Origin of the sequence: Shewanella marisflavi (assembly GCF_023283925.1) — a bacterium.
In the GTDB taxonomy this organism is placed as follows: domain Bacteria; phylum Pseudomonadota; class Gammaproteobacteria; order Enterobacterales; family Shewanellaceae; genus Shewanella; species Shewanella marisflavi.
The window spans coordinates 1-115,343 of record NZ_JAKIKX010000005.1 but is presented as its reverse complement, the minus strand read 5'-3'; the positions used below and the strand labels follow the sequence as shown (position 1 = coordinate 115,343).

Annotated in this window: 102 protein-coding genes and 4 tRNA genes (1 of these 106 running past the window's edge); 44 read left to right on the top strand and 62 right to left on the bottom strand. The window is 49.0% G+C overall.

Features of this window, described 5'->3' with window-relative positions:
* A protein-coding gene (gene msbA / locus L2712_RS11925; RefSeq protein ID WP_088904837.1) for a lipid A export permease/ATP-binding protein MsbA crosses the window boundary here: on the bottom strand, positions 1-1,625 show its 5' portion. Its footprint begins 190 nt before the window's first position; only the first 1,625 of its 1,815 coding nucleotides appear in the window; the start codon lies at positions 1,623-1,625; its stop codon lies off the left edge, out of view.
* Positions 1,626-1,658: 33 nt separating this feature from the next.
* Positions 1,659-3,932 (bottom strand): DNA internalization-related competence protein ComEC/Rec2, encoded by a 2,274-nt coding sequence (locus L2712_RS11920; protein ID WP_248977995.1) that lies wholly within the window; start codon positions 3,930-3,932, stop codon positions 1,659-1,661.
* 43 nt (positions 3,933-3,975) lie between these two features.
* Here L2712_RS11920 and L2712_RS11915 point away from each other — a divergent pair, with 43 nt between their 5' ends.
* Positions 3,976-4,482: a DUF2062 domain-containing protein gene (locus L2712_RS11915; protein ID WP_033539598.1), complete on the top strand. Its 507-nt coding sequence runs from the start codon at positions 3,976-3,978 to the stop codon at positions 4,480-4,482.
* A 309-nt stretch (positions 4,483-4,791) separates the two neighbouring features.
* Positions 4,792-6,153 (top strand): diguanylate cyclase domain-containing protein, encoded by a 1,362-nt coding sequence (locus tag L2712_RS11910; RefSeq protein ID WP_248977900.1) that lies wholly within the window; start codon positions 4,792-4,794, stop codon positions 6,151-6,153.
* Here L2712_RS11910 and lolE read toward each other — a convergent pair.
* Genes lolE through L2712_RS11895 form a run of 3 tightly spaced genes read right to left on the bottom strand, consistent with a single transcriptional unit; the run spans position 6,150 to position 9,340 of the window.
* The gene (gene lolE / locus L2712_RS11905) at positions 6,150-7,406 is read right to left on the bottom strand and encodes a lipoprotein-releasing ABC transporter permease subunit LolE (RefSeq protein WP_248977899.1); all 1,257 of its coding nucleotides are present in this window, start codon (positions 7,404-7,406) and stop codon (positions 6,150-6,152) included. The genes L2712_RS11910 and lolE overlap by 4 nt on opposite strands.
* Positions 7,403-8,104, bottom strand: coding sequence for a lipoprotein-releasing ABC transporter ATP-binding protein LolD (gene lolD / locus L2712_RS11900; protein WP_248977898.1), 702 nt, complete (start codon positions 8,102-8,104; stop codon positions 7,403-7,405). The genes lolE and lolD overlap by 4 nt, the downstream gene beginning before the upstream one ends.
* A 3-nt stretch (positions 8,105-8,107) precedes the next feature.
* A complete protein-coding gene (locus tag L2712_RS11895; RefSeq protein ID WP_248977897.1) occupies positions 8,108-9,340 on the bottom strand; it encodes a lipoprotein-releasing ABC transporter permease subunit in 1,233 nt (410 codons plus the stop codon).
* Between the two features lie 95 nt (positions 9,341-9,435).
* On the opposite strand from L2712_RS11895, the gene L2712_RS11890 reads away from it, so the two are divergent.
* The 3 genes from L2712_RS11890 (at position 9,436) to L2712_RS11880 (ending at position 14,477) form a co-directional block, all read left to right on the top strand.
* On the top strand, positions 9,436-10,017 hold the full coding sequence (locus L2712_RS11890) for a hypothetical protein (protein ID WP_248977896.1): 582 nt from the start codon (positions 9,436-9,438) through the stop codon (positions 10,015-10,017).
* A gap of 76 nt (positions 10,018-10,093) precedes the next feature.
* Positions 10,094-13,576, top strand: coding sequence for a transcription-repair coupling factor (gene mfd / locus L2712_RS11885; protein ID WP_248977895.1), 3,483 nt, complete (start codon positions 10,094-10,096; stop codon positions 13,574-13,576).
* A 13-nt stretch (positions 13,577-13,589) separates the two neighbouring features.
* Complete coding sequence (locus L2712_RS11880; protein ID WP_248977894.1) at positions 13,590-14,477, top strand: peptidoglycan binding protein CsiV; 888 nt, start codon at positions 13,590-13,592, stop codon at positions 14,475-14,477.
* Positions 14,478-14,713: 236 nt separating this feature from the next.
* On the opposite strand, the gene L2712_RS11875 is transcribed toward L2712_RS11880, so the two are convergent.
* The 3 genes from L2712_RS11875 to nagZ form a co-directional block, all read right to left on the bottom strand.
* On the bottom strand, positions 14,714-14,983 hold the full coding sequence (locus L2712_RS11875) for an acylphosphatase (RefSeq protein WP_033539639.1): 270 nt from the start codon (positions 14,981-14,983) through the stop codon (positions 14,714-14,716).
* Between the two features lie 393 nt (positions 14,984-15,376).
* Positions 15,377-15,919, bottom strand: a complete 543-nt coding sequence (gene ycfP / locus L2712_RS11870; RefSeq protein ID WP_033539591.1) for an alpha/beta hydrolase YcfP — start codon at positions 15,917-15,919, stop codon at positions 15,377-15,379.
* A gap of 75 nt (positions 15,920-15,994) precedes the next feature.
* Positions 15,995-17,008, bottom strand: coding sequence for a beta-N-acetylhexosaminidase (gene nagZ, locus L2712_RS11865; RefSeq protein ID WP_248977893.1), 1,014 nt, complete (start codon positions 17,006-17,008; stop codon positions 15,995-15,997).
* A gap of 357 nt (positions 17,009-17,365) precedes the next feature.
* On the opposite strand from nagZ, the gene L2712_RS11860 reads away from it, so the two are divergent.
* Positions 17,366-18,742, top strand: a complete 1,377-nt coding sequence (locus L2712_RS11860; protein ID WP_248977892.1) for an L-serine ammonia-lyase — start codon at positions 17,366-17,368, stop codon at positions 18,740-18,742.
* Positions 18,743-18,803: 61 nt separating this feature from the next.
* Here the strand turns inward: L2712_RS11860 and cysB are convergent, their stop codons facing one another.
* Positions 18,804-19,778 carry an HTH-type transcriptional regulator CysB gene (cysB, locus tag L2712_RS11855; protein ID WP_033539588.1) on the bottom strand — a complete coding sequence of 325 codons (975 nt, stop codon included), beginning with the start codon at positions 19,776-19,778 and terminating at the stop codon, positions 18,804-18,806.
* Between the two features lie 239 nt (positions 19,779-20,017).
* Here cysB and L2712_RS11850 point away from each other — a divergent pair, with 239 nt between their 5' ends.
* The gene (locus tag L2712_RS11850; RefSeq protein ID WP_088904849.1) at positions 20,018-20,794 is read left to right on the top strand and encodes a hypothetical protein; all 777 of its coding nucleotides are present in this window, start codon (positions 20,018-20,020) and stop codon (positions 20,792-20,794) included.
* 78 nt (positions 20,795-20,872) lie between these two features.
* On the opposite strand, the gene pdxH is transcribed toward L2712_RS11850, so the two are convergent.
* The 4 genes from pdxH to speA all read right to left on the bottom strand — a co-directional run bounded on the left by pdxH (position 20,873) and on the right by speA (position 25,420).
* Complete coding sequence (gene pdxH, locus L2712_RS11845) at positions 20,873-21,529, bottom strand: pyridoxamine 5'-phosphate oxidase (protein WP_248977891.1); 657 nt, start codon at positions 21,527-21,529, stop codon at positions 20,873-20,875.
* A gap of 27 nt (positions 21,530-21,556) precedes the next feature.
* Positions 21,557-22,480, bottom strand: a complete 924-nt coding sequence (gene speB, locus L2712_RS11840) for an agmatinase (protein WP_248977890.1) — start codon at positions 22,478-22,480, stop codon at positions 21,557-21,559.
* A gap of 27 nt (positions 22,481-22,507) precedes the next feature.
* Entirely contained in the window at positions 22,508-23,428 is a 921-nt protein-coding gene (locus tag L2712_RS11835) for an S-adenosylmethionine decarboxylase proenzyme (RefSeq protein ID WP_248977889.1), read from the bottom strand.
* A 78-nt stretch (positions 23,429-23,506) separates the two neighbouring features.
* Positions 23,507-25,420: a biosynthetic arginine decarboxylase gene (gene speA / locus L2712_RS11830; protein ID WP_033539583.1), complete on the bottom strand. Its 1,914-nt coding sequence runs from the start codon at positions 25,418-25,420 to the stop codon at positions 23,507-23,509.
* 562 nt (positions 25,421-25,982) lie between these two features.
* Here speA and L2712_RS11825 point away from each other — a divergent pair.
* The 4 genes from L2712_RS11825 to L2712_RS11810 all read left to right on the top strand — a co-directional run bounded on the left by L2712_RS11825 (position 25,983) and on the right by L2712_RS11810 (position 29,381).
* Positions 25,983-26,816 (top strand): CvfB family protein, encoded by an 834-nt coding sequence (locus L2712_RS11825; RefSeq protein ID WP_248977888.1) that lies wholly within the window; start codon positions 25,983-25,985, stop codon positions 26,814-26,816.
* Positions 26,817-26,915: 99 nt separating this feature from the next.
* A complete protein-coding gene (locus L2712_RS11820; RefSeq protein WP_248977887.1) occupies positions 26,916-27,569 on the top strand; it encodes a YceH family protein in 654 nt (217 codons plus the stop codon).
* Positions 27,570-27,624: 55 nt separating this feature from the next.
* Entirely contained in the window at positions 27,625-28,479 is an 855-nt protein-coding gene (locus L2712_RS11815; protein WP_248977886.1) for an ABC transporter permease subunit, read from the top strand.
* Positions 28,476-29,381, top strand: coding sequence for an ABC transporter ATP-binding protein (locus L2712_RS11810; protein ID WP_248977885.1), 906 nt, complete (start codon positions 28,476-28,478; stop codon positions 29,379-29,381). Before L2712_RS11815 ends, L2712_RS11810 begins: the two co-directional genes overlap by 4 nt.
* A gap of 231 nt (positions 29,382-29,612) precedes the next feature.
* Here L2712_RS11810 and L2712_RS11805 read toward each other — a convergent pair whose 3' ends face one another.
* The 3 genes from L2712_RS11805 to L2712_RS11795 all read right to left on the bottom strand — a co-directional run bounded on the left by L2712_RS11805 (position 29,613) and on the right by L2712_RS11795 (position 31,792).
* Positions 29,613-29,819, bottom strand: coding sequence for a cold-shock protein (locus L2712_RS11805; protein ID WP_011865413.1), 207 nt, complete (start codon positions 29,817-29,819; stop codon positions 29,613-29,615).
* A 303-nt stretch (positions 29,820-30,122) separates the two neighbouring features.
* Entirely contained in the window at positions 30,123-30,935 is an 813-nt protein-coding gene (gene rlmA, locus L2712_RS11800; RefSeq protein ID WP_248977884.1) for a 23S rRNA (guanine(745)-N(1))-methyltransferase, read from the bottom strand.
* A gap of 38 nt (positions 30,936-30,973) precedes the next feature.
* Positions 30,974-31,792 (bottom strand): hypothetical protein, encoded by an 819-nt coding sequence (locus L2712_RS11795; RefSeq protein ID WP_248977883.1) that lies wholly within the window; start codon positions 31,790-31,792, stop codon positions 30,974-30,976.
* A gap of 164 nt (positions 31,793-31,956) precedes the next feature.
* Here L2712_RS11795 and sbcB point away from each other — a divergent pair, with 164 nt between their 5' ends.
* Together sbcB and cdd are read left to right on the top strand one after the other, a co-directional pair.
* On the top strand, positions 31,957-33,369 hold the full coding sequence (gene sbcB / locus L2712_RS11790) for an exodeoxyribonuclease I (RefSeq protein WP_248977882.1): 1,413 nt from the start codon (positions 31,957-31,959) through the stop codon (positions 33,367-33,369).
* A 98-nt stretch (positions 33,370-33,467) separates the two neighbouring features.
* Entirely contained in the window at positions 33,468-34,358 is an 891-nt protein-coding gene (cdd, locus tag L2712_RS11785; RefSeq protein WP_033539576.1) for a cytidine deaminase, read from the top strand.
* An 80-nt stretch (positions 34,359-34,438) separates the two neighbouring features.
* Here the strand turns inward: cdd and L2712_RS11780 are convergent, their stop codons facing one another.
* The 11 genes from L2712_RS11780 to yceD form a co-directional block, all read right to left on the bottom strand.
* Positions 34,439-35,314 (bottom strand): NAD(P)-dependent oxidoreductase, encoded by an 876-nt coding sequence (locus tag L2712_RS11780; RefSeq protein ID WP_248977881.1) that lies wholly within the window; start codon positions 35,312-35,314, stop codon positions 34,439-34,441.
* 397 nt (positions 35,315-35,711) lie between these two features.
* A complete protein-coding gene (locus L2712_RS11775) occupies positions 35,712-36,191 on the bottom strand; it encodes an acyl-CoA thioesterase (RefSeq protein ID WP_248977880.1) in 480 nt (159 codons plus the stop codon).
* An 86-nt stretch (positions 36,192-36,277) separates the two neighbouring features.
* Positions 36,278-36,751 (bottom strand): hypothetical protein, encoded by a 474-nt coding sequence (locus L2712_RS11770; protein ID WP_248977879.1) that lies wholly within the window; start codon positions 36,749-36,751, stop codon positions 36,278-36,280.
* Between the two features lie 44 nt (positions 36,752-36,795).
* Positions 36,796-38,037 carry a beta-ketoacyl-ACP synthase II gene (gene fabF, locus L2712_RS11765; RefSeq protein WP_088904859.1) on the bottom strand — a complete coding sequence of 414 codons (1,242 nt, stop codon included), beginning with the start codon at positions 38,035-38,037 and terminating at the stop codon, positions 36,796-36,798.
* A 167-nt stretch (positions 38,038-38,204) separates the two neighbouring features.
* Positions 38,205-38,438 carry an acyl carrier protein gene (acpP, locus tag L2712_RS11760; RefSeq protein ID WP_011865403.1) on the bottom strand — a complete coding sequence of 78 codons (234 nt, stop codon included), beginning with the start codon at positions 38,436-38,438 and terminating at the stop codon, positions 38,205-38,207.
* A gap of 160 nt (positions 38,439-38,598) precedes the next feature.
* Positions 38,599-39,345: a 3-oxoacyl-ACP reductase FabG gene (fabG, locus tag L2712_RS11755; protein ID WP_033539572.1), complete on the bottom strand. Its 747-nt coding sequence runs from the start codon at positions 39,343-39,345 to the stop codon at positions 38,599-38,601.
* Positions 39,346-39,355: 10 nt separating this feature from the next.
* Positions 39,356-40,282 carry an ACP S-malonyltransferase gene (gene fabD, locus L2712_RS11750; RefSeq protein ID WP_033539571.1) on the bottom strand — a complete coding sequence of 309 codons (927 nt, stop codon included), beginning with the start codon at positions 40,280-40,282 and terminating at the stop codon, positions 39,356-39,358.
* 46 nt (positions 40,283-40,328) lie between these two features.
* Positions 40,329-41,288: a beta-ketoacyl-ACP synthase III gene (locus L2712_RS11745; protein ID WP_088904860.1), complete on the bottom strand. Its 960-nt coding sequence runs from the start codon at positions 41,286-41,288 to the stop codon at positions 40,329-40,331.
* A 9-nt stretch (positions 41,289-41,297) separates the two neighbouring features.
* Entirely contained in the window at positions 41,298-42,326 is a 1,029-nt protein-coding gene (gene plsX / locus L2712_RS11740; protein ID WP_248977878.1) for a phosphate acyltransferase PlsX, read from the bottom strand.
* A gap of 14 nt (positions 42,327-42,340) precedes the next feature.
* Positions 42,341-42,511 (bottom strand): 50S ribosomal protein L32, encoded by a 171-nt coding sequence (gene rpmF, locus L2712_RS11735; RefSeq protein ID WP_033539568.1) that lies wholly within the window; start codon positions 42,509-42,511, stop codon positions 42,341-42,343.
* 17 nt (positions 42,512-42,528) lie between these two features.
* The gene (gene yceD, locus L2712_RS11730) at positions 42,529-43,053 is read right to left on the bottom strand and encodes a 23S rRNA accumulation protein YceD (protein ID WP_033539567.1); all 525 of its coding nucleotides are present in this window, start codon (positions 43,051-43,053) and stop codon (positions 42,529-42,531) included.
* A gap of 417 nt (positions 43,054-43,470) precedes the next feature.
* Between yceD and L2712_RS11725 the strand changes: the two genes are divergently transcribed.
* Both L2712_RS11725 and L2712_RS11720 read left to right on the top strand, forming a co-directional pair.
* On the top strand, positions 43,471-44,073 hold the full coding sequence (locus tag L2712_RS11725; protein WP_248977877.1) for a Maf family protein: 603 nt from the start codon (positions 43,471-43,473) through the stop codon (positions 44,071-44,073).
* Between the two features lie 156 nt (positions 44,074-44,229).
* Positions 44,230-45,591, top strand: coding sequence for a sensor domain-containing diguanylate cyclase (locus tag L2712_RS11720; RefSeq protein ID WP_248977876.1), 1,362 nt, complete (start codon positions 44,230-44,232; stop codon positions 45,589-45,591).
* Here L2712_RS11720 and L2712_RS11715 read toward each other — a convergent pair.
* Entirely contained in the window at positions 45,588-46,244 is a 657-nt protein-coding gene (locus L2712_RS11715; protein WP_033539563.1) for an HAD family hydrolase, read from the bottom strand. The two genes, L2712_RS11720 and L2712_RS11715, sit on opposite strands and share 4 nt — an antisense overlap.
* Complete coding sequence (gene rluC, locus L2712_RS11710; protein WP_248977875.1) at positions 46,241-47,200, bottom strand: 23S rRNA pseudouridine(955/2504/2580) synthase RluC; 960 nt, start codon at positions 47,198-47,200, stop codon at positions 46,241-46,243. Before rluC ends, L2712_RS11715 begins: the two co-directional genes overlap by 4 nt.
* A 597-nt stretch (positions 47,201-47,797) precedes the next feature.
* On the opposite strand from rluC, the gene rne reads away from it, so the two are divergent.
* Together rne and L2712_RS11700 are read left to right on the top strand one after the other, a co-directional pair.
* On the top strand, positions 47,798-51,256 hold the full coding sequence (gene rne / locus L2712_RS11705; RefSeq protein ID WP_248977874.1) for a ribonuclease E: 3,459 nt from the start codon (positions 47,798-47,800) through the stop codon (positions 51,254-51,256).
* Between the two features lie 126 nt (positions 51,257-51,382).
* The gene (locus tag L2712_RS11700) at positions 51,383-52,942 is read left to right on the top strand and encodes a SulP family inorganic anion transporter (protein ID WP_033539560.1); all 1,560 of its coding nucleotides are present in this window, start codon (positions 51,383-51,385) and stop codon (positions 52,940-52,942) included.
* A 47-nt stretch (positions 52,943-52,989) separates the two neighbouring features.
* Here the strand turns inward: L2712_RS11700 and L2712_RS11695 are convergent, their stop codons facing one another.
* Positions 52,990-53,907 (bottom strand): bifunctional methionine sulfoxide reductase B/A protein, encoded by a 918-nt coding sequence (locus L2712_RS11695; protein WP_248977873.1) that lies wholly within the window; start codon positions 53,905-53,907, stop codon positions 52,990-52,992.
* A gap of 306 nt (positions 53,908-54,213) precedes the next feature.
* Between L2712_RS11695 and L2712_RS11690 the strand changes: the two genes are divergently transcribed.
* Entirely contained in the window at positions 54,214-55,053 is an 840-nt protein-coding gene (locus L2712_RS11690; RefSeq protein ID WP_033539558.1) for an isopenicillin N synthase family dioxygenase, read from the top strand.
* Positions 55,054-55,160: 107 nt separating this feature from the next.
* Positions 55,161-56,102: a ribosome biogenesis GTPase YlqF gene (gene ylqF, locus L2712_RS11685; RefSeq protein WP_033539557.1), complete on the top strand. Its 942-nt coding sequence runs from the start codon at positions 55,161-55,163 to the stop codon at positions 56,100-56,102.
* 90 nt (positions 56,103-56,192) lie between these two features.
* On the opposite strand, the gene L2712_RS11680 is transcribed toward ylqF, so the two are convergent.
* Positions 56,193-56,657, bottom strand: a complete 465-nt coding sequence (locus L2712_RS11680) for a low molecular weight protein-tyrosine-phosphatase (RefSeq protein ID WP_248977872.1) — start codon at positions 56,655-56,657, stop codon at positions 56,193-56,195.
* A gap of 15 nt (positions 56,658-56,672) precedes the next feature.
* The gene (locus L2712_RS11675; protein WP_248977871.1) at positions 56,673-57,578 is read right to left on the bottom strand and encodes a DNA ligase; all 906 of its coding nucleotides are present in this window, start codon (positions 57,576-57,578) and stop codon (positions 56,673-56,675) included.
* A gap of 183 nt (positions 57,579-57,761) precedes the next feature.
* Between L2712_RS11675 and L2712_RS11670 the strand changes: the two genes are divergently transcribed.
* Both L2712_RS11670 and L2712_RS11665 read left to right on the top strand, forming a co-directional pair.
* Positions 57,762-58,133 carry a diacylglycerol kinase gene (locus L2712_RS11670; protein WP_088904870.1) on the top strand — a complete coding sequence of 124 codons (372 nt, stop codon included), beginning with the start codon at positions 57,762-57,764 and terminating at the stop codon, positions 58,131-58,133.
* 219 nt (positions 58,134-58,352) lie between these two features.
* Positions 58,353-59,252, top strand: coding sequence for a hypothetical protein (locus L2712_RS11665; RefSeq protein WP_248977870.1), 900 nt, complete (start codon positions 58,353-58,355; stop codon positions 59,250-59,252).
* A 15-nt stretch (positions 59,253-59,267) separates the two neighbouring features.
* Here the strand turns inward: L2712_RS11665 and L2712_RS11660 are convergent, their stop codons facing one another.
* Complete coding sequence (locus L2712_RS11660) at positions 59,268-60,494, bottom strand: nucleoside recognition domain-containing protein (RefSeq protein WP_248977869.1); 1,227 nt, start codon at positions 60,492-60,494, stop codon at positions 59,268-59,270.
* Between the two features lie 88 nt (positions 60,495-60,582).
* Here L2712_RS11660 and rsmF point away from each other — a divergent pair, with 88 nt between their 5' ends.
* Entirely contained in the window at positions 60,583-62,034 is a 1,452-nt protein-coding gene (gene rsmF, locus L2712_RS11655) for a 16S rRNA (cytosine(1407)-C(5))-methyltransferase RsmF (RefSeq protein ID WP_248977868.1), read from the top strand.
* Positions 62,035-62,332: 298 nt separating this feature from the next.
* Here rsmF and L2712_RS11650 read toward each other — a convergent pair whose 3' ends face one another.
* The 8 genes from L2712_RS11650 to apbC all read right to left on the bottom strand — a co-directional run bounded on the left by L2712_RS11650 (position 62,333) and on the right by apbC (position 68,902).
* Entirely contained in the window at positions 62,333-63,115 is a 783-nt protein-coding gene (locus L2712_RS11650; protein ID WP_248977867.1) for a TatD family hydrolase, read from the bottom strand.
* 45 nt (positions 63,116-63,160) lie between these two features.
* Complete coding sequence (locus L2712_RS11645) at positions 63,161-63,487, bottom strand: PilZ domain-containing protein (protein WP_033539550.1); 327 nt, start codon at positions 63,485-63,487, stop codon at positions 63,161-63,163.
* Between the two features lie 6 nt (positions 63,488-63,493).
* Entirely contained in the window at positions 63,494-64,429 is a 936-nt protein-coding gene (holB, locus tag L2712_RS11640; RefSeq protein WP_283104826.1) for a DNA polymerase III subunit delta', read from the bottom strand.
* The gene (tmk, locus tag L2712_RS11635) at positions 64,429-65,058 is read right to left on the bottom strand and encodes a dTMP kinase (RefSeq protein ID WP_248977866.1); all 630 of its coding nucleotides are present in this window, start codon (positions 65,056-65,058) and stop codon (positions 64,429-64,431) included. Before tmk ends, holB begins: the two co-directional genes overlap by 1 nt.
* A complete protein-coding gene (gene mltG, locus L2712_RS11630) occupies positions 65,055-66,062 on the bottom strand; it encodes an endolytic transglycosylase MltG (RefSeq protein ID WP_248977865.1) in 1,008 nt (335 codons plus the stop codon). The genes tmk and mltG overlap by 4 nt, the downstream gene beginning before the upstream one ends.
* A complete protein-coding gene (gene pabC / locus L2712_RS11625) occupies positions 66,059-66,892 on the bottom strand; it encodes an aminodeoxychorismate lyase (RefSeq protein WP_033539546.1) in 834 nt (277 codons plus the stop codon). The genes mltG and pabC overlap by 4 nt, the downstream gene beginning before the upstream one ends.
* A 250-nt stretch (positions 66,893-67,142) precedes the next feature.
* Positions 67,143-67,778 carry a uridine kinase gene (gene udk / locus L2712_RS11615; protein WP_033539545.1) on the bottom strand — a complete coding sequence of 212 codons (636 nt, stop codon included), beginning with the start codon at positions 67,776-67,778 and terminating at the stop codon, positions 67,143-67,145.
* An 11-nt stretch (positions 67,779-67,789) separates the two neighbouring features.
* The gene (apbC, locus tag L2712_RS11610; RefSeq protein WP_033539544.1) at positions 67,790-68,902 is read right to left on the bottom strand and encodes an iron-sulfur cluster carrier protein ApbC; all 1,113 of its coding nucleotides are present in this window, start codon (positions 68,900-68,902) and stop codon (positions 67,790-67,792) included.
* Between the two features lie 159 nt (positions 68,903-69,061).
* Here apbC and metG point away from each other — a divergent pair, with 159 nt between their 5' ends.
* The gene (gene metG, locus L2712_RS11605; protein WP_248977864.1) at positions 69,062-71,083 is read left to right on the top strand and encodes a methionine--tRNA ligase; all 2,022 of its coding nucleotides are present in this window, start codon (positions 69,062-69,064) and stop codon (positions 71,081-71,083) included.
* A 94-nt stretch (positions 71,084-71,177) separates the two neighbouring features.
* Here metG and L2712_RS11600 read toward each other — a convergent pair whose 3' ends face one another.
* Positions 71,178-71,930 carry a Nif3-like dinuclear metal center hexameric protein gene (locus L2712_RS11600; protein WP_033539542.1) on the bottom strand — a complete coding sequence of 251 codons (753 nt, stop codon included), beginning with the start codon at positions 71,928-71,930 and terminating at the stop codon, positions 71,178-71,180.
* Positions 71,931-72,140: 210 nt separating this feature from the next.
* Here L2712_RS11600 and L2712_RS11595 point away from each other — a divergent pair, with 210 nt between their 5' ends.
* Positions 72,141-72,485, top strand: coding sequence for a hypothetical protein (locus L2712_RS11595; protein WP_248977863.1), 345 nt, complete (start codon positions 72,141-72,143; stop codon positions 72,483-72,485).
* A gap of 92 nt (positions 72,486-72,577) precedes the next feature.
* Here the strand turns inward: L2712_RS11595 and L2712_RS11590 are convergent, their stop codons facing one another.
* Positions 72,578-73,069: an outer membrane lipoprotein gene (locus tag L2712_RS11590; protein WP_248977862.1), complete on the bottom strand. Its 492-nt coding sequence runs from the start codon at positions 73,067-73,069 to the stop codon at positions 72,578-72,580.
* Positions 73,070-73,121: 52 nt separating this feature from the next.
* On the opposite strand from L2712_RS11590, the gene aat reads away from it, so the two are divergent.
* From aat to infA, 3 genes are all read left to right on the top strand, one after another.
* A complete protein-coding gene (gene aat / locus L2712_RS11585; protein ID WP_248977861.1) occupies positions 73,122-73,832 on the top strand; it encodes a leucyl/phenylalanyl-tRNA--protein transferase in 711 nt (236 codons plus the stop codon).
* Entirely contained in the window at positions 73,822-74,526 is a 705-nt protein-coding gene (locus L2712_RS11580) for an arginyltransferase (protein WP_033539538.1), read from the top strand. Before aat ends, L2712_RS11580 begins: the two co-directional genes overlap by 11 nt.
* A 130-nt stretch (positions 74,527-74,656) precedes the next feature.
* Positions 74,657-74,875 carry a translation initiation factor IF-1 gene (infA, locus tag L2712_RS11575; RefSeq protein WP_011865366.1) on the top strand — a complete coding sequence of 73 codons (219 nt, stop codon included), beginning with the start codon at positions 74,657-74,659 and terminating at the stop codon, positions 74,873-74,875.
* A gap of 144 nt (positions 74,876-75,019) precedes the next feature.
* On the opposite strand, the gene clpA is transcribed toward infA, so the two are convergent.
* Positions 75,020-77,278, bottom strand: coding sequence for an ATP-dependent Clp protease ATP-binding subunit ClpA (clpA, locus tag L2712_RS11570; protein ID WP_088904882.1), 2,259 nt, complete (start codon positions 77,276-77,278; stop codon positions 75,020-75,022).
* 35 nt (positions 77,279-77,313) lie between these two features.
* On the bottom strand, positions 77,314-77,622 hold the full coding sequence (gene clpS, locus L2712_RS11565; RefSeq protein ID WP_011865364.1) for an ATP-dependent Clp protease adapter ClpS: 309 nt from the start codon (positions 77,620-77,622) through the stop codon (positions 77,314-77,316).
* Positions 77,623-77,867: 245 nt separating this feature from the next.
* On the opposite strand from clpS, the gene cspD reads away from it, so the two are divergent.
* Complete coding sequence (gene cspD, locus L2712_RS11560; protein WP_011865363.1) at positions 77,868-78,074, top strand: cold shock domain-containing protein CspD; 207 nt, start codon at positions 77,868-77,870, stop codon at positions 78,072-78,074.
* 90 nt (positions 78,075-78,164) lie between these two features.
* On the opposite strand, the gene L2712_RS11555 is transcribed toward cspD, so the two are convergent.
* Positions 78,165-80,384, bottom strand: coding sequence for an NADP-dependent isocitrate dehydrogenase (locus tag L2712_RS11555; RefSeq protein ID WP_248977860.1), 2,220 nt, complete (start codon positions 80,382-80,384; stop codon positions 78,165-78,167).
* Positions 80,385-80,667: 283 nt separating this feature from the next.
* On the opposite strand from L2712_RS11555, the gene rluE reads away from it, so the two are divergent.
* The 6 genes from rluE to L2712_RS11525 all read left to right on the top strand — a co-directional run bounded on the left by rluE (position 80,668) and on the right by L2712_RS11525 (position 86,415).
* Positions 80,668-81,393: a 23S rRNA pseudouridine(2457) synthase RluE gene (gene rluE / locus L2712_RS11550; protein WP_235363920.1), complete on the top strand. Its 726-nt coding sequence runs from the start codon at positions 80,668-80,670 to the stop codon at positions 81,391-81,393.
* Positions 81,394-81,404: 11 nt separating this feature from the next.
* Positions 81,405-81,878, top strand: a complete 474-nt coding sequence (locus L2712_RS11545; RefSeq protein ID WP_248977859.1) for an NUDIX hydrolase — start codon at positions 81,405-81,407, stop codon at positions 81,876-81,878.
* 141 nt (positions 81,879-82,019) lie between these two features.
* On the top strand, positions 82,020-83,135 hold the full coding sequence (mnmA, locus tag L2712_RS11540) for a tRNA 2-thiouridine(34) synthase MnmA (RefSeq protein WP_248977858.1): 1,116 nt from the start codon (positions 82,020-82,022) through the stop codon (positions 83,133-83,135).
* Between the two features lie 3 nt (positions 83,136-83,138).
* On the top strand, positions 83,139-83,756 hold the full coding sequence (gene hflD / locus L2712_RS11535) for a high frequency lysogenization protein HflD (protein WP_248977857.1): 618 nt from the start codon (positions 83,139-83,141) through the stop codon (positions 83,754-83,756).
* A 32-nt stretch (positions 83,757-83,788) separates the two neighbouring features.
* The gene (gene purB, locus L2712_RS11530) at positions 83,789-85,159 is read left to right on the top strand and encodes an adenylosuccinate lyase (protein WP_033539532.1); all 1,371 of its coding nucleotides are present in this window, start codon (positions 83,789-83,791) and stop codon (positions 85,157-85,159) included.
* A gap of 122 nt (positions 85,160-85,281) precedes the next feature.
* Positions 85,282-86,415 (top strand): cupin domain-containing protein, encoded by a 1,134-nt coding sequence (locus L2712_RS11525; RefSeq protein WP_248977856.1) that lies wholly within the window; start codon positions 85,282-85,284, stop codon positions 86,413-86,415.
* A gap of 117 nt (positions 86,416-86,532) precedes the next feature.
* Here the strand turns inward: L2712_RS11525 and L2712_RS11520 are convergent, their stop codons facing one another.
* Complete coding sequence (locus tag L2712_RS11520; RefSeq protein WP_088904890.1) at positions 86,533-86,982, bottom strand: DUF4826 family protein; 450 nt, start codon at positions 86,980-86,982, stop codon at positions 86,533-86,535.
* 256 nt (positions 86,983-87,238) lie between these two features.
* Here L2712_RS11520 and L2712_RS11515 point away from each other — a divergent pair, with 256 nt between their 5' ends.
* Both L2712_RS11515 and L2712_RS11510 read left to right on the top strand, forming a co-directional pair.
* Positions 87,239-88,270 (top strand): Glu/Leu/Phe/Val dehydrogenase dimerization domain-containing protein, encoded by a 1,032-nt coding sequence (locus L2712_RS11515; protein ID WP_088904891.1) that lies wholly within the window; start codon positions 87,239-87,241, stop codon positions 88,268-88,270.
* A 259-nt stretch (positions 88,271-88,529) separates the two neighbouring features.
* Positions 88,530-88,874 carry a hypothetical protein gene (locus tag L2712_RS11510; protein WP_088904892.1) on the top strand — a complete coding sequence of 115 codons (345 nt, stop codon included), beginning with the start codon at positions 88,530-88,532 and terminating at the stop codon, positions 88,872-88,874.
* A gap of 328 nt (positions 88,875-89,202) precedes the next feature.
* Here the strand turns inward: L2712_RS11510 and L2712_RS11505 are convergent, their stop codons facing one another.
* The 4 genes from L2712_RS11505 to ppsA form a co-directional block, all read right to left on the bottom strand.
* On the bottom strand, positions 89,203-89,619 hold the full coding sequence (locus tag L2712_RS11505) for a MarR family winged helix-turn-helix transcriptional regulator (RefSeq protein ID WP_033540720.1): 417 nt from the start codon (positions 89,617-89,619) through the stop codon (positions 89,203-89,205).
* A gap of 123 nt (positions 89,620-89,742) precedes the next feature.
* Positions 89,743-90,192: a DUF1285 domain-containing protein gene (locus tag L2712_RS11500; RefSeq protein ID WP_248977855.1), complete on the bottom strand. Its 450-nt coding sequence runs from the start codon at positions 90,190-90,192 to the stop codon at positions 89,743-89,745.
* A gap of 10 nt (positions 90,193-90,202) precedes the next feature.
* Positions 90,203-93,247 carry a D-2-hydroxyglutarate dehydrogenase YdiJ gene (ydiJ, locus tag L2712_RS11495; RefSeq protein ID WP_248977854.1) on the bottom strand — a complete coding sequence of 1,015 codons (3,045 nt, stop codon included), beginning with the start codon at positions 93,245-93,247 and terminating at the stop codon, positions 90,203-90,205.
* 108 nt (positions 93,248-93,355) lie between these two features.
* Positions 93,356-95,725, bottom strand: a complete 2,370-nt coding sequence (gene ppsA, locus L2712_RS11490; RefSeq protein WP_033540717.1) for a phosphoenolpyruvate synthase — start codon at positions 95,723-95,725, stop codon at positions 93,356-93,358.
* A 126-nt stretch (positions 95,726-95,851) separates the two neighbouring features.
* On the opposite strand from ppsA, the gene ppsR reads away from it, so the two are divergent.
* The 4 genes from ppsR to L2712_RS11470 all read left to right on the top strand — a co-directional run bounded on the left by ppsR (position 95,852) and on the right by L2712_RS11470 (position 99,352).
* A complete protein-coding gene (ppsR, locus tag L2712_RS11485) occupies positions 95,852-96,664 on the top strand; it encodes a posphoenolpyruvate synthetase regulatory kinase/phosphorylase PpsR (protein ID WP_033540716.1) in 813 nt (270 codons plus the stop codon).
* Between the two features lie 165 nt (positions 96,665-96,829).
* A complete protein-coding gene (locus tag L2712_RS11480) occupies positions 96,830-97,891 on the top strand; it encodes a 3-deoxy-7-phosphoheptulonate synthase (protein WP_248977853.1) in 1,062 nt (353 codons plus the stop codon).
* A gap of 149 nt (positions 97,892-98,040) precedes the next feature.
* Positions 98,041-98,466: an acyl-CoA thioesterase gene (locus tag L2712_RS11475; protein WP_088904896.1), complete on the top strand. Its 426-nt coding sequence runs from the start codon at positions 98,041-98,043 to the stop codon at positions 98,464-98,466.
* 226 nt (positions 98,467-98,692) lie between these two features.
* Positions 98,693-99,352: a response regulator transcription factor gene (locus tag L2712_RS11470; protein ID WP_033540713.1), complete on the top strand. Its 660-nt coding sequence runs from the start codon at positions 98,693-98,695 to the stop codon at positions 99,350-99,352.
* Positions 99,353-99,431: 79 nt separating this feature from the next.
* Here the strand turns inward: L2712_RS11470 and fghA are convergent, their stop codons facing one another.
* Together fghA and L2712_RS11460 are read right to left on the bottom strand one after the other, a co-directional pair.
* Positions 99,432-100,265 (bottom strand): S-formylglutathione hydrolase, encoded by an 834-nt coding sequence (gene fghA, locus L2712_RS11465; RefSeq protein ID WP_088904897.1) that lies wholly within the window; start codon positions 100,263-100,265, stop codon positions 99,432-99,434.
* Positions 100,266-100,312: 47 nt separating this feature from the next.
* Positions 100,313-101,443 (bottom strand): S-(hydroxymethyl)glutathione dehydrogenase/class III alcohol dehydrogenase, encoded by a 1,131-nt coding sequence (locus L2712_RS11460; RefSeq protein ID WP_033540711.1) that lies wholly within the window; start codon positions 101,441-101,443, stop codon positions 100,313-100,315.
* Positions 101,444-101,631: 188 nt separating this feature from the next.
* Between L2712_RS11460 and L2712_RS11455 the strand changes: the two genes are divergently transcribed.
* Positions 101,632-102,501: a LysR substrate-binding domain-containing protein gene (locus tag L2712_RS11455; RefSeq protein WP_088904898.1), complete on the top strand. Its 870-nt coding sequence runs from the start codon at positions 101,632-101,634 to the stop codon at positions 102,499-102,501.
* Positions 102,502-102,633: 132 nt separating this feature from the next.
* Here the strand turns inward: L2712_RS11455 and L2712_RS11450 are convergent, their stop codons facing one another.
* From L2712_RS11450 to L2712_RS11435, 4 genes are all read right to left on the bottom strand, one after another.
* Positions 102,634-102,879, bottom strand: a complete 246-nt coding sequence (locus L2712_RS11450; RefSeq protein WP_033540709.1) for an HP1242/YdcH family protein — start codon at positions 102,877-102,879, stop codon at positions 102,634-102,636.
* Between the two features lie 176 nt (positions 102,880-103,055).
* The gene (locus L2712_RS11445; RefSeq protein ID WP_248977852.1) at positions 103,056-104,345 is read right to left on the bottom strand and encodes an NAD(P)/FAD-dependent oxidoreductase; all 1,290 of its coding nucleotides are present in this window, start codon (positions 104,343-104,345) and stop codon (positions 103,056-103,058) included.
* Between the two features lie 319 nt (positions 104,346-104,664).
* Entirely contained in the window at positions 104,665-105,276 is a 612-nt protein-coding gene (locus L2712_RS11440; RefSeq protein ID WP_033540707.1) for a fumarylacetoacetate hydrolase family protein, read from the bottom strand.
* Positions 105,277-105,309: 33 nt separating this feature from the next.
* Complete coding sequence (locus L2712_RS11435) at positions 105,310-108,732, bottom strand: hybrid sensor histidine kinase/response regulator (protein ID WP_088904902.1); 3,423 nt, start codon at positions 108,730-108,732, stop codon at positions 105,310-105,312.
* A gap of 178 nt (positions 108,733-108,910) precedes the next feature.
* On the opposite strand from L2712_RS11435, the gene acs reads away from it, so the two are divergent.
* From acs to L2712_RS11420, 3 genes are all read left to right on the top strand, one after another.
* Positions 108,911-110,863, top strand: coding sequence for an acetate--CoA ligase (acs, locus tag L2712_RS11430; protein WP_033540705.1), 1,953 nt, complete (start codon positions 108,911-108,913; stop codon positions 110,861-110,863).
* Positions 110,864-110,988: 125 nt separating this feature from the next.
* A complete protein-coding gene (gene radD / locus L2712_RS11425) occupies positions 110,989-112,728 on the top strand; it encodes a DNA repair helicase RadD (RefSeq protein ID WP_248977851.1) in 1,740 nt (579 codons plus the stop codon).
* Positions 112,729-112,793: 65 nt separating this feature from the next.
* Positions 112,794-113,051, top strand: coding sequence for a GrxA family glutaredoxin (locus L2712_RS11420; protein ID WP_011865330.1), 258 nt, complete (start codon positions 112,794-112,796; stop codon positions 113,049-113,051).
* Positions 113,052-113,100: 49 nt separating this feature from the next.
* On the opposite strand, the gene L2712_RS11415 is transcribed toward L2712_RS11420, so the two are convergent.
* The 5 genes from L2712_RS11415 to L2712_RS11395 form a co-directional block, all read right to left on the bottom strand.
* Entirely contained in the window at positions 113,101-114,243 is a 1,143-nt protein-coding gene (locus L2712_RS11415) for a DcaP family trimeric outer membrane transporter (protein ID WP_088904905.1), read from the bottom strand.
* Between the two features lie 677 nt (positions 114,244-114,920).
* A tRNA-Lys gene (locus L2712_RS11410) sits at positions 114,921-114,996 on the bottom strand.
* Between the two features lie 38 nt (positions 114,997-115,034).
* A tRNA-Lys gene (locus L2712_RS11405) sits at positions 115,035-115,110 on the bottom strand.
* Between the two features lie 38 nt (positions 115,111-115,148).
* A tRNA-Lys gene (locus L2712_RS11400) sits at positions 115,149-115,224 on the bottom strand.
* Positions 115,225-115,262: 38 nt separating this feature from the next.
* Positions 115,263-115,338 (bottom strand) — tRNA-Lys (locus L2712_RS11395).
* Positions 115,339-115,343 lie beyond the last annotated feature (5 nt).

The window sequence follows — 115,343 nt, the reverse complement described above, 5'->3', positions numbered from 1 at the left end:
TGAATAGCCTTTTCCGATTCGGTATCCAGCGCCGATGTTGCCTCGTCGAGGATTAATAGCGGCGCGTCGCGCAGTATCGCTCTTGCAATGGCGATACGTTGTCGCTGTCCACCCGATAACATGACGCCGTTTTCACCCACCTGAGTATGAATCCCCTCAGGCATATTACTGATAAACTCCCAAGCATTGGCAAGCTTAGCAGCATCAATGATCTGCTTCTCGGTCACCTCTCCGGGATACGCGTAGGCAATGTTGGCGGCTATCGTGTCATTGATCAGGGTGACCTGCTGGGAAACCATGGCCACTTGCTGACGCAAAGAGGCCAGCTTGTAATCTCTCAGGCTGACATCATCGAGGCGAATATCACCACTTTCAAGGTCAGAATAGAAGCGGGTGATCAGGCTGGCGATGGTCGATTTCCCCGAACCGCTGCGACCAACCAGTGCCAGGGTTTCCCCAGGGTTCACGCAAAAATCCACCTCTTTAAGTGCCAAGCCTTCTTGATTGTCATAGCGGAAGTTAACCTTATCAAAGCAAAGGCGCCCCTCAACTCGCTTAGTTTCAAAGGTACCCTTGTCTACCTCTGTCGGCGTATCCAGAATGGCGAAGATAGTGCTACACGCAGCGATACCTCGCTGAAATTCGGCGTTAACCCGCGTAAGGCTCTTGATTGGCTGCAACATGGCGAGCATAGCCGCTAGGATAGTAGCGAAAGTACCCGCAGTGAGATCGACGCGCATGCTCTCAAGACTTGAGGCATATAGCACGAAAGCCAACGCAAAAGAGCCTATCACCATCACCAGTGGCTGACTGATCGCCTGAGCCAGTGCTAGCTTCATGGTGCGTGAACGGTTTTCGTCATTGACCTTGGCAAAGCGTTCAGATTCGGTTTTCTGTCCACCAAATACCAACACATTCTTGTGCCCTTTGATCATCTGCTCTGTAACTGAAGTCACGCCACCCATGGCGGTCTGGATCTGCTTTGACACCTTGCGAAACTTCCGACTGACCACAGCAATCACCAGACCAATAAGCGGCCCGACAATCAGGATGCACAAAGAAAGCTTCCAAGAGTTGTAGAACATCACACCTAACATACCGATAACGGTAATACCGTCTCGTACTATGGTGATCAAGGCGCTACCCGATGCCCTGGCAATCTGCTCAGTATCGAAGGTTACTCTGGAGATCAAATTACCACTGCTCTCTGCATCGATATAGCTAACAGGCAGTTTAAGGTAATGTTCAAACACCTGCTGACGCATATCCATGATCATTCGTGCACTGATATAGGAGATACCATAGGTAGATAAAAAGTTCGCTAAGCCACGTAAAGTGAACAAGCCTATCACCACAAATGGTGCGGTTTTTAACACGTCACTGTCTGAGTTAAAGCCACCGCCCATGCCCAGATCGACCCCTTCAACCAATCCAGGGGTTGCTGGCACATTACTAGCAAACCCTTGATCAATAAAAGGTTTGATTGAATAAATAAACGTTGCGTCCACCAAGCCATATAACACTAGGCCGAACACAGACAGAAATAACACCCCTTTAAGCGGGACAAAATAAGTAAGCAGTCTCAGGAATACGCTGCGCACTTCACTTTTCGAAGAATTTGTCATTCAGGATCTATCGTCGGTGCAAAAAAGCGTATTCTACTCTGGATTAGCAAACTCACCAAATTCAAAGCGTTGATTGTACCAAAAAGGCGCCAGATCCCGCCGATAGCCCCTGACTCGAATACCACTCTCATCTAGGCTAATCGTCAGTTGACCATTGTCTGAGACGCTATATTGCTTAGCCTGTGCTCCGGCGTAGCGGCTCACCACATGCGGCTTTGGAAAGCCATACCGATTGTTGAATCCCGCCGCATAGAGGACGACTTTTGGTTGCACAGCGCTAATAAAGGCCTGACTGGATGAGGTGTTACTACCATGATGCGGCGCAATCAAGATATCGCTATCTAGCAAACTTATTCCAAGTAAGGCTTGCTCCCCCTCTAGCTCTATGTCACCCGGGAGCAAGACATGGTGGGTACCGTCGCCTATTCGCATCACACAGGAGCCGTTGTTACCCGCCACCGGCTGAGCCGGCCCAAGTATCTGCACATTCAATCCTTGCCAAGCTATCTGTTTAGGGCGACAGTCGATAGCACCACTATAAGGTAGATCGGTTATCAAGCTCAGCTTGGGAAACTGAGTCTGCAAAAATTGCGCGCCACCAGCATGATCGTTGTCGCCATGGCTTAATACCAAATAATCGACATCACTAATGCCTTTATACTGTAAAAATGGCACTATCACCCGCTCAGCGTAACTAAAGTGGTCACCAAAGGCCGCCCCGGTATCATAGATAAACGCCCTATTTTGTTTCTCGATCACCAGACTTAACCCCTGACCTACATCCAAAAGGTGCAGCTGCCAATGCTTGTTCTCAATCAGCCTTGGTGGAACAAGCCAATAAAGACATAAAGGCAAAATTAGCGGCAGGGACAACCAACGCCAGCGATTGGATCCATAGCGCCAAACCGCAAATGCCGCCAATAAAAACAGCATGCCTGCTAGTAAGGCAGAGGCGGCCGGCAGCCAGTGCAGTGGTAGAGATGGCAGCAGATTAAAACTGCTCGTCAGGGGCGCAATGGCCCAATCGAGTAAGCTAAGCGGCAACGACAGGCTAAGACCTAAGCGCTCACCTAAGGCCCAACACATCATAGAAACAAAAGTCAGTGGGATCACTACAAGGCTAAACCAAGGTACAAACACTAAATTGTAAAGCACACCATAAGGCGCAAAGCCGCCAAATAACAGCGCCTGTAACAGGCCAAGCATAATGCTTAACCGCCACTGAATTTGCCACAGTGCGCTGATGCGCTGCCTGATATGCCCGCTAAGCGACCTGTTTTTGGGCACCGATGGCATCCGCTGGGTCATATAAAGGATCAACGTCAGCGCGCCGAACGAGAGCCACAAACCGGCGCTAAGAATACTGACGGGATCCAGTAACAACACCACAAAAAGCGCCCACAACAAACGTTCAAACGCCGAGGCGTAACGTTTTAATAAGCCCAGAACAATCACCATGAACAACATGATCAGTGCCCGCTGGGTTGGCAGTCCCAGCCCCGCAAGATAAGCAAAAAGCATACAGCAGCAAAGCGCCAGCAAGGCACTGAATTGGCGGTTAGACAGGCCGATACTGGGACGTTGACGCGCCAACAGGTAGCCGCTCAATCCCATCACCCACAGCGCCAATACCGACAGGTGCAAACCAGAGATAGTCACCAAATGACCAGTACCCGTTTGCCTCAATCCCTGCCAGTGCTCCTTAGTGATCCCTTGCTTATCGCCTAACATCAAGGCTCGGATGAGATCGCCATTATCCTTGCCAGTCACCGCCTGTTGAAGCTGGGTGATCAAATGAGCCCTGACTCCCTTGGACTCAGATAAACGCTTGGCTGACTGTACATTGCCCTTGCCAATAATATGCTTTGACAACAGAAACGCTTGTTGATTAAAGCCTCCCTGATTAAGCACACTGGTAATCGATTTAGGCGCCAGCGTGAACTGCCACACCTCACCAATGGCGACTTTTTGTTCGGTTTGCCAACGCAATCGTAAATATTTACTCGGGAAATTAATGGGATAGTCAGATAAGAGGCGAATATCCAGATTAATCCAGTCGCCGTTTCGATAAACTAGTGATATGATTTCGCCCCTTACTGATGGCCGTTTGCTTGTGTTATCAGGCGTTAATAGCAAAAGTTGGTGACAAAATAGGCTCATCCAAGCCAAGGCCAACAGGCTTCCGGCCAGTAGCTTAGACCATTTAAGCATGATGAAAGCGAGTAAGAGTGCTATACATGCCAAGGAATAGGTTAACAGAGATGGCCAGAGCAGCGCTGAAATGAGCGTGGCGCAATAGCCAAACATAAATCGATTCATAATGAATAATTTAAGACTGCAATACTAAGCTATGCCAAAAAAATTCATTCAGCGTTATATGCCCAAGCCTGAAACGCTGCAAAACCATAAGCATTTACAGATGTTTGGTAAGCTGCTTCATAAACCCAATCTTTGGGCACTGAATCGACGCTCCGCGCCGCTAGCCTTTGCGGTAGGACTGTTTGTAGCCTGGATCCCCATGCCATTTCAGATGGTGTTAGCCGCCGCTCTTGCTATTTTGTTTAACTGTAATTTACCTCTAGCTGTCGTGCTGGTTTGGATAACTAATCCTATAACCATGCCGTTTATGTTTTACGCCGCTTACCTCCTTGGCGCAAAGCTCCTGCATCATCCCCCCCAAGAATTCGTGTTTGAAGCCAGCTGGCAGTGGATAGAATCTTCACTCTTTACCATAGGCCCCCCCTTCCTGCTTGGCTGCATAGTACTAGGACTTATCTTTGCTGCCTTGGGCTACTTTATCGTCCACAACCTGTGGAAATACTCCATTCTGTTTAAATGGAAAAATCGTCCTAAATAATCCCTGCTGACATCGGCAACTTTTGCGCTGCCACTGCGACCAAGCAATGTATTGATTCACCGCCAACGAAATTGAGACACATCAAGGATGAAGCAAGCAGGAGATGACACTAAGGTCTGCTTTGGCATTTGTAGCAGATAAAACAAAACACGCTGTAACTTCCTGCTTTGACATTCAAACTTAGCTTCTGGCGTAAACTTAAGTTAGAATAAACAAGTCATTTACATAAATAATACATCTCTTCTGCTCGACGACATGCCTTGAATGACATTACTTGTTAAAGATAATCAAAAAAAATGCAGTTAGGCCATGTACTTAGGTTCAAATAGAAAACATATTGCGATCTTTTCTCTATTCTCCTTTCTCTTCCTGATCGCCACCATATTGACCATCACTGCGCTGGCAAAATATTTTGTGGATAATGAGATTCAACAAGCAGAAGAGAATTTACGTAAAAATCTGGCTCTAATCCGCTTTAATTTTGAAGCGACCATCTATAAAGATACCTATCTGGCAGACAGTCTCGCCACCGTCGTCACCATAGATCCTGAGTTTGCAATGAAAAACTGGGATGTCATCGCAGGTAAATTGCTAGGTAAGGCCCAGTACGTGAGAAGCGTAGCCATTGCCCCCAATAACGTCATCTCCTTAGTGTATCCGCTTGAAGGCAACGAGGCCGCTTTGGGTTTCGATTTCAGAACCCAACCGGCACAACTAAAAACCGTGCTACTCGCTAAAGCACAACAGTCTGTGTTTATCGCAGGGCCGGTGAATTTGGTTCAGGGAGGATTAGGCCTAATAGCCCGTTACCCTATTTTTGCTGATTACCCCATAAATAACCAATACTGGGGCGGCGTGAGCGTCGTCATGAATTACAACCAGCTACTTCATGACACTGGCATCACTCAATTTCAGGGTGGCGATATTGCCATCAAAAAACAGATCACGGCAAATGAAGCCGAAGAGGTCTTCTATGGCGACCCAAGCATCTTTGACAAACCTGATGTGGTCTACCCGGTGAAGCTTCCTAGTGGCACCTGGAATATGGCGGCAAAATTCCACATCGAAAATATGGCGGAAATCACCAAACTGAGAATGAGTGTCATCAGTGTCGGGGCTGTTGCTGCCTTTATTCTGTACCTCGTGAGCATATTTCTATTTCGCACTTATCAAAGTACCCATAAAGCGGCGTTACATGACGAGCTGACCCACCTCCCCAACCGCCGTTTCATTATCACTGAACTTGACCAGCTGATTAACAAGCAGAATCAGCCCCAATTTACGCTGCTTAATATCGATCTTAATGACTTCAAAAGGGTTAATGACGACTTAGGCCACGAAGCGGGTGATGAACTACTGAAATATATCGCCAGTCGTCTCGTGGCAGAGGTAGGGATAAAAGGGACCGTCGCCAGATTTGGCGGCGATGAGTTTTTAGTCTTACTCTATGATCTTAATGATGAGCAGGCGATCGAATCGATAATGAACCAGATCACTGCTTCAATTGAGTCACAGCCTTTTAGCTGGCAATCTCATCATCTCACGCCATCGCTCAGCATAGGCTATGCCATCTACAAGGGCCAAAATGCCGATATCAAAGAGTTACTCTCCGATGCTGACAGGCGCATGTATCAGCAGAAACGCGCCTACCGAGAAAATCGATTGGCTTAACGTCCGGCCAGAGCCTGCGCCGGATGAATACGGCTTGCCTTCCAGGCGGGATAAAGAGTCGCCAACAGGCTCATCAACAGCGCTAAACCGATCACCAGTAACACGTCCTGCAACAACAGTTGTGAGGGAAGAAAATCGATAAAATAGACATCTGCCGACAATAACTGCACGCCCAATACCTGCTCTATCGCGCTGGCTATGGTACTCAAATTCAGCGCCAGGGTGATGCCTAAGCTTGCCCCAATAAGACAACCTAAGATGCCGTTGAGCGCCCCTTGCACCACGAAGATCCCCATGATGGTCGCTTTTGCCATGCCCATAGTGAGCAAGATAGCGATTTCAGACTGTTTGTCACGTACCGCCATCACTAAGGTCGACACGATATTAAAACAAGCCACGGCGATCACTAACGCCAAAACTAAATACATCACGGCTCGAACCAATTGAATGTCTTGATAGAGATGTCCCTGGGTTCGGGTCCAGTCAGACAGGTACATATATTGCTGTTGGCTATAACCTAATGAGCGGATCAATCTTGGCGCCGCAAACACATCATCGACCTTAATACGTACGCCACTCACTCCCTCATCAATCCCAAGGAGCTCTGCCCCGTAGGCCATAGGAATGTAGGCCGTGGTGAGATCTAACTCTCCCCCCAGCTCAAAGATCCCCACCACCTTAAATTGATGACTCTTGGCCGAACCGATTCGAGAACCGCCCTCTTTTTTCGTCGCAAAATTGGGCGTGTAGAGGCTCAAGGTGCTACCAAGAGAAAGATCTAACGCCTTGGCAAGCCCTTTACCTAACACGATATTATTGGTGGATTCGCCTAGGGCCTGCCAGGCATCGCTTGGCATAAAATCGGCGATAGTGGAGACCTTAGCCTCCAACTCCGGCGAAATCCCAATGACAGTCAACCCTTGAAAGCCACCAGGCTTTTGAATTAACCCCTGCAGGCGCACAAATGGCGCCGTTGCGACGATTCCCGGGATCTTTTGTGCATCCTTGGCGATTTGTGGCCAATCATGTAGCGGCTCATTCACCCCAATTAACTCACCATGGGGCACCACGCCCAGTAAACGCTGCTCAAGTTCCTGCTCAAAGCCATTCATGGCCGATAGCACTGTGATCAATACAGCAACGCCTAGGGCAATCCCCGCCGTCGAAGCAAAGGAGATAAAGCTGATAAATCGATTCGACTGACGCGCCATATAGAAGCGCCAGCCTACCCTGAAGGCAAGATGCTGTCTCATGCCATCTCCCAGGCGGCAAGCTCACCATCTTGCATCTTAAGCTGTCTATCCATGCGCGCGGCAAGTTTTGGGTCATGGGTTACCACCACAAATGCCGTACCCAACTGACTGCCTAATTCTCGAATCAGCTCATAAACGGTATCACCACTGGCAGCGTCAAGGTTACCTGTAGGTTCATCGGCCAGCACAAGTTTAGGGCGATTGATCAAGGCGCGGGCAATGGCAGTACGTTGTCGCTCACCGCCTGACATCTCTGCCGGCGTATGATTGAGCCTGTGAGCCAATCCCACACGGGTTAGCAGTTCGGTCGCCTGTTGCTCCACTTCTTGACGTGGTCGCTGCTGAATGAGTCCTGGCATGGCCACATTCTCAAGAGCGGTAAATTCAGGTAACAGATGATGAAACTGGTAGATAAATCCCAGTTCCTGATTACGTATGGCGGCCTGACGTGAAGGCGTTAGCTGATATAGATCTTCACCATCGAATAGCACCTGACCGCTACTGGGTTTGTCCAGTGTGCCCATAATATGCAGCAAGGTACTCTTGCCCGAACCCGAACTCCCCACTATGGCTATCTGCTCGCCCCGATAGATGCTTAGGTTCACTCCGTTTAGCACTTGAGTATCTATGCTGCCCTCGTGATAGCGCTTGCTGACGTTACTGACTTGAAGTAACAAAGATTTTTCTGGTTGCGTCATAGATCACTCATACCTTAAAGCTGTGGCCGGTTGCACACTTGCCGCCCGCAGCGCGGGATAAACGGTTGCCAAAAAAGTGATAGCTAAGGTGCCGACAACGATAAAAGAGAGCTGACCTAACTCCAACTGCACCGGCAGGCGTTGCCCTGCCCCTAAAATAGCTATCCCAAACATAGAAAAAAGCGTGTTGATATTCACGGTGGCCAGCACACCTATCACTAAGCCACCGAGTAACCCCAACACGGCATTGAGTGACCCCTGGATCATGAAGATCCCCATAATACTGGAGGTTGTCAGCCCTTGGGTTTTTAGCACGGCGACATCTGTGGTTTTGTCCACCACCATCATCACCAGCGCCGACACGATATTAAAAGCGGCCACGGCAATGATTAGACTCAACATGAGCGACATCATGTTCTTCTCCATCTTCACGGCAGAAAACAGATGACCATAATTATCGCGCCAGTCACTGGTAGTAACAGGCTCACCAGCCGCCTCGAAGGCCGCCTTCACATGAGGAGCCAGCTTGCTGGCCATAAAGGGATCGTTTAAGTAAAGACGTAATGACTTAATCGCCTTAGGGGGTTGGCGCATTAATCGCAGTGCATCGTCATGATGCACATAAGCCAAGCTAGCATCGACCTGTGAGCCCATCTCGAATATGCCCGATACCAAAAAATTACGCTGACTGGGCACAGGTCCAAGTGGCGAGTAGACAACGCCATCACCGCTCAACACCCGCAGCTTATCGCCGATGGCGACATCTAGGCGGCGTGCCAACTCCGCGCCGATAACGATGCGATATTTGCCAGATTCTAAGCTAGTGAGCGAACCATTAAAGTGACTATTTAACCGCGCTAGATTTTCTTTTTCCAGCTCTGGATAGATACCATAAATTTGCACCGCACTGATATTGGTCGGCGCCTGTAACATGGCCTGAGTCGCTACGCTCGGGCTAATGGCCAATATCTGCTTACCATCCACCAGCCTATTGGCAACTTCCTGCCAATTCTCTAATGCCTGTTCGCTGTGCACCGTCAGTTGTGGCACAGCACCGAGAATACGCTGCTTAAGCTGCCCTTCCAGTCCATTCATCACTGAGCTGACAATGATCAAGGCAGCAACACCGAGCAAGATCCCCGACACCGCAAACACTGTGATGAAAGAGGCAAAGGGGTTAGCCTTACGTGCTCGCCAATATCGGTAACCTATGGTCCAAGATAACGCTAAATTCATGTTTGGCAGGGTCTCTTCACGCCGGAGCCTTGATAAATCATTAAGATGCGCACGATAATAGGGGTAATGGCACCCTAAAAACAAGAGGCAATCCGTTGAACAGCCAATCAAACTCCTATTTTAGCGTCGCGCATAGGTTCGCCGCTTACCTATCGCCCTGGCCGGAGGAGCAACCGCTGCCAAACGAAGCCCAGCTAAAAGCCATGCTGCCACTAGGGATGCAGTTGATTAGCGAAGTGAAGGCCATGGAATCCGATTGCCTGCTACAACTGAGAAATCTGGATGATGACGCCCGTATTGTGGTCGATTATCTTAAGCTGCAATCGCGTAAAATCGACTTGGTATTACAACATATACTGGAACAGCAACCCCATGAGGGCGAGCGCTGTACGGGTTTACATTTTGGTGGCAGCGGCGTACATCTGAAAAGTCCATCTCAGCTTGAGCCTGGGCGGGCCTATCGCGTCACCCTCCACATCAAAGAAGCCTTAATATCCATGCTTTGCATCGCCCAGTGCACACGCTGCGAGAGCGATGATACACAAAGTGGTTTTGACTGTGAGTTAACCTTTATTGAAATTCTCGATGAAGACGTTGAACAACTGGTCAAGGCCAGTCTGAATATTCAACAAAAACAACTACAACAACGTAAAAAGCAACAACAGAACCCGAGTTAGTTTTCACTGGCACTGGCGGGGCTAAGTCTCTACAATGACGGGCATCATTGTCGATTTTTGGCCTTAGTCTGTTTTCATGAATGCTTTTTCCGTTCTCACCCCACCGAAAGTCAAAGGGGTTAAGTCACCCCAAACCCTGAGCCAACTGACAGGTGCCGCCCAGGCCATTAGTCTGGCGAAGCTATGCGCGCAACATGACGGTCTCACCTTAGTCGTGACGCCAGACACGCCTAGCGCCCTGAGACTCGAGGCGGAGCTAAGCTACCTGCTGTCGCCAAGTTCGATACCTGTGTTGCTCTTTCCCGATCGAGAAACCCTGCCCTATGACAGCTTTTCACCCCATCAGGATCTGGTATCTCAGCGCTTAGAGACTCTGTCGCGTATTCCCAGTGCAACTCAAAGCCTAGTCATAGTGCCGATGAGCACCCTGATGGTGAAATTGCCGCCGCAGTCGTTTTTAACCGGCAATGTTCTGCTGCTTAGCAAGGGGGATAACTATCCCTTAGAAGCCGTTCGTAGCAAACTGATAAACACAGGCTACCATCATGTCGAACAGGTCTATGAACATGGTGAGTTCGCCGTTCGCGGCTCAATTATCGACCTCTTTCCCATGGGATCCCAGACCCCTTATCGTATCGAGCTGTTTGACGATGAAGTGGAGTCGATCCGCCAGTTCGATCCGGAAACCCAACGCTCCAGCGGTGAAATCGATGCTATCCGTCTACTGCCGGCCAAGGAGTTTCCCACCCATGACGAGGCTATAGAGGGATTCCGTCAGCGCTATCGCCGCCAGTTCGAGGTGGTCGTCAAGGAACCCGAGTCCATCTATCAGATGGTCAGTCGTAAGGTGATGCCGGCGGGCATTGAGAGTTATCTGCCGCTATTTTTTGATGAAACCGCCAGCCTTTTTGATTACCTCCCCTCAGGTTGTCAGTTGGTGGAGATAGGCGAATTAGAGGGCGCCGCCAAGAGCCACCTGCAAGAAGTGCATCAGCGCTATGAAAATCGCCGAGTCGATCCCTTAAGGCCACTGCTGCCCCCTAAAGATCTCTATCTGCTCACCGAGCAAGTCTTCGAGGCCTTTAAGCAACTGCCGCGTTTTCTGATTAAAGGCAATGATTATGCGGGCACCAGCGTACCAGCCAAGCTCGATGCCCTGCCTGACGTGGCCGCCAATCATAAATTAAAGCAGCCGCTGCTCGCCCTGAAAGCATTTGCCGACAGCGGCACGCCGATACTGTTTTGCGTGGAATCTGAAGGTCGACGCGAAGCGCTACTAGATCTACTGGCCAAGATTGAAATTAAACCAGTCCTTTTGGATCACATAGATACCTTTGCCCAGCAGCCACAGCCATTTGGTTTGATTGTCGCGCCGCTGGCGCAGGGCGCCATCTATCACCCCAAGAAAGGCCCTCACTGGGCGCTGATTTGTGAGACTGAGCTGTTTGGTCAGCGCATCGCCCAGCAGCGACGTCGCGATAAACAACGTCAAGTTAGCCAAGATGCGCTCATTAAGGATCTGGCCGAGCTAAAGGTGGGTCAGCCTATCGTCCATCTGGATCACGGCGTCGCGCTCTATCAGGGCCTGGAAACCTTGGACACAGGCGGCTTGGTCGCCGAATACCTTAAATTAGAATATGCCGGTGGTGACAAGCTCTATGTACCTGTCGCCTCGCTCAACCTGATCAGCCAATACAGTATAGGCGCAGATGATGCGCCCCAGCTCAATAAACTAGGCAATGAAAGCTGGACTAAGGCCAAGCGTAAGGCAATAGAGAAGATCCGCGACGTTGCGGCTGAACTGCTGGATGTCTACGCCAGACGTCAGGCTCGCCCAGGTGAAGCCTGCCGACTGGATCGCGAAGAGTACGCTCAATTTGCCGGCAGCTTCCCATTTGAAGAAACCGTGGATCAGGAAACCGCCATAGACGCCGTCCTCACCGACATGTGCAACCCCATCTCGATGGACAGACTTGTGTGTGGCGATGTGGGATTTGGTAAGACAGAGGTCGCCATGCGCGCCGCCTTTGTGGCGGTCAATGACGGTAAACAGGTAGCGATACTCGTCCCCACTACCTTGCTCGCGCAACAGCACTATGAAAACTTCAAAGACAGGTTTGCTGACTGGCCAATTAAAATTGAGGTGATGTCTCGCTTTAAGACCGCTAAAGAGCAGCAAACCGTTCTCAAGCAATTAGAAATTGGTCAAGTCGATATTGTGATCGGCACCCATAAGTTGCTGCAGTCTGAGGCTAAATTTGAAAATCTCGGCCTATTGATCATCGATGAAGAACACAGATTCGGTGTGCGCCAGAAAGAGAAGATCAAGGCGCTGCGCGCCAATATCGACATTCTCACCCTGACCGCCACGCCTATCCCGAGAACCCTCAACATGGCGATGTCTGGGATGCGAGATCTCTCCATAATCGCCACGCCACCAGCCAAACGCCTGGCGGTCAAAACCTTTGTGCGCGAATATGACGATGCCACGGTGCGCGAAGCTTTATTGCGTGAAATCTTAAGGGGCGGCCAGGTTTACTTTTTGCACAACAGCGTCGAGACCATAGAGAAACGCGCCCGTGAAATAGAGGCTTTGCTACCCGAGGCGCGAGTGATCACCGCCCATGGTCAGATGCGCGAACGCGATCTGGAAAAGGTGATGTCAGACTTCTATCACCAGAAATACAATGTGTTGGTCTGCACCACCATCATAGAAACCGGTATCGATGTGCCAACGGCCAACACTATTGTTATCGAGCGGGCCGACAACTTCGGCCTGGCTCAGCTGCATCAGCTTAGGGGCCGCGTAGGTCGCTCGCACCATCAGGCCTACGCCTATCTGATGACGCCTCATCCTAAGCGGATGACCAAGGATGCCATTAAGCGACTTGAGGCCATTGGTGCCCTTGAAGATCTCGGCGCGGGCTTTATGCTGGCCACCCAAGATCTTGAGATACGCGGCGCCGGTGAACTTCTTGGCGACGAGCAGAGCGGCCACATCTCTAAGATCGGCTTTACGCTCTATATGGAGATGCTCGAAGATGCGGTGAAGTCCCTTAAAGAAGGCAAAGAGCCCTCGCTGGATCAAATGTTAAGGGGCCAGTGTGAAATCGACCTGCGCATCCCCGCCTTGCTGCCGGAAGATTATGTGGGCGATGTGAATATACGCTTATCTCTCTATAAACGTATCGCCAATTGCAGTAGCTCTCAGGCGCTGGACGAACTCAAAGTGGAGTTAATTGACCGTTTCGGCCTACTGCCGCAAGCCACCAAGAACTTGCTCGAGATCTCCCTGTTTAAACATCAGGCCACGGCTCTTGGCATTGCCAAGATAGAGATGCACGCCAAAGGCGGTAGCTTGGAGTTTAATGATGATCACTGCGTCGATCCTGGCTTTATTATCGGCTTATTACAGAGCCAGCCACAAAATTATCGTATGGACGGCCCAAGTAAGTTAAAATTCCTGATGCCGACAGAGACAGACAAGGATAGGCTAGACCTCTTGTCGCTGATCATCTCTCAACTAATGCAACATCGCCTTGGAGAACCGCGTGCTTAAAAAGAGTCTTTTATTGGTAACCACCCTCACCTCACTGTCTTTTCCAACTTGGGCAGACGCAGAGCGTTGGTTTGAAGTGGAAGTCTACCTGTTTGAGCGTCAGGGAAGCCAGCTGGAAGAAACCTTGTCAGCACCGACGAGCCGCCATACTCGTCAACCCATCGACATGATCTCCCCCCTGTTTGCTACCAATATCACAGGGGCAAGTTTGGGATTGGAAGGTTGTAGTGCCCAGCAATGGTTAGAAACACCTGATGCGTGCGACAAACAGTTGCAACAGGCACAGGTCACCCATCCAAGCAGTATTCCCGTTACCATAGGCGCAGCGACGCCACAATATGCGACACCAGGTGCTGGCACAGTATTACTGGCCGATTCTCAGTCACAGTTTGGCGACATGATAGCCACCCTAAAACGAGAAGCGGGCCACAAGGGGCTGCTACATATGACTTGGCAACAATCTATGTTGCCGCGCCATCAAGCCAAACCTGTGCGCCTCTTTGCCGGAGAAGATTACTCAGATCGCTTTAATGAAAGCGGCTTTGCCACCAATGGGACTCAAGCGTCACAAAATGAAGCGATTCCACAGTTTAACTTCGATCTAAATTTCGACGACAAACAAGCAGAGCCTATCTGGGCACTCGATGGCACGCTCAATATCTATCTGAATCACTATCTTTATGTGGAAACTGGTTTAACACTCCATAGAGAAGGGAGCAAACGTCAGCCACAATTAGCTGATGAAACAGCAATGCTCCAGGTCCCCTATTTGCACAGTATCTATATGACGCAAAACAAGCGGGTGAAGAGTGATGAAATACACTACTTTGATCATCCCAACATGGGAATGATTTTACAGATCAGAAAGATGGAGCAGCCCAGCGAATCTGGCTCGCTTTAGTACAAAGCTAGGCTGATATTCACAAAGCAAACTCATAGAGAGAAAAATCGAGGTCGTTCTCATCTTCCTCGATTTCTTCGACCAACACCGTTAACCGGCACAGTTACAGATAGTAGCCATTCTGCTCACGTCATAATAGCAATGGTGTTAAGCATCAATTCGAGCATCGCTTAGTGCTTTGGTGTAAACCCTGAAGAAATACCAGTAAGTGGAAACACCTTAGCGGCGAGCTTGCGTCAATAGACAGAAAAATCGAGGTAGATCTCGTCAGCCTCATCTTCTTCGACTAACACATTGTCTACTACCGACTGAGGCGAGCCCTGCTCACTCCAGGCAATAAAACGATCTACCGCCGAGCCACCACCTTGCAATAAAATCATCACACGGCCATCTTCAAGATTTTTCGCATAACCTGTCAGCCCCAGCTCATTTGCCTTAAGCTGACTGTAGCGCCTAAAACACACGCCCTGAACCTTTCCCGATATTGTCAATAATACCCGCTTCATCTGCGCCTCATTCTTCTTATCATCTAACCCTTTGAAGATAACCCAATCTGGTGGGATGGGCAAAAAATAGACAAAAAAAACAGCTAACTAATAAAGTGGTTAGCTGCATCGGGCGACATACGCAAACTGGGAAAAGGTCTTTAAGACCATCATGTAACAATATGTATCATGTTGTATCATAAAATGGATAAGTGATGCTAGATTTGAATGGCAAGAAATGACTATTACATACGATTGCGCAGTCATCTGAACACAGAATAATCAACTAAACCTTACTCAAGCTTCCTCATAAGTCGCTAGCAATCTGTCATTGGCAGCAGAAGTCCCCGTTAGAAGGTCTAAATGACGCCCATAAAAAAGGAGCCCTCAGGCTCCCATTTCAAGAGGTTTAGTTTACTGCTGCTCTTTAAAAGCTTTAATCTCAGTCAGGTGCGCAGACAAGGAAGGAAACTTATGTAACTGCTCTTCATCCCATACTATGGGATAAAACGGGGTTAACGCATCGGCAACCGCCTCGTTGTCATGCACCTCATCCTGACGGGATAAGATACACATGCCGCGTCCCTTGTGCTTCTCTCTGAACTGGCTGACACACTTGCTGGCGATATCCGCATATTCCTCAGGCCTGTCAATTTTGCCCACCATGTTGTCTTCCGGATGTAGATTAGGATTTATCATCACTGTCTTAAGACCATTCAAAAATCCTATACGCTCTGCCCAGTAGCCTCCAAGGCCGACGCCAATTGCCAGTGGCGCGGGGTCATCACTCTGTTTCAATTGACGACTCACCTCATTAAGCAGATATTGCATATCATGCTTGGGATGAAGCGTGCTGTAACTGACCAGACGCACATCGGGATCGACAAACTGCAACTGGCGCATTTTTTCATGATTACCTGGACTGGTGGCATCAAAACCATGGAAATAGAGGATCATTCTGTTACCTGCTGATAAAGAGTGAATATTAACTTTAGCTAACTCATCACAAGCTGTTGTTGCGCTACATCAAATTTAGCCCATACAAATCTGCTCTGCTATCCTTCTTGCCTCAAGATAGCGAGATTCATCCTCAAGCGCCTTGGCCACCTGAGTGCTATTAGCCAAGAGTTTACGCGCCGGTACTTGCGGGCCCTGCTCCGGCCAGGTAAAAGAGGTAAGCAGCTGATTGATGCCTTCACTATCGTTACAGAGCAAAATCATGTCACATCCCGCCTCAATGGCCGCCTTTGCGCGCTCGGGATAGCCGCCAACAACACCTGCGCCTTTCATACCCAGATCATCAGAGAAGATCACGCCATCAAACTTGAGCTCTTCCCTTAACACCTGCTTTAGCCAATAGGCAGAGAAACCTGCCGGATTGTTATCCACCTTAGGATAGATAACATGAGCCGGCATAACCCCTTGCAGGCGCTGCTTAGCCATCAATTGTTTAAATGGCTTCATGTCCAAGGCGCGGATCTCATCTTCACTACGCTCATCAACTGGCTTGGCGATATGTGAATCGGCCGCCACACTACCGTGGCCGGGGAAATGTTTCCCAACTGCAGCCATTCCAGCATCGGCCATTCCCTGAATAAAAGCATCGGCCAGCACAATAACCTCGTCGGGCCTATCGCTAAAGGCGCGCTTACCGATCACCTGGCTGATACCGTTCAGATCCAGCACAGGGGCAAAACTCAAATCGATATCACAGCTCAATAACTCCACAGCCATCAGAAAACCCAGCTCGGTAGCCCACGCCTTCGCCAAGGTCATATCCTGCTTTGCCGCCGGTAAGATATCCCCCATCGCTGGGATCTTGCTAAAACCATCAATAAAGCGCTGAACCCGGCCCCCTTCGTGATCCACGGCAATAAGGAGTTCAGGGCGCACGGCACGCATTGAAGCCACCAGCTCACAAAGCTGCTGGCGATCCTGATAATTGCGGGAAAACAAGATGACGCCCCCCACCATAGGGTGCATAAGTTGGCGGCTCTCCAGCTCATTCATTTGAGTGGATAACAAATCCATCATTAAATAACTCAAAACTCCCCCTAAAAAAACTGTTAAACAAGCTTAATAATCAAACTTTAGTAAAAAACAAGTTGAATAACTAGATGGCATAAGTCTTTGTATAAATTTGATAAAGCAGCCTTTATCTCACTTATAAATCAAGAGGCAAACTCATTAGCAATAGTATGCCTAATGCGAAAGTAATTCCTAAAAAAAACTAATGCGAAAGCTGCGACTAAAGTATGGGATACTTAATAATTGATAATCTTAATGTGCTCGCAAGATTAGCACAACAGGGCAATATTGACGCCCTTTGGGCATGAATAATTTATTTAGCCTAAAATCACTGAGACTGAATAACGAAAATAATGAATACGACAGGGTTTTATAATGATTAGCGTTTTTGACATGTTTAAAATTGGTATCGGTCCCTCAAGCTCCCATACCGTTGGCCCCATGAAAGCGGGGAATATCTTTATTCGAGATTTAGAGAAACATGGTCACCTTGCAGAAACAGATGAGCTGAGATCTGAGCTGTTTGGCTCCCTAGGGCAAACAGGTAAAGGCCACGGCACAGGTAAAGCCGTGATCCTCGGCCTCATGGGCGAAGCCCCCGAAACCGTCGATACAGACAAAATCGATGCCACCCTGGCACAGGTACACGACAGCCAAACCTTAACCATGCCCAATAACAAGGTGGTACGCTTTAGTCGTGAAGATGGTATTACCTATCACAGACGCAAGAGTCTACCGGCCCATGCCAACGCCATGACCCTATACGCCTATGCAAAAGGCAACTGCATCTATCAGCGCACCTACTACTCGGTAGGCGGCGGCTTCATCTTAGATGAAGATGAGATTCTCGCTCAAGACGCCTCCCCCGCCTCGCCCATCGAAGCAGCGCCCTATGACTTTAACAGTGCCGCCGAACTGCTCGACATGTGTGTCGAAAACGGCCTGAGCATCTCTGCGCTGATGATGGAAAACGAACTGTCCATCGCCAGCGAAAAAGAGGTGAAAGAGCGCCTGTGGACCATATGGCAAACCATGAAGAGCTGTGTCGAACGTGGCTACCAAAAAGAGGGCATACTCCCAGGTGGTCTTAAACTCAGACGCAGAGCGCCAGCGCTTTATCGTCGCCTCAAGGCTGAGAGCAAGACTGTCGTCGATCCTCTTACTGCCATGGACTGGGTCGATCTGTTTGCGCTAGCGGTAAACGAGCAAAATGCCGCAGGCGATCGCGTAGTAACCGCGCCAACCAATGGTGCTGCGGGCATCATCCCTGCCGTACTTTGTTACTATGACACCTTTGTTCAAGAGGTGGATGTGGATATCTGCTGTCAGTACCTGCTTACCGCTGCTGCCATCGGTATTCTTTATAAGAAGAATGCATCCATTTCAGGCGCCGAGGTAGGCTGCCAGGGTGAAGTCGGTGTAGCTTGCTCTATGGCCGCTGCAGCGCTTACAGAGATCATGGGCGGCACGGTAGAACATGTGGAAAACGCTGCCGAGATCGGTATGGAGCACAACCTGGGTCTGACCTGTGATCCTGTCGGTGGCTTAGTGCAGGTACCTTGTATCGAACGCAACGCCATGGGCGCGGTCAAGGCCATTAACGCCTCACGCCTGGCGATGCGCGGCGACGGTAACCACAAGGTCTCACTCGATAAGGTGATTAAGACCATGATGGATACGGGTAAAGATATGCGCAGTAAATACAAGGAAACCGCCAAAGGCGGACTCGCGGTAAATATCGTAGAGTGTTAATCCACTGCTTAAAGAAAAACTCGCCTTAAGGCGAGTTTTTTTATGGGACCAGTACAGCTTGTTAGCGTATGGGCAGTTCCACATCCGCAAAAAGATTCTCAATCAGTTGTGGATCTCTAAGCGCCACCGCTTTTTCTACAACCTCTTTGGTCAGATGCGGCGCAAAGTGCTCGATAAACTCATACATATAGTTACGTAAGAAATTGCCCTTCCTAAAGCCTATCTTGGTCGTGCTATGGGCAAACAGATGGCTGGCATCTATGGCCACCAAATCTTTATCAATCACAGGGTCGACCGCCATCGAGGCGATAACCCCCACACCTAATCCTAATCTGACATAGGTTTTTAACACATCGGCACTGGTGGCGGTAAATACCACGCGAGGATCAATACCAGCGCGGTTAAAGGCCTTTTCAATTTCAGACTCTCTGTCGAAACCAAAGACATAGGTCACCAAGGGGAAACGCCCGAGGTCTTCAATGCTTATCTGAGTACGTGACGCCAGCGGGTGATCTTTGGTCACCACAATTGAGCGGTTCCAGTGATAACAAGGCAGCATGATCAGATCGGAATAGAGGTGCATCCCCTCAGTGGCAATGGCAAAGTCCGCGTCACCACGTGCCGCTAACTCGCTAATCTGAGAGGGTGTGCCCTGGTGCATATGCAGATTAACCTTAGGATAACGGTCAATAAAGGCACGGATAATACTGGGCAGCGCATAACGGGCCTGGGTATCTGTGGTGGCAATATTCAACTCCCCCTGATCCGGCTTGGTATACTCTTCCGCGACTTTTTTAATACTTTCTACCTTACCCAGAATATCATTGGCGATGTTGATCACCTGCTGACCGGCAGGAGTCACATGGGTAAGATGCTTACCACTGCGACCAAAGATCTGAATTCCCAACTCATCTTCTAACATCCGCACCTGTTTACTAATCCCAGGCTGAGAGGTGTAAAGGTTCTCTGCTGTCGCCGATACATTAAGGTTGTGGTTAACCACTTCGGCAATATATCTGAGTTGTTGCAGCTTCATCGTCTATCCTTTGCAAAAGCCGGCTTCTCCAGGGGAGTCACAGCCAGAATTCAGTACGCTAACATAATAGTTATGTATAAGAATTAGTTATAGTACAGGCATAAAATTAAATCAAAGGGGAATATAGCATAGAGGTGAGATGAATCACACGACATTAAGATAAAGCTAGTCTAAGATAACTATGCTAGCGTATTGATTTATAGTAGCATTAATGGAATTACAAAAAGAATGGTAGCTCTATGATATTTACTTTGGTTCTGATCCTCATTGGTGCGTTGCTGCTACTGGTTATTGGCATCAATGTGATCCAACAACAAAAAGAACGCGCCGAAGCCGAACGCAGAACTGAATTAGCCAGACAGAGAGCCATTATCGACGAAACCGAGAACGTGCTTTCATGCACAGGCATGTTCCCCTGCTCTACCAATCTGGTTCTGATCCTCTATAAGCGTGTACAAGAAGCGTTGACCTTGTCAGTCTCTCTCGGTGGCCCTCAAGCTAACGATTACAAACGTCGACTCACAGATCTCAGTGGTCAGATTGAAAACTTACAAAACGCTCAAAAACAGACACCCGCCATCGAAGGTTTTCGCCTGCCGGATACCGATAAGCAGATCTTAGATTTAGTCAAAGTACTTAAGAAGCTCAAGGCGATATTGCGCGCCGAGCACAATAAGGGCAAAGTTGACCCGAACATTTTTGCTCAAGAAGAAGCTCGCGTCGATAACCTGCAGCTGAGAATTAATGTCGATTCCATGCTTTCCCGCGCCCGCAGCGCCTGTTTTATGAAACAATATGGTTCCTCTAAACAGATGGTCACTAAGGCGTTAGCCACTCTGCATACGATTAAGGCGCTGACGCCAAACGATCCTTTTATTACCAATAAAGTGGACGAAGCCAAATTACTGCTCGATGAGATCATGGGCGCCCAGAAGATGGCGCAGCCTAACGCGCCGCAGCAGAAGAGTGACGAGGATGATATCGACGTGCTGTTCCAGCCGAAAAAGAAATGGTAACAGCCGTCGCTACGACACAAAAAAACCACCGCATTGCGGTGGTTTTTTTATAGCTCAAACACTTTGATATCGGAACGCTTAGGGCGCCAGCCGGTCGATATCCCAGCCGTTTTCTATACCGCTTGAGTCTTTACGGGTATAGAGGAAACGATCATGCAGACGATATTCGCCGCCTTGCCAAAACTCTATGCTACTAGGACGCACCCGATAGCCACCCCAGAATTTAGGTAGTGGCACTTCGCCCTGGCTAAATTTAGCCTTCATCTCGGCAAACTTGCTCTCCAATGCCTGACGGGCCGATATTTTGCTGGACTGTTTAGATACCCAGGCGGCAATCTGACTCTCTTTAGGACGCGTCACGAAGTACTTGAGCACCTCTGCAGTCGAGAGCTGCTCGGCAACCCCTGTCACCGCAACCTGACGCTCCAGAGCATGCCAGGGAAACAGCAAGCTCACCTTGTTATTCTGCGCAATCTGCTCCGACTTACGACTAGCAAGGTTGGTAAAAAACACAAACCCCTCGTCATCGAAGCGTTTTAACAACACGATGCGCTGAAACGGCTGACCATCGGCGTCGACAGTCGCTACCGACATGGCGGTAGGATCCGGCAAGATCTCAGAATCCCTAATCTGCTCTATCCACTTCTCGAACAAGACCATAGGGTTATCCGGCAGTTCTTCTCGATGCAGCCCACCCAAGGTGTACTCGCGTCTAATATCACTTAAGTTCGACATCTGCTTCCTTACCCGTCCTGATTTAGCTTACTTCTTATGTGCGCAGGCCCAAACGTGCAGCATCTCTAGCCCTAAGGTTGCACCCGCAAGGGCCGTAATTTCGGCGCTGTCATAGGCGGGGGCCACTTCGACGACGTCCATGCCCACTACATTCATGCCCCGCAGACCACGGATGATCTTCATCGCCTTGTCGCTGGTGAGGCCACCACAAACTGGTGTGCCCGTGCCAGGGGCAAAAGCAGGATCCAAACAGTCGATATCGAAGGTGATATACAATGGCATATCGCCGACACGGTCTTTAATCTGGGCAACAATCTCATCGGCGCTTAGCTCATTGGCAGCGGCCGCATCGATAACCTTGAACAGATGGCTTGGCTTGTCATATTCGGTACGAATCCCCACCTGCACTGAGTGGGAGGCATCGATGATCCCTTCATTAGGCGCGTGGAAGAACATGGTGCCATGGTCGTACTTGCTGCCTTGGCTATAGGTATCTGTGTGCGCATCGAAATGCAGCAGCGCCATCTTGCCATGTTTCTTATAGTGAGCACGCAGCAGCGGCAGGGTCACAAAATGATCACCACCAAAACTGATCAGCGCCTTGCCAGAATCGAGGATCGCCGTGGCAAAGTCTTCGACACGCTGGGTGAAATCGGCTGCATCGCCACAGTCGTATACGAGATCGCCCGCATCGACCATTTTAAGGTGATCGGACAACTTAAAATCCCATGGCCAGCGGCACTCTTCCCAGGCCAGATTCACCGACGCCTGACGAATAGCGCCAGGGCCCATACGACCACCCGAGCGACCAGTAGTGGCCATATCAAACGGCAAGCCCAAAACCACCACATCAGCATCGCTTTCAAGCGGTTTAAAATCCAGTGGTTGTCTTAAATAACCAAATGCATTTGAGTAAAGCGAGTAATCAGGCTTATCTGCAATAGTGGTCATATTTGCTCCAAATAATAGAAGTAAAGATCACAGCGTAACGGGCAATAACTGCTCACAATCGCGCTGCTTATAGTGTTTTATATAAAGGCCTAGGCCATCTGCCAAAGTTAATTCACCGCTGGCCTGCAGGCTATACTGCTCGGAGCAGTATCCTGGCTCCTGGGCCTCAAATCCTGAAACATCCCAACTTACCGGATTTAAGCGGTTTAGCAACTCATTTACTATACCGCCAAGATCTTCGCCGAGCGACAAATTCGTTTCCAGGCTCACATAGGAGCTCGCCTCTTGCGGGGTGATGTGCACCGTGAAATAGTCACCCCCCCTAAGGGCATTGAGTGAATAGCCCAATGGCGAGAACAGGTACGCATCAAAATAAAAACCCGGTAACAGCTGAGATAAATTGAGCCTGGTGGCTATCCCCTCGGCCGATTGCCTGTCGCTAAGCAGATAGTCGGCCAACTCACCACGAATATGATACATCTGCACCGTTTGAACCGGCTTAAGTTGCACCATCTCTCCAGATAAAAAAAGCTGGTGATGATGACCATCCAAATGGCCAATGCGATAGGCATCGCCACTTAGCATCCCCCTAAGCCGGGCAATATCGTCTTCAAAGCGGCTGCTTTGCAAGGCGGGTAAAATCTCGCTCTTACGCTGGTAACTCAAGCTGGCAATCTGAACATTACCGAGTGATTCAACCAGACTCAGTACCGTCTCGATAAGCCGAGTATTACCACAGGTGATGAGCACCAGATTATCGTGCCAGACAAACAAACTGGATTCGCTGAGCAGGTACGCATCGCACTGCTCACAGCTCAGCTTGGAGAGGATCTCTGTATCACTCTTTAAAAGAGCGCGGCGCCAAAAGTCATCGCCCAAAGATCTTAGCGACGGACTAGCTGCCACTAAGGTTAGCGATAAGCGTTTCTCCGCCCCTTCAAAGTACATCGACTCGCTCCTTATCGTCTTAAAGGATCTCGGCTGGCGTTAGCCGAGATCCCTAGGCGAAACAGGCTAGCTTGCCAATCAGGAGAAATCTTCCAGATAGGTGTAGCCTTTCAGTCCAATCTGCAGCTCTTCAAGAATATTGGCGCGCTCATCTTCTTGAATATGCAGGTTTACCAGCTCTTCATAGGTACGCATGAAAGAGACAGCGTCTAGGTTCACATAACGCAGTACATCGGCCACGGTATCGCCAGCCAGAACTGACTCAATATTCACCAGACCATCATCGTCCAGTCGCACTACGGCAGAGTTGGTATCACCAAACAGGTTGTGCATATCCCCAAGGATCTCCTGATAGGCACCCACCAGGAAGAAACCGATAAGATAAGGACTCTCTGCACTCCAAGCCGGGACTGGCAGGGTAGTTTCAATACCTTGACCATCCACGTACTGATCCACTGTACCGTCTGAATCACAAGTAATATCCAGCATCACGGCGCGGCGCTCAGGCGCCTTATCCAGGCCACTCAGCGGCATTATTGGGAACACCTGATCGATACCCCAGGCATCTGGCAGTGACTGGAACAGTGAGAAGTTCACGAAGAACTTATCTGCCAGTTTCTCATTGAGTTCGTCGATCACAGGGCGGTGGAAACGGTATTTACCACTCATCACCCCCTTTAATTCGTAACAGACGCGCAGATTCATCTGCTCCGCCCAAGCTCTGTCGGCCAGACCCATCTGCCCCAAAGCAAATAGCGAATGTACCTCAGCCAGATCGCTTTGCACATCATGGTAAATCTCAATCAGGGCACGTTGATCGGCGCGGCCACTCACTTCTCCCCAAGAGTCCCACATATTTTTCAGCTGCTGCGGCGCGTCATCATCCGGAGCTTGTAACTGCTCAGGCTGATAGGCTTCGGTGCCAATCACGTCGGTGATCAACACAGCGTGATGAGCCGTCAGGTAACGACCAGACTCAGAGATGAGGCGTGGCATAGGCTGATCGTGCTCACGGCACATGTCATTGAGCACACTGACGATATTATTGGCATATTCGGTCAGGCCATAGTTCATCGAGTTACTGCTCTGGCTACGGGTACCGTCATAGTCAACGGCCAAGCCGCCACCCACGTCGAAGCACTTCACATTGGCGCCCATCTTCTGCAGTTCACAGTAGAAACGCCCCGCCTCGCTCACACCGCTGCGGATGTCGCGAATATTGGCAATCTGCGAGCCCAGGTGGAAGTGCAGCAATTGCAGGCTATCCAGCATGTCGTGGTCTTTAAGCGAGTTGATCACGTTCAACACCTGAGCCGCTGACAAACCAAATTTTGATTTTTCACCGCCGCTGGCCTGCCATTTACCCTTGCCTTGGAAAGCCAGACGCACACGCAGACCCAAACGAGGAGTCACACCCAGCTTCTTAGCTTCGTCGAGAACAACCTTAAGCTCAGATAGCTTCTCAAGTACGATATAAACTTGATGGCCCAGCTTTTCACCAATCAGCGCCAAACGGATATATTCGACATCTTTGTAACCATTACAGATGATCACCGAGCTGGCCTTCTGCGCCATCGCAAGCACAGCCATCAACTCAGGCTTACTGCCGGCTTCCAGACCCAGCTGTGGCACCTCTTTAGACACTTGGCTGGCTAAGATCTCTTCTACAACCGTTTGCTGCTGGTTAACCTTAATGGGATAGACAAGCAGATAGTCGGATTGGTAATCGTAACGAGTGATCGCCTGATTGAAGGCATTACACAGGCTATTGACCCTGTGATGTAAAATTTGTGGGAAACGCACTAAGACGGGCAATGCTACGCCGGATTTAACCATATCCTTGGCGAGTTCATTTAAACCAATAGTGTGCTCAGGATGATTTGGATCGGGCGATACCGTCACCTCACCGGCCTCGCTTATGCCGTAGAGCCCAGAGCTCCAGTAATTTACGTTATAACCAACATAAGCATCTTTAATAGACCAATTACTCATATTTTCTCAACCTGTCTATTTACATTTATATTCGGCAGATACTTTGTCTGCCAACACATTAATGTTACTTACTATCGCACCTATCAGGTAAATAAGCCGCAACATCAACACCGTTTCTTGGGTGTCAGATATCGAAGTTATCCTTCGAGTCCCCGCCATATTAGTTAACTCAATTTATACTTGTCTAAAGTAAAAAAAGGCGCGCAATTAAACCCCTGAATTTAACTAAATGCAAGTATCATTATCACATTAATTTATTACAAGGTTTTTTGCACCCAAACAGGCGACAATACTGACTTTTATCCCTGACAGGTGTTCAAGCTTTTTTACAGTAAATTCAGCTTGCTGCCACTTAGCAACATGCAGATTAATGCCCCCTTTATCGGCGCCTTTCTGCCCACTCGGCTCACTGACCTTTAGCTCAAACCCCTATGTCGCCAAAACGCATCTGCACCCAGGGCGTTAAATTAATGAGATTAACCCCCTTAGGCTAAAGCATCTTGCTGAGAATTCCACTATAATCGCCACACTTAAACTTGTTAGTAATGTCATAGAGAACCCCATGATAGAGATAGGAAAGAGTTGTACCCTGGAGATCGCCAAACGTGTCGACTTCGGTGTGTACTTAAATGCCCACGAATTTGGCCAAGTCTTGCTGCCTAACAAAGTCGCACCTAAAGAGTGCGAGGTCGGCGACAAAGTCGAGGTGTTTCTCTATCTGGACTCCGAAGATATGGTGATCGCCACCACTAAACGTCCTAAAGCTCAGGTGGGGCAATTTGCCTATCTAAAGGCCATCGCAACCGGCCCTTACGGCGCTTTTCTCGACTGGGGACTGGATAAAGACTTGTTTCTTCCCTTCGGCGAACAGCACAGAGAGATAGAAGTCGGTCGCTCTTATCTGGTCTATGTCTATGTCAATAGTGCCGATGAGCGCATCGTCGCCTCATCGAAAATCGATAAGTTTCTTGATAAGACACCGCCCCCGTATCGTAACGGTCAAGAGGTGAATCTCATCATCGCGGGCACCACAGATTTGGGCTTTAAGGCGATTGTCGATAATGCCCATTGGGGCGTGCTGTATAAAAATGAAGTTTATCAGCCGCTCAAATTTGGTCAGCGAGTCAAAGGCTTTATTAAGCGCGTGCGCAGTGATGACAAGATAGACTTAATCCTGCAACGCGGTGCAAAAGACGAGCTTGATAAGCACGCCACTGCCATCTTGATGAAGCTCAATCAAGCCGGTGGCTTCCTGCCACTTACCGATAAGACGGATGCTGACGTCATCTATGCCCAACTTGCCATGAGCAAAAAAGCCTTTAAGAAGAGTATCGGCGGCTTGTACAAAAGTGAGAAGATCACCATCGAAAACGACGGCATACGTTTGACCGAATAGAAGTTGAGCATTGGAGGCGCCAAGCCCCTGATTGTCTTTGCATAAAAGCATAGCTCTGATATAACAGGGCTATGCTTTTCTTATATGGATATCTTAACCATGAAACTCACCTCCCATGAAGCACGTGTCATCGGCTGCCTGTTGGAAAAAGAGAAAACCACCCCAGAGCAATATCCACTCTCTCTCAACGGTCTGACCTTAGCCTGTAATCAAAAATCTAGCCGCGATCCTGTGATGAACCTATCGGAAGCGGACACTCAGGCAGCTATCGATTCTTTAGCCAAGAAACGCCTGATTGCTGAGCAAAGCGGCTTTGGTTCCCGAGTGGTGAAATATAAGCATAGATTCTGCAACACCGAATTTAGCGATCTCCAACTCAGCGATGACAAGGTCGCCATCATCTGCCTACTGCTATTAAGAGGCCCACAAACGGCGGGCGAGCTCAGAACCCGAAGCAACCGCCTATATGGATTTACCGATGTCGGCCAGGTAGAGCAGGCATTGGAGGCGCTATCGCAAATGGAGCCCCCCTTGGTACGTCAACTGCCTAGAGAGCCGGGCAAGCGGGAATCTCGCTTTGTCGAGCTATTTAGCGACACCGCCGAGCAACTCCCCACACAAGCCTATACCCAGCCACAAAATGAGCCACCAGGTGATGCACTAAGCCATGCACTAAACGAAAGAGTCACCCAGCTTGAACAGGAAGTCGCCGAGTTAAAACAGCAACTTGCCGAGCTAGCTGGTAAAATTTAACGACAATCTGACACACTTAGACAAACCTAGAGATGTTAGGCTGGGTGCAAATTTAGTGATAAAGGAATCATATTTGGAAAACCTAACCCCCCGGAGCTCATGGAGTGCGGCCTTGGAACTGGCCAAATTCGAGCTTAAAAAAATCCTCTTTAGCACTCGCGGTATGATAGGTTTGGCAACGTTCGCGCTGGTCTGGTGCCTTATTCTCTGGTATCCGGTAAAACAAGCTTCTATCTATCTGTTCTCACCAGATTTTAAACAATTACTCGAAGGCGTATTTGGCGCGGCCAATGTAGGCGAACTGCTGTCATGGAACGTGGCGGAAATGGCCATTGTCTGGGTTGCGGCTCTCTATCTGTTCCCTATCTTTAGCCTGTTCGTGGGCGCCGATCAGTTTGCCTCCGACAGGGCCAGGGGAAGCTTTCGTTTTCTCACCTTGAGAGTCAGCCGAGATACACTGTTTTTCGGACGTGTCACAGGGTACCTGCTAATCCAGGGAATTTTGCTCCTATTGACTCTGGTAGCCACCCTGCTGCTGGTCGCCTATCGTGATCCATCCCTTGTCTGGCTGGCCATGGGCTCCGGGCTCTTGGTGTTTACCAATATCATGATAGTCTTGCTCCCCTTTACGGCGCTGATGGCCCTGTTGTCATTGCACGCCAACTCGGCGAGGCAGGCCAGTATCTATGCAGTTTTGATCCTTGCGGGTGGCACTATCATCAATGGGATAATCTCCCATTACCTACCGGATCTCAGCGCCGCTCTGCAATGGTTGATACCTGGCGCGCAGCTCTCAATGATGATCAATACCAAAGGACTCAGCAGTCTCGCTGTGGCGGCCATTCCTTTGCTTCAAGCCTGTGTACTCCTGCTATTAGGAAGAAGTTATATGGCGAGGATCGCACTATGAATCTGATCACCTGCACACACCTTGGTAAACAATACGGCAGCAAACGAGCACTTAATGATGTCAATCTTGAGCTAACCTCGGGTCAGCCCATTGCGCTGGTTGGCCCTAATGGCGCCGGTAAAACCACACTGTTTTCGCTGCTATGCGGCTATATTCGCCCAAGCGAGGGCAAAGTCACCATTTTAGGCCATGCACCGGGTAGTAATGCACTACTTGGTAAGGTAGCCGCCCTCCCCCAAGACGCAAGACTCGATCCTAACCTCACCGTTGAGGCACAACTGGGTCTGTTTGCCCGCCTTCAAGGCTTTAGCGGCACAGACGCGCAGCAAGAGGTCAAGCGTGTATTAGCTCTGGTGGATTTGGCTGATATCGCCCCACAAAAGCCCTTATCTCTCAGTCATGGCATGAGCAAACGCGTATCGATCGCCCAAGCGTTAATTGGCTCTCCCGAGTTAGTCTTGCTTGATGAGCCCACGGCGGGGCTCGACCCGGCGAATGCCAAGGCCATTCGCGACCTGGTGCGCTCACAAATCGGCAAGACGACCTTTATGATCAGCTCTCACAACCTGGCAGAACTGGAAAAACTGTGTGATAAGGTGCTCTATCTAGAGAAAGGTGTTCTGAACCAATCTATCTCAATACAAGATGATCAGGCCGACGAATATCTAACTCTGACCATGCACAGTTGTGATGATGAGGCATTGCTAGCAGCTCTGCGTGAGCTTCCTCAGGTACATTCGGTAAAATCTAGCCAGGCTCAGGAGTTTGTCCTCCACTACCAGTTGGGCGCCGATTTTGCCCTAGAGACCCAGCTGTTTACCCTGTTTAAACAGCACAATTGGCGTTATCGCGCCATCCAGCGTGGCAGAACCTTAGAAGATAAGCTGTTCTCTCAAGCCTAAGCTCCTGCTCCATCAAAACAGAAAGCCAGCATTATGCTGGCTTTTTTATCTCTACTGTAAGGGCTCTGCTATCTCTGCCGCCTTAGTTGCGTATCTTTGTCTAAAGCGGTTAAAGCTTTATAGCTAGATGCTAGACCTTTAGGTCAATTGCAGACAAAAAAAGAGCTGTGATAAAAATCACAGCTCTTGGAATTCTGTTGTTAAGTAGCGCTTGGCTACTTAAAGGTCAGCTTAGATAACAGTTACGTTCTCAGCTTGTGGACCTTTTTGACCTTGAGTCACAGTGAACTGCACTTTCTGACCTTCGTCTAGAGTTTTGAAACCGTCAGAGTTGATCGCACGGAAGTGTACGAAAACGTCTGGGCCAGACTCTTGCTCGATAAAACCAAAACCTTTGTCAGAGTTGAACCACTTAACAACGCCAGTAACTTGAGACATGATATAAATCCTGTAACTAAATAAAATAAAGCCTTAAACGGCAGTAGAGCTGGAAAATGCCGGTATTACTTATGTTAACAGGACGAACTGGTCGTATTGAACACATAAAGTTAAGCCCAACCTTCAAGCTGAGTTCACTATAAATCATTCTGACCGTATGTCAACAAACATTCAAAGGGCTAAATCCTATTTTTTACTTACATATCTGTCAGTTGTTAGAAAAAATTCATCTTAAAAGTCGTATAAAAACACTAATTTTTTTTAAGCGGATAAAAATAGACAAATGAAACAATGATTAACCAGCTAGCAGGCACGAAAGACCTCAAGCTTAAAGTCGAGCTCACAGGTTAAAGGCGCGGCGATTAATGCCTGCTTTTGAGCCGCAGTAAATTTCCAGTGATATGGGGTCATCGCTAAAAAATGGCCAATATCCTCCCCTTGGGAAATGGTCATTTCCTGGGTCAGCCGCTCGCTGTGAAGTCGCTCAAATCCCTCAATCTGGCTATCCACCTCGGGATTTTCCCTTGGTGTATCATAAATCACCCGCTTCAAAGCAAAATGATGCTGCGGTCCTGCGGCCACCGTAATTAATATGGCGCCCGGTTTGGCCACGCGCCTTAGTTCCTGATCTTGCGATGGCGCATAGATACGCAGCATAAAATCGAAACTCTGATCGGCAAAGGGCATTTCATAACTACTGGCAACACAAAAACCTATCTGAGGATAGCGCTTGGCAGCATATTTTAGCGCCGACTTGGAAATATCCAATCCCTGCAAATCAAACTCATGCTCAGCCGTCATCACCTGGTGCAGGCGGTGAGAGTAATAGCCTTCACCACAGCCGATATCCAACCCATGCCGCGTATCGTCGGCATATTCAAGAGCCAGAGCATTCACCCTATCACTCATGGCCTGATAATACCCCTTATTCAAAAATTCGCGTCGGGCGAACATCATCTCTTTGTTGTCACCAGGATCTTTTGAACGCTTTTTTTGCACCGGCAAGAGATTAACATAGCCCTCTTTAGCGCAATCAAACCTGTGGTTTGCCTCACAGCACCAGGTGCGCTCCATAAGCGAAAGCGGGCACCGACATATAGGACAAAGGTAATTCATTCACTCTTCCAAAGCTTGTTTGACCCTAAAGCCCCAAGCTAGTCTTCTAAAAACATCTGCTCAACCATCAGGTTTAGCTCGGGCGGGGCGAGAAGTTGGTATGACTCAAGCTTACGCTTTAGAGTATCCAGGTCCTCTTGCTGATTAGCGGCATCTTGCCAATTAGGTCGTTGCACGCTTTGATAGTAACGATGGGACAAGAGTTGCTTCTTACGCAGCAACTGTCCATCCACGTTGGTCACTTCGCTCAACATTACGCCGTGTTGCTTAACACTGTTATGATTAGCATAGTGCGCCAGCTCCTGTCTGACCTGTTCAATCTCACCGATTTCCAACAGCAGGCCCTCGGCCGACAGGGTATGGTCCTGGCATCTAGCCAACACAGCATTAGCGCGGCGTAACTCTCTTGGGCCCCCAAATAAACGTAGATCACGCTCTAATGGAACCAAGAGCCATTTATGATCAAATTGAGGGTGAAAGATGACTTCCTGATTGATCTGCTCTACGCCAATAGTTAGCCCCGCGCGCAACATCTCTGCACACATGACAGGCGACATACCGATGGCGCTAAACAAACGCCAGCCTTGACCATGTGCACGAGGCAGGGGTTCTGACACAACACCAGCATCGAAGGTGGGAGCCTTATCTGATATCGAGTCGCAAGTTAAATAGGGATGCGCCCTGACAATCAATGCACTTGCCCCTTGCGAGGTTTGGCTAATCACGCACTCGAGTAAGTGCCCTCCCATCGTCTGCTGCAAGCTGAAATCGCTCACTGGCTCACGTAAACGGAGATGTAACTGGCTCGTCTGCGTCAGTTCGATAAATTGCGGCTGCGTGAGTAGTGGTTCAAACATGGGTTATTCCTCATTAGCCGACCATTGTAACTGGCTAGCCAAGTGACTGCCAACTTCAAAGTGACGTTATTTCAATCAAATAGGGCAAATAACCCGTTAAACTAGTGCAGGCATAAATCAGGGTGCTATGATAAGTGCCACTAATCACACTCTAGCCTTACTCTATGCCAGCGAATCAATCACCCAGCATCTTTTGGCACGATTATGAAACTTTCGGTGCCAACCCGGCCAAGGACAGACCCTCGCAGTTTGCCGGTATCCGCACTGACATGGATCTCAACATCATCTCAGAACCTGAAACCTTTTATTGCAAATTGGCCAGCGACTATCTGCCCTCCCCTGAAGCTATCTTAATCACAGGGATCACTCCACAGCTGGCAAACCTGAAAGGCATGCCAGAAGCTGAGTTTATGGCAAAGATCCACGCCCTCTTTACTGAGCCCAACACCTGTGTAGCAGGTTACAACTCGTTAAGATTTGACGATGAGGTGACCCGCTATGGCTTCTATCGAAATTTTTATGATCCCTATGCGCGCGAATGGCAAAACGGCAACAGCCGGTGGGATATCATAGATTTAGTACGCGCCTGTTACGCCTTAAGACCACAAGGTATTGTCTGGCCCGAAAAAGAGGATGGCAGCCCAAGTTTTAAACTAGAGCTGCTGACAAAGGCCAATAACCTCAGCCATGAAAAAGCCCATGACGCCATGTCGGATGTCTACGCCACCATTGCCATGGCGAAACTGGTTAAGCAGCAGCAACCTAAGCTATTCGACTATTACTTTAATCTGCGTAAGAAGAACGAAGTCAGCAAGCATATTGACGTACTCAATATGCAACCCTTAGTGCATGTGAGCTCAAAGATAAGCGCCCTTAACGGTTGCACCACACTTATTGCTCCTGTTGCACACCATAGCACCAATAAAAATGCCATCATCTGTGTCAACCTTGCTATGGACATCACGCCGCTGCTTGAACTCAGCGCCGCTGAAATTCGTGAGCGCATGTACACGCCAAGGGCCGACTTGGCCACCGACGAGTTGCCCGTAGGCTTAAAGCAATTGCATATCAATAAATGTCCGTTCATAGCATCCGCCAAGACGCTAACAGATGAAAACGCAGAGCGTTTAGCGATAGATAAAGATTTCGCTCGCGAGCAATACAAGCGCCTGCGTCAACATCCCGAGATCCGAGAGAAACTGGTCGCCGTCTTTGACATCGAACATGAAAATGCAAGCAGCGATCCCGACTTGCAGCTCTATAGCGGCGGCTTCTTCAGCCATGCAGATAAGAGCAAGATGGAGATCATACGCCATACAGCCCCCCAACACCTGGCGGCACTGGAACTGCAATTTGACGATCCCAGATTACCTGAAATGCTGTTTCGTTATCGGGCACGCAACTACCCTGAAACCCTGGATGATACCGAGCAGAGACGCTGGCGAACATTCTGTCAGGCGCGCTTAAATGATCCAGACTATATGATAAAGCTGGAGACCTTAGTCAATGACACTGAGTCAGATGAAGAAAAGCAAAAATTATTGACGGCGTTATGTCATTATCTTAGCAATCTTTAAGGGAAACAGCGGTCGAAATGGGAGTAAGATCCCGTTATCATGGTAACTTAGTTACTAAAATGATTTTCCAATAGCTTAACAATTTAAGGATCAAGCTCATGCAAGATAGATTTGTTCACTGCATAGCTCAACTGCCACAACCTTTGGCAGATCATTTAGTCCCTTTATTGAATCAGGACTTTGTCGGCCACATGGATGCCCAGCAAGTCGACGACTTAGCCAAAGCCGCCAATATGTCGCACGATGAGTTACTGCTTGCCATCTTGCCCGTAGCCGCAGCATTGGCAAGACCTCCCATCAGTGAGTTTTATGTGGGCGCCATCGCCAAGGGAGCTAGCGGTGATATCTATATGGGTGCTAACCTGGAGTTGGATGGTGAGGCACTCTTTCATAGCGTACACGCCGAGCAAAGCGCTATCAGTCACGCCTGGCTAAGCGGTGAAACGGGTATTAAAGATATCATAGTCAACGCCTCGCCTTGCGGACACTGCCGCCAATTTATGAACGAGTTGGTTCAAGGTCAAGCCATTAAGATCCACCTGCCAGAGCAAGCAACTCAACCTTTATCTCACTATCTACCCTATGCTTTTGGGCCAAGCGATCTGAATATTAAGACTCCCTTACTGTCAAAACAGCAGCATGAGTTTGCCCTGGAAAGTTCAGATCCTATGATCATCGAGGCGCTGGACCACTTGAGTCTCAGCTACGCCCCATACAGCCAAAGCTATGCCGCCGTAGTGTTAGAAACCCGAGACGGAGCCACCTTCTGCGGCCGGTATGCGGAAAATGCAGCGTTTAACCCTTCCATGCTCCCCATGCAGATGGCGTTATCAGCCATGGCCAGACATAACCGTGATTTCAGCGAGATCAATCGCGCCGTACTGATCGAGTCCAGCCAAGGTAAGATCTCCCTAGTGGGTGCAACCATGGATGCCTTGCACGCGGTCGCGGCGGTTGAGCTTGAACATATCATGGTCGATCCGGTTTAATCGACAAGTGCCTACCCGCTTACCGAGGCTCAGATTAAACTCACAAAAAAAGGACTGCCTAGCAGTCCTTTTTTTGTGTCTTAGCCTCGGCTCTTTTCTAAACGCGCCAGGAGACTCGAAGTATCCCAGCGCTGACCACCTTGAGCCTGCACTTCGCTATAGAATTGATCCACTAAGGCGGTCAATGGCAGATGTGAACCATTGCGGCGCGCTTCATCCAGAGCGATGCCCAAATCTTTACGCATCCAGTCCACTGCAAAGCCAAAATCATATTGTCCCTGCCACATGGTTTGATAGCGATTCTCCATCTGCCAGGATTGAGCGGCCCCTTTGCTGATCACTTCGACCACTTTTTCACCGTCAAGACCGGCACTACGAGCAAAATGTAAACCTTCTGCCAACCCCTGCACCACACCGGCAATACAGATCTGATTTACCATCTTGGTGAGCTGACCACTGCCCACCTCGCCCAGCAACTCGGCGCAACGAGCATAGGCTTGCATTACCGGCTTGGCAGCCTCAAAGGTTTGAACCTCACCGCCCACCATCACGGTTAACACACCATTTTCAGCTCCAGCCTGACCACCGGATACTGGCGCATCGATGAAACCAACGCCTTGAGCCTTCGCTGCGGCGCCTAACTCCCGGGCGACATCGGCAGAAGCCGTTGTATGATCAACTAAGATACTGCCCTGTGCCATGGCGGCTAAAGCGCCGGTATCACCCAAGACGACGGAGCGTAGATCGTCATCGTTACCGACACAGACAAACACAAAGTCTTGCCCCTTGGCGGCTTCAAAGGGGGTTGCGCACCAGTTACCACCATAAGTATCACACCAAGCTTGTGCCTTGGTCTGGGTGCGATTATAGACAGTAACCTCATGACCGTGCTTCACCAGATGACCCGCCATAGGGTATCCCATCACGCCTAATCCTAAAAATGCTACCTTTGCCATCTTCTGTCCTATCTCTTTATTAATTAATACTGTTTATTCACCTTCTTGAAGAAAGGTTTTATTTGGGGGTACAAGGCCTTGTGGGCTGTAAACACGGGGCATATTGTGCCACATGCTAAACGATAGATTCGAATTTTTCACTAGGGCGCCGCATCTGTACTCTTAAGCAATCAACAATCGGATAAAGCTTTCTTCTGTTAAAGCTTTTAAACAAAACGCCGCTGCATCAACACACTGACACAAATTGCAGATGTCGATTCCTTAGTACAATATTCAAGCATGTACAAACGCTAAGCTTCATCGTCCAAAGCGAAAAAATAGGAGGAATCACTATGGCTGAGGACGCTAGCAGCGTCTATCGAAAGACTGCCCTAAGTGATAGACGCGACCAGACAGATTAAGGCTTGAGATGAGCTTCCATCTCAGTGCCAATCCTCTTACGCATATCCATCAGACGGATGGCCGAATCTCGCATCAACTTATCCTCCTCTGTGACAGGCACCCATTCTGGCACTGGCGTAGGGTGACCCTCATCATCTACCGCCACCATGATCACTATGCAGTGCGTGGTGAGGTGACGATCAGCGTGTTTAGGATCGCCAGCCTTTACATCTATTCCCAGATGCATAGAGGTGCGACCGGTATAGACAACCTTAGCGCTCACCTCTACGATATTGCCGACATGAATAGGCTTTATGAAGCGTATGCCGCCGGCATAGGCGGTAATACAATACTTGCCACTCCATCCAGCGGCGCAGGCATAAGCCGCCAAGTCGATCCATTTCATCACAGCGCCACCATGGACCTTGCCACCAAAATTGACATCGGCTGGTTCGGCCAGAAATCGTAAAGTGATCTCTCTATCTTGTCCTGCCATTGCTTGTCGCCTCATTCTAAATAGTGAATCTAAAGTGTACTGCAAAGCAGGCTGAGATAGTAACGAAGAATCACGCTACTCACTGATTAGCCCCAGTTAATCACGCCAAGACATGCCATCACAATCAAAGGCAAGCTCAACCGATACAGCCAAACCTGCGCACTTGCGCCTAGTAAACGAGACAGATCGACAAACCGATAAAGCAAGAAACCCAGTGCGAAAAACATTAGCACCTCGATCCCGGCAAATGAGTCGCTCTCTCCCCCGCCATAAATGGCAGTGATCAGCAGCGCAAACCAAACACAGGCAAAGGCGCAAGCCGCGGCGACTAACGTCTTTAAACCAATAAGGATACTTAACTTCTGCTCACCACGGATCAAGGCATTCAAATTAGCGGTTAACAAACCAACAATAGGCAGTAAGGGAACAACGACGGGATTTAACACATTAGCACCAACAAAGTGAAGTGAATAGAGCCGGATTATCTGCCCAGTTTTAAGTGCTGCCAAGAGAGATGAATAAAGCTTCATCGACGCGTAATTTGGGCTTAATTCAAACATAAAAAAAGCACCATTAAGGTGCTTTTTCTAATTACTGCTAGCTTTTACTCACCGCGTTTAAACAGGAGTGAGCCATTTGTACCGCCAAAACCAAATGAGTTGCACAGTGCGTAATCAAACTGATGAGCTCGAGCCGTGTGAGGTACAAAATCAAGATCACAGCCTTCATCTGGATTATCCAGGTTAATTGTTGGCGGAATAATCTGATCGCGCAGCGCAAGCAAGGTGATAATCGCTTCGACTGAGCCTGCTGCCCCTAACAGGTGTCCTGTCATCGACTTGGTAGAGCTCACCAACAAGTTGTAGGCATGATCGCCAAATACACTCTTCACCGCTGAGGCTTCAGCCTTATCGCCGGCGGGTGTCGATGTGCCATGAGCATTGATATAACCTACACGTTGCTTTTCGATGCCCGCATCTTTAATGGCATTTTCCATCGCAGCGGCGGCACCTGCACCATCTGCCGGTGGAGACGTCATGTGGAACGCATCACCACTCATACCAAAACCTACGAGCTCGCCATAGATAGTCGCGCCGCGCGCCTTAGCGTGCTCGTACTCTTCCATCACCATGATGCCCGCACCGTCGCCGATGACGAAACCATCTCTGTCTTTATCCCAGGGACGACTCGCCGCAAGCGGATCATCATTACGGGTAGACAGCGCCTTGGCAGAACCAAAGCCACCCACCGCTAGCGGACAAGTCACATCTTCGGCGCCACCAGCAATCATCACGTCCGCATCACCATAGGCGATGGTACGTGCTGCAAATCCTATGTTGTGCACACCTGTAGTACAGGCTGTGGTCACCGCAAAATTAGGGCCAGTCATACCATATTTGATCGAAAGATGACCCGCGATCATATTGATGATGGTACTAGGGACGAAAAAGGGAGAGATTTTGCGTGGACCGCCTTTTAACAAGGCAGAATGAGCCGCCTCGATGAGCGGCATGCCACCCATACCCGCGCCGATAGCGGTACCGACCCGAGCAGGGTCTTCTACTTCCATATTCAGTCCGGCATCTTCAATGGCTTGAATACCAGCCGCCATACCGTATTGAATAAAGAGATCCATCTTACGGGCCTCTTTCTTAGGTAGGTACTGCTCAACATCAAAATCTTTGACTGAACCGCTAAAACGAGTTGAAAACTCGCTGGCATCAAATTTGGTTATTGGTGCGATACCGCTTTGTCCTGCAAGCAGTGCTTTCCAGGACGCCTCTACGGTATTGCCCACAGGCGTGACCAGACCAATACCTGTAACGACTACACGACGTTTAGACACGTTTTCACCTTTGACTAAAATGAGATGAAGGTCTCCTTTGAGACCGAAATAAAAAGGCCTACTAGGTTATAGCACAAGAAAACTGGATAGGCGTTCGCCCCCTAATGCTCCTAGTTCGCAAACAAAAACAGGCGGCATAATTGCCGCCTGTTTTAGAGAATTCAGTATTACTGATTCTTAGAAACGTAATCGATCGCTGCTTGAACAGTAGTGATCTTTTCAGCTTCTTCATCAGGGATCTCAGTGTCAAACTCTTCTTCTAGAGCCATTACCAACTCAACGGTGTCCAGAGAATCTGCACCTAGGTCGTCAACGAAAGATGCTGCTGGTTTTACGTCTTCTTCTTTAACGCCCAGTTGCTCGATAATGATTTTCTTTACACGTTCTTCGATGTTGCTCATTAGTTTTCTTTCCTATTCAAATTACGCACTTGCGTAAGATTGCGAGTAGTTTATTCAATTTGGCACACAATGCAAGCTTAACTTTTGTGGTCTAACCACAAAACCTACGTAAGTCTACGCCAAAAATCAATCAAAATCAGTCGGTTGTTATAACCAACGTTTAAACCATGTACATGCCGCCGTTTACATGCAGAGTTTCCCCTGTAATGTAAGCCGCTGAATCCGATGCCAAAAACAGTACAGCATTTGCAATCTCTTGCGGCTGTCCCAGTCTTTCCATTGGAACTTGTGACATAATACCTTTTTGCTGCTCTTCCGTCAGCTCATCCGTCATATCTGTCTGGATAAACCCAGGAGCAATAGCATTCACTGTTATTTGACGAGATGCAACCTCTCTTGCAAGAGATTTTGTAAATCCAATCAAACCAGCTTTTGCTGCGCAATAGTTCGTTTGGCCTGCATTGCCCATTGTACCTACAACAGAGCCAATGTTAATAATACGGCCACTACGCTTCTTCATCATTGAACGCATCACCTGTTTAGAGGTGCGATAGAGAGATGTCAGGTTGGTATCTATGATATCTAACCACTCATCTTCCTTCATTCGCATCAAAAGATTGTCGCGTGTGATACCCGCATTGTTGACTAGAATATCAACTTCACCGACTTTTTCTTTGATCGAGGCAAATAATTGGTCAATTGAATCGCTATCAGTCACATTTAAGACCAATCCATGGCCTTTATCGCCCAAATATTCCTGAATCGCAGCTGCGCCGCGTTCACTGGTAGCCGTGCCAATAACCACAGCACCTGCTTCCACTAAGGTTTCGGCAACTGCACGGCCAATACCACGGCTTGCACCTGTTACCAAGGCAACCTTGCCAGTTAAATCTAGATTGAAACTCATCTATTACTCCTTATTCGCTCAGTGCAGCAACTGAGGCTGGGTCATTAGCCACTTTTGCACTCAGCGATCGATTAATTCTTTTCGCCAGACCTGTTAATACCTTACCCGGACCGACTTCAACCAACTGGCTGACGCCATCTGCGGCCATCATTTCGACCGTTTCAGACCAGCGAACCGGACAGTAAAGCTGACGTACCAAGGCATCTTTGATCGCTTCAACATCACTTGGCTGAGCCACATCAACGTTATTGATCACTGGAATGCTCGGCGCTGTAAAGCTGATAGCACTTAGTGCCTCAGACAATTTCTCTGCGGCAGGTTTCATTAATTCACAATGAGATGGCACGCTCACCGGCAAGGCAACAGCCATCTTGGCACCGGCTGCCTTACAAGCATCGGCAGCACGCTCAACCGCAGCCTTCTCACCAGCAATAACGACCTGACCAGGACTATTAAAGTTAACCGGTGCAACCACTCCGCCCTGCGCTGCGTCTTCACACGCCTTAGCAATAGCCTCGTTATCTAAGCCGATAATAGCAAACATGGCACCAGTACCAGCGGGCACAGCCTGTTGCATCAGTTGTCCACGCAGCTCAACCAGTTTAACGGCATCTTTGAAATCGATAACACCGGCGCAAACCAATGCCGAGTATTCACCTAAGCTATGGCCGGCAAGCATTGCAGGCTGAGGCGCCGAGGTAGCTTGAATCGCGCGCCAAATTGCTACGCTGGCAGTTAACAATGCAGGCTGCGTCTTATCAGTTTGATTCAGAGTTTCAGCTGGGCCTTCTTGTACCAGTTGCCATAGGTCATAACCCAATGCTTCGCTGGCTTGGGCAAACGTTTGACCAATAATTTCATTCTCTGCAGCCAATTCGGCAAGCATGCCTACGGCCTGAGATCCCTGCCCAGGGAAAACATAAGCAATCTTTTCCATTTTTATATACCTTTGCTAAATCAATGTATTCTAGTACTAAAATCGACTAAAAACGAACAAGCGCACTGCCCCAGGCAAAACCAGCCCCAAAGGCTTCGAGCAGCAGGAGTTGACCACGTTGGATACGACCATCACGCACGGCTTCATCCAGCGCGATAGGTACTGAGGCGGCAGAGGTATTACCATGCTTAGCTAGGGTCAATACCACCTTGTCCAGACTCATATCTAACTTCTTGGCCGTCGCCTTAATGATACGGAAGTTAGCCTGGTGGGGAACCAACCAGTCAATTTCAGATTTTTCCACATTATTGATACGTAACGTTTCGGTGACCACATGAGACAGTTGAGTCACGGCAACCTTGAAGACATCGTTGCCTTTCATGGTCATGTACCCTACGGCCTCAGAGGACTCACCAGCACGTGGCGGGAAGGAACACTTAAGCAGATCACCTTGACGGCCATCGGCATAAATATGGGTAGAGATGATACCGGGCTCTTCAGAAGCACCAACCACAGCGGCGCCGGCACCATCACCAAAGAGGATGATGGTGGAGCGGTCGTCAGGCTCGCACAAACGTGACAGCACATCGGCGCCGATAACCAGCACCTTCTTAGCGGCGCCAGTTTTTACAAACTGATCCGCAACAGATAACGCATAGACAAAGCCTGAACAGGCCGCAGCCACATCGAACGCCGGGATCGTATGCACACCTAACATGGCCTGAATTTCACAGGCGGCGGCAGGAAACGCATTGCTGGCACTCGTGGTACCGCAAACAATCATATCCAGCTCTTTCGGGTCAATGCCCGCCATTTCCAGGGCCTTGACGGCAGCGGCATAACCCATGGTTGATACAGATTCGTCTTTGGCGGCTATTCTGCGCTCTGAAATACCGGTACGTTCAACAATCCACTGGTCATTGGTATCCACCATCTTTTCCAGATCTTGATTGCTACGGACTTGCGCTGGCAAATAACTACCAGTTCCGAGAATTTTTGTATACATAAGGAGATATCAGTTATTTATGTCTAAAAGGATCGACTCAAGACGTTCTTCAATCATCTTAGGGAGTCGACGTTGTGCTTCGGTCACTGCCAAACTAATTGCTTGTAAATAGGCAGGTTCATCCGCACTTCCATGACTTTTTACTACAATGCCGCGCAATCCTATCAGACTTGCTCCGTTATAGTGGTCGGGGTTCATCTGATTTAAAACACTATTAATGCGCGGCGCGATTAACTTGGCCATTAATCGTACAAAAAAGCCTTGAGTTAAGCCTTTCTTCAACTGATGTACGAGGAGTCTTGCGATCCCCTCTGAGGTTTTCAGGGTAATGTTGCCGACAAAACCGTCACATACGATCACATCGACATTTCCCGAATAGATATCATCGCCTTCAATAAAACCGGCGTAATTGAGCTGTGGGCTTTGTTGTAACAGCTGCCCCGCTTGCTGTACCTGATCGTTACCTTTGATCTCTTCAATCCCCACATTAAGCAGGGCCACCTTAGGCTCAGGATTTTTATCCACCGCCTCACACAGCACAGACCCCATTACAGCAAACTGAAACAGAGTTTCTGAGCAACAGGAAACATTGGCACCAAGATCGAGCAAATATACAGGCTTGTGGTTGACCGCAGGCAAACAGCTCACCAGCGCCGGACGATCGATCCCCGGCAGGGTTTTAAGCAGCACCTTAGAGATGGCCATCAAAGCGCCCGTATTGCCGGCACTTAGACACGCTTGGGCTTTCTCATCTCTAACCAATTCGATAGCCAGACGCATTGAGCTTTGCTTACAGTTACGCAGCGCATGCACGGGTCTATCGCTCATCTTAACCACTTCAGTGGTATGCAGGAGTTCGATACGAGAGAGCAGGTCAGATTCAAGGTGGCTCAGTAAAGGTTCGATTTGCGACCTGTCACCCACCATGATGACGTGTAAGAAGGGGTATAAGCGAAGTGCCTGCAAGGTTGCAGGCACTGTGATGCGGGGGCCAAAATCGCCCCCCATCGCATCTAACGCAAGCGTCAGATTAGTCATTAGCTATCAACAGATTACTTGTTGATAACCTTTTGACCGCGGTAGAAACCGTCTGCAGTCACGTTGTGACGACGATGGATTTCACCACTCGTTGCATCCACAGACAGTTGAGCAGTGCTCAATGCATCGTGTGAACGGCGCATACCGCGCTTTGAACGAGATTTTTTATTCTGTTGTACAGCCATTTGACCTGTCTCCTAGATTACTTGCTCTTCAGTTTTTCTAACACTGCAAACGGATTTGGACGCTCCTCTTGAGCGGGTTCAATCTCGCCTACCACTATATCTTGATCGCCTTTGCTGCAACTGTCGTCAACATGCATAGGAATCAAAGGCATAGCTACTATCAATTCATCTTCAATCAATTGATGCAGACGAATTTCACCTATCTCATTGCACTCAATAGGGTCATACGCATCCGGGAGCTCATCGATTTCTGCCTCAGACCCGCAAGGGCTAAAACAAAAGTCGACCGTAACCTCAGTGGTAAATAGCGTCATGCAACGTTGACAATTCAGAGTGAGCTCCGTCACAGCCTTCCCTTTCAGGTAGACTATCCCCTGTATATCCACACCACATTCAAGCGACACTGCCACATCGGAACAGTCGCCGGCACATAACTCATTTAATCGCTTTAATTGCACACCGGGAACAACGCCTTCATAAGAAAGCTTGCTGGCCGCTGCGCGTATAGGATCAATTGAAACCGGTATCTTTACTGTTTGCATAAGGCGCGCATATTATAGTTTGAATTACGCTGAGTCAAAGGAAAATTTATCTCCTTTACCGATCCCGATAACGAAAGCGATAAAACCCATCATTAATTCAAAAATTATTGGAACGAAAATTTTACCCAAGGGCCGATGGATACTCAAGCCCCACACGCTTAAAATAGAAGCATTCGCGCAGCCTTAGCACCCGCTTTTTATCACCCTTGCTTAAATATAGCCCGTCTGCAGCCAAGCGGGTTAAACACCTGACTCCCGTGATATTCAAACCCGCCGATATAATAAGGTCACTCGCCTTAGCTAACACCTCCCTTTTTGGATAAAATCGCTTATCATGGCCACCAGAAACTTTCTGCCAACGACGTTTATCCTGTGACATTCAATCTGGGCATAACAGAAGAAATTTAGGGCCAATCGATGAGACCAGCAATCATACTCGCCTCCACCTCAGTTTTCCGTCAATCCTTACTCGAGAAACTCGCCATCAAGTTTGATACCTGCGCACCAGAAGTCGATGAGACTCCCCGTGAAGGAGAGTCTGCAATCGCTTTAGTTGAAAGACTTGCACTGGCCAAAGCAAGAGCCGGTGCCAATGGCCGAGAGCAAGGCCTAGTGATTGGCTCAGATCAGGTCGCCCTGATAGAAGGCGATATTGTGGGTAAACCTCTCACACGAGAGCGAGCAATCGCCCAACTCGAGCGCGCCTCAGGCAAATCCATCACCTTCTATACAGGGCTCGCTCTGTATAATGCGGCCACAGGGGCAAGCGAGGTCATCTGTGAACCCTTTACCGTGCATTTTAAAACACTTAACTCGCAGCAGATAGCCTATTACGTCGACACAGAGCAACCTTTATACTGCGCCGGAAGCTTTAAATCCGAGGGCTTAGGTATCGCACTGTTTGAGCGTCTCGAAGGCCGCGACCCCAATACCTTAGTGGGTCTGCCTTTAATTACCTTAACAGAGATGCTGCAACGACAAGGAGTGGATGTGCTAAGCCCTGCACCTAACCATGCCTAGATAGCGATTTACACTGGCATAGCTGACATATCCAGCAGAACACACCAAATTCAAACTTCACAAACTGGGAAAAACTGTTTAACTTGATAGTGTCCTATCACACTTTGATAACATAAACAGCGACAGGGAAGTCATTTATTTGGGTGGTTATCTGTAATGACTGATCTTGAAGAAGCGCTGGCTCTGCTTGCCGCGCCCTGTGTTGATGAGCGTTTCTTTCAACGCGCTCTCAAGGCGCTTGCCTTGGTCACTCAATGTCGTTGGGCAGCCTTTGCCCGGCCTTCAACTCATCGAGGAAAAATCGAAGTAGTCGCCTTTTGCGATCTAAAACAAAGTATTCCCGGGTTTGAATTTGATTTAAAAGGCTCTCCCTGCGAAGCCATCTATGAGATGCGTTATCCCAACACTCATCTTTTATATGCTAACGATCTGCCTCTTCGCTTTCCCGATTTTCAACTCATTAAAGATCTGGGCGCAGTCAGCTACCAGGCTGAGTTGATCTTAGATGATGAGGGGCGCCCCATAGGACATATTCTAGTCATGGATACCCTACCCCAGCGTGAGAATACTAAGTCCCGCGAATTTTTCAGATTATTGGCGCAGCGTATCGGCATCGAATATAAACGACTCTTACTCTCCAGGGAGCTATCTGTGCATAAGGAGATGATCGCCTCGACCCATCATATGATGTCTTTTGTCGATCAGGATTATCGCTATCTAGTCGTTTCTAAAGGTTATGAGCATATGCTCAACTGCGATGCCAGCGATATTATTGGTAAACATGTCAGCGAGATCCACGGTAAAACTATCTTTAATGACTATTTAAAACCGCTACTGGACAAAACTCTGGCTGGCGAGTCAGTCAACACCCAGACTAAAATCCACCCACCCTCTCATACTGAGCCTCAATATTTAAATGTGCATCATAATCCGCATCTGGATGAAAACGGCCAAATCAAAGGGGTCATAGTATCTGCCCACAACATTACCGAACTGCAAAAGGCCAAAGAGAAGAGTGAGTACCTGGCGCTCCACGACTCACTGACCAAATTACCTAACCGTCTCGCCCTGTTTAATCGTTTTTCAGAGATACTCCCCGAGCTTCCACCGCAGGAAATAAGCTTAGCCGTGCTCTATCTCGATTTGGACGATTTCAAGTTAATCAATGACAACTACAATCATCAAATCGGGGACAAAGTATTACAAGGGGTAGCCGAGATTCTCAGGCAAGCCTGTCCTCAGGCCGAGATGGTAGCGCGCATCGGCGGTGATGAGTTTATTATCCTGCATAGTTTTAAAGCACAAGACAGTGCAGAGAAACACAGGCAGTTAAACCAGCTGTGCCAGCAACTCAATCAGATGCTAGATGAAGGAATATACCATGAAAGCGAGCACTTACGTCTTGCGGCCAGTATAGGCTGTCATTGGGTCAATCCTGAACAGAGAGACGTTTCGGCACTGATCTGCCAGGCTGACAAATCTATGTACCGAAACAAAAAGCAGAAACGGCTAAACTAAGCTTGGCCCGTAATAAGGGGTAACAACTCCAATGGCCGTGCCGCAATGGCTACTGGGTTAGCTTCACTCAATTTTTGCGCCGAATGGGCACCGTAACTTACACCAATACCATCTATGCCAGCATTGTTGGCCATATTGAGGTCGTGCACCGAATCACCAATCATCACCGCCTTCTCAGGTGCCACACCTACGAGCTCAAGTAGCTCATGCAACATCTGCGGATGGGGCTTACTCTTAGCTTCATCCGCACAACGACTCGCCATAAAATGTTCAACGAAACCTGTCTCGTTGAGCACCCTGTCTAAGCCAGCGCGAGCTTTGCCTGTTGCCACCGCTAATTGATGACCCGAGGCTTTGAGCGTTACCAATAACTGTTCTGCCCCTTCAAACACTGGGCTTGGCGTCTGATTCAACTGTAAATATTGCTTTCGATAAACATCGATCATGGCTTTGCGAGTCTGCTGACAGGCACTTGGATGCAGAACATTTAACGCCTCATCCATAGACAAGCCAATAATATCGCGGATCGATGATTCGCTTGGCACCATCATGCTCAACTCGATGGCGGTCTGCTGCATACAGGCAACAATCTTGCTCACCGAATCCATTAGGGTGCCATCCCAGTCGAAAATGACTAATTCGTATCGTTTCATGCCTTATCCAACTTATCCAATAACTTTTGCAATACAGTATCGAGTGGCGCCTTAACCTGCATTATCTCTTCTGTCACCGGATGGGTAAACTTAAGCTGCGCTGCGTGCAAAAATAGGCGATTAAGCCCTAATTCACGCATGGCGTCATCGAACTTTTGCTCGCTATATTTATCGTCACAGGCAATGGGATGACCCGCATATTGGCAATGTACGCGGATCTGGTGCGTTCGGCCTGTCACAGGACTGGCCTGCACTAAGGTCGCCCCCTTATAGCGCTGCTTTATCTTAAAGCGAGTCTCTGAAGGTTTGCCTTCTTGGTTCACCCGCACGATACGCTCACCCGACTTCAGCGTTAATTTAAGTAGCGGCGCATTAACCACTTTATCATGGCTCTGCCATTCGCCGCGCACTAAGGCAAAGTAGTCTTTCTGCATCTTCTTATAACGCAACTGATCATGTAGATGTTTCAGGGCGCTGCGCTTCTTGGCAATAAGCAAGACCCCGGAGGTATCCTTATCGAGACGGTGAACCAATTCAAGAAACTTCTGCTGCGGCATTAGAGAGCGCATCGCTTCGATGACACCAAAGTCGACGCCGCTACCACCATGGACGGCGATCCCTGCAGGCTTATTGAGTACAATAATCGCCTTATCTTCAAATAAGATGCGATCTTCTAACTGAGACACCTTGGTCAACTTAGCACTCGGACCTGGCTTATCCTCGTTGCTAGATACCCTGACAGGCGGGATCCTGACCACGTCACCATCTTGCAACTTGTACTCAGGCTTAATCCGTTTCTTATTGACCCGTACCTCACCCTTGCGCACAATCCGATAGATCATGCTCTTAGGTACGCCTTTCAGTTTAGTGACTAAAAAGTTATCGATTCGCTGGCCCAAATGGTCCTCATCTATGGTGACCAACTCGACCTTGTTTAAAGCTTGTTGACTATTCATGCTACGCCTTGTCTCTTTCAAGCCGCATATTGTACATCAGATAAGAAGTTTTGTGCCTTTCCATTTGCTGATTTTCTGGATTGTTGCTATATTTGCCACGCGAATGGGGATAAATAGTGAATAAAGTGTTCACAAATCGCCCAAAGCAAGCGCGAAGAGCGGAGACTAAAAGATATTTTTACTGAGTAGTAAGTTATTGACTTACAGGTTGTTATACAAAAATAAACCGAGAAAACGAGTTTAAACAACTAAACACAGTATGAATACCACATTTCAAAGTGGTTTCTCTAAGAATAGCGCCCCAAATTCGAAGTTTAATTTTAACTTGTCGTCAGACGAGCACATATCGATTTTGGCATTACCGGAAAGCACATTAGAATTTATGGGGTTGGTTGACGTTTTACAACGAATTCCTTGTTTTTAGCGATTTTAAAAAATAAGCCATAAATAGGATGCGACACGCAGCGATTGCGTCTTACAAAGATTGCGCACCTTTGCCCAGACCCAAGCCGTGAGGCTTTGCTCGTCAATTCTGGGCCCGTAATGCATCGAAAAAGCTTGGTTTGATGACCTTATTTTAAGAAGAAATACGTCATCATGAAACGGATGTTAATTAATGCGACTCAATCTGAAGAGTTGCGCGTTGCCCTAGTTGATGGGCAACAACTGTACGATCTAGACATCGAAAGTCCAGGTCACGAGCAGAAAAAAGCCAATATTTACAAAGGTAAAATTACCCGCGTAGAACCTTCACTCGAAGCAGCTTTCGTTGACTATGGTGCAGAGCGCCACGGTTTCCTTCCCCTCAAAGAGATTGCACGCGAATACTTCCCCAAAGGCTACTCCTTCCAAGGACGTCCTAACATTAAAGAAGTCATTAAAGAAGGTCAGGAAGTCATTGTTCAGATTGATAAAGAAGAGCGTGGCAACAAGGGCGCGGCCCTTACCACCTTCATCAGCCTGGCAGGTTCATACCTAGTATTGATGCCTAACAACCCTCGTGCTGGCGGTATATCACGCCGTATCGAAGGTGATGAGCGCACCGAACTCAAAGCGGCTATGTCTGAGCTTGAAGTGCCACAAGGCATGGGACTTATCGTTCGCACTGCCGGTGTAGGCAAAGACGCAGCTGAGCTAAAATGGGATCTTAAGGTGCTTCAGCACCACTGGGCCGCCATCGAAGAGGCAGCGCAAAACCGTCCAGCACCCTTCCTGATCCATCAGGAAAGTAATGTTATCGTACGCGCTATCCGTGACTACTTACGTCGCGATGTAGGCGAAGTGTTAATCGATCACCAACGTATCTACGAACAAGCCAAACAACACGTGGCTCTCGTTCGTCCTGACTTCGTTGATCGTATCAAGCGCTATGAAGCAGAAGTGCCTCTCTTTACCCATTTCCAGATTGAAACCCAGATCGAGTCAGCCTTCCAACGTGAAGTACGCCTGCCATCGGGTGGCTCTATTGTGATCGATCCTACTGAGGCTCTAACCTCTATCGATATCAACTCTGCCCGCGCAACTAAAGGCGGTGACATCGAAGAGACGGCACTCAACACCAACCTTGAAGCGGCTGACGAAATTGCCCGTCAGTTGCGTCTGCGTGACTTAGGCGGTCTGGTGGTTATCGACTTTATCGATATGACACCCGTCAGACACCAGCGCGAAGTGGAAAACAGAATGCGCGATGCCGTACATCACGACAGAGCTCGCGTTCAATTAGGCCGTATCTCTCGCTTTGGTCTGATGGAGATGTCTCGTCAACGTCTGCGCCCATCGCTTGAAGAGTCTGCCGCGCACCTCTGCCCTCGCTGTCACGGCCAAGGTACGATTCGTGGTACAGAATCTCTAGCGCTTTCTATTCTGCGTCTGATGGAAGAAGAAGCGATTAAAGAGAACACCTCTCAAATCGAAGCTGTAGTACCTGTCGATGTAGCCGCCTTCCTGCTTAACGAAAAGCGCAAGGCTATTCGCATCACAGAGCAGCGCCACAATGTCGAAGTCTATGTGATCCCAGATCCAAACATGACTACGCCTGACTATCGTGTGACACGTCATCGTAAAGATGATCAAATTAGCGAATCTAGCTACAAGTTACTGGAGAAGCCAGAATCTAAGCTTTACGAACCCCGTAAGCTTGAACGCGCCGCCTCTCCTGAGCCAGCACTAAAAGGTTTCTCAGCACCCGCTAAGGCTGCCCCTGTCAGCGAAAAGCCTGCTCCTGTGAAGGAAGTGGCTAAAACTCCTGCAGAACCTGGCCTCATCGCCAAGCTATTTACCGCTATTGGTAAACTATTTAGCAGCGAGCAAGAACAGCCGAAGGAAGAGAGCAAGAAAGAACAGCCTCGTCGCAACGCGCAAAACCGTAACAGTCGTCGTAACAACCGTCGCAACGACCCACGTAAGAGCCGCGATGAGAGCAGAGAGACCAAAGAAAGCGACAACAACAACAACAACAAGCGTAGCCGCAGCGCCAAGCCTGATGACGATAGTCGCGCCGCTAAGGGCCGCAATGATAAACGCCAAAAGCGTGATGAGAAGCCGCAAAGCCAAGCCAAGGAGACTGAAAGTCAAGAGCAGCAACCTAAGCAGGAAGCCGCTCGCGAACGTCGTCAACGCCGTAACATGCGCCGTAAGGTCCGTGTACAAACTGAGCAGCAAAAAGCCGATGAGGCCGCATTAGCTCTCGAGGTTGCCGAGCAGGCAAACGAGAAGCCAGTTCAGGTTGAAGCCGATGCAGCCAAGACGGATGATAAACCACAACGTCAAAAGCGTCAGCCACGTAAGAGCAAGCCAAAGCAGGAAAAAGTTAAGACTGAAGATGAAGCGCTGACTAACCCAGTCGAAGGCGAAGAGCAGACAGAAACCGCGGCACCTCAAGTTGAAAAACAGGTCGCTGACGTTGAAGCCCAAGCCGATACTGCAAAAGCTGATGTTGTAAAAGCTGAACCCGCAGAGGCCACCGCATCTGAAGAGGAAACCACCGAGGCTTCAGGCCAAGAAGGTGATACTGAATCTAAGCGCGAGCCTCGTGAAGGACAGCGTCGTAGTCGCCGCAGCCCTCGTCATCTCCGCGCCGCGGGCCAACGCCGTCGTCGTGATGAAGAAAGCAACGGTGAAGCCAATCAAAATGCCGAACCTGCGTTTATTCCAAATGATGTGGAAACCGCGCCAATCCTCTCAGTTGAGCAGGAAGCAACAGAAACTGGTAACCATGTCGATGACACAGTACAAGAGAAGCTCACTCAAGAGAGTGTTGCCAATCAACCAGAAGCGCAAGACGCTGATGTCGTCAACGAAAAAGGCGAAGCTGCTAAAGAGGAAGTAAAGGCCAAACCTAAACGCCGCGCACCTAAAGCAAAAGCCGTTGCAGAAGAAACTGAGGCAGATAACACGCAACAAAATCTGCCACTAGCTGAGGAGGCTCAGGCTAGCCTGAAAGAGGAAGTTCAGGTAGAACTAGACCTGACCAGCACAGTTGAAGAAGTCAACGAAAGCCAAGCTGAACAAGCGCCAATAAGTGAGCCAGTGGCTACTGAAGCGCCAGCAGTTGAAGTTGCACCGGCAGAAACCTCGAAACAAGAGCAAAAGCCTGCGCAAGTTGAAACTCCATCAGTTGACGTCGCAGCCAAAGTTGTTGAAACAGAGGTTGTGGTTGAGACTGCAGCACAAAGTGCAGTTAATGAGCCTGCACAGTCAGAGGCTGAACCAGTCGTGACTAAAGTTGAGAGTGTGAAGGTTGCAGCAACACAAGTGGCCTCAGCACCAATGGCTAAGCCAGCTCAGGTACAAGCGCCTCAAGTTAAGGTTGCTGTAAAACCAGCCTCCGCGGTTGAAGCGAGTACGCCATCGCCAAAAGCGGAAGATAAGGTTGCAGCAAGAACCACTAGCCGTTTTGGTGCTATGGTGAGTTCGACTATGACCAAACCTGAAGTCGAAGCCAAAGCCCATGTAGAGATCCCATCGGGTCGCCAATATGAGCAAACGGCGAAGGAGGCAGCGGCTGAGACAACCAAGCGCGCCAACAGCGCAAATTCGGAAATGGCTCGTCCCTAGGGTATAATTAGCCTCAACTAAAAAAGCCATGCACTATCGCATGGCTTTTTATTTTATTGGCGCAACTATTTTGCTAGTATGCGCGGCCGATAATCATTCAACTAACAAACTAATAACAGAGGCTAAATGTTCGATCTTATTCGTCACAAAACTGCCAGTCACAGGGCTGACTTGTTATCCGGACTCACGGTTGCCTTGGCACTGGTTCCCGAAGCTGTAGCATTTGCATTCGTTGCGGGTGTTGAACCTATGGTAGGCCTATATGCAGCCTTCATCATGGGACTGGTGACGGCGCTAATTGGCGGCCGGCCCGGCATGATCTCCGGCGCGACGGGTGCTATGGCTGTGGTTATGGTGGCTCTGGTTGCCGAACATGGCGTGCAGTATCTCTTTGCCGCTGTGGTGTTGGCAGGCCTCATACAGGTCGCCTGTGGCCTGCTAAAACTAGGAAAGTTTATCCGTATTGTGCCCTATCCTGTCATGATAGGCTTCGTTAACGGCTTGGCGATCGTGATCTTTCTCGCCCAGCTGGGGCAGTTTAAAGTTCCCGATGCCAACGGCGTATTAACTTGGCTACCACAGGACCAGTTATTGCTGATGTTAGGGCTAGTGGCATTAACCATGGCCATTATCCACTTTCTACCTAAGCTAACCACGGCATTTCCCTCATCCCTGGCGGCAATTCTTACCGTAACGGCCATCGTAGTCTACTTCGAACTCGATACCCGAAATGTATTGGATTTCTTAAAATCCATGACGGGAGAAGAGGATGCCACCATCGCAGGGAGTCTACCAAGCTTCTCGATTCCGGCTATTCCATTCAGTTTGGAAACCCTCTACATCATTCTACCCTACTCCTTTGTTCTGGCTGCTGTGGGCCTAATCGAGTCGCTGTTAACCCTTACCGTGATCGACGAAATGACCAGTACCCGAGGTAAAGGCAATAAGGAGTGTGTCGGCCAGGGAATAGGTAATATCACCAGTGGTTTCTTTGGAGCCATGGGGGGCTGTGCCATGATTGGTCAGTCAATGATCAACATCAACTCTGGTGGCCGAGGTCGCCTGTCAGGCATCACAGCAGCCATCGCGCTACTCGCCTTTATCCTGTTTGGCTCGGCACTGATTGAGATGATCCCGCTAGCGGCGCTGGTTGGTGTGATGTTCATGGTGGTATTAGGCACCTTTGAATGGGCCAGCTTTAAGGTAATGCGTAAAGTACCTAAACATGACGCCTTCGTGATTGTTCTGGTAACGGTTGTAACCGTATTTACTGACCTTGCCTTTGCTGTATTTGTCGGGGTGATCGTCTCGGCCCTAGTATTTGCTTGGGAGCACGCTAAACATATCAATGTCGATGTCAGCGAAGACGCTAACGGCTGGAAAGTCTATAAGCTTAATGGCCCGCTCTTCTTTGGCTCTGTTGCCGAGTTTTTAGAGCTGTTTCACGCCAAGACAGATCCTGAAGATGTGATTGTCGATTTCCAAAATTCTCGGGTATGTGATCACTCGGCGTTAGAAGCCATAGACACCCTGGCAGAGCGTTATGTCAGCTCTGGCAAGCGTCTACACCTTCGTCACCTCAGCTATGACTGTAAGCAGTTACTCCACAAGGCTGGCGATCTGGTAGAGGTTAACTTAATCGAAGATCCACATTATAAGGTGGCCGACGACAAGTTAGACTCTTAAGCAAATCCACTTAAGCAAAAAGGCGCAGATTGCGCCTTTTTGCTTTCTTATACCGTGCCGGATTTTAGCCGCTGTTTAAACAAGGCCTTCACCTTCTCGACCTTAGGCTTAACCACCATCTGACAGTAGGGCTGTTCACTATTATGCTCAAAGTAGGCGTCATGATAACTCTCGGCAGGATAGAAAGTATCTAACGCTACCAGCTCAGTCACGATTGGCTTATCGAAGACATTGGCATCGGCGAGCTGCTTGATCATCTGAGTCGCTATCTTTATCTGCACATCATTATGGGCAAATATCGCCGAACGATATTGGGTTCCCACGTCATTACCCTGTCGATTAAGCGTGGTGGGATCATGACTTTGCCAGAATACCTCTAGCAACTCTTCAAAGCTGATGATGTGGCTATCAAACTCTATCTGCACCACCTCCGCATGCCCTGTATCACCGCCGCAAACTTCACGGTAGTTAGCCGTTGTAGCGTCACCACCTGCGTAACCCGACTTTACCGAGATAACCCCTCTTAGCTGAGCAAAAATAGCCTCCAAACACCAGAAACAGCCTCCCGCCAATGTCGCCCACTGTATATGGCTGTCGGCCGCCTGAGACCTTGACTCCCCCTTAAACACCATGGAGACTGAATTTACACAGTGTCGAAGATTTTTTTCTGTCAAATACTCCCCTTCAAACAGATGTCCAAGGTGCCCACCGCACTGGTGGCACACTATTTCAGTGCGATGTCCATCGGCATCCGGAACCCGTTTCACTGCGCCTGGGATCTCATCATCAAAGGCTGGCCAGCCACAATGCGCATTAAACTTGTGCTCAGACAGGTAAAGCGGTGCATCGCAGCGCTTACAATGGTATACACCAGGCGCATCGTGCTGATTGTATTCACCACTAAAGGGCCGCTCAGTGCCCTTATCTTCAATAACATGCCTTTCAAATTCAGTTAGTTTGCGCATAGTTAAATACTCTTACTCTTCCATACTTCTATTACTACCACTGACGCGGCTAGACCGCTTTCATATCACATAATAAAAGAGACAACAGCAGATAAAGACCCACTATTTTACTAGGTTATTTCAGTATTATAATCTTTTTTCAGCTGTTTAGTAGCTAATGGCTGATTGTAGTATTGAAATGGCACTCCAAAAACTCATTCATTTCCTTAATCAAACGATATAAATGTGATTTTAGTCACGCCCGATTGCCCTGAAAGGATCGCGGCGGTACACTTTCTGCGGGGTTCAATAACAAGAAAACAAAATATGAAATTAGAAACAATAGACTACCGCGCCCAAGACAGTGCCAAGCGATTCGTCGAGTCCTTACGCGAAACTGGATTTGGCGTACTCACCAACCACCCAATCGACAAAAATTTAGTCGATAAGATCTATGAAGAGTGGCAAGCCTTCTTCAACAGCAATGAGAAACAAGACTATCTGTTTAAAGCCGAAACCCATGACGGCTTCTTTCCAGCCGAGGTATCAGAAACCGCCAAAGGCCATACAGTTAAAGATATTAAAGAGTACTACCACGTCTATCCCTGGGGACGTATTCCAGAATCACTCAAGGGGAACATCCTGCGCTATTACCAAGAAGCCAATGCCCTAGCGGAAGAGTTATTAGGTTGGGTTGAAGAGCACACCCCTGCCGAAGTTGCGGCCCACTACTCTATGGCGCTGCCAAAGATGATAGAGAACAGTCATAAGACCTTGCTGCGTATTTTGCACTATCCCCCCATGTCGGGAGATGAAGAGCTAGGCGCGATTCGCGCTGCTGCCCATGAAGATATCAATCTGCTCACCGTGCTACCTGCAGCTAACGAGCCTGGTCTTCAAGTGCAAACCAAATCCGGTGAGTGGTTGGATGTACCGAGTGATTTCGGCAACCTGATCATCAATATTGGCGATATGTTACAAGAAGCATCCCGCGGCTACTTCCCGTCGACGACCCACAGAGTGGTCAACCCTCAAGGTGCCGATAAGACACGTTCGCGGATCTCGCTGCCCCTCTTTCTCCACCCTAAGCCAGAAGTCGTGCTTTCCGAGCGCTACACCGCCGATAGCTACCTGATGGAGCGTTTACGCGAATTAGGCGTTATTTGACGACATACACTATGATAAAAAGCGCCTGTTGGCGCTTTTTATTTATGATTTTTAAGCCATATCAAGGTAAAATCCCTCCCCAAATTTTCAAGAAATAGAGTACAAAGATGGCAATTCAGTGGTTTCCGGGTCATATGCACAAGGCACGCAAAGAGATTGCAGAGGTCATGCCTCAGGTCGACTTGGTGATCGAGGTGCTCGATGCCCGTATTCCCTACAGCAGCGAAAACCCTATGGTCACCAGTTTGCGTGGTGATAGACCCTGTATCAAGCTACTCAATAAATCAGATCTTGCCGATCCGGCCATCACCCAGCGATGGATTGACTACCTTGAACAGGAACAAGGGGTTAAGGCTATGGCCATCACCACCTTACAAGCAGCTCAAGTACGCAAAGTACCTGAATTATGCCGTAAGTTGGTTCCCAATCGTGACACCGTCGAGAAAGATATTCGCACCATGATAATGGGCATTCCCAACGTAGGTAAGTCAACGATTATCAATACCTTGGCGGGAAGAGTGATTGCCAAGACAGGTAATGAGCCCGCTGTCACTAAAACGCAGCAGCGCATAAACCTGAAAAATGGCATCGTGCTCTCTGATACGCCCGGCATACTCTGGCCCAAAGTAGATAACGAAGCCAGTGGTTATCGTCTGGCGGTGACAGGTGCCATTAAAGATACGGCAATGGAATATGAAGATGTAGCCATGTTTGCCGCCGAGTACTTCTTACAAGCCTATCCAGAGGCGATGCTGGAGCGTTATAAGCTGAAAGAGCTACCCAAGGACGACATAGGCTTGCTGGAAGCCATTGGCCGTAAGCGCGGCGCTCTCAGACCCGGCGGCAGAATCGACCTGCACAAGGCCTCTGAACTGCTCCTGCACGAATTCCGCTCGGGTAAAATAGGCCAGTTGTCACTGGAAACCCCTGAGATGGCCGAAGCCGAGAAGGCAGAAGTGGCACGTATCCTGGCCGAAAAAGAAGCCGAGAAGCAAGCCAAGCTAGAGGCTGAACGATTAAAGCGCTCAGGAGTGCGCCACAACGATTAATCTGTGTCTGTTTTCGCTCGACAATGACAAATGAGAGCGACGATACCATGAGATTGCGATGAGCCATGAAAGGGCTCATCGCCATTCAAATTAAGGTGCAATACGTAGCAATAGCTGCTCACAGCTGGCCTCGAGGAGATCAAGCACCTGCTCAAACCCCTCATCACCACCATAATAAGGATCTGGTACTTCACGCTCCCCCTCGCCTAAGAAAGAGAGCATTAATGCCAGCTTAGACTGATACTGAGCCGGACAGCGCCCTCTTAACTCACGCAGATTAGCCTTATCTGCCGCTAATATCAGATCAAAACGTTCAAAATCTTCATCCACCACGCCCCTCGCCTTAATACCGCTAAAATCTAACCCTCGACGCTCACCCGCCAGACGTGCTCGCCTATCAGGCCCTTCCCCCTCATGATAGGCCGAGGTGCCCGCCGAATCACAAACCAAAGTGAGACCACGTTTAGCAAGTAATCCCCTGAAAACCGCCTCGGCCGTTGGCGACCGACAAATATTACCCAAACAGACAAAGAGTACTGAGCTAACTGAAGACATAATTTTCCTTTTACTCTATAGCGGCTCTCTAATGCGCAAAAAACTGGCAAATCTCGGCACGCCCTTACTGGTATAGCCATAATACTTGTAGGTAACGGTACTGCCAATGGCTGGCGGCTGGCGGCGCTGGGCATCACTAAAGCCGCTACCGATTTTAAAACGAATCCCTTTACTGGTTTCAACCAACAGCGCCCCCATCATGCCTTGGTACTTACCTTTGCCTGGCAGATGAGCGAGCACCTTTGCCTCCGCATCTTGATAAGACTTAACTTTAACCAGATCGCCATTTCGTCCAGCACGGTAACGGGCACTTTCATGATGCAGCATCAAACCTTCACCACCTTGGGCGACAAGCTCTGCTAGGGCTCGATTCAACGCTTCTTGACTCTCGATGCGACTCTGTTTGATAACCTCAAGGAACTCTGACAGCTCAGAATAACGCGTTAGAGCCTCGGCGTAGCGCTCGCTAAAGGGTAACAGGATAGCCGGGTAGTCAAATACCATAAACTTGACGTCGCGCCACCGCTCTGGATTGGCATCCGAATCTCGTACCAAGGCCGAGATCTCTTCAAAGCCTTGGCGCTTAATCCAAAGTTCACCATCGAGTGGCTCGTTAGGAAAGCCTTGAGTAAACCAAATAGGTAACTTAATAGGGTGCCCTGAGCGTGTCCACATTCTAGCGCCATCCCAGCGACCTCTCACACCATCGAACTTTTCACTAACCAGATACTCATACAACGGATGGTTAGCTTCCTTGCTGCCGGCCAATTGCAAGCCAGATTGAGAGGCTGTTACGGTCGAGCCAGCGCTATCATCTAGATTATCTGCTAATGACCAAGCTGAAATGCTCGTCATCAGCATCGTTAAGGCTAACCACCAAGGACAAAGATAGCGACTGAGATAATAAGTAGTGAAATGCATAAGCTCCTCCGTGAGCAAATGGATAATAAGACAAAGATTAAGTTTAGCGTAAAGCCTTTCAGGCTGATGTTTTGCTGGTTATGAGAGTGTTATACTAGCGCCCACTTTGAGACAGGGCCCCTCACACAGCACAATTTGCGCCACAAACGGACCCAATAAAACAATAGTAACGAATGGACACCTATGAAACCGGAAAATAACCACGGCATCAAACGCATCTTTAGGGCAACAGGTTTCTCTATCCAGGGCCTTAAACTCGCATGGCAATCAGAGGCTGCTTTTCGACAGGAATTAATCTTGGTCGCCTTCATGTTGCCGGTTGCCTTCTTACTCGACGTGACTGTAGTTGAGCGTATTCTTCTCATCATGACACTGATGATTGTCTTAATCGTCGAGCTGCTTAATTCAGCCATAGAGGCGGTTGTAGATCGTATCGGCCCTGAGATCCACCCCCTCAGCGGTCAAGCAAAAGATATCGCCTCCGCAGCCGTGTTTATCGCATTGGCTCTTTGCGGGCTCACCTGGCTACTCATTATTTGGCCATTAATATTTTAAATTCTGTCCCGTTCTCTTCGTCTCTGACACCTATTTTGAGGCGAAGAGAATAAACTTAACCTAACTCTCATATTCAACAAAAACGCTGCTACCTTGACATTTTTTGATACAAATCATTCACAATTAAAAATATCCTGCTAGAATGATTTACGTGTAAAAAAGTCTTACTAAAAAAATCAATAACTTATTATAATTATTAGTTGATAGAGGTTGTAGTTAGTGGTTAAATCGGTCGCCATATTAAGCTTAGGTCTAATAAGCTCTTCGGTATTCGCTGCAGGGACTGACAGCTCATATTCGGTATCGAAACCAGTAGAACCCAGCGAAGTCATGCTAAAAGTCGGCGGCTTCTACTCCAACTCTAACTCCAGCATGGATGTTACCAACCCGCTTCTGGGTAATAATTTCAAACTCGATTTCGAAGAAGACTTAGACTTAGAAGAGTCGCAATTTCTGCCGTTTTTTGAGGCAAGCTATCACTTTAATTCTCGCCACAGTATCTATGTCGATTGGAAACAGCTGCACCGTAAAGCAGAGGTACAGAAACTCACTGTGCCCTTTCAGGTCACCTTAGACGATCAGGTTTACGATATTCAGTCTGGTGCCAGGTTAGAAACCACCCTCAATATAGATATTGCGCGTCTAGGTTATGCTTATAACTTTTACCAAGGCAATAACTTTAACCTGGGACTGACACTTGGCTTGCACACCATGTTTATCAAGACAGCGTTTGATGGCGACATCGGTGTCTGCGCCAAGGGGGAGACCCTACAGCAATGCGCACAAACGGCCACCCCAAGATTTGTCGATGAAGAGGTAACGGCCCCGCTGCCTGATGTAGGCTTGTATGGCGACTATGAGTTTAGCCCAGGCTTTAAATTTAATGCCCACGCGCAATATTTCTACATCAAACTCGATGATATCAAGGGAAGCTTGGTGGATATTCGTGCAGGTGTCGAAGCCGAAATCACTAAGAACTGGCATATGTCAGCCTCCTTTAACTACTACAAGGTCGATGTCGATTTTAAGCGTAATGGCTCAGATGAGCTGAATGTCGCCGACTACAACCTTTATTACAGCTTTATTGGCCCTATGTTGTCGGTCAGCTACCGCTTCTAATCACCAGCATATTACTTAACCATAAAACTGATAACAGACCCAGATGGCGGCGCAGATCCCTGCAAAGTCTGCGCTAAGCCCACACACTAACGCGTGGCGACCATTACGTATCCCCACGGCGCCAAAATAGACGGCTAGCACATAAAAAGTGGTCTCAGTACTCCCCTGTAGGACCGCCGCCAAACGTCCGGCAAACGAATCTACCCCATGATACTGCATGGTTTCCAGCATCATAGCCCGCGCGCCAGAGCCGCTAAAGGGCTTCATCAGCGCTGTCGGCAAGGCATCGATAAAGCGGGTATCGCCGCCTAATAAGTTAACCAGTGCTGCAATCACCCCAAGCAGATAATCGAGAGCCCCTGAGGCGCGCAGTAATGCAATCGCCAGCAACATGGCTAACAGATAGGGAATAAGCTTTACTGCCTGGGTAAATCCCTCTTTGGCGCCACTCACAAATTCATCATAGACCTCCACCTTGCGTAGCCCTGCGACCAAGATAAAACTAAAAATCAGTAGCACTAAGATGCCATTGCCCATCGTTGTTGAAAATTCGCCGATAGCATTCACAGTCAAGGTACCGAGGTAGAAAACCAACGCCGACATTGCAGCCAGCAGCAGGGCGCCATACCCGAGTATGACGCTATTAAATAACGATATCCTTTGATACAGCGCCACGACCAATACACCAACCAGGGTCGAAGCCGTCGTCGCCAACAAGATAGGTAGAAAGATATCCGCCGGCGCCTCGGCACCTTGCTGGGCGCGGTAGAGGAATACCGTCACGGGAACTAAGGTCACCGAGGAAGTATTGAGCACCAGAAAAAGGATCTGTGCGTTGGTGGCCACACTCTTCACCGGATTGAGCGTTTGCAAGTCATGCATCGCCTTAAGCCCTAAAGGGGTTGCAGCGTTGTCCAGTCCGAGTACATTGGCAGTCAGATTCATTGTCACACTGCCAAAAGCGGGATGCCCTCTTGGCACCTCTGGCATCAGGCGACTTAGCAAGGGCTCAAATAGCCGTGCAAAAACACCGACTACACCTGCTTTTTCACCGACACGCATTAACCCCATCCACAAAGACAAGACGCCAATCAACCCCAAGGCAATTTCGGCGGCCAACTTGGCACTGGCAAATAGGGCATCGACCACAGCAGACAATATCTGCCATTGGCCTTGAAACAGGCTAATGGCGATCGCCACTAAGGCAACGACAAAAAAGGCAAACCAAACACGATTTAACACCCGGGACTCCTTTCACCCAAAGCTTTACTCAAGGCGCAATAATGGATGTGGTATACTGCCGAATAACAATATCTCTTTTCTGCTTCCTATGGTTCAACTAAATCAAAAATTTATCAATAGCATAGCTAAAGATATGCCGGATCATCTCTCGATGGATGAGTTTATCAGCTACTGTGCCAAGCCCCTTCGCCCTTCTATCAGGGTTAACACTCTCAAAATAGCAACTTCAGACTTCATCACGCTGATGAGTGCCAAAGGCTGGCTATTCGAGCCGGTACCTTGGTGTGTTGACGGATTTTGGGTAAAGGTCGACGAGTCGGTGCAGTTAGGCAACACCATAGAGCACATTCAAGGGCTATTTTATATTCAGGAGGCCAGCTCTATGCTGCCGCCTACGGCTCTCTTTCCCGAGCCTATAGAGGATGCAGCTTCCCTGACTGTACTCGATATGGCGTCTGCCCCTGGCTCAAAAACCACTCAGCTGGCCGCCATGATGAACAATCAAGGCTTACTGGTCGCCAATGAATACTCCTCCAGCCGCGTGAAGGTACTGCATGCCAATATGTTGCGTATGGGCGCCAGCAATATAGCGCTAACACACTTCGATGCCAGAGTATTTGGTCAGTACCTTTATGAGACATTCGATGACATATTGCTCGATGCCCCCTGCGGCGGCGAAGGCACAGTACGTAAAGATCCCGACGCACTCAAACACTGGGACGAAGATGAGATTGAAACCATCGCTGCGGTCCAGCGCGACCTTATCGAGTCGGCGTTTTTGGCGTTAAAACCTGGCGGCTCTTTGGTCTATTCAACCTGTACCCTAAACCGACGTGAAAACCAAGATGTGTGCCTACACCTCAAAGCCAAATATGGTGAGGCTGTGCAGTTTGAATCCCTTGCAGCACTATTTCCCGGCGCCGAAAAGGCCAGTACCGACGAGGGCTTTTTACATGTCTGGCCACAGATCTTTGACAGCGAAGGCTTCTTTATCGCCAAGATTTCAAAATTGTCCACTGTTCCTCGCGCTGATGAGGAGCCTCGCAGACAGAAGAATTTTCCCTTCGCGTCTGCGGGCAAGAAAACCAGTCAGGCGCTGTGCGACTACTTTGACACTAGCTTTGGGATCGATCTCACTACGCGGGGCGAGATAATGCAAAGAGACGATGAATTTTGGTTGTTCCCCTACAATATTCAACCGCTCATCGGCAAGATACGTTTTCAGCGCATTGGCCTCAAACTGGCCGATGCATTAAAGAAAGGCTTTAAGCCCCGCCATGAAGCCTTGATGGCGCTGTCCAATAATACGCAAGGGATCCCGCTGGACGAAGTTCAGGCGATTCAATACCTAATGGGACGTGACATTACTTTAGCCAATAAAGAGAAACCTCAAGGTGAGCAGTTGGTTAGCTACCATGGGGCCCATTTAGGCCTGGTAAAACATTTGGGACATAAACTCAAAAATAGCCTGCCACGGGATCTGGTGCGAGATAAAATCTGCCATTCTGAAATGAGTGAAGTTGAACCGATATCCAAGTAGATCGACTTAAGTCGATCCTTCTGCGGAGGCCTCAATTACCAGTTGAAAACATTTTGTTACAATTTGACTGAATATTTACCAAGGGTAGCTCGGCAGTGAGGCTGAGTTTGACTACACTAAAAGCCTGAGACAAATTCGAGGCAATCTCAAACAGTAGCGCACGGCTCTGCAAAGAGCCATTCCCCTAGACCCAGAACAATTGGAATAGTTTTGGGTCTTTTTTTGTCTCAAATATCTAGAAGCTATTATATAGAGACAATACAGGGATCGATATTTAAAGCCCTAACCTTTCACCAGCCTAGACCTGCTTAGCTGCGTCTTTAAACAGCCTAAAGAAGTTGTCACCGGTATATTGAGCAAGTTCTTCATACTTCTCGCCACGCAGTTCGGCCACGAACTCGGCCACATCACGTACAAATGCAGGCTGATTCTCTTCACCGCGATGGGGAACAGGTGCAAGGTAAGGCGCATCAGTCTCCACTAGGAGTCTGTCTTTAGGTACCTTACGGATAACGGAGCGCAACTCCCCTGCATTTTTAAAGGTGACAATGCCAGATACTGAGATATAAAAGCCGAGATCGATAGCGGCCTTCGCCATCTCCCAATTTTCAGTAAAGCAGTGCAGTACTCCACCGACTTTGTCGGCCTGGCCCGCTTTTAACATGGCAATGGTATCTTCGCGCGCATCACGGGTATGAACGATAAGCGGCTTATCAACCTCTACCGCCAAGGCGATCTGCTGCTCAAAGCAAGTTTGTTGCAACGCCTTGGTTTCACCAGAGTAGTAATAATCTAATCCTGTTTCACCGATGGCGACCACTTTAGGATCTTTGAGGTAAGCATGTAACTGCGCCGTATCAAGCCCCTCCTGCACATCAAGCGGATGTACACCTGCCGACAAGAACACCTGTTCAAACTCTGCCATTTTCGCCTGCATGGCCGCGAAACCTTGCTGACGAACATTGACGCACAAAAAGTACTCCACACCTCTGGCCTTAGCCTGGGCAAGTATATTTTTCAATGAGTCCTGATCTGGCGCCGCCTTTAGACGATCAAGATGGCAATGGGAATCGATAAGCACGCAAAAATCCTAAGTCACTACTAAAAGGAGGCAAAGGATAGCTATCTACATAGTGCAGGTCAAATCGCCTGAAGCGAGTTCGCGAGAAAGTAGGTTTTCGATATGATGTTTATGGGTAGAGGCATCGGTAACGATCTTTACCCCTATGCCTGCTGGTCGACCGCCCGAGGCGCCCAACGGATTGATCCAAACAACCAAGCCTTGAAACTCATGACGAACGGTAGAACCAGGCAGTTGATAGGCAATGGTTAACTCCTGCCCTAAATAATGGCTCTCAGTTGTAGCCACAAATAAGCCCGCCGGCTGGATAAAGGGCATGTAAGCTCTATATAGCTGATGTAATGTATCAAAATTAACCACGAGATCGACCATATTATTTTAACTTGTTGTTAGCGACTGATACTCTAAGATAAACGCCTGAAAAACGGCCATAAAATTCACATTGGGCATCATACTCAAGCTATGATACGTCTCCATCACCTCGGCTGCAAATTTTGTTATCTTAATGTTAATTAGCGCATCAGCATTTTTCTGCTTGACCAGTTTTTGTCGTAGAACAACATACAAAACTTTAAGTGCATCAGAAACTTGCTTTTCATTTATATTAGTTAAGTTAGCACACAGGTGTCCAGACGACAAACTTTGTATCCAGGCTTTTCTAAGGCTAACCAAGGTCTCATAACGCTCATCTTTTAAAGCACTTAACAGATCGACAGGTCCGCCGACCACAGGCAAGCACCAGGTGACATCGCGCTCCAGGCTAAACTGCTCGTTAAGCCAAGTCTGTACCGCTTGCCTGCTAGGCAACTGGCAATGTAAGCGCTGACAACGGCTACTTATGGTAGCCATCAAACGGCTGGGGGTATCACTCTGGAGCAGTAGCAATGTTTGCTTTCCTGGCTCTTCCAAGGTTTTCAACAAGGCATTGGCTGCCGCCGTGTTGAGGCGCTCACAGTTTTTCAGTACTGCCACCCGCATCCCGCCCTGCTGAGCGGTTGCCGTCAGTTTCTGACACAGTTCACGTACTTGATCGACCTTGATCTGATTCCCATCGGCCTCGAGATGATAAAAATCCGGATGATTACCCGCAGCAAATAACTGACAGCTCTTGCAGACGCCGCAACCTCCTGTGGTCGTTGTCGCCGTGCAAAGAGCGGCTTGGGCTAATGTCTGCGCCAGCTCCATGCCACCGTAGCCTTGGTGAATCCCCAACAGGTAGGCATGCCCTTGCTGTCCCGTCATCAGCTGATGACAAAAAGATGCGGTAGGCTCTGTTAACCAAGGCAGTAGCATAGTCCCTTCCTGTCTCATCATTACCAATCTTGGCGCTGTAGCACAGCTAAGATCTCTTTATGCACTTCAGCCATCGTCTGACTTGCATCGATCACCACGATAGACTCGTCCTCGTTAGCGATTTTCAGATAGGTCGCCCTGGCACGCTCGAAAAAGCTCAGGGCCTGCTGCTCAATTCTATCTAACGCGCCACGATCCCTTGCTCTTTGCAGCCCAAGCTTTGGGTCGATATCCAAGTATAAGGTGAGATCGGGTTTAAAACCCTTTAGGGTCGCCTGGCTCACGGCCTCGACCAAAGGCATCAATTGACGACCACCACCTTGGTAAGCCAAAGAGGAAAGATTGTGACGATCACCTAGTACCCAACGGCCCTTTGCTAATGCTGGCTTGATCACATTGGCAACCAGTTGAGCCCTAGCGGCATAGATGAGTAAACACTCTGACTCGTCACACAAGGGGTCATTCGGATCGGCAATTTTAACCAAGTCACGAATGCGCTCGGCCAACGGTGTTCCACCCGGTTCACGAGTGCAAACGGGCGCCTCACCGTTATGCTTTTCAATAAAGTCTCTGACCAAGGCGATGGCACTGGATTTACCTGCCCCCTCCAAGCCCTCAATAACAATAAATTTCGCGCTGCTTTGCTTCATCGATTTCTCTGGTATTTATCTACAGCACGGTTGTGCTCGTTTAATGTTTTAGAAAAGATATGGCTGCCGTCATTCTTCGACACGAAATAGAGGTAATCAACATCAGCTGGTTGCGCCGCCGCCATTAAGGATGCTGTGCTTGGGGCAGCTATGGGAGTTGGCGTCAAACCATTAATACGATAAGTATTGAATGGCGTTTGCTCCCGCAGATCTTTGCGTGTGATGTTACCTTGATATCGATCACCCATCCCATAGATCACGGTTGGATCGGTCTGCAAACGCATCCCCTTACGCAACCTATTGGTAAATACCGCCGAGATCCACGGGCGTTCACTGGCCTTGCCTGTCTCTTTCTCAATAATAGAGGCCATGATAAGCAGCTCATAAGGACTTTTTAACGGGATGCTTTTATCCCGCTGTTGCCAGGCCTTATCGAGTTCCTGCTGCATCTTTTGGTAACTCTGCTGCAAAATCACCAACACAGAATCACCGGCGCCATAATGATAGGTATCTGGGTAAAACTTACCTTCGGGCAAGTTGGACTCATCACCATTATTTCGCAGCACTCGCAGGAAAGGCTCCTCCTGCCACTGAATGCGAGGCAACTGCTTCAGAAGTGCTCGCCACTCTTTGATACTTTGACCTTCGATAAGGGTAACTGAAAACACCATCTCACGTCCCTGATTGAGCTTCTCAAGCAACTCGATAATGCTCTCATTCGGGGTGATTTGATACAAACCACTGCGGATCTTGGCTAGCTCAGGATGTAGCTTGACCAACACCTTAAGCTTCCAAAGCTCATCTATGGCACCGGTTTGCTCCAATGCCAAAGCCATCTGCGAAAAAGAGGTACCGCGAGCAACTTCAAATTCCATAGGCTGTTGAAGCTTAAGGGGCGTCTGGCTATAACTCACCACACTTTGATAAACCCAATATAAACCTACCGCACTCACACATAGCAGGGTGAAGAGTGTTGCAAGCACACCAATAATCAGTTTTCTCATAACGTTAGTTTTAATTCTTGCCTAATGTTTGCCAGCAGCGGGCTTAGGCTAAATGAATGGTTATCTATTTGGGTAATGCCAACGGCCCCAAACAAGCTATTACTGGCCAGGACATGGTCAAATTTGGCGAGTTCACTGGGCAACACCTGACGCGCCTCAACATTAAAACCGGCAGCGACAAACCAGAGTATCAACTGCTCACGCATCACTCCCGCCACACCAGAAAAATGCAGGCTCGGCGTTACCAGTGTTTGTCCTTGAATAAAAAAGAGGTTTGCCATAGACGCTTCAACAATACCTGTATCAGTGTCGCAGACCAGCCAATCATCAAAGCCTTCGGCGAGCGCCTGAGCCCTGATCAACACTTGCTCGAGTCGATTTAAGTGTTTAATGCCGGCCAGCAGCGCCTGCTTGGCCAGACGCACCTGACTGGTTTGCAGTCTGATGCCTGTTTCTTGCCACTGGCGATAATGAGCAGGGATCTCATGAAGCGATATGACCTCTGTTAGCTGCGGGCTTTGTGGTGGCATGTAACCTCGTCCACCGACGCCTCTGCTAATGAGTAGCTTAAGACAAAAATCGTTTGAATACTGGGTATCGCCCTGCGCGCAAGCTTCTGCCAGTTGACTACGCAATGCCTGAGTCGCTTGCCAAGGGATCCCCAAGCGCTTCGCGCCTTGTGCTAATCGCAGTAGATGGTTTTCTAGGAAGGCTATCTCACCACCTTGGCAACGCATGGTAGCAAAAAGGCCGTCGCCATAGGCGAGGCCTCTGTCGAGCGCCGACACGCTAGTGTTTCGCTGACCGTTAATCCAAATCGCGTCAGACATTAGTTGTCCTGGCTGATCCGACTAGCAAGGGCTTCTTGCAGAGCGTTGTATTGGGAACACTAAGCACGATATAAGGAGCCCTATGGCCTTGAAATACGCAGAACTGATCACTTAATTTAACATCGCCACTAACGCCACTTAGGGTATCAGCACCCAGACGCGGCGCGATCACAATATTGCCGTGGTCTAAACATGTTTCAATGTCTAAATCAGTTAAACGCATCCCAGCCGAACTCCCAAAATACCTAATCTATTTTGCTAAAAGATGTTGAATTCTAGCTTTTAATATATCGGTCGCAATGCGGTTTTTACCACCGCGAGGCACAATAATGTCAGCGTATTGTTTAGAAGGATCAATAAACTGCAGGAACATAGGACGCACAGTCTGAGTATACTGCTGCATGACTGACTCCATAGTGCGGCCACGCTCTGCCACATCACGCGTCAAGCGGCGCATAAAACAGATATCCAGCGGCGTATCCATAAACACGCTGGCATCCATCTTCTCACGCAGATTTGGATCGGTTAGCAGTAAGATCCCTTCAAGAATAATCACCTTCTTCGGGGTCATAGTGACAGTCTCAGCCAAACGTGTATGTTCTGTGTAGCTATACTGAGGAATTTCCACCGCCTGACCGTTTTTCAGCGCGCTAAGGTGCTCGCACAAGAGTTGATGATCCAGTGCCTTGGGGTGATCATAATTGGTCAATACTCGCTGATCCATCGACAGATGACTCTGATCTTTATAATAAGCATCTTCGGCAATCACACCTATCTGGTCAGTGCCCAAATCACGACATAACTCCTCATAGATAGTCTTCGCGATTAGACTCTTACCCGACGCCGATGCCCCAGCGATACCAATTATGACACATTGCGAATTCATGCTTTTAAACCTTACTCATCATCTGAAATTGAAATAGATACGACACTCTGTGTCTGGCTCAGGGCAAGTTGTGCCCCGACTTTTCTGGCAATCTCCTTATACAGCAAGGCCACTTGGCTCTCACCGTCGGCGACCACAGTCGGTACACCTTTATCCACATCCTCACGAATATTGAGTTGCAGCGGCAATTGGCCAAGCAACGGTACATTATAGCGCTCAGCCATCTTAAGACCGCCATCTTCGCCGAAGAGGTGTTCCTTATGACCACAATCACTACAAATATGGAAGCTCATATTTTCCACTATGCCCAGCACAGGTATATTCACCTTCTGGAACATGCTTATTCCCTTCTTGGCATCTGCCAGGGCGATATCCTGCGGCGTAGTCACCACAACGGCACCGCTAACAGGCACCTTTTGCGACAAGGTGAGCTGAATATCACCTGTCCCTGGTGGCATGTCGATCACCAAGTAATCCAGTTCTGGCCACAAGGTCTCGTTGAGGAGCTGTGCTAAGGCGCCCGCCGCCATAGGGCCGCGCCACACGGCAGCTTCATCACCACTGACAATAAAACCAATCGACTGTGCAGCGATGCCATGGGCCTCGGCAGCCGTCATCATCTTGCCGTCAGGCGAAACTGGGTTAAAGTTGGGCACACCAAGCATTAAAGGAATTGAGGGACCATAAATATCGGCGTCGAGTATACCCACCTTGGCGCCTTCGGCTGCGAGCGCCAACGCCAGGTTCACCGAAGTGGTTGATTTCCCCACGCCGCCTTTACCAGAAGCTACGGCGATCACCTGCTTGACGTTTGGTAAGGGTTCAACGGCGCCAGAAGAGATAACGGCAGGTTGAAAATCGATTTCACATTCCACTTCATCGATGGCATCAAGCACAGCTAACTTATTGGTGATTGCCATAACGGTGTCGCGATACTGGCTCTGACAGGGATAAGGATAACAAAGCCCAAGTTGCAATCGCTTGCCTTCGATATCTAGCTTGGTCACACAACCTGCGCTCACCAAACCTTGCATTAAATAGGGATCTTGATGGGCATCTAAAATCGCCAAAACCGGACCAAGCAGATCATCACTGAGATGATAATTCTGAGACGCTGAAGACAAAACGACTACCTCCGAAAATAAATTTGAATAAGTGTATCAGAAAAACTCCTCATATTCGGATAGATTTAATTCACTTAAAGCAGCTTTTGATGAAACTTTAGCGATGATCGGTTAGTATCTATGCCATTCTTTTTGGGCACTTACTGATTTAGAGACAAGATGGCAACTTCACAACGTAAAATTCTCGTGACCAGCGCACTTCCGTACGCCAATGGCCCCATACATTTAGGTCACATGCTTGAATATATTCAAACCGATATCTGGGCGCGTTTTCAAAAGCTACGCGGCCACGAATGTCACTATATCTGTGCAGACGATGCCCACGGCACACCCATCATGCTTAAAGCACAACAGCTGGGCATGGCGCCTGAAGAGATGATCGCTCAGGTACAGAAAGAACATCAGCAAGATTTTGCCGACTTTAATATCCAGTTCGATAACTTCCACAGTACTCACAGCGATGAGAACCGTGAACTGGCAAGCGAGATCTACTTAAAGCTGCGCGATGGCGGCTATATCAAGTCGAAAACCATCTCTCAGCTATTCGACCCTGAAAAGTCTATGTTCCTGCCGGATCGCTTCGTCAAAGGCACCTGCCCTAAGTGTAAGTCTGTCGATCAATATGGCGACAACTGTGACAGCTGCGGCGCGACCTACAGCCCAACGGATCTGATCGATCCTAAGTCTGCGGTATCAGGCGCAACACCTGTGATGAAAGAAACTGAGCACTTCTTCTTCGACCTTCCCGCCTTCGAAGAGATGTTAAAAGAGTGGACCCGCTCAGGCTCACTGCAACAAGAGATGGCCAACAAGCTGGGCGAATGGTTCGACCAAGGCCTACAGCAATGGGATATCACCCGTGATGCCCCCTATTTTGGTTTCGAGATCCCTGATGCGCCGGGTAAATTCTTCTACGTCTGGCTCGATGCGCCTATCGGTTATATGGGCTCATTCAAAAACCTGTGTAACAAGCGTAGCGACCTAAGCTTCGACGAGTTCTGGGCCAAAGACTCTACCGCCGAGGTGTACCACTTCATCGGTAAGGATATCGTTTACTTCCACAGCCTCTTCTGGCCAGCCATGCTTGAAGGTGCGGGTTACCGCAAGCCAAACAGCGTATACGCCCATGGTTATGTGACGGTAAACGGCGCCAAGATGTCAAAATCTAAGGGCACCTTTATCAAGGCCAGAACCTATCTGGATAACTTAAACCCTGAGTACCTGCGTTACTACTACGCGGCTAAACTCAGCAGCCGTATCGATGACCTAGACCTTAACCTGGAAGACTTCGCTCAACGCGTCAACTCAGATCTCGTGGGTAAATTGGTTAACCTCGCCTCACGCACCGCAGGCTTTATCAGCAAGCGTTTCGATGGCAAGCTCGCCAAGGTAGCCGATACCAGCCTGAGCGAGACCTTCCTCGCCAAAGCCGATACGATTGCCGAGTTTTACGAAACCCGCGAATTTGGTAAAGCAATGCGTGAAATCATGGCGCTTGCCGATATCGCCAACGCCTATGTTGCCGATGCTGCACCTTGGCAGCTGGTGAAGCAGGAAGATAAGCAAGAGGAAGCCCATCAGGTGTGTAGCAATGCGCTGAACCTGTTCCGCATCCTGGTTACTTATCTTAAGCCTGTGTTGCCTAAACTGGCCCAGGATGTTGAGACCTTCCTGCAACTTGAACTGACTTGGGATGACTTAGCCAAAGATCTTAGCGGTCACGAAATTGCGCCATTCAAGGCCCTGATGCAGCGCGTCGAAATGAAAAACATCGAAGCCATCATTGAAGCCTCGACCGAAAACCTGCAGGTAACTGAAGCCCCTAAAAGCCAGCTGGATCTTGACCCCATCAGCGAAGAGATCAGCTTCGATGATTTTGCCAAGTTGGATCTGCGTATCGCTCGCATCGCCAAGGCAGAGCATGTACCTGAAGCCAACAAGCTACTTAAGCTGCAACTCGACCTAGGTGGCGAAACCAAGCAGGTCTTTGCCGGTATCAAGTCAGCCTATGCTCCAGAAGACCTGGAAGGCAAGCTAACTGTGATGGTGGCCAACCTGGCACCACGTAAGATGCGTTTCGGCATGTCTGAAGGTATGGTGCTTGCCGCAGGACCGGGTAAAAAAGATCTGTGGATTCTGGAGCCCCATGAAGGCGCTCAACCTGGCATGCGAGTCAAGTAAGCCAAATCCCCTTTGATTTAAAGCAAAAAGGCCGCTAATTAGCGGCCTTTTCTTTTAGGTTATCACCTAATAATAAGCTCAGTTCACAGCGCCACTACACTGGGTTGTGGATATCCACAAAGTGATGGGTCAAGCCAAACTCATTCGCCAGATGCTCGCCCAATGCCTTGATACCAAATCTTTCTGTGGCGTGGTGACCCGCAGCGTAATAATGAATATTTTGCTCTACGGCGCTATGGAATGTGCGCTCAGATACTTCGCCGCTAATAAAGGCATCGACACCTAGCTCTACCGCGATGTCGATATAATCTTGAGCGCCGCCACTGCACCAGGCCAGATGATGGATAGCTTTATCACTCTCGCCAAGATGCAGCGCCTCACGTCCTAGCACGCTGGCAAGATGAGCAGCAAACGCACTTGGCGCCATAGGTTCATCCAAACGTCCTTGCCACACAAGGCCTTGAGCAACCCCTTCTACCGATTCCGCATCGATAATGCCTAGCTCTCGAGCCAGCTCAGCATTGTTACCCAGCATAGGGTGACCATCGAGCGGAAGATGATAGCCATAAAGATTAATATCATTATTAATCAGCGTCTTAATACGGCGATACTTCATGCCGGTAATGGTCTCTGACTCACCTTTCCAAAAGAAACCATGGTGCACCAGCAGGGCATCGGCATTTAGCTCAACTGCTCTATCGATCAACGCCTGACAGGCGGTCACTCCAGTCACAATCGTCTTTATTCGCTCCTTGCCTTCCACCTGTAAACCGTTGGGGGCATAGTCCTTGTAATTGCCCACCTGCAGAAATTCCGTAAGGTAGCGGGTTAATGCTGTGCGATTCATCTAAGCTCCTAATCTGAATCAGATAAGATAAGCCAACCTCTCACTCAAGCACGAAAAATTAGCTGTGATATTAGCGCCTAGTTTAGCCATATCTGGGGCTCAGTTCATAGAAATACGTTGAATTTCTGTGAAAATTGGACATTTCGGGCGTTTCAACTATAAAATTAGGCCAAACCTTCAATTACACATTAAAAGAAATAGGTTAATACTATGTCAAAGTTGACCAAAGAAGAGGTAATTAGCTCACTCGAAACGGCCTTGAGTAAAGCCCAGGGTAAGAGCGTGACTATCGAGCAGAAAGGAAGCTGGTATAAGATCGATGGTGGTAAATCTCTTCGTTTTAGCGATTTAGAGGCCATGTTGGCCGAGCAAGGCACGGCGGCTCCAGCTGCAAAAACCACACCTAAAGCAGAAAAGCCAAAGGCTGCTCCTAAGAAGGCGGCGCCAGTAAAGGCTAAAGCTACTGCTAGCAAATCAACTTCTGGCGGTATGACGCCAAAAGAGCTATGGCGAGCCAAGCTTGCAGGTAAAGGACAACTACCTCGCGGTTTCTAAGGTAAACCGGTAAATACTGCGTAAATAATGCAGAAGAAAGGAGCCTAGCGGCTCCTTTCTTGTTTGTACTATTGCTCAACACATAATGCCAGCTACATGGCCAGATCGACCCGCACCCGGCCTTGCAGGTACACCACTCTAACTTCATCATCGACATTAAAAATCATACCTGGGTCATAATCTTGGATAACCATCACCTCTTGGCCATCTTCATAGCGGATCATCAACTCCACGAGTTTGAGTTGCTGATAATAATCGTCGCCCGATCTGTGGCCTATACCGCCACCTATTAAGGCACCTAATACGGTCGCCACGTCCTTACCGCTACCACCACCAAACTGGTGACCTATGACGCCGCCTATGAGCGCGCCGCCAAATGTACGCCAACCCTGATTACGATCTTCAACTAATTGAGTTTGTGTAATATTGCGCACCGAAGTTACATAGCCATATTCGACCTTCTCAACTGGCACCGCTTGATTCCGCTCATAGGCTGCATCCACACTAGCACACAGACCCAAACTTGCCGCTAAGATAAAAACTGACCAAATAAGGCGAAAGTGAAGCGCTGCAGGTTTCAACATAAGAGGTTTTCCGCTAACTTATAAAGAGGCCGATAACTAATTTTACTCAATTGTGAACTCACTGTCCTATTTAAATCATGAACTGGCAAAGTTCCCCTCACCGGAGTTTGCCTTAACCGATCCAAACGGACTCTTGGCCATCGGTGGCGATCTTCACCCCAAGCGACTACTCAACGCCTATTATGAGGGGATTTTTCCTTGGTTTAACGAAAACGACCCCATACTCTGGTGGTCGCCAGACCCGCGTGCCGTATTCGTACCGGGTGCACTCAAGGTTAGTCGTAGCCTCAAGCGTCACATCAAGCGAAGCCGGTGGCATTTCAGCGTTAACCGCGCTTTTAATCAGGTAATTGAAAACTGCGCCCTCACTCGCCAAGGCAAGGAAGGCACCTGGATCACAGCTGAAATTCAAACAGCCTATAAAGCCCTTCATCAGCAGCACAAGGCGCATTCGGTGGAGGTATGGGATGATAATAAGCTCATCGGTGGCCTCTATGGGGTCGCCATCGGCCAGGTATTTTGTGGCGAGTCCATGTTTCACCTGCAAAGCAATGCCTCCAAGGCCGCCATGGCGATGTTGCATCAACATCTTCTCGCACACAAGTACCGCCTAATCGATGCCCAGGTCATGAATCCTCATCTGGCGTCACTGGGCGCAAAAGCGCTTAAGCGTAACGATTTCATCAACTTGTTGAAGCGTTTTCGCGATGTTGAAGTCGCCAGCGATGCCTGGCATCCCCAAGAGGTGCAGCTTGAGCTCTAGATCCGATACCATTCAAGTGGGCATGACCCACACTTTCGACTGCAGTTACCTGCCCAACAAACAAGAACAACTGTTGGTACTGCAAGAAGAATCGCTCGACTTAACCTTGTTTGAAAAGTTACTCGCCTTAGGGTTTAGACGCAGTGGCGAAACCATATACAAGCCTCATTGTCCCCACTGCCAGGCTTGTCTGCCAATAAGGATCCCCGTAGGCGCTTTTCAGCCCTCACGTCGGCAAAAGCGCACCCTAAAGCAAAATCAGGATATCAGCTGGTCTCTGGTTGATGCCTGCAGCGACGAGCACTATGCATTGTACGAGACATACATCAAGGCGCGTCATCACGACGGTCCCATGTACCCGCCATCGAGAGAACAATACGATCATTTCGTGCAGTGCAGTTGGCATCCCCCCCAATTGCTGGAACTCAGGCTTCAAGGCAAACTCATCGGCGTTGCAGTGACCGATATACTGCCTAACAGCCTATCCGCCATCTATAGCTTTTTTGCGCCTGAATTGGATAAACGTTCTCTGGGATCCTTTATGATCCTACTGCAGTGCCAGCTTGCAAAACAGATGAATAAAGCACATGTTTATCTAGGTTATCAGATCCATGAGTCGCGTAAGATGAATTACAAGACCGCCTATCACCCCTATGAGATCTTAACCACAAACGGTTGGCAACGAAGCGAATAAAGCGAAGAAATCAGAAAAAAGAAAGCAAACAGATATTTGCCCAGATAACGAACACCTCTTTACAGCAGCACCAATTTGCGGCATGATACGCCCGTTTTTAATATTTGAAGGCTAACAGGATAACTGATTAATGGCGAAAGAAGACAACATTGAGATGCAAGGCACTATTCTTGAAACCTTGCCAAATACAATGTTTCGAGTAGAGCTAGAGAATGGTCACGTAGTAATCGCCCATATCTCAGGCAAAATGCGTAAAAACTACATCCGTATTCTGACGGGTGATAAGGTCACTGTACAGCTGACCCCTTATGATTTGAGCAAAGGGCGCATCGTCTTCCGTTCACGCTAAAGTTAGCTAACGAAATAAAAACCGGCAGAGCCGGTTTTTTTTGTTCCTGCACGGATAGTTCCTGACCAGAGAACAGGCGGCGTTATCCTTTGTGATAAGCCCATGACAAATCATAAAAAAGGCTGCAATTGCAGCCTTTTTTCTTTATGTCTGTGTCAGCTTTTCCGGTCGCTCGACCTTAATGCTCAGCTTATCACCGTCAACATCAACATAGGCCGTACCGCCCTTCTCAAGTTGGCCAAAGAGGATCTCATCGGCAAGCGGACGTTTAATCATCTCGGTGACCACGCGCGCCATTGGCCGCGCGCCCATCGCCTTATCATAGCCCTTCTCGGCCAGCAAGGTTCTGGCTTCATCGCTCACCTCAAGCACCACAGATTTCTCATCAAGCTGCGCCTGTAACTCGACCAGGAACTTATCAACCACCTTGGCAATCACTGTCATATCCAGATGATTGAACCAGATGATCTCATCTAAGCGGTTTCTAAATTCAGGCGAAAAGACTCGATTAATCTCAGACAAGGCGTCCTGACTATGATCTTGCTGCTTAAAGCCAATCGATTTACGCACAGTCTCCTGCACACCGGCGTTAGTGGTCATCACTAAGGTCACGTGCCTAAAGTCCGCCTTACGGCCATTGTTGTCCGTCAAGGTGCCGTGATCCATCACCTGAAGCAACAGGTTATAGACATCGGGATGCGCTTTTTCTATCTCATCGAGCAATACCACACAGTGAGGGTTCTTTATCACTGCATCGGTCAACAAACCACCCTGATCGTAACCAACATAGCCTGGTGGTGCACCGATAAGGCGAGACACGGTATGACTCTCCATGTACTCAGACATATCAAAACGCACCAGCTTGAGGCTAAGACAGGACGCCAGTTGGCTGGTTACCTCGGTTTTACCTACACCGGTTGGCCCGGCAAACAAAAAGCTCCCCACAGGCTTGTGAGCGCCGCTCAGACCACTGCGTGACAGGCGTATCGCCGAGCTAAGTGCTTCAATGGCCTTATCTTGACCAAATACCACCATCTTGAGATTACGCTCAAGATTTTTCAGCATATCCTTGTCGTTTGCCGAAACAGTCTTCTCAGGGATCCGCGCCATCTTGGCGATAATCGACTCGATCTCTGCCTGGCCTATGGTCTTCTTACGCTTGCTAGCAGGTTGCATCGCCATACGAGCCCCTGCCTCATCGATAACGTCTATCGCCTTATCTGGCAAGTGTCTGTCATTGATATGCTTATCCGATAGCTTAGACGCAACCGAGAGTGCTGCCAGCGTATAGCGCACACCATGGTGCTCTTCATACTTGCTCTTGAGGCCTTGTAGGATCTTGGTGGTTTCTGCCACCGAAGGCTCATTAATATCGACTTTCTGGAAGCGTCTTGCCAGGGCCCGATCTTTCTCAAAGATACTCTGGTATTCCTGGAAAGTGGTTGAGCCCATGCAACGCAGGTGACCGCTAGACAGAAGCGGTTTTAATAAGTTAGACGCATCCATCACACCGCCTGACGCGGCGCCGGCACCAATGATGGTGTGGATCTCGTCGATAAACAAAATTGCATGTTCGTCTTGCGCCAGCTCCTTAAGTAGGCTCTTGAAACGTTTCTCAAAATCCCCGCGGTATTTGGTGCCCGCCAGCAGTGCACCAAGATCTAAAGAGTAGACGGTGGCATCAGCCATCACCTCGGGCACTTCATCGTTAACGATGCGATAGGCTAAACCTTCAGCGATTGCCGTCTTACCCACGCCCGCTTCACCCACCAATAGCGGGTTATTCTTACGACGGCGACATAAGATCTGAATCGAGCGCTCAATTTCATCGGCGCGGCCAATCAGAGGATCAATATTGCCCTTGCGTGCCTCTTCGTTGAGATTCGCAGTAAATTGCGACAGCTTACTGCGCTCTTCCGGTTCGCTATTATCTTCAATCTGCTCAGGCTCTTGGGCATTGTCCAATTCATCGCGCGCAACACCGTGCGAGATGTAGTTCACCACATCAAGACGGGTGATCTCACCGTTGCGTAACAGGTACACCGCCTGGGATTCCTGCTCGCTAAAAATAGCCACTAAGACATTGGCGCCGGTGACTTCATTGCGACCAGAAGACTGCACATGAAAAACCGCGCGCTGCAGAACACGCTGAAAACCTAAGGTGGGTTGGGTTTCTCTATCATCATTTGGGTCGCTGATAATAGGAGTGGTTTGTTCGATGAAACTCGACACATCTTCTCTTAGTTTGTCGAGATTCGCACCGCAGGCCAATAACGCCTCTTGGGCCGCTGGATTGTCGATTAACGCCAATAGCAGATGCTCTACGGTCATGTATTCGTGCCGCGCGTCTCTGGCTTGCTGAAACGCCAGATTCAAGGTGACCTCTAAATCTTTATTTAACATAAGCACCCCCTAAAATAATCACAAAACTTCGATCTTCAGGCTTTCTCTAATGAACACAGTAACGGATGTTGGTTTTGTCTTGCAAACTGATTTACTTGTGCGACCTTAGTTTCTGCAATGCCAAAAGGGAAAACGCCGCAAATTCCCTTACCCTGATGATGTATCGCCAACATGATATCTGTGGCTTCTTGTTCGTTTTTATTAAAAAAGAGTTGTAACACCTCGATGACAAAGTCCATCGGGGTATAGTCATCGTTGTTTAAGATCACTTTGTACATAGAAGGCGGCATAAGCTCTGTTTCCGCGCGCTCTTCAATGTGCTCAATATTACCTACTTTACCCATATTTCAATATTAGCCTCTAGTTTTGGCTTCTTCCAAATGTTACTACCTACCCAGGATAAACCTATCACTCATCCGACCATTAAAACCATTTCCCGGTGTTCCCGCGCCAATTGTTGCCTTTTTGTTAAATTAATCTTGACATCCGCTTTTACTGGTTTCATTCTGTTCAACGAGCGGTGAATTTACCCCGCCTCATTAAGTTTTACTATCTTACTGGTCAGTAAACAACAGAAGGAAGTGGAAGTATGGCAAACGGAACTGTGAAATGGTTCAACAACGCCAAAGGATTCGGGTTTATCTGCCCTGAAGCTGGTGGTGAAGACGTTTTCGCACACTATTCTACCATTGAAATGGAAGGCTATCGAACTCTAAAAGCAGGCCAATCAGTCCAATTCGAGGTGGAACAGGGGCCTAAAGGGATGCACGCGTCAGCGATATCGCCCACTAAATAGTGGGTTTAAAAAAACAAAAAAGGCAGGGATAACCCTGCCTTTTTTATTTACTGTGAAAAAGGCGCACAAGGCGCCTTTTTCAACCTGCTATTAGCTTAACAGCTGATTAAGTGTTGCACTTGGACGCATCGCCGCTGTTGCCTTAGCAGCATCCAGGCGATAGTAACCACCCAAGTCAACTGCCGGACCCTGTGCACCGTTTAACTCTGCAACTATCTTAGCTTCGTTATTGGCAAAGGCTTCCGCTAATGGCGCAAACTTAGCCTTAAGCTCGGCATCACTGTCTTGCGCTGCTAATGCCTGAGCCCAGTACATGGCCAGATAGAAGTGGCTACCACGGTTATCCAGCTCACCCACACGACGTGAAGGCGAACGATTCTCGTCGAGGAACTTACCGATGGCATTATCCAATGCATCGGCCAATACCTGGGCCTTAGGATTATCATAGTTTTGGCTCAAGTGCTCGAGTGAGGCACCAAGGGCCAAAAACTCACCGAGAGAATCCCAGCGCAGGTGACCTTCTTTCTCCACCTGTTGAACATGCTTAGGCGCACTACCACCAGCACCTGTCTCAAACAATCCACCACCACTCATCAATGGTACGATTGAGAGCATCTTAGCACTGGTACCCAGCTCAAGAATTGGGAAAAGGTCCGTTAAGTAGTCACGCAATACGTTACCCGTCACCGAAATGGTATCCAGGCCTTGTTTGATTCGCTCCAGTGAGAAACGAGTGGCTTCAACCGGCGCCATGATATGGATCTCTAGGCCATCGGTATCATGCTCAGGCAGATACGCGTTCACTTTGGCAATCAGCTGAGCATCGTGGGCACGGTTCTCATCAAGCCAGAAGACGGCAGGCGTTGACGACAGACGCGCGCGGTTTACCGCCAGCTTAACCCAATCACGGATAGGCGCGTCTTTCACCTGGCACATTCTCCAGATATCACCCGCTTCCACATCGTGAGACATGAGTAGATTGCCGGCAGCATCGATAACCTTAACCACACCGTCTGCAGCCATTTCAAAGGTCTTATCATGGCTACCATACTCTTCGGCTTTCTGTGCCATCAGGCCAACATTGGGTACGCTACCCATGGTAGTTGGATTGAAAGCGCCATGCTCTTTACAGAACTGGATGGTTTCTTGGTACACACCGGCGTAGCAACGATCTGGGATCAACGCCTTGGTATCTTTCAGCTTGCCATCTGGTCCCCACATCTGACCTGATGAGCGAATAGCCGCAGGCATAGAAGCATCGATAATCACATCGCTTGGCACGTGTAGGTTAGTGATACCGCGGTCAGAATCAACCATGGCCAGGGCTGGACGCTCGGCGTAGATAGCGGCGATATCCGCTTCAATTTCGGCCTGCTTTTCCGCTGGTAGGCTAGCTATCTTGGCATAGACGTCACCGAAACCATTATTAACATCGACGCCTAGCTCTTCAAACAGCTCACCGTGTTTGTCAAATAGTGACTTGTAATAAACCTTCACCGCGTGACCAAATAAAATAGGATCTGACACCTTCATCATGGTGGCTTTCAGGTGCAGTGATAGCAGCACATCTTCAGCTTTTGCAGCCTCAATTTCGCGCTCCATATAAGCCACTAGCGCCTTCTTGCTCATGGTTGAGGCGTCAATCACTTCGCCAGCCAGCAGCTCAAGGCCAGATTTTAGCGTCTTGCTGCTGCCATCTTTACCTTCAAACAGAATATCGACACTGGTTGGCGCATCGACAGTAACAGATTGCTCACTGCCATAGAAATCACCTGCATCCATATGGGCAACGTGTGACTTAGAATCACGGCTCCAAGCTCCCATAGAGTGTGGGTTCTTTTTGGCGTAGTTCTTTACCGAAGTTGGCGCGCGGCGATCTGAGTTACCTTCACGCAATACTGGGTTTACGGCACTGCCCTTAATCTTGTCATAACGCGCCTTGATATCGGCTTCTGCATCATTTTGTGGCTCATCAGTATAGTTAGGCAGCGCGTAACCTTTTTCCTGCAGCTCTTTGATACAAGCTTTTAATTGAGGGATAGAGGCACTGATGTTAGGCAGTTTGATGATATTGGCTTCTGGCTTAGTGGCCAGCTCACCCAATTCAGCGAGGGCATCTGAGATCTGCTGTTCTGGGCTTAAAAATTCAGGAAAATTAGCAATAACACGGCCAGAGAGTGAAATATCACGAGTCTCAACACCGACGCCTGCGGCGGCAGTAAAGTGCTTGATGATTGGCAGTAAAGATAGGGTCGCGAGTGCCGGAGCTTCATCAGTCTCCGTATAGATGATCGTTGGATTGTCGTTCATTTTATTTCCTACGTTTTTGTAAAATAAATTGTTTATGAATCAAATCACTATGATGTAATTATTATAATTTTACGATGGCGAATGCGAGGCATGAAAAGGATAAACTGTAAGGGTGAACGCCCAAGGGACATGCCCTGACACTTAAACCGATTTAATGCAAAACAAAGCGCGGTTAACATCTCAAATTCTGTTCACGTTTTGCTATCGATCACATTTAATTGGCCGACATCATAAATCATTCACGCCAATATTCAAATTCCACTAATGGCGAATGCACAGTACAATGTCAGCATTAGCATACACTACCCCAGAAGTTTGCCACTTGAGTCTGACCAAACCCACAAAATCTAAAATCACTCGTCGCAGCCAAGGCCCAAAAACCTCGAGCGCCGTCAATCCCAAAGGCAAACCTCGCTTGCATAAGCCGGGGAAATTTACCTCGAAAAAGCCCAAGCCGCGTCCGGAAAATCCCATCATAGTGCTGTTCAACAAGCCATTCGATGTCTTGTGTCAGTTTACCGATGATCAAGGGCGTAAGACCCTCAAAGACTTCATCCCCATAGAAGGGGTTTACGCCGCCGGGCGTCTGGATCGCGACAGCGAAGGCCTGCTGCTACTCACCAACGACGGCGTGCTGCAATCTCGTATTACCGAACCGAAAAAGAAAACCTATAAGACCTACTGGGTGCAGGTCGAGGGCATTCCAACCGACGAGGCCATCGAAGCACTTAGAAATGGCGTGAATCTAAAAGATGGCCCAACGCTGCCGGCAAAGGTCACTCGTATGCCTCAACCTGACATCTGGCCGCGCACGCCGCCGGTAAGAGAACGCCAGCAGATCCCCACAAGCTGGTTATCAATTGAGATCTGTGAAGGACGCAACCGCCAGGTCAGGCGAATGACGGCCCATGTCGGCTACCCTACCCTCAGATTAATTCGGTATAAAATAGGTCAGTGGTGTCTAGATGAGATTAAAAACGGCGAGTATAGAGTCTTACCCCAATCCTAACGAGGTCATAGATGGAGCGCTATAAACCCAATGTCACGGTAGCCTGTGTGATCGCCTGCGAAGATAAATACCTAATGGTAGAGGAGCTTATCGATGGCAAGCTCACCTATAATCAGCCCGCAGGTCATCTGGAAGCCCATGAAAGCTTAACCCAAGCCTGCGCGCGCGAGGTGCTGGAAGAGACGGGGCTTGCCATCAAACCACAATCACTCATCAAGATTTATCAGTTTCAAGCCAATGAAGATCTGGCCTTTCTTCGCTTCACCTATGCTTGCGTTCTTGATGAGTTACTCACACCAGCGCCCCAAGACAACGCCATCTGCCGCGCCCTGTGGATGACCCTTGATGAAATAGAGCAGCGCAAAACACAGCTCAGAAGCCCTCTGGTATTGCAATGCATACACGACTATCGCCAGGGAAAACTCTTTTCGACTGACGTGGTCAATAGCCAGTTTCTCCTGTTAGCCCAAAGCCACAATGCATGATAGAATATGCCCCCGCATATTACGGCGACACATTTTCCAGATAGCAGGTCAAATTGGGATCTGCCCGACTTAGGCGAAAGCCACTTTAGACAACTGGACAAAACGCCGTAGCTACACATATTTAATTGGTTTTTAGGATTTATGGCATCAATCGAACCCAATCCAAACGGTAAAAAAGTGATCGTCGGCATGTCCGGCGGTGTTGATTCATCTGTTTCCGCCTATCTTCTCATACAGCAGGGCTATCAAGTCGAAGGCCTGTTCATGAAGAACTGGGAAGAGGACGATACCGATGAGTATTGTGCCGCGGCAGAAGATCTTAAAGACGCTCAAGCCGTTTGTGACAAGCTCGGCATCAAGCTGCACACGGTCAACTTTGCCGCAGAATACTGGGATAACGTGTTCGAATACTTCCTTGCCGAATACAAGGCCGGTCGTACCCCTAACCCAGACATCATGTGTAACAAAGAGATTAAATTCAAAGCATTTCTTGAGTTTGCCGACGATATTTTAGACGCCGACTACATTGCCATGGGGCATTACGTGCGCCGCAGCGATGCTTCGGGCCAGAGTCAGATGCTGCGTGGCGTCGATGGCAACAAAGACCAGAGCTATTTCCTCTACACCTTGAGCCACGAGCAGATCGCTCGCTCACTGTTTCCCGTTGGTGAGCTGGAAAAAAGCGAAGTGCGTGACATCGCCAAGAAGATGGGTTTAGTTACCCATGATAAGAAAGACAGCACGGGCATCTGCTTTATTGGCGAACGTAAGTTTACCGATTTTCTAAGTACCTTCTTACCAGCACAGCCTGGCAAGATAGAAACCGCCGAAGGTGAAGTGATTGGCGAGCATCAGGGCTTGATGTATCACACCCTGGGCCAACGTAAAGGTCTGGGCATTGGCGGAATGAAAAACAGCAATGACGATCCTTGGTATGTGGTAGATAAAGATCTCGAACGTAACGTATTAGTCGTCGGCCAAGGCGGTCAGCACCCTCGCCTCATGTCAGTGGGTTTCTATGCCGATCAACTGCACTGGGTCGACAGAAAAGGGCCGGCCAATGGCGCAGCGATCACAGTTAAGACGCGTTATCGCCAGCAAGACGTTGCCTGTACCCTTACCTATGAAGGGGAAGATCGCATCAAGGTTATCTTCGACGAGCCGGTAGCTGCCGTGACCCCAGGCCAGTCAGCCGTGTTTTATGACGGTGAAGTCTGCCTTGGCGGCGGTATCATAGACACCCTGATAAGAGAGTAAACCGTGAGCGAGCCGATTTTCGACAGAACCATGGCCTTTGCCGGTATTCTTCAGGCAATTGGCCAAGTACAGAAGGTCGCCAGACATGGTCAGGCTGACGATGAGATGCTTGGCGCTTGTCTAAACACCATTATGGTGACCAACCCGGACAGCACTGCCGATGTATACAGCGACAAGGCTGCATTGAATCGTGGCTACCAACTGGTGTTAAATCAGTTGGGGGATGACAAGCAGAAAGATGTTGAGATCACCCGTTACCTCATCGGCATTTTGGCGCTAGAGCGCAAGCTATCCCGCAGCGCTAACGCCATGGGCATGCTGGCCGAAAGGATCAATCAGGTACACAGACAGCTGCACCATTTTGCGATTACCGATGATCAGGTGGTCGCCAACTTTGCCGGCATCTACAGCGACATTATCAGTACCTTAGGTCCCAAAATACAGATATCGGGTAATCCCGAGTTTCTGAAACAACCTCTGGTACAACAAAAGATACGTGCCCTGCTACTGGCTGCCATGCGCAGTGCGGTGTTGTGGCGCCAACTTGGAGGCAAGCGCAGACACCTTGTCTTCTCGAGAAAAACAATAGTTGATACAGCTAAGAAAAGCCTCACCCTATAAATAATAAGCTAAGTTCATTAAAGGAGCTTCTAATGGAACTTTCCGCACTAACTGCTATCTCTCCGGTAGACGGTCGTTATGGTAGTAAAACCGCCTCATTGCGAGGGATTTTCAGCGAGTACGGCCTGACCAAATACCGTGTTCAAGTCGAAATAAACTGGCTAAAGCTGCTATCCAGCTGCCCAGAAATTGAAGAAGTTCCTCCTTTTAGCGAAGCCGCGCTGGCTTTGCTCGATCAGATCAAAGACAACTTCAGCGAAGCAGATGCCCTGCGCGTCAAGACCATCGAAGCCACCACCAACCACGATGTGAAAGCGGTCGAGTACTTTATCAAAGAGAAGATCGCGGATAATAGTGAGCTGGTTGCTATCGATGAGTTCGTGCACTTTGCCTGCACCTCTGAAGATATCAATAACCTGTCTCACGGTCTGATGCTTAGCGAAGCTCGCGAGCAGGTGCTGGTGCCTTACTGTCAGCAGATTGTAGACAGTGTTAAGAAGCTAGCGACCGAGTATCGCTCTGTGCCACTGATGTCTCGTACCCACGGCCAGCCGGCCTCTCCTTCTACCTTAGGTAAAGAGATGGCCAACGTAGCCGTGCGTCTTGAGCGTCAGCTTAAGCAGATCCAAGCGGTTGAGATCATGGGTAAGATCAACGGCGCCGTGGGCAACTACAACGCTCACCTGTCGGCCTACCCTGAAGTTGACTGGCACACCCTGTCTGAACGTTTCGTGACCAGCCTGGGACTCAACTGGAATCCTTACACCACACAGATCGAGCCACACGATTATATCGCTGAGCTGTTCGATGCCGTTGCGCGATTCAATACCGTATTGATCGATTTTGACCGTGACATCTGGGGTTATATCGCCCTGGGTCATTTCAAGCAGAAAACCGTTGCTGGTGAAATTGGTTCATCGACCATGCCGCACAAGGTTAACCCAATTGACTTTGAAAACTCAGAAGGCAACCTGGGCATCGCAAATGCTCTGATGCAACACTTGGCGGCTAAACTGCCAGTGTCTCGTTGGCAGCGCGACCTGACCGACTCTACAGTGCTACGTAACTTAGGTGTGGGCATGGCTCACGCGTTAATTGCCTACCAGGCTACCCTTAAAGGGATCAGCAAACTGGAGGTGAACGAGGTTCACCTCCGTGAAGAGCTGGACCAAAACTGGGAAGTACTGGCGGAGCCAGTTCAAACCGTTATGCGTCGTTACGGCATCGAGAAACCATACGAGAAGCTTAAAGAGCTGACCCGTGGTAAGCGTATCGATGGCGAGCAACTGGCACAGTTCATCGACAAGCTGGAACTGCCAGCTGAAGTCAAAACTGAACTCAAGAAGATGACGCCGGCAAACTATATCGGCCGCGCTGAAGCCTTTGTAGATGATCTAAAGTAATCATCCCATAGGGTTAACATAAAGGCGGTAGGCAAATGCTTACCGCCTTTATTATTTTCAGAATATGATCTTTTGGGCTTATACTGCCCCCATTTCCCCACCACAGCTTGGCGAATCACTCTATGTACAGCCCCAATTTCGATACACAAGATTTTTTAACCCATCACTGGCAAAAGCAGCCTCTGGTTATCAAGGGTGCCTTTAAATCTTTTCATGATCCTATCGCCGCCGATGAGCTGGCGGGACTCGCCTGTGAAGAGGAAGTCGCCTCGCGTATCGTGCTGACTCAGCAGGATAACTGGGAAATCATCCAGGGGCCTATCGAAGACTATGCCCCTTTTGGCGAAAATAACTGGCAGCTCCTGGTGCAGGCAGTCAACCATTGGTACCCAGATGCGGAGCCGTTGGTAGACGCCTTCCGCTTCATCCCCGACTGGCGCTTTGATGATCTTATGGTCTCTTACGCCACACCGGGCGGCGGCGTAGGCCCCCATATCGACAACTATGATGTCTTCTTGCTGCAAGGCGAAGGCAAAAGGCGCTGGAAAGTCGGTCCCAAAGGCCAATATGCCCCACGTGGAGGCGATACCCACACCGCGCTTATTGATGACTTCGAACCAATAATCGATGTAGTGCTCGAAGCCGGTGACATGCTTTATATTCCGCCAGGCTTTCCCCACCGAGGCGAGACCATAGAGACGGCACTGAGTTACTCAATAGGCTTTCGCGCGCCTAGCCAACAAGAACTCTTTAGCAGTATTGCCGATCATTTAATTGACACCAATAGTGGTAATAAGCGCTTTACCTCTAATCAGGAACCTACAAGCCCTGGCCTATTGAGCATTGAGCAGCAAGAAGGCATGTTAGCCTTGGTCTCTGAGATCTTGTCTCAGCCAGAACACTATCAAACGTTACTGGGTCAGACCCTAAGTCAGAACCGCTTCGAGCTGGATCTTTGTGAGCAAGGGGACAATTACGCCCAGGTAGAGCTAATGGAAGCCCTGGAAGATGGCGCCAGTTTACAGCGCATCGGCGGACTTAAGGTGATTCGTCTCGAAGGCGATAAACACGCCAGACTCTTTATCAATGGTGAGATCTACACCTTTAGTGAAGACGATGAGTTAGATGAAGAACTCCTGCTGCTAGCCAATCAGTTTAGCTTCGAAGGCGAACAGGCAATGAGCCTCTGTCAGCAGCAAGCAATTGGGCAATATTTTGTTTGGCTGCTCAATTCGGGATACGCCTACCTCGCCTAAGGATATGGCTCATATTGAGCGCAAGTCCGAACGAAAAACACAAAAAAGCCGCCTCTGATGGGCGGCTTTTTTGTTGCTATAAAGGCGCTTGTTAAAAGCTGTAGCTGTTTAAAACGCTTAGCCTTCTTTCCACAATTTTTCGTCGTTGTGGATCTGATACAAGCTTTCGGCACGCGACACGAGTAGCTGAGCAAACTGAGCCTGAGTCTTATCTTTTACGGCACCTGATTTAACCAGATTTTCCGCTTTAAGCTGCCACATCATAGAGAAATGACGGATCGCATCGCGAGCCGTGGCGGCAACCTTAACGTCCACATAGTCTGAAGGCAGGTCTCCAGACATGACCCAGAAGGTTTGTGGTTTTGGCTGCTTTGACTCCATTTTCCACACGGCAAGAAATGGCGCAAGGTAACGGCTCTCTTCGGCAATCACTTTACTCGGGATAACCCCTTTCTCCGCCAGAAAGCGGTTAGCCTTCTGAAAATGCTCTTTAACCCATTGTTGTGTCATTGCTTCTTGCTCTTCTGGGGTGAGCGGTTTGCTGTTCTCGACTGCTTGTTCCGTCATACTGCTTCCTATTGTTATAGTTATGTTGTGAAGGGCGAATTAAGCTTAGCAAGCTGCATTTCTGGGGAAAACCCACAGACAACTTTACGTTAACGTAAAGTGGAAAGCAAAATTGCCACACCGATCACAATAAATACCAATCTTTGCTTTGTTGAGAGTATCGCTAAATGCTATCGTTCTGCAATAAATATAACAAGCCGTCGACAGAGCCAATTTGGCGTTCGGCGTTTTAATTCCCAAGCGGAGAACTCATAAAGTGGCAGTATTTAATCATATCTCATTTGATGACCATGAACAGGTCGTATTTTGTCATGATAAGGAAAGTGGTTTACGTGCAATCATAGCCATTCACAACACCAACCTGGGCCCAGCTGTAGGTGGTTGCAGAATGTGGAACTATGAGTCTGACGACGAGGCGTTGACCGATGTATTGCGTCTGTCTCGCGGCATGACCTACAAGAACGCCCTTGCAGGTCTATCTATGGGTGGCGGTAAATCAGTGATCATTGCCGACCCTAAAGTAGAAAACCGTGAAGCCCTATTCCGTGCCTTCGGCCGTTGTATTCATACCTTGGGCGGCAAATACTATTCAGCCGAGGATGTGGGAGTATCTACCAGCGACATCATGATCGCTCACCAAGAAACCCCTTATATGGCAGGTCTAGAAGGCCAAAGCGGCGATCCATCACCATATACTGCACTGGGTACTTATCTGGGCATTAAAGCCGCCGTTAAGCACCAGCGTGGCTTGGATAGCCTTAAAGGCCTTAAAATCGCCATTCAGGGCGTTGGTCACGTAGGTTACTACCTATGCCGTCACCTGCATGAAGAAGGTGCTGAGTTGATCGTGACTGATATTCACCAGTCATCACTGGACAAAGTGGCTTCCGAGTTTGGTGCGACTGTTGTTGCTCCTCAAGATATCTATCACCAAGACGTTGATATTTATGCGCCATGTGCCTTGGGCGCCACCATCAACGACACTACGATCCCACTACTGAAAGCCAAGATCGTGGCAGGTTGTGCCAACAACCAGCTTGCTGAGCTGCGCCATGGTGAGAAGCTCAAAGAACTGGGTATCCTGTATGCCCCAGATTACGTGATCAACGCTGGCGGTATCATCAACGTCTCGTTCGAAAAAGATTATGACCCGCAGAAATCTACCGCTAAGGTTGAAGAGATCTACAACACGCTACTAAAGATCTTCGAACTTTCTGATGCGCAAAACCGCACGACAGCAGACGTTGCCGATGAACTGGCACGCGCCATCATCAATGGCAAGAAGTGATCTAATCGCCTAGTTTTGCCATTAGCGCTAACACCTAAAACCACCGATATTCGGTGGTTTTTTTTGTCTTCAAACTTTTATGCTCCATTTGGATACCAAATATTTCATCCAATTTACCGAATGAAATTCTTGAAAAATAATTTTCCTTTTACCGCCAAAGGGATAATTTTCAGACACAGATTTTTCACAAAAGCGTACTGGAAATTGTCATATTCCTCTGCTTGACTTAGAGGCTCATCATCTTCGCTAGGATTGCATTATGATTAGTTTCAAGTACAACTTTAATCAGGATTTGGTGGAGTTACAGGCCAGCAATTGGATAGGCCTAGAGCAGGTATTTGTTAATGGTAAGCGGGTCTCTCGCAAGCTAAACTTCGGTCCAAAGAGCGAACATCAAGTTAAGCTTCATGATGGTAAACCTTGTAAGTTTCAACTATTTATCGATCCCAACAGTGACCAGATGATCTGCCGCATCTACAAGCACAACCGCTTGATTGCCAGTATCAAACAGGGCAAGGAAAACCTGATGCAAAGCCGGCTAATGTTACAATCTGTCATCATACTCACGGCGATTTCAGGCCTGGGAATGCTGTTGGTGGTCTAGCCCCTTCCTATTTATTTAACACACCAAGCTCAGTCGACTGAACAACACAGAAAGAATTTATCACACGCAGACATAGCAATAGACAATGACCTCTGTGACGGTGAGATTCTGATAATTTGGGCCGCTCTCTGTCCGAAGAGCTGTCAATGTCGTAGCCTCACATCCATGAACGAGTAAGCTCAGCCAGCGACTCATGCACTGATGAGCTCTAGGGCCTAGCTAAGCGATTAAAACAAGCCACACAAGTGCCAAGCTCGAGCGTTGCAGTTAACAGAGCTTTAGGGATATTCATCTTGATGACATAAAATCAGATTTACATTCAGCCTGTTTAAGACAAGCCATTAATCTTATTGAGTAGATAGATAAACTGCTGCGATTCGAATTCGGATAGATTACCAAGGAACTGCTCATTAACGCGCTCCGCCTCGCAGATCAGATCCTGTTCAAGCGCCTTAGCGCTATCGGTTAGAAAAATCTTAAAGGCGCGACGATTATCCGCTTCCTGGTGACGCGTAATATAACCCTGCACCTGAAGCTGATCTAATAGGCGAGTCATAGTGTAGTTCGCAACATCACAGCGCTTAGAAAGTTCTGTCTGGGTGATCCCCTCCTCTTGCCATAGGGCAAACAGTACGGGCCAGAGTTTAATGTCCAGTTCATAGCGCTTTAGCCTCTCATCCAAGGCCTTTTGAAGTTCGATATTCAGATGAGATACCAAGTATCCCAAGCTTTCATAATGTTTCAATCAGCACCTCCAGAAACAGCGGGCATACATTAATACTAACATCTGGTTCTAAAGAAACTAGGGCTAGGAGACGGGTAATTCGTAACGAAAAACCATTTGCCTTATCTAAGAAAGGCTTAGCTGTTATCCCAAGTCTTCATCTTCATGCAGCAGGTATTGTGCGATAAAGCGGTAATAACAAGCTCTTCCAAGTTTAGCCGATAATCCGCTCGCTAAGCCGACAGATATTGTCTCCTCGCCCACCACAAAGGCCTGATAACCCGTGATAGACAACTGGCTACCTATGGAAGTCATCAAGCTGAAACTACCGTCATCATTAGGTTCATAATCATTGATAACAAAAGGATAATCAGCAACATCCACCAGCACTTTCTCTGCCGGGGTAACCAGAAGATAATCCTCGCCTTGGCGGCGTAAAATGGTGGCAAAAAGACGGCAAAACTTATCCGGCAGGGGCTCTTGACGATAAAACCAGCGCCCTTGTCCATCGATATGAAATAGTGGCGTTTCATCACACAGGGGCGCCCCCTGTGTGATCTGCTTTAATTGCGCTACTGGCTCAAGCTCAGTCACAATATCTGCCTCAGTTATTGTCGATAAGACTTAACAGGGCCTGTACCGGATGTTTAGGTTTAAAGCCTCCGAAGCGTTTGACCTGGCTGCGACATGAATAACCTGAGATCAGTATCTCTTCCTGTGGCAGTGACTTAATGGCTTCATCCCAAGACATTTGATAGAGAGCCTTGGAGCGTTTGAGGTTATCATTCTCATGGCCATAGGTGCCCGCCATACCGCAGCAGCCAAGACTGAGAGTATTTAACTCGGCACCAAATCCTTCGAAGATCGCCTGCCACTCTTTGGCGGTATTAGGCTTAGCCGTCGACTCTGTGCAGTGACTAAACCAAGTAAAACGCTTGCCACTACTCGCCGCAGGTTCACGGGTTTTCATCACCTTAAGTAACCACTCATTGGCCAACAGCACGTTAAAGTCGCCGCGATTTTCTGCCAAGATCTCTTTATATTCATCACGATAGCAGAGCACCATAGCTGGGTCCACGCCCACCATTGGCATGCCTAGGGCATGCACCTGATTAAGGAAGTCGGCACTTGACTGAGCCGTCTTGGCAAACTTATCTAAGAATCCCTTAATATGGATTGGCTTACCGTTGGGCTTAAAGGGAAGTAGCACTGGCTTATAACCCAGCTTTTCGATCAGCTTGATAAAGTGATAAACCGTGTCGGCCTCGTAGAAGCTATTGAAGGGATCTTGTACCACCAGCACATATTGCTCACGCTCAGCGGCCGGGATCTGCTGCAATGCATTCAGATCGTAGCCGCGGCAAGCATGATTCTCCAAACGCTGCTTGAGTGTTGGTACCGAGAGGGCTGGTGCATCGACATAGCCGATAGATTGCTTAATGACCCACTGACTCAGCTTGTTTTGTGAGGCAAAGTTGGTAATTTGAGGCACCTTAGCCATCAATGGCAGACTCTCTTCAATCCCCGCCACCAGATAATCTTTCACCGGGCGCAAATAACGCTGGTAGTAGATGTTAAAGAACTGCGCCCTGAACTTAGGCACATCCACCTTTACGGGACATTGCGAGGTGCATGCCTTACAGGCCAGGCATCCCTTCAACGACTCCATTACCTCATGAGAGTAATCATACTCACGCTCTTTCTTTAGGGTGTTCTGCGTGCGCTGCAGCCAGCCAAGAGGCTTGGCTTTTGCTAAGGCCTCGACATCAACGCCTTCGGCTTCCAACAAACGCAGCCATTCACGCATTAGACCCGCACGGCCCTTGGGCGATTGCACCCTGTCCCCGGTCACTTTAAACGAGGGACACATAGGCGAATAGACACTGTAATTAAAGCAGAGACCATTACCGTTACAGTTCATCACATCGGGGAAAGCTTCACGGGTTTGGACCGGAATTTGACGGTCAAAGGCGCCGCGCTTAGTGCTATCCACATTATAGAGTAATGGTCCTGTGCCCTTAGGCGCTACCAGCTTGCCAGGGTTCAGCTTATTGTGAGGGTCGAAATACCCTTTTACTTCCTCCAGCAAGCCAAATAGCGTCTCACCAAAGACCGCTGGGCCATACTCTCCGCGCACCCCTTTGCCATGCTCGCCCCACATCAGGCCGCCATATTTAAGGGTCAATGCTGCCACCTGATCCGATACCGTCTTGAGCAGTCGTTCATCTTGGGGATCGCACATGTCCAGCGCCGGACGCACGTGTAGCACGCCCGCATCCACGTGGCCAAACATGCCATATTGCAACTGGTGACTGTCCAGTAGCGCTCTGAATTCCATGATAAAGTCGGCAAGCTTCTCTGGTGGCACAGCTGTGTCTTCGGCAAAAGCGATCGGCTTGCGACTCCCTTTGGTGGCGCCAAGCAATCCCACGGCCTTCTTACGCATGGCGTAGATGGTGTTAATACTCGCCCTATCGGCAGTTACCTGATATCCCAGTAAACCCGCCTGCTTTGCTTCAAGCTGACTGTCGAGCATGGCTTGTAACTGCTTAACCTTCTCTTCGACTTCCTCTTGCTCGCCGGCAAACTCCACCATATTCAGGCCATCAATAGAGGCGCCAGGCACCTCCTCAATAAGTGATGCAACCGAATGCCAGATGATGTCCTGTTTGGCAAGATTGAGTACCTTAGAGTCCACGGTTTCTACTACAGTGGCCTCGGCCTTCACCAGATCGGGGGCATGACGCAGCGCCGATTGAAAAGAGTCATACTTGATGTTTACCATCATGCGAGTCTTGGGCAGTGGCGTGATATCAAGTTTCGCCTCAGTGATCACCGCTAGCGTGCCTTCGGAACCCGTTAGAATGCGTGACAGGTTGAACTCATCTTGTGAGGCGTTCCAGACATTTTTCAGGTCATAACCGGTCAAGAAACGGTTAAGCTTGGGAAAACGCCTCTCCACCTCGTCTCTATGTTCACGTGTCATACGGGCGATATCTCGCTGCAGCGTCTCGCCCAAACTAGGAGATTCGAGCGCATCGAGCGTTTCGAGCGCTTGCAGATCCAGCGGCTTAGTTTCCAGCACACTACCATCATGCAGCACGCTGGTGAGCTCAAGCACATGATCAGAAGTCTTGCCATACACAAGTGAACCGGCGCCCGAGGCATCGGTATTGATCATGCCGCCCATGGTCGCGCGGTTAGAGGTCGACAGATCCGGGCTAAAGAAAAAGCCATGAGGTCGCAAAGCATCATTTAGTGCGTCTTTGACCACACCAGCTTGCACCCGCACCCAACGCTCTTTCTCATTTATCTCAAGCACCTGAGTAAAATAACGTGATAAGTCCAAAATCAAACCATGAGTCAAGGCCTGACCGTTGGTACCAGTTCCGCCACCTCGGGCACTGAACACTACCTTATTAAATTCAGGCTTAGCCGCCAGGCTCATGATCAAGCTGACATCGGCCTGACTCTTAGGATATAGCACCGCCTGGGGCAGAAACTGGTATACAGAGTTATCCGTCGCCTGGGCTAAACGGGCACTGTAGCGCTTATCGATATCGCCGCAATAATGACTCTTGGCAAGAGCATCAAGAAACGCCAGATAAACAGGCTCAAGGGTCTGCTGATGGGATAACTTTGGGAGCATGATGACTTCTTTATTAAGGTAATTATTAAAATAATGTTGCCATTATAAACAAAAAAAAGCCGCTAAAAAGCGGCTTTCGTCAATTAGATTACTCTATTTAAAGAATAATTAAGCGTGTGCTTCACCTAGGTATAACCAGGTATCGATAACCGTATCAGGGTTTAGCGATACTGTGTCGATACCCTGCTCCACCAACCAAGCTGCAAAATCAGCATGGTCTGAAGGACCTTGACCACAGATGCCCACGTACGCGCCTTTGGCTTTAGCGGCTTTAATAGCCATCGCCAAGAGTGCCTTAACGGCTTCGTTACGCTCATCGAACAGGTGGCTGATAATCCCTGAGTCACGGTCAAGACCTAGCGTCAGCTGAGTCAAGTCATTTGAACCGATAGAGAAACCATCGAAAATCTCGAGGAACTGGTCGGCTAGTAGCGCGTTAGAAGGCAGCTCACACATCATGATGACGCGCAGACCATCTTTACCACGCTCAAGGCCTTGCTCTTTCAGCAACTCGATAACCTGACGACCTTCTTCCAGCGTACGAACGAATGGGATCATGATCTCCACATTCTTCAGACCCATCTCGTTACGAACACGCTTGATGGCTTCACACTCTAGGGCGAAGCAGTCACGGAACGATTCAGAGATATAACGGCTCGCACCACGGAAGCCCAGCATTGGGTTCTCTTCCTCTGGCTCGTAACGGTCACCACCTACTAAGTTAGCGTACTCGTTAGACTTAAAGTCTGACATACGTACAATCACTTTCTTCGGATGGAAAGCCGATGCGATAGTCGCAATACCTTCAACCAGACGCGCGATATAGTATTCAACAGGAGACTCGTAGCCAGCAATCATCTCGTGGATCTCTTGCTGCAGCTCGGCGCTTTGGTCGTTGAACTCAAGCAGTGCCTTAGGGTGAATACCGATCATACGGTTGATGATGAACTCAAGACGGGCCAGACCCACACCTTCGTTAGGTAGACGGGCAAAGTCAAAGGCGCGGTCAGGGTTACCCACGTTCATCATGATCTTCATTGGTAGTTCAGGCATAGCATCTACGCGAGACGACACGACATCGTACTCTTGAATGCCTTCGAAGATGTAACCTGTATCACCTTCGGCGCAAGAAACAGTAACCGGCTGGCCATGCTTGATCTTATCAGTGATATCACCACAACCCACTACCGCTGGTACACCTAATTCACGGGCAATAATCGCAGCGTGACAAGTACGGCCACCACGGTTTGTGACGATAGCGCTAGCACGCTTCATGATTGGTTCCCAATCTGGGTCAGTCATGTCAGTAACCAGAACGTCGCCTTCTTGGATCTGATCCATATCTTCGATAGAAGCCAGAACCTTAGCGGTACCGTTACCAATCTTGTGGCCAATCGCGCGGCCTTCACCAATCACTTCACTCTTGGTCTTCAGGTGGAAACGTTCAATCAGCTGCACGTCTTCACGTGAACGTACAGTTTCAGGACGCGCCTGTACTATGTAAAGCTTGCCATCGTTACCATCTTTTGCCCACTCGATGTCCATTGGACGACCATAGTGTTTCTCGATGATCATGGCTTGCTTAGCCAGCTCCATCACTTCTTCGTCGCTAATTGAGAATTGACGACGCATGTCGGCAGGCACATCTTCAATCTTCACCTGCTTACCATGGCTCAGGTCATCAGAGTAAACCATCTGAATCAACTTGCTACCAATGTTACGACGAACTACAGACATGTGACCTGCAGTTAAGCTTGGCTTGTGAACATAGAACTCATCAGGGTTTACGGCACCTTGTACAACCATCTCACCCAGACCAAATGAAGAGGTCACGAAGACCACATCGTTATTACCGGACTCAGTATCCATGGTGAACATCACCCCTGAAGCCGCGGTGTCAGAGCGAACCATACGCTGTACGCCAGCAGAAAGGGCAACACCTTTGTGGTCGTAACCTTGGTGCACACGGTATGAGATAGCTCGGTCGTTAAACAGTGAAGCAAATACATGCTTGATGGCAACCAGCACAGCTTCGAAGCCTTTCACGTTTAGGAAAGTTTCTTGCTGACCGGCAAATGATGCATCGGGCATATCTTCAGCAGTCGCTGAAGAGCGAACAGCGAAAGATGCATCGCTAGTTTCTGAGGCAAGCTTGTCGTACGACTCACGTACAACCTGCTCAAATTCGCTATGGAATGGGGTATCGATAACCCACTGTCGGATCTGTGCACCTGCGGTAGCGAGTGCATTCACGTCATCGACGTCTAGAGCTTCTAGCGTCTCGTATATCTTCTGGTTAAGTCCGCTTTGTTCAAGAAATTCATTGAACGCAAAAGATGTGGTCGCAAAGCCACCAGGCACTTGAACACCTGCATTAGCTAGATTGCTGATCATCTCCCCAAGAGAGGCATTCTTACCGCCTACCTTGTTGACGTCACCCATGCCTAATTCTTGATACCAGAGTACATATTGCTGCACAGTTCTATCTCCGCAAGTTTATTTCAGTGTGGCCCCTTCACACGAGGGCAGCGGCATTTTACACTCCACAGCAAGACGCGTAAATCTATAATTTTATTTGTAATTTTATTACTACAAGAGGTCAAAATGTCACGTAAAGTCTTTTATATCTCAGATGGGACGGCGATCACAGCCGAGGTTTTTGGCCATGCAGTATTGTCTCAATTTCCAGTTGTGTTTGAAGCACTTACTATTCCATTCGTTGAGACCACTCAGAGAGCCGAAGCGGTAAAAGCACAAATAAATGATTGTTTTATTACAACAGGCGAACGACCACTTGTGTTCCATTCTATCGTTAAAGCTGAGATTAGAGACATCATCTATAGCAGCGAGTGTATAGATTATGACTTTTTGAACACCTTCGTGGCGCCACTGGAAGATCAATTGGGCGTCAAGGCTGTTCCGGTGACAAACAGAACCCATGGTAAGGCAAATCATAGTTATGAGGCGCGAATCGACGCTATCAATTACGCCATGGAAAACGATGATGGTCAGACCCTGAAACATATCGACAAGGCAGACATAGTATTGCTGGGCGTATCCCGTTGCGGCAAAACCCCCAGCAGCCTCTATCTGTCAATGCAGTTTGGCATCAAGGCTGCCAACTATCCTTTTATTGAAGACGACATGGATAACCTTAAACTGCCCGAGGTGTTGAAAAAGAATAAACACAAGTTGTTCGGCCTGACTATCGATCCCGTTCGACTACATGAGATCCGCCAAAGCCGCATGGAAAACAGCCGCTACTCTTCACTGAGACAGTGTCGCATCGAGGTAAAAGAGGTTGAAATGATGTACAAGCGCGAGCGTATTCCCTTTGTCAATACCACTAACCACTCGGTTGAAGAGATCGCCACCAAGATTCTGGATATGACAGGACTCGAGCGTCATATGTTCTAAAACGTCATCTATATAAGTCTTAGAATCCTTGTAAATCGCAAGCTAACTGCACAGATGTAAAGAAATACCGGAAATTTTCATCTGTTTACCCCTGTGCAGCTAGCAACTATTGGTTATAATCCGAGGCAATCAGGCGAAAGCCAAGACAAACGCTCGGTATATTGAATGACCATTAAAACAGACGAACTACGCACCACATTACTATGTAAGGCCATTTCACCTGCTAAACTCGCATCTGAATACCCGCTTACTCAAGACGCTGCCGATTACCTGGTTCAACAAAGACGTGAAGTTGAAGCCATATTGACCGGAGAAGACAAACGACTTCTGGTGATCATCGGCCCCTGCTCTATTCATGACACTCAGGCCGCTATCGAATACGCCAAGCGTCTTGCCGTGTTACACAGAGAACTAAAAGACTCACTGTGCATCCTGATGCGCGTCTATTTCGAGAAACCACGTACAACAGTGGGCTGGAAGGGACTGATATCAGACCCTGATCTCGATGGTAGCTTTAATGCGAACAAAGGGCTAAGGCTAGCTCGTCATCTGCTACAAGAGATCACCGAGCTAAAACTGCCAATCGCGACCGAGTTTCTCGATATGGTCAACGGACAATATATTGCCGATCTCATTACCTGGGGCGCGGTTGGTGCTCGCACCACAGAAAGTCAGATCCACCGCGAGATGGCCTCAGCACTCTCTTGTCCGGTTGGCTTTAAAAATGGAACAGATGGCAATATCAATATCGCCATCGATGCTGTACGCGCCGCCAAGGAACCACATATCTTTTACTCACCAGATAAAGATGGCGCCATGGCCGTTTACCGCACCAGCGGCAACCCCTATGGCCACATCATACTGCGTGGGGGCAAACAGCCTAACTATCATGAAGCCGATATTCAGGCTGCCGCTCAAAAGCTGAAGGATGTTGGATTGTCTCATCGCATGGTAGTTGACTTCAGCCATGGCAATAGCCAGAAGGAACACAAACGCCAGCTAGAAGTCGCCAAATCGATTATGGCGCAGCTTGAGCAGGGCTCCACTGCTATTGCAGGCATCATGGCCGAAAGTTTTATCGAAGAAGGCAATCAAAAGGTGGTGGCGGGTGAACCACTGGTTTACGGCAAGAGCATCACTGACGCCTGCCTGAACTGGGATGATTCTGAGCGCTTACTGCGAGATCTCGCTAAAGCATCTCTAGCGCGTATGGCCAAGCTTGGCTAACGACAGCGCGCTGGGTAAAAAGGCTTCCGCTAGGAAGCCTTTTTATTTGAGCAAAACAAAGTTTGCACCACAAGATACAGCGCTGTCATTTAAATGGGATTGAAAGTATAATCCGCCAGTTTTTTTATGCATAACCTTAAGGTTGCCGTATGCCCCTAACCCACACAGACACTCACTTTAGTGAAGAAATTCTTGCGCGCATCGAACAGTCAGAAGCGCGGGTGATAAAAGCGATTTTTCCCTCGATCACCAATCACCACAATACCCTCTTTGGTGGCGAAGCCCTGGCATGGATGGATGAAACTGCCTTTATCGCCGCCACACGCTTTTGCCGTAAAACCTTGGTCACTGTCAGCTCCGACCGTATTGATTTCAATAAATCGATTCCGGCCGGCACTCTAGCAGAGATCATCGCCAAGGTGATCCATGTAGGTAACACCTCACTCAAGGTTGAGGTGAATATTTTTGTCGAAGATATGTATCACGATCATCGTGAACATGCCATCCGCGGTGTATTTACCTTTGTGGCAATAGATGAAGATCGTAAGCCCACTCAGGTCTGGACAAAAAACTAATCTCTCCTTAAGGCGAGTGTTCACTCGCCTTACGTCTCCTATCCAAACACTTAAATAAGCACAAACATCTGGGCCGATGCCGACAGCTTTCCATTAGACTTAAGTCTAATAATCATTTGTAAAATAAAAAAATCCGCTGCCCTTGACACAAAAGCAATAGAATACTGAGTCAGTTATCTGGTACATTGAGTTTACCTTCAAGTGCAACAAAGATAATCAAAAAGCAATGAAGCTAGAAAATTTGCACATCATCATCGCTGATGATCACCCGTTATTTAGAAATGCGTTGCGACAGGCTCTGAGCGGCGCATTTACCGATACCCAGTGGTTTGAAGCCGACAGCGCCGATGCGCTGCAATCTCTATTAGAACAGGGAGATGCAGCCTACGACCTAGTCTTGTTGGATCTACAGATGCCAGGTTCCCATGGCTACTCTACCTTGATCCATCTCAGAACCCACTTTCCGGAACTTCCTGTGGTGGTGATCTCCGCCCATGAAGATGCCATGACCATCAGCCGCGCCGTGCATTACGGTAGCGCTGGTTTTATACCGAAGTCCGCCTCTATGGAAACCTTGGCCGAGGCCCTCACTTCAGTCTTGTACGGTGATATCTGGTTACCGCAAAATATAGAGCTGCAAGAAATTAACGAAGATGCCACCGATCAGATGGCCGCCAAGCTTGCCGATCTCACGCCTCAGCAATACAAGGTGCTACAGATGTTTGCCGAGGGCCTGCTGAACAAGCAGATCGCCTACGATCTTGGTGTGTCAGAAGCCACAATTAAGGCTCATGCTACTGCAATCTTTCGCAAACTTGGGGTCAGAAACCGCACTCAGGCGGTAATTGCCCTGCAGCAACTAGAGATGGATAAAGTCGAGCTCTAAACAGCGCGAAACCATTATTTTAGACCTAAAAAAAGCCGAACATTTGTTCGGCTTTTTTGCGCTTCATCAAAACCTCTAATTACGAAAGATTACGCGCATGAAACCTCAGGTGGTCTTCAATAAAGCTGGCGATAAAGTAGTAGCTATGATCATAGCCCTCCTGCATACGCAGGATCAGCGGATAAGCTTTCTCCTCGGCCACAGCGATCAAAGCCTGAGGTGTTAACTGCTCCTCGAGAAAATTATCGCTGCTGCCTTGGTCAATTAAAATTGGCAGATCGCAACTGGCTTCTTTCATCAATTCACAGGCATCATAGGCCTGCCAGTCATCACGATTCTTACCCAGATACTGGGTAAAAGCTTTCTGCCCCCAGGGGCAATTCATCGGGTTAACGATAGGACTAAAGGCAGAGATAGACCGATAGCGCTCAGGATGCTTCAAGCCTATGGTCAAAGCGCCATGACCGCCCATGGAATGACCTGCAATGGCACGCGCCTCCGTCACAGGGAAATGGGCTTCGATAAGAGCTGGCAGCTCCTCAACCACATAATCGTACATCTGATAATGCGCCTGCCAAGGCGCCTGAGTCGCATTCAGGTAAAAGCCGGCCCCCTGACCTAAGTCATAGGCGGGATCATCGGCCACCTCCATTCCTCTTGGGCTGGTATCCGGCGCAACGATAGCCATACCTAACTCGGCGGCAATACGCAAAGCGCCCGCCTTTTGCATGAAATTCTCATCCGTGCAGGTGAGCCCTGAGAGCCAGTAGAGCACTGGCACCTTTTGCTCACTGGCCTGGGGCGGCAGATAGATGGCAAAGCGCATTGGGCAGTTAAGCGTACTCGACTGATGCTGATACTGCTTATGCCAACCACCAAAGCTTTTGTTACTACTGATATTTTCTATGGTCATTGTCTCATCCCTAAAGGGCGCTGCGACTAACAGCGCCACATCCTGCTTTATCGGTTAAAGTGCACCACAGAGCGGATACTCTTACCCTCATGCATAAGATCGAAAGCCGTGTTGATCTCCTCGAGTGCCATGGTATGGGTAATAAAGTCGCTCAGTTTAAACTCACCGCGCAGATACTTTTCAACAATCTCTGGCAGCTCTGAACGCCCTTTGACACCGCCAAAGGCACTGCCGCGCCAAACACGCCCGGTGACCAGCTGGAACGGACGGGTCGAGATCTCTTGGCCTGCACCTGCAACCCCTATGATCACTGACTCACCCCACCCCTTATGACAACACTCAAGGGCTGAGCGCATCACATCGACATTACCGATACATTCAAAAGAGTAATCAACGCCACCATCGGTTAACTCGACAATCACTTCCTGAATCGGCTTGTCATAATCCTTCGGATTAATGCAATCGGTCGCACCTAACTGACGTGCCAGTTCAAATTTGCTCTCGTTGATGTCGATGGCAATGATACGTGTGGCGCCCGCCATGGTCGCGCCTATGATGGCAGATAAGCCGATACCGCCTATGCCGAAGATAGCAACGCTGGCCCCCGGCTCAACTTTTGCTGTATTGAGCACCGCCCCCATGCCTGTGGTCACGCCACACCCCAGCAGGCAGACCTCTTCCAGTGGCGCCTCAGGGTTCACCTTGGCCAGTGAAATTTCAGGCAGTACTGTGTATTCGGAGAAGGTTGAGCAACCCATGTAGTGGAAGATAGGCTGACCATCTTTATAGAAGCGAGTGGTGCCATCTGGCATCAATCCCTTACCTTGGGTCTCACGGATCTTTTGACACAGGTTCGTCTTGCCCGACTTACAGAACTTACATTCACCGCACTCAGGGGTATAGAGAGGAATAACATGATCCCCCACAGCGACACTGGTGACACCTTCGCCGACGGCCTCAACGATACCGCCACCCTCGTGGCCCAAGATCGCGGGGAAGACACCTTCAGGATCATCACCCGACAGCGTGAATGCATCGGTATGGCAAACACCCGTCGCCACTATCTTAACCAAAACTTCACCCGCCTTGGGATACATGACATCCACTTCTTCTACCGACAGAGGTTGACCTGGACCCCAGGCGATTGCCGCCTTAGATTTGATAAATTTGTCTGTCATCTCGCTTGCTCCATTAACTGTTTCTGTCTGCCCACTTCAATGTAGTCGCTGGCCATTGGCTTGTCGTGCCAGCAGTTGCATCGCAGTGAATTTGATTACTTGCCTCTATTTTATTTATTTCTTATAAGATGATAATCTGCATTTTAAGCAAATCATTTTTACCAACTGGTAATAATAAAGGACCATCTATGCAAGAATGGGAGGGGGTCAGCGAATTTGTAGCGGTCGCAGAAACCGAAAGCTTCACCCAGGCAGGGAAGCGACTGGGGATCTCTACCGCCCAGGTGAGTCGCCAAATCGGCGCACTGGAACAGAGACTAAATACTAAGTTACTGTACCGCACCACGCGTAAGGTCTCGATGACAGAAGAAGGTAATCTCTACTACCGCCATTGCCGCCAGGTGCTTGATGGTCTGGATGAAGCCGAACGCGCACTTAGCAGTTTAAAGGGCCTGCCCCAGGGCTTACTGCGTATGACAGCCCCGGTTGCATATGGCGAAAAATATATTCTACCCGTCGTCAACGATTTCCTATTAGCCTATCCCAGCGTCGAAGTGGATATCGAACTCACCAACCGTCAGGTCAAGCTAATCGATGCAGGCATAGATCTGGCAATCCGCATCGGCAAACTCGCCGATTCCAGCCTGATGGCCAGACGTGTGAGTCAACGGATCAACTATGTTTGTGCATCGCCCGATTATCTTAAGCGCTTCGGTGAACCCCATAGCCTTTCAGAACTCAGTCAGCACAACTGCCTGCAGGGTAACTATGACTATTGGCGTTTCATCGAGCAGGGGCGAGAGCGTCAAGTCAAAATAAAGGGCAACCTGCGCTGTAATACGGGCCATGGATTAAGGGATGCGGCGCTCAAAGGCCTAGGGCTAGTGCAGCTGCCAAACTACTATGTCGGTCAAGATCTTAAAGCGGGGCGTTTGGTGTCTGTGCTCAACGCCTATCAGGAACCTAACGAAGGCGTCTGGGCCCTCTATCCGCAAAATCGCCACCTCTCCCCTAAGGTCAAGCTGATGGTCGAATTTCTCGGCGAGAAGCTCCCTTAATCTTTAGACTTAGGTTAATCGCTAAAAAGCGGCTTAAAATGCAGCGATAGCAACAAAAACGCCGCCTCCACTCTAGATGAAGGTGCGTTTTGATATGTTGAACTAAATCTCGCCTATACCACAGGCCAATATTTAGGTACTGGCGGCGAGCAAACGCTGATAGAGGACATCTTTCAGCTCAGCCCTTTCATGCTTCAGCTGATTCATGGCGCTATCGTCAATAGGCGCATCATTTAACTCTAAGGTTCGGATCTCTTTATCGAGTGCGCTGTACTTTTTGTTGTCTGTGGCGAACCCTTCATCGGATTCAGTCAATTTGAGGATCAAGTCTTGATAATCTGGAAAGTCGTTCACGAGCGAGTGGTTTTCACCGAGCATAAGGCCCCCTTTATTTGAGCAGATAAATGGATCTAAATTATGCCTTGTTGATAAATGTAGCACGCCATCACGCTCCCGATCAGTATTCACCTCACAAAATACTGCAAAGAGTTGATAAATTAAGTTTTAACCCGCTGTTTAATGAGGTTTACAGTGATGATTATATCCGCGGCAGACTATCTGAAATGCTCCATCATGCGGTAGTAAAGCATCCCGAGAGCCATACCTTGATTACCCAGCCAATCGCCTACTGGCAAGCGGATCTGCTTCATGCCCGCAAACAGATCAAACTCGGCTAGCTGCCCACGTACCGCCTGACTCATGATTTCCCCCATGATATGAGAGGTCGCCACGCCGTGGCCAGAATACCCCTGACAGTAAAACAGATGCTCTGAGACCTTACCAAGCTGTGGAATGCGATTAACCACGATACCTGCCATGCCGGTCCAGTCGAACTCTATCTCGACCCCTTTGAGGCGTGGGAAGGTGCGTTCTATCGCCGGACGTAACTCGGCGGCGACATTTTTTGAATCCCGCCCTGAATAGTTGGTGCCACCACCAAACATCAGTCGGTTGTCGGCGGTCATGCGATAATAGTCGAGCACGAAGCGGCTATCGTATACGGCTATGTCATGGGGATTAAGCTGCCTGGCCAATTGTGGGTCTAGCTTCACTGTGGCGCAATTACCCAGTGATGCGGGAAACAGCATACCGCTCAACTTACGCCGCGCCAGTTTATGATAAGCATTGCCCGCAAGTACCGCGCAGTTGGCAGTAATTCTGCCTTTATCCGTTGTGACCGTCACTCGCTTGTCATCACGAATATCGAGCACCTGTGAGGCTTCGAAAATTAAGGCGCCGTTGGCCTCGGCGGCCCTCGCCTCGCCGATGCAGAGGTTGACCGAGTGCAGATGCATGTTACGGCGATTCAATAAGCCACCATGATACAGCGGCGTGTCCAGATAGTCGGGAATGTCGGCCTTACTCAGCAAGGTTAGCTCATCCCCCATGCCCCTTCTGAGCCCCTCTTCATAGGTAGCCTGCATCTCGGCCATATGAGCCGGCTTATAGGCTGTGTGCAGATGACCAAACTTGAGATCGCAATCTATCTGATATTTCTCGACCCGCTTCTTGATGATCTCATGGCCACGCCAACGCAGGTTCCAGACAAACTCTTCCGCTTCTTGGCCGATACGATTGCGGAGCTGTTTTACCATAGCGTTATCGCCGGAGAGACTGCCGGTTACCTGGCCACCATTGCGTCCGGTCGCCCCCCAGCCCACCTTATTGGCCTCGACGACTGCGACTTTAACCCCTTGCTCTGCCAACTCCAGGGCTGTTGCCACACCGGTAAATCCAGCACCAATGATCACCACATCAACATCAACCTCCCCCTCCAAAGCAGGGTACTGTGTCTCTTGTTTGATGGTAGCGTTATAGTATGAGTTACAACGGGGTAATGGCATCTGGCTTTCCTTAGTTGATCAATTAGTTGCGCAGCTTACAGCAGCTTTGTTTTATATTTTTTACAACATGTTTGATATTCGAGTATACCTAGGTGCAAACTTAGGTCAACTAAATAAAGTCAGAGAAAACAGTGAGAGGTTAGCGCTGGCAAATACAGCGCTAAATAGTGACTATCAATCCAATAACCAACAAACGTAACAAGCACAAATGGAGTTGATTTAAAGTAAGGCCGATGTGGCTTTCACCCCCTTACCTAACCAAGCACAGAAAAATCATTTCCTTCTTACAAACAGACAAATATGATTTGGTTAAATTTGTTTATTGCGCCAGCCAGCTGTGACTGATCAGCAGCCTATCATCTTGATAAAGGCTCAATGTAAAGCACTCGCCAGCAACGATCTGCCCTACCCCTTTAGGCGTGCCCGTCATCAGGATATCGCCATCCTCAAGCTGCATGAAAGTGCCTAGCTCAGCTAAAATAGCACCAGGCTGATTAATCATCATAGTCACATCACCAGACTGACGTAGCTCCCCATCGACAGCTAAACGAAACGATAAGGAGGCCAACTCCCCACTCAAAGGCACAAACTCGCTAAAGAGTGCCGCGCCGTCAAAGGCCTTCGCTCGCTCCCAAGGGAGTCCCTTGGCCTTCAGTTGACTCTGTAACTGGCGTTTGGTGAGATCTAAGCCGACACCGACAGCCTCAAATCGACCTGCCTTCACCATGAGGCAGAGTTCGGCCTCATAATGTAGTGGCTCCTGATGCACACTTAATAAGGTGTCTGAAATCGCCGAGTTGGGCTTAACAAACAACACCATATCGTCTGGGATCTCGTTGTTGAGCTCCTTGATATGCTCGACATAATTTCGCCCGACGCAGACTATCTTGCTCGGTGTCACGTGTTGCTCTAAATATTTAACCGAACGCAATCTTCACTCCTTCGCTGTTAATTTAGATAATTTTTACTTCACTAAGCTGGATATCAGCGCTCGCAGCGCAGCGGGTTTAACCATCTTAGCCATATAGTGATAGCCACGCAGCTGCACATCGTCCACCAAATCCTTGCGGGTATTGGCGGTGATCAAGATCCCCGGAAGATGCTCGCCATACAGGGCCCGGATCCCGTCCATGGCATCAACCCCATTTTGGCCATTATCCAAGTGGTAATCGGCGAGCACAATATCTGGAGCAACCCCTTTCAATCCCAGCTTGATACGAGCATCGGCCAGATCACTGGCGCAGATCACTTCACACTGCCAACGACTGAGTAAGCTTTCCAAGCCTGCAAGAATTGCCTCTTCGTTATCGATACAAAGCACCTTGACACCTGCAAGTGGTTGCATGACAGGATTAGCCTTCTTGGGTAGTGCCACCTTGGTTTTTTCACCCAAGGGGACGGTAATGGAAAACATTGAACCCTGCCCTAATTTGGACACCACGCGTATATCATGATCCAGCACCCTGGCAATGCGATCGGCAATAGCAAGACCTAACCCTAGACCGCTAACGCTCTTACTTTGAGGATTATCCAATCGTTTAAACTCTTTAAAGATCTCCCCAACCTCCTGCTCGTCGATGCCACAACCCGTGTCGATCACTTGGATCTCCAGTGCGCCGGCTCGGTGACGACACCCCAGCAATACCCGATTCCCCTTGGCATAGCGGTAGGCGTTGGTTAGAAAGTTCTGCAGCACACGCCTAAGCAGGCTGAGATCTGAGCTGATGATGCTTGAGCTGGCCACCATGGAAAACTTGATACCATAGTCCTTGGCCATCGCATCAAACTCCACCGCTAACCCCTCTAGCAATTCGGCCACCGAGAAATCGCGTCGATTCACCTCCACCATGCCCGAATCCAGCTTGGAGATATCCAAGAGATCGGTCAGCAGCTCGCCAGCTATCTTGAGCGAGCTATTAACATGAGACAGTGTGGTGCGCCCCTCCTGGTCCAGATTCGGATATTGTGCCAATGAGGCGGTAAACAGACGAGCGGCGTTTAGAGGTTGCATCAGGTCGTGGCCAACAGCCGCCAAAAAACGGCTCTTAGAAGCATTGGCATTCTCTTCCTGCGCCTTAGCCTCTAGCAACTCACTATTTAATAGCGCCAGCTCATAGGTACGCTCTTTTACCCTGGCCTCCAGGGTTTCGTTAACCTCCTGCAGCGCCTTAGCATGTTCACGATACTGGGTGATGTCGGTAAAAGTCATCACAAAACCGCCGCTGGGCATAGGATTGCCCTGAATCTTAATCACCTTGCCATCCTGGCGCTCGCGCTCAGACACGTGAGCCGTACCATTACGCATATGTTGAACCCGCTTGGCTACCTGCTCCTCCACATCGCCCGGGCCGCAATAACCACGCTCAGCATTGAAACGCACCACATCAGCTATCGGCATCCCCGTTTGCAGGAAATCTTCCGGGTAGTCATACAGCTCGACATACTTGTAGTTCCACGCAACCAGATTCAGGTCTTTATCCACCACGCTCATCCCTTCGTAAGCGTGCTCTATCGCGCCTCTGAGCATATCCTGACTCAAAATGATCTTAGAGGAAGCCTCATCCACCAGGCTGAACACCTCATCAAGCGCCAAATCGCGCCCTTGCAGCACTGAATCCATCACCAAAGAGGCGCTGGATCCCCCCAAGACGCCAGCCAACATATGCTCGGTATGGGCGATCAACTCAGGCGAAGCGACCTTATGCCAACTGTCACTGCGCACCGCTTCATCGGAAAAACGTGAAAAACTCTCATAGGCGCGTGTCGGGCTGACAAAGCGGCTGGCCAAGATCAGCAGATCTTGCTGTGAGATAGGGCTTGCCTTACGGTTACTGGTGTTTTTCAGCTCACCTGGTGTCACGAAGGCACTGGCCTGGATCCGCTCTGCCACACCGGCACGAAACCAGATGGAACCCAGCACATAACACGCTAGATTGGCCAGCAGCGCGGTGAGAATATCACGCACATTGGGATTGATACTTTCCAGCAGTGCCAGTTCACCACCAAAAACCCCCTGACTATCGCTTATTCCCTGCACGAGTATGTAACACCAGAGACTGAAACCGACGATCAGTCCTAAATAGACTCCACCACGATTACCATGCTTCCAGTACATGCCACCGATCAGTGCAGGAGCCAACTGCGCGAAGGCGCCGAAGGAGAGCATGCCGAGCGCGGACAGCGAATCACTGTTCATGAAAGAGAGGTAACTGAAATACCCCAGCCCTAAGATTAAAACGATGGCAATACGGCGAGCATTTAGTAAAAACTGAGAAAACTGACTGAAGTTCTTCTGACGGATCTTGCCTGAGTGCAACATCAAAGGCACCAGCCATTCGTTACTGACCATAACGCTAATGGTCACTACGGCGACAATCACCATGCCTGTCGCTGCCGAAAGGGTACCCAGCAGCGCAATCACCGCCAGCATAGGCTGATCCAACGCCAAAGGCAGATTGATCACATAGGTATCGGCCGACACACTGTCCCCCAGTATCAACTTACCTGCGAGGGCGAGCGGCGCTACAAACATGCCAAAGAGGATCAGATAAAGCGGAAACAGATACTTGGCCTTTACCAAGGTGGGCTCATCCTTACACTCAACCATCATCACGTGAAACTGACGCGGCATACAAAGAAATGCCGCCATGCCCACCAACAGCTGGGGCATCAGATTCTCAAGGCGAAGCTCTGGATGACTAATAAGCTGACGTTCACTTGCCTGCTGCCAGATATCACCAAAGCCATCGAAGAAACCGAAGCTTATCACCACGCCGACTAAGAGAAACGCCGCCAATTTGACCAGAGACTCGAAGGCAATAGCCAGCATCATCCCTGGGTTATGCTCTGTGGCATCAAGTTTGCGGGTACCAAACAATATCGCAAACAAAGCTAAAATGCCGGTCACGATAAGCGAAACCCAAGCGCCATCATAGAGGGCACCCTCGGGCTGGAACAGATTGAGACTAAACACCATCGCCTTAAGCTGCAAAGCGATATAGGGCATGATACCAAACAGGGCAATAAGGGTGACGATAGCGGCAATGGTTTGCGACTTGCCATAACGCGCGGCGATAAAGTCAGCCACCGAGGTGATGTTTTGCGCCTTTGAGACAATCACCATCTTACGCAGTAAACCAAACCCAAAGGTAAAGATAAGGATAGGACCAAGAAAAATAGGCAAGAAAGACCAGAGATCCTGCGCCGACTGACCTACAGTGCCGAGAAAGCTCCAGGAGGAGCAGTAAACAGCTAAACTTAAACCATAAGTCCAAGTCTGTATTTTCTTAGTGATCCGCCCAAACCAACGCTCTGCTCCCCAAGCCAACAGGAAGAGAAGCGAGACATATAATAGGGCAATCACACCGACAACCAGCGTCAGATTCATAGCAATTCCAATTCTTTTAATTATTCTGCGCTAAATACTAGCTTAAATCTCATGCAAATATAATCACAACAGACTAAAAATTAAGGATATTTTTTTACTAGACCAAGGTCTAATAGAGGTTAAGAGCCTAAGCATTCCATACTTTATCCACGCACAATTAGAAATAAAAGGAAGTCAGATGAGCACCCAGTCTCTCTACAAAGTTCCAAGCGAAATCGCGGCGAATGCCCATATTAATGATGAAAAATATAAAAAAATGTATCAGGAATCAGTGGTTAACCCCGAAGGTTTCTGGAGAGAGCACGGCCAGCGCATCGATTGGATGAAGCCTTTTACCAAGGTAAAGAAAACCTCTTTCGACGACCATAACCTGTCGATTAACTGGTTCTACGATGGCACGCTCAATGCGTCAGTTAACTGTCTCGATCGTCACCTGGCAGACAATGCTGACAAGCTTGCCATCATCTGGGAAGGTGATGATGCAGCAGAGCAACGCACACTCACCTATGGTGAGCTGCACAAAGAAGTATGTAAGTTTGCCAATGCGCTGCGTAGCCAAGGGGTACGTCGCGGTGATGTGGTGACGGTTTACATGCCCATGGTGCCAGAAGCTGCCGTCGTCATGCTAGCTTGTGCTCGCATAGGTGCCATCCACTCTGTGGTCTTTGGTGGTTTCTCGCCAGACTCTATTGCCTCTCGTGTTATCGATGGCAAATCTAAGGTAGTGATCACCGCTGATGAAGGGGTGCGCGGTGGACGTACCATTCCACTAAAAGCCAACATAGATGCGGCACTCTCTCACCCTGACGTCAATTGCGTTGAAAAGGTGATCGTGCTTGAGCGCACAGGCAACCCAGTCAACTGGGTAGAAGGTCGCGACATCAAATGGGATGCACTGATGGAAACCGCATCAGAGCATTGCGTTGCCGAAGAGATGGGTGCTGAAGACCCACTTTTCTTGCTATACACCTCAGGCTCAACCGGTAACCCCAAGGGCGTACTGCACACCACTGGCGGCTACCTGGTCTATGCTTCGATGACTCACGAATATGTGTTTGATTACAAAGAGGGTGAGATCTACTGGTGTACCGCCGATGTGGGTTGGATCACCGGTCACTCTTACATGGTCTATGGACCGCTAGCTAATGGCGCGACCATATTGATCCACGAAGGTATTCCTAACTACCCAAGCCCTGCTCGTATGGGTGAGATGATCGACCGCCATAAGGTCAACATCCTGTATACCGCACCCACCTTGATTCGCGCCCTGATGGCCGAAGGTAAAGAACAATTTGATAGCTTCGATGGCAGCTCGCTGCGCATCATGGGTTCGGTCGGTGAGCCGATTAACCCTGAAGCTTGGCGCTGGTACCATGAAGTGATCGGCCATGAAAACTGTCCTATCGTAGATACCTGGTGGCAAACCGAAACCGGTGGCATCTTAATTTCGCCACTACCGGGCGCCACAGACACTAAGCCAGGCTCGGCTACTCGCCCATTCTTCGGCGTACAACCTGCACTGGTGGACAACATGGGTAACATCATCGACGGCGCTGCCGAGGGTAACTTAGTGATCCTCGACTCTTGGCCTGGGCAGATGCGCACCGTGTATGGTGATCATGACAGATTTGCTCTGACCTACTTCAAGACATTCCGCGGCATGTATTTCACCGGTGACGGTGCTCGCCGTGATGAAGATGGCTACTACTGGATCACGGGTCGTGTCGACGACGTGATTAACGTATCGGGCCACCGTCTGGGTACAGCCGAAGTTGAGAGTGCGCTGGTAGCACACGAACATGTCGCCGAAGCTGCTGTAGTGGGCTACCCTCACGACATCAAGGGCCAAGGTATCTATGCCTATGTCACCTTGACTAAGGGCACGCAAGAGAGCGAAGAACTGCGTCAAGAACTGCGTCAGTGGGTGAGAAAAGAGATTGGCGCCCTGGCGACGCCGGATCTCATCCAATGGGCTGGCGGTCTGCCTAAGACACGTTCAGGCAAGATCATGCGCCGCTTCCTGCGTAAGATCGCCGCTAACGAAGTGACTAATCTGGGTGATGCATCGACACTGGCCGATCCAGCGGTGATCGACACCCTTATCGAGACACGTCTCAATCGCAGCGAATAAACGCTCAATAGACTAAATTCTCTCTTCTAGCCCCTCTTTGAGGGGCTTTTTTTATATTTCTCCCCTAGCCGCTACAAATCTACGCTGCTATCCTGACTGACCCAATCACAGATCACATAGCCGTTTTGCAACTTAGAGACTACCAACGCCAGGCCGTCGACGCCGCCATCAATCATTTTAAGCGCAGCGATGAGTCAGCCCTCGTGGTACTCCCAACCGGTGCAGGGAAGAGTATCGTCATCGCCGAATTGGCTCGCATTGCCAAGGGGCGCACCCTAGTGCTTACCCATGTCAAAGAACTGGTAGCGCAAAATGCCGAGAAGGTTGGTTTACTAACCGAGGAGGCCAGTATCTTTTCCGCTGGCCTTAAACAGAAATCCACCCGCAACAAGACAGTGGTTGCCAGCATCCAATCGGCAGTGCGTAATCCCGAACAGTTTAACCAGCCCTACTCTTTAGTGATCATCGACGAATGCCACCGCGTCTCCAACGAGAAAGAGAGCCAGTATCAGCAGCTTCTTAACCATCTCAAGGCACAGAACCCGAAACTCAGGTTATTAGGTCTAACGGCCACCCCCTATCGTCTTGGCAGTGGTTGGATCTACCGCTATCACTATCATGGCAAAGTCGGGAATACTGAGCAGCCAGTGTTTGAACACTGCATTTTTGAACTGCCGATGCGCCCGCTCATTAAACAGGGATTTCTGACGCCCCCCAAGGTGCTTGACGGCCTATCTGCCCAGTATGACTTTAGTGAGCTCTCACCCAGTGCCAATGGCGAATATAGCGAGACCGAAGTAGACTCCCTGCTAAACCACGCCGGACGCGCCACAAAGGCGATTGTGGAACAGATAAGGCAACTGACCAACACCCGAGCTGGCACCATCATCTTCGCGGCGACCGTGCGTCATGCGCAGGAGATCATGACGCTGCTCGACAGCCCCCAGGCAGGGCTTATCACAGCCGATACGCCAAGCCAGGAGCGCGATGCCATCATCGACGCCTTTAAACGTCGGGAGCTCAGCTATCTGGTCAATGTGGCCGTACTGACCACAGGCTTTGATGCCCCCCATGTGGACCTTATCGCCATCTTAAGACCCACGGCTTCAGTGAGCCTGTTCCAGCAGATGGTTGGTCGGGGCCTGAGGATCTGTGAAGGCAAGCGAGACTGCTTAGTGATCGACTATGCCGCCAATGGCTTCGACCTCTTCTTCCCCGAAGTAGGGCGTCCCAAGCCCGACAGTAAGAGCGTGCCGGTACAGGTTCCCTGCCCTGTCTGCGGCTTTGCAAACATCTTCTGGGGACTGGTAGATAATGATGGCGATATCATCGAACATTTTGGCCGGCGCTGTCAGGCAACAGTTGCAGGGCCTGATGGCAAGCAGCAGTGTGACTTTCTTTTTCGCGCTAAGGCTTGCCCTGAATGCGGTGAAGAAAATGACATTGCCGCTAAGGTATGTCAGCACTGCCAGTCGACATTAATCGACCCAGATAAGCGCCTTAAAGAGGTACTGCAACAGAAACATCATCATCTGTTCCGATGCCAGGAAATGCTTTTCGAGGCCGATAACAACCGACTCAAGGTGCGTTACCTGGATATTGAGGGTAACGATTTCTCCTGTTATTTTAATTTTGCTACCAAGGCACAAATTCGGGCTTTTTACGGTGTATTTGTGCATCAACATACACGCACTCCAGGCCAGAAACAGCCCTCATTTAACAAGCCAGAGCAGGTAGTCGCCGCGCGGGAGCTTTTCCGAATACCGGATCTTTTGTTGTTGAAAAAAGGTAAGCGAGGCTGGGAGTTGGTTGAGCGTTTCTTCGACTATCGTGGGCGATTCGACAGCCAGCATAAGTTTGTATGATCTGGCATATGCAAACCTCGCTGCCCTGTGGTATAAAGTCAGCAACATTTACTTCTGGAGCGAATATGTTTGTTGTAATTTTCGGCCGCCCAGGCTGCCCTTACTGCGTTAGAGCGGTACAACTGTCAGAACAACTGGTTGAATCCCGTGATGATTTTAAGTTTAAGTATGTCGATATTCATGCAGAGGGTATCACCAAGGCCGATCTGGAAAAGACGGTAGGTAAGCCAGTTGAAACTGTGCCTCAGATCTTCATCGATCAGGAGCACATTGGTGGTTGCACCGAATTTGAACAATATGTTCGCGATAACAATTTGCTATGATTGATAAAAAAGGAGGCTAAGCCTCCTTTTTTTATTTTAACGTCACGTCCTAAAGGACATATTTCACCGAGAAGATAACGCGGTTTAATTCACCCTTATCGCCATTTTGCTTAGTGTTTTCAGCGTACATATATTCCACCCCAACCGTCATAGGTTTCACTGGCGAATAGAGCAAGTTAATGTAGCCAGAATAGGACTCTTCATTCACCAGACCACCGGTCAATGCCACATCATTGTCCGCCTTAAAGCCAGATAGGGTAAAGCTCGAGCGCCATTTATCATTCCACCAATGACGGTACGAGGCAAAACCGCCATAGGAGCTGATGGTCTCAATATCGCCATCGGCATCCAATACGCCCGCATTGGCATAGTTAAGCGCCATATAACGCCCCATGCCATCACCAGCAGTTGCCGACAGTTTAAAATCATCATCACCAATCGGGATCACCCCAGTAAAGCTGACACCGTAACCCATGGTTTGAGAGTCAATATCACCCTTTTCAAGGTTCAACTGGCGTGCCAGACCCGCCAAGGTAAACTTAGAGCCACCTTGGGTGTTAAAGTTATAACGCACAACAAAATCTGGCACCATGCCGCTACCGCTGGTTATACGACCGCCACCACCGTTAGGCGTTACTGTGGTTTCAGGGTTTTCTAAGGCAAACTGGAATCCACCATTGGTATATCTCACCTGAGTCTGACGCACGAAAGGCGTGCCATCTGCCGCACCAACAAAGTCTAAGTTTTCTGGCAATGCACCAGGATTTTGGAAGGTCGTCCAGGTCTGGCCCACGGTCCAATTGTCAAAGCTCACAAAGGCGTGACGAATACGTGGCGAGTAACTGTTAGATACTCTCTCGTTACCATCTGTATGCGTCATGAAGTCTAATTCGATGAATCCAGTCAGCTTGTGACCATCGAGATCTGTTACTGTCTTAAAATTGAAGCGAGACTCTCTCGCTTGAAAATCAACAACTTGCTCGCCATTCCCAGGTGTTCCATAGATAGTGCCTGGTACATAAAATTGGCGAGAAAGATTGCCCGAGTCTGGTGCCCCATTGCTGTAATCACTAAACATGACATCGGCTTTTACATAGCCACCAAACTTAAATTCTGTCTCGGCCATCGCAGCACTGGAACCTAGCGCCAGTATGGTTGCTGCAGCTGCCACAGACATTTTTGCGTGTTTCATCTGTCCTCTCCCTTTTTCATTATTATCGCAATGAATATGACGGAGTTAACAAACAAGTAACATTAGCAAAACGTCTATAAGACAAAGGTCTAATAGCTAAGGCTAATGTGCGAGAAAAAGCTAGTGAATTAGTCTAGGTTGAGCGAAGTACAGTCTAATCGTCAAAACGAGTCAGCAAATAATGCGACGCATTAAACCGACTAATGCTTAGCGGCAATAAACATGGATCAACGAAGTTAGAAATATTTTAAGAAAAAAACTAAAGCGAGAAAAAGTGGTGGATCGTGAAGGATTCGAACCTTCGACTAATGTGGATTAAAAAGTAAAGCCAACGGCCTCTTTGCCTAAAGAACATCGACTGAGCTAACAACTTTCTAAATTATAAGAAGAACTTAACACTTAGAGGAAGTGGTGGGTCGTGAAGGATTCGAACCTTCGACCAATGTGGATTAAAAAGTAAAGCCAACTGCCTCTTTGCCTAAAGAGCATCGACTGAGCTAACAACTTTCTAAATTATCAGAAGAACTTAACACTTAGAGGAAGTGGTGGGTCGTGAAGGATTCGAACCTTCGACCAATGTGGATTAAAAAGTAAAGCCAACTGCCTCTTTGCCTAAAGAGCATCGACTGAGCTAACAACTTTCTAAATTATCAGAAGAATTTAACACTTAGAGGAAGTGGTGGGTCGTGAAGGATTCGAACCTTCGACCAATTGGTTAAAAGCCAACTGCTCTACCGACTGAGCTAACGACCCATCTTGGATGCCTAACTGTTTAGCCACTGTCAGAAAAGTGGTGGGTCGTGAAGGATTCGAACCTTCGACCAATTGGTTAAAAGCCAACTGCTCTACCGACTGAGCTAACGACCCATTTTAGATGCCTAACTGTTTAACCACTGTCAGAAAAGTGGTGGGTCGTGAAGGATTCGAACCTTCGACCAATTGGTTAAAAGCCAACTGCTCTACCGACTGAGCTAACGACCCATCTTAGGTGCCTAACTGTTTAACCACTGTCAGAAAAGTGGTGGGTCGTGAAGGATTCGAACCTTCGACCAATTGGTTAAAAGCCAACTGCTCTACCGACTGAGCTAACGACCCATCTT

Bases quoted from the DNA above. Each gene is read 5' to 3' on its own strand.
- L2712_RS11920 (WP_248977995.1), bottom strand. From the start codon at position 3,932: ATGTTTGGCTATTGCGCCACGCTCATTTCAGCGCTGCTCTGGCCATCT.
- L2712_RS11915 (WP_033539598.1), top strand. From the start codon at position 3,976: ATGCCAAAAAAATTCATTCAGCGTTATATGCCCAAGCCTGAAACGCTG.
- L2712_RS11910 (WP_248977900.1), top strand. From the start codon at position 4,792: ATGTACTTAGGTTCAAATAGAAAACATATTGCGATCTTTTCTCTATTC.
- lolE (WP_248977899.1), bottom strand. From the start codon at position 7,406: ATGAGACAGCATCTTGCCTTCAGGGTAGGCTGGCGCTTCTATATGGCG.
- lolD (WP_248977898.1), bottom strand. From the start codon at position 8,104: ATGACGCAACCAGAAAAATCTTTGTTACTTCAAGTCAGTAACGTCAGC.
- L2712_RS11895 (WP_248977897.1), bottom strand. From the start codon at position 9,340: ATGAATTTAGCGTTATCTTGGACCATAGGTTACCGATATTGGCGAGCA.
- mfd (WP_248977895.1), top strand. From the start codon at position 10,094: ATGAATGCTTTTTCCGTTCTCACCCCACCGAAAGTCAAAGGGGTTAAG.
- L2712_RS11875 (WP_033539639.1), bottom strand. From the start codon at position 14,983: ATGAAGCGGGTATTATTGACAATATCGGGAAAGGTTCAGGGCGTGTGT.
- ycfP (WP_033539591.1), bottom strand. From the start codon at position 15,919: ATGATCCTCTATTTCCATGGTTTTGATGCCACCAGTCCAGGTAATCAT.
- L2712_RS11860 (WP_248977892.1), top strand. From the start codon at position 17,366: ATGATTAGCGTTTTTGACATGTTTAAAATTGGTATCGGTCCCTCAAGC.
- cysB (WP_033539588.1), bottom strand. From the start codon at position 19,778: ATGAAGCTGCAACAACTCAGATATATTGCCGAAGTGGTTAACCACAAC.
- L2712_RS11850 (WP_088904849.1), top strand. From the start codon at position 20,018: ATGATATTTACTTTGGTTCTGATCCTCATTGGTGCGTTGCTGCTACTG.
- pdxH (WP_248977891.1), bottom strand. From the start codon at position 21,529: ATGTCGAACTTAAGTGATATTAGACGCGAGTACACCTTGGGTGGGCTG.
- speB (WP_248977890.1), bottom strand. From the start codon at position 22,480: ATGACCACTATTGCAGATAAGCCTGATTACTCGCTTTACTCAAATGCA.
- L2712_RS11835 (WP_248977889.1), bottom strand. From the start codon at position 23,428: ATGTACTTTGAAGGGGCGGAGAAACGCTTATCGCTAACCTTAGTGGCA.
- speA (WP_033539583.1), bottom strand. From the start codon at position 25,420: ATGAGTAATTGGTCTATTAAAGATGCTTATGTTGGTTATAACGTAAAT.
- L2712_RS11825 (WP_248977888.1), top strand. From the start codon at position 25,983: ATGATAGAGATAGGAAAGAGTTGTACCCTGGAGATCGCCAAACGTGTC.
- L2712_RS11820 (WP_248977887.1), top strand. From the start codon at position 26,916: ATGAAACTCACCTCCCATGAAGCACGTGTCATCGGCTGCCTGTTGGAA.
- L2712_RS11810 (WP_248977885.1), top strand. From the start codon at position 28,476: ATGAATCTGATCACCTGCACACACCTTGGTAAACAATACGGCAGCAAA.
- L2712_RS11805 (WP_011865413.1), bottom strand. From the start codon at position 29,819: ATGTCTCAAGTTACTGGCGTTGTTAAGTGGTTCAACTCTGACAAAGGT.
- rlmA (WP_248977884.1), bottom strand. From the start codon at position 30,935: ATGAATTACCTTTGTCCTATATGTCGGTGCCCGCTTTCGCTTATGGAG.
- L2712_RS11795 (WP_248977883.1), bottom strand. From the start codon at position 31,792: ATGTTTGAACCACTACTCACGCAGCCGCAATTTATCGAACTGACGCAG.
- sbcB (WP_248977882.1), top strand. From the start codon at position 31,957: ATGCCAGCGAATCAATCACCCAGCATCTTTTGGCACGATTATGAAACT.
- cdd (WP_033539576.1), top strand. From the start codon at position 33,468: ATGCAAGATAGATTTGTTCACTGCATAGCTCAACTGCCACAACCTTTG.
- L2712_RS11780 (WP_248977881.1), bottom strand. From the start codon at position 35,314: ATGGCAAAGGTAGCATTTTTAGGATTAGGCGTGATGGGATACCCTATG.
- L2712_RS11775 (WP_248977880.1), bottom strand. From the start codon at position 36,191: ATGGCAGGACAAGATAGAGAGATCACTTTACGATTTCTGGCCGAACCA.
- L2712_RS11770 (WP_248977879.1), bottom strand. From the start codon at position 36,751: ATGTTTGAATTAAGCCCAAATTACGCGTCGATGAAGCTTTATTCATCT.
- acpP (WP_011865403.1), bottom strand. From the start codon at position 38,438: ATGAGCAACATCGAAGAACGTGTAAAGAAAATCATTATCGAGCAACTG.
- fabG (WP_033539572.1), bottom strand. From the start codon at position 39,345: ATGAGTTTCAATCTAGATTTAACTGGCAAGGTTGCCTTGGTAACAGGT.
- fabD (WP_033539571.1), bottom strand. From the start codon at position 40,282: ATGGAAAAGATTGCTTATGTTTTCCCTGGGCAGGGATCTCAGGCCGTA.
- L2712_RS11745 (WP_088904860.1), bottom strand. From the start codon at position 41,288: ATGTATACAAAAATTCTCGGAACTGGTAGTTATTTGCCAGCGCAAGTC.
- plsX (WP_248977878.1), bottom strand. From the start codon at position 42,326: ATGACTAATCTGACGCTTGCGTTAGATGCGATGGGGGGCGATTTTGGC.
- rpmF (WP_033539568.1), bottom strand. From the start codon at position 42,511: ATGGCTGTACAACAGAATAAAAAATCTCGTTCAAAGCGCGGTATGCGC.
- yceD (WP_033539567.1), bottom strand. From the start codon at position 43,053: ATGCAAACAGTAAAGATACCGGTTTCAATTGATCCTATACGCGCAGCG.
- L2712_RS11725 (WP_248977877.1), top strand. From the start codon at position 43,471: ATGAGACCAGCAATCATACTCGCCTCCACCTCAGTTTTCCGTCAATCC.
- L2712_RS11720 (WP_248977876.1), top strand. From the start codon at position 44,230: ATGACTGATCTTGAAGAAGCGCTGGCTCTGCTTGCCGCGCCCTGTGTT.
- L2712_RS11715 (WP_033539563.1), bottom strand. From the start codon at position 46,244: ATGAAACGATACGAATTAGTCATTTTCGACTGGGATGGCACCCTAATG.
- rluC (WP_248977875.1), bottom strand. From the start codon at position 47,200: ATGAATAGTCAACAAGCTTTAAACAAGGTCGAGTTGGTCACCATAGAT.
- rne (WP_248977874.1), top strand. From the start codon at position 47,798: ATGAAACGGATGTTAATTAATGCGACTCAATCTGAAGAGTTGCGCGTT.
- L2712_RS11700 (WP_033539560.1), top strand. From the start codon at position 51,383: ATGTTCGATCTTATTCGTCACAAAACTGCCAGTCACAGGGCTGACTTG.
- L2712_RS11695 (WP_248977873.1), bottom strand. From the start codon at position 53,907: ATGCGCAAACTAACTGAATTTGAAAGGCATGTTATTGAAGATAAGGGC.
- L2712_RS11690 (WP_033539558.1), top strand. From the start codon at position 54,214: ATGAAATTAGAAACAATAGACTACCGCGCCCAAGACAGTGCCAAGCGA.
- ylqF (WP_033539557.1), top strand. From the start codon at position 55,161: ATGGCAATTCAGTGGTTTCCGGGTCATATGCACAAGGCACGCAAAGAG.
- L2712_RS11680 (WP_248977872.1), bottom strand. From the start codon at position 56,657: ATGTCTTCAGTTAGCTCAGTACTCTTTGTCTGTTTGGGTAATATTTGT.
- L2712_RS11675 (WP_248977871.1), bottom strand. From the start codon at position 57,578: ATGCATTTCACTACTTATTATCTCAGTCGCTATCTTTGTCCTTGGTGG.
- L2712_RS11670 (WP_088904870.1), top strand. From the start codon at position 57,762: ATGAAACCGGAAAATAACCACGGCATCAAACGCATCTTTAGGGCAACA.
- rsmF (WP_248977868.1), top strand. From the start codon at position 60,583: ATGGTTCAACTAAATCAAAAATTTATCAATAGCATAGCTAAAGATATG.
- L2712_RS11645 (WP_033539550.1), bottom strand. From the start codon at position 63,487: ATGGTCGATCTCGTGGTTAATTTTGATACATTACATCAGCTATATAGA.
- holB (WP_283104826.1), bottom strand. From the start codon at position 64,429: ATGATGAGACAGGAAGGGACTATGCTACTGCCTTGGTTAACAGAGCCT.
- tmk (WP_248977866.1), bottom strand. From the start codon at position 65,058: ATGAAGCAAAGCAGCGCGAAATTTATTGTTATTGAGGGCTTGGAGGGG.
- mltG (WP_248977865.1), bottom strand. From the start codon at position 66,062: ATGAGAAAACTGATTATTGGTGTGCTTGCAACACTCTTCACCCTGCTA.
- pabC (WP_033539546.1), bottom strand. From the start codon at position 66,892: ATGTCTGACGCGATTTGGATTAACGGTCAGCGAAACACTAGCGTGTCG.
- udk (WP_033539545.1), bottom strand. From the start codon at position 67,778: ATGAATTCGCAATGTGTCATAATTGGTATCGCTGGGGCATCGGCGTCG.
- metG (WP_248977864.1), top strand. From the start codon at position 69,062: ATGGCAACTTCACAACGTAAAATTCTCGTGACCAGCGCACTTCCGTAC.
- L2712_RS11600 (WP_033539542.1), bottom strand. From the start codon at position 71,930: ATGAATCGCACAGCATTAACCCGCTACCTTACGGAATTTCTGCAGGTG.
- L2712_RS11595 (WP_248977863.1), top strand. From the start codon at position 72,141: ATGTCAAAGTTGACCAAAGAAGAGGTAATTAGCTCACTCGAAACGGCC.
- L2712_RS11590 (WP_248977862.1), bottom strand. From the start codon at position 73,069: ATGTTGAAACCTGCAGCGCTTCACTTTCGCCTTATTTGGTCAGTTTTT.
- infA (WP_011865366.1), top strand. From the start codon at position 74,657: ATGGCGAAAGAAGACAACATTGAGATGCAAGGCACTATTCTTGAAACC.
- clpA (WP_088904882.1), bottom strand. From the start codon at position 77,278: ATGTTAAATAAAGATTTAGAGGTCACCTTGAATCTGGCGTTTCAGCAA.
- clpS (WP_011865364.1), bottom strand. From the start codon at position 77,622: ATGGGTAAAGTAGGTAATATTGAGCACATTGAAGAGCGCGCGGAAACA.
- cspD (WP_011865363.1), top strand. From the start codon at position 77,868: ATGGCAAACGGAACTGTGAAATGGTTCAACAACGCCAAAGGATTCGGG.
- L2712_RS11555 (WP_248977860.1), bottom strand. From the start codon at position 80,384: ATGAACGACAATCCAACGATCATCTATACGGAGACTGATGAAGCTCCG.
- rluE (WP_235363920.1), top strand. From the start codon at position 80,668: ATGTCAGCATTAGCATACACTACCCCAGAAGTTTGCCACTTGAGTCTG.
- L2712_RS11545 (WP_248977859.1), top strand. From the start codon at position 81,405: ATGGAGCGCTATAAACCCAATGTCACGGTAGCCTGTGTGATCGCCTGC.
- mnmA (WP_248977858.1), top strand. From the start codon at position 82,020: ATGGCATCAATCGAACCCAATCCAAACGGTAAAAAAGTGATCGTCGGC.
- purB (WP_033539532.1), top strand. From the start codon at position 83,789: ATGGAACTTTCCGCACTAACTGCTATCTCTCCGGTAGACGGTCGTTAT.
- L2712_RS11525 (WP_248977856.1), top strand. From the start codon at position 85,282: ATGTACAGCCCCAATTTCGATACACAAGATTTTTTAACCCATCACTGG.
- L2712_RS11520 (WP_088904890.1), bottom strand. From the start codon at position 86,982: ATGACGGAACAAGCAGTCGAGAACAGCAAACCGCTCACCCCAGAAGAG.
- L2712_RS11510 (WP_088904892.1), top strand. From the start codon at position 88,530: ATGATTAGTTTCAAGTACAACTTTAATCAGGATTTGGTGGAGTTACAG.
- ydiJ (WP_248977854.1), bottom strand. From the start codon at position 93,247: ATGCTCCCAAAGTTATCCCATCAGCAGACCCTTGAGCCTGTTTATCTG.
- ppsR (WP_033540716.1), top strand. From the start codon at position 95,852: ATGTCACGTAAAGTCTTTTATATCTCAGATGGGACGGCGATCACAGCC.
- L2712_RS11480 (WP_248977853.1), top strand. From the start codon at position 96,830: ATGACCATTAAAACAGACGAACTACGCACCACATTACTATGTAAGGCC.
- L2712_RS11475 (WP_088904896.1), top strand. From the start codon at position 98,041: ATGCCCCTAACCCACACAGACACTCACTTTAGTGAAGAAATTCTTGCG.
- L2712_RS11470 (WP_033540713.1), top strand. From the start codon at position 98,693: ATGAAGCTAGAAAATTTGCACATCATCATCGCTGATGATCACCCGTTA.
- fghA (WP_088904897.1), bottom strand. From the start codon at position 100,265: ATGACCATAGAAAATATCAGTAGTAACAAAAGCTTTGGTGGTTGGCAT.
- L2712_RS11460 (WP_033540711.1), bottom strand. From the start codon at position 101,443: ATGACAGACAAATTTATCAAATCTAAGGCGGCAATCGCCTGGGGTCCA.
- L2712_RS11455 (WP_088904898.1), top strand. From the start codon at position 101,632: ATGCAAGAATGGGAGGGGGTCAGCGAATTTGTAGCGGTCGCAGAAACC.
- L2712_RS11450 (WP_033540709.1), bottom strand. From the start codon at position 102,879: ATGCTCGGTGAAAACCACTCGCTCGTGAACGACTTTCCAGATTATCAA.
- L2712_RS11445 (WP_248977852.1), bottom strand. From the start codon at position 104,345: ATGCCATTACCCCGTTGTAACTCATACTATAACGCTACCATCAAACAA.
- L2712_RS11435 (WP_088904902.1), bottom strand. From the start codon at position 108,732: ATGAATCTGACGCTGGTTGTCGGTGTGATTGCCCTATTATATGTCTCG.
- acs (WP_033540705.1), top strand. From the start codon at position 108,911: ATGAGCACCCAGTCTCTCTACAAAGTTCCAAGCGAAATCGCGGCGAAT.
- L2712_RS11420 (WP_011865330.1), top strand. From the start codon at position 112,794: ATGTTTGTTGTAATTTTCGGCCGCCCAGGCTGCCCTTACTGCGTTAGA.
- L2712_RS11415 (WP_088904905.1), bottom strand. From the start codon at position 114,243: ATGAAACACGCAAAAATGTCTGTGGCAGCTGCAGCAACCATACTGGCG.